We start from the raw sequence: 115,343 nt of genomic DNA, 5'->3' as shown, positions 1-115,343 counted from the left end.
TCGGTGGAGTCGGAGAGTCGCCAGTTCACGGTGCGTACCCAGCGCAGCTTTGTTGCACCTGAAGATTTTGTTCGCTTGGTGGTTGGCACTGGCGATGATGGTTATTTGATCAGGCTCGGTGATGTAGCCAAGGTCGAATTAGCTGCCGAAGAAGAGCGGATCACTTTCCGTGGTAATACGCAGGATATGATAGGGATAGGGATCACCCGCCAGTCAAAGGCCAACACCTTGGATGTGGCCAAAGCGGCCAATAGTTTGGTCGATAGGCTCAATCCTACCCTGCCACCAGGAATGGAAATCAAGCGCTCCTATGATTCCTCGGTGTTCATTCAGGCCTCGATTGACGAGGTCTACAAAACCCTGTTGATCGCCCTCGGGCTGGTGGTGGTGGTGATTTACCTTTTCCTGGGTAGTGTCCGTGCCATGCTGATCCCCGCCTTGACCTTGCCGGTCTCGCTGATCGGTGCCTTTACGGTGCTCTATGCCTTGGGTTTTACCCTTAATCTGTTGACCTTGCTGGCACTGATTTTGGCTATCGGTATTGTGGTCGATGATGCCATTGTGATGCTGGAGAATATCCATCGTCGTATCAGTAGCGGTGAGCCCCCGCTCAAAGCGGCGTTTCTTGGTGCCAAACAGGTCAGTTTTGCCATTATTGCCACCACTGTGGTGTTAGTCGCGGTCTTCCTGCCGATTGGCTTTCTTGAAGGGGATCTGGGTAAATTATTCCGTGAGTTCTCCATTGCTATCAGTGCCGCAGTGATGCTGTCATCCTTGGTGGCGTTGACGCTGAGCCCGATGATGGCCTCGAAACTGATGCAGCCGGTTGATAAGGAAAGCGGCTTGGTCAGGCTCAGTGGTCGTGCAATGGCCGCGCTGACGGCGAGCTACAAGGGGATGCTCGCCCATGCGATCAAGCGTCCGCGCAGAGTTATTGTGGCCTTGGTGCTGGTGTTGGTTGCCTGTGGGTGGCTGCAGCAGCATCTGCCCACAGAATTTGCCCCACGGGAGGACAGGGGGGCGATGTTTATTATCATCAATGGCCCGCAGGGGGCGAGCTTTGATTTTATCCAGCCTTATATGAACGAGGTCGAGCACCGCCTGATGCCATTGGTGGAAGCAGGCGAGATCAAGCGCTTGCTGATCCGTGCGCCGCGGGGGTGGGGACGGATTGCCGACTTTTCCAATGGTTTTGCGATTGTGGTGCTGGAAGATTGGGCCGAGCGCCGCCCGGCAGGAGCGATTATTGGTGATATCCGCAAGCGGTTGGGGGATTTGGCGGGGATCACCGCTTTTCCGGTGATGCGCCAGCCGTTCGGTCGCGGGGTCGGTAAGCCGGTACAGTTCGTATTGGGAGGCGGCAGCTATGAAGAGCTGGCCCAATGGCGGGATCTCTTGCTTGATGCGGCGGCTAGCAATGCCAACATTGTCGGTCTGGATCATGACTACAAGGAAACCAAGCCACAGCTGCGGGTTGTGATCGATCGCGATCGGGCCGGCGATCTCGGGGTGTCGTTAAAGACGATAGGCCAGACCCTTGAATCCATGCTCGGATCCCGTCAGGTAACGACCTACACGTGGCGTGGCGAAGAATACGATGTCATTATTGAAGGCCAGCGCGAGCGGCAAAATACCGCCGCGGATTTAGCGAATTTATACGTCAGGGCAGAGCAGGCCGAGGCTCTTGTTCCGCTGTCGAGCCTTATTACTGTTGATGAATATGCCGGCGCGCCGCAGCTAAACCGTTATAATCGGGTGAGGGCGATTACCCTCGAGGCTAATTTAGCGGACGGCTATACCTTGGGCGAGGCCCTTGGCTACCTCAATGGCTTGGTTGATGAATTGCTGCCTGCCGATGCGGTAGTCAATTACAAAGGTGCGTCGAAAGATTATCAAGACTCCAGTACGTCGATTGTATTCATTTTTGCCCTGGCGCTAGTGGTGGTATTTCTGGTGCTGGCGGCGCAATTTGAAAGCTTCATCCACCCATTAATCATCATGTTTACCGTACCGCTGGCTACCATGGGGGCATTGCTCGGGCTGTATTTCACTGACCAGACCCTCAATATTTACTCACAGATTGGTCTAATTATGCTCATTGGCTTGTCGGCCAAAAACGGGATCTTGATTGTTGAGTTTGCCAACCAGCTACGCGATCAGGGTATGGCGTTTGATGACGCGTTGCTTGAAGCGGCGTCCGAACGGTTGCGCCCGATATTGATGACTGCCATTACGACGATTGCTGGTGCTGTCCCATTGATTATGGCAACTGGTGCTGGCGCGGAAAACCGCATTGTTATCGGCATTGTCGTATTGTGTGGTATCACTGTGGCAACCCTGTTCACCTTGATAGTGATCCCGGTAATGTACCGCTTGCTGGCGCGTCACACCCAAAGTCCCGAGCATGTATCGCGGCAGCTGGCCCGCCAGATGGAGGATCGCTGAGGTATGCTAGAATGTCGAAAAGGCACCGTATACATCAATAAAAGTGCGAATTTATACGGAATTTGATGTGTCTGGTACGACAATTTCCCGCCTTTCCGCTACTATCACGACAGGAATCGCGACAAGACTTAATCTGGTGATATTGATATGAAAATTTCTGTTGATGGCGGCTCATTCAAAGTCGCAATCGAGACTGAATTTGCAGGGCTGATTGAAGAGTCAGTGGCTATTTTTAACGAAACCTTCGAACAGGCGAAAACCAAAGACAAGACGATTTTGCGTTTCTTGCAAATCATCATCGAGCACCGCGACAGTGATGATGCGATTGGTTATGCCGTTTTGGGTTTGCTGGGCTGGTACCACATCAACATCAACCCTGTTGAAGACCAAGACATTGAACTGAACCTGCCGAAAATCCTACCGCACCTGATCAACCCTGCTGGCGATCTGACGGCCACCAGTGCCACCGAAGGCAGTACCTTTTTGCATTGATGGGATACGGTAAGATATTCTGAAATTGATAGAAGCCAGTTGGTATCGCCAGTTGGCTTTTTATTTTTTATCTAAATGACAACGCCAAGGAATATTATTCGAAACCCCTTGATTAAAAATCATTTATATTTCTCCATGAAATTTTTTATTGTACGATTCAATATAGCTTGAGCTTCTCTATTCACTTTTCTCCGTACTTGCTGCGTATCTTTTCTCATCATTTAATAATCTTTCCACATACGCGGCAACGGTAAATAACTTTGCAAATAAATCGCTGAATAAACGTCCGGTGTACTAAACAATAATGATGATTGTCACACTCCATTTCGGCGCTGGCGACGATGTGGGCGCTCAAAGGGCTTTATGGTGAATAAGGATCTGGAAGAGGGCTTAGAACGGGTAATGGGTAAATACATCCTCGATGATCAGCGCTTCGAATTCACCCTCCATCTTGCGAAATGAACGTTTGGCTTCAGCCATCAATTCGGCGTGCTCACCGGTGAGCTCGGCCACGGTCTTGGCGAGCATGCACATGCCGCTTGGTGCGTCATGCTGGGTACGACTAATCACCAGCTGCTTCATGAACAGCTTCAGGACCCCGATGGGGGAGCCGCTTTTTGGGTACAGATCAGGTGATAGCAGAACGATGATCCCCTTGATCATCGTTCCTAGTGGTTATTATTTCTCGTTGAATATAACTTGGTACTCACCAATGCCGTCGTAGCTAATGGTGGTCGATTTCTCGAACTCAACTTCGACGATACCGCAGTATGAGCCGGTGATGATAGCTTCGCCTGCAGAGAAGTGCATGCCACGGCGGGTCATATAGTTGATCAGCCAATACACTGGGTTCTGCGGCATAGTATTAGGGTGCACGCCAGCGAAAGTTTGTACTTGCTCACCTTGCGTGACCGTGATGTCGATATTAGCCGCCGCAAACGCTTTTTCGCGTTCAATTTCAGGACCGATAAACATACCTTGGTTGACCAGGCAGTCAGCCAGTTTCTCAAAGAACTCCGCGCCGCTGTCATCAGCAAAGCGAGCTTGCATCAATTCCAGTGCCATATGGCATGGGCCAATTGCCGCGTTGATTTGCGCTTCGCTGTAACCTTCTGGATTAGCAGGCAGATCAGCATTTAGGATAAAAGCAATTTCAGGTTCAATGCGCACTGCGTTGTTATCGGCAAACAGCTCACAGCTTTCGCCTTGTTGAATAGTCTCAGCAAAAATTGGTGCAACCACAAACTTGTCGTCTGAAAGCGGTAGTAAGCACTTCCATCCACCCACTTTGTCGTTGTGTTGGTCAATCATTGAGGACTGGATTTTCAGAGCATCATCAACGTTGGCTGGACGGTGTTGTTCTTCAAGACGTTGTGCTTTGGTACCTGCCACACGGCGGTTCAGCAGTTCGGTCGCTGCTTGTTCAAAATTCATAATGGTCATATTGTATTACCTTTGGGTTTATCCATAGATAATATCGGGATTTACTGAGGCTGGGTAGTGAAATCATTCATTCTTGCTGCGGTGCTGAGTTTGGCAATGAGAAACGTATGATGTCAAACATAGGGAGATACCAATTTAATGACAGTGATAAATTGGTATATTATTTCCTTTTTAAATAGTCATCATATCTTTATTCAATGCGTACATAGTGGCTTTTCACCATTGCATTTACCAGCACTTCACTTTGTTTCAGTTTAAAGTTTATTGGTGAGGGTAAATCGCCAAATAGCGGGCTGCCTCCGCCCAGTACGACAGGGATGGTCGTGATGATCATCTCGTCGATGAGATCCTCGGCCAAGAAGTTTTGTACTGTTATCCCGCCATCGATATACAGCTCCTTGAAGCCTTTGCCGTTTAATTCAGCAATGATGTTTTTCAGCTCCCCGCTGACCAAAAATGCTTTGTCCTGAAAGCCTTCAGGGATCGCTTTAAGGCTATTGCTGATCACAAATACCGGTTTGCTGTAAGGCCACTCACAGTCAAAGCCACATACGGTCTCAAAGGTATTCCGTCCCATCACTAAGGCATCTACCCGTTCCATGAATTGATGGAAGCCGAAGTCGCTCCCATCAGGATTAGGAACACTGTGTAGCCAGTCAAGGTTACCGTTCTTATCGGCGATATATCCGTCGAGACTGGTTGCGATATAGACAATGTTTGCCATGGTGATCTCCTAATTGGGGTTGCTCTGTTGATCGGCTTGGAAGGTCAAAGGTGTTTCGTATATAATATTCTACAATGTAGAATATTGGTAAGTTTATTGAGGATCGATGATGACTGTCAAGGGCAAAAAACGGGGAAGGCCAACCACCTCGGCTGTGACCTTGAGTAAAGAGCGGATCATTGAGTGCGCTAACACATTGATGGAAAAAGACGGCAAGATCCCCAGCATCCGTAAGCTGGCCGCTAGTCTCGACGTGGATCCGATGGCGATTTATTACTATTTCGCCAATAAGCAGGCCCTGCTGGAAGCGGTCACGGTCTCGTTGGTTGAAAAAATTTATAGCCCACAGCCAAGCGGGGATTGGCAGCAAGAGCTGGAAAAACTGTGCGAGAGTTACCTGAATTTACTGGCGCAATACCCGGGGTTGCTGGAAACCTTGCTAGGAATGACTTCCTATGGTCCGGCAACGGTATTTACCGAGCGGTTTGATTTGGCCACCGCCTCGTTGTCGCTTGATGCCGAATTGCGCCAGAATGCACTTTCGATGCTGGCAGACTATCTGCATGGCTATGCCTTGGCGATGAGCTGCCAATCAGGTCATGAACTCAAGGTTGATATGCTGTCTGGGCCTTTGGCGTTTTATATGCGGGCACTGCAGCAGGTGTAAGGTTAAGGGGGGGGGATTTAGCTACCGCCTCTTGATCATGTTTCCAGCGTTGGGCAAACAAAAAGGCAGCCTGTTGGCTGCCTTTGTTGTATGTACGTGGTTAAGCCGCCTATTAACGCTGCTCTAGCGGATAAGAGCGGTAGCTCCACATGCCATAGGTACGTAGCGCGTCACGGTAGATACCCAGCAGCTCACCTTCAGAAGGCACTTTCAGCTCTTCCAGTGGCTTATCGGCCGCCGAGACTGTATCAAAGTTGATGCCTTTAGGGCCGGTTTGCCATGTCGCGATCTCGAACAGTGATTGGCCGCGGCGGACGTGGCTAGCCGAGCTGATAATCGTGGCATGGTCGATATCATGTCGGGCAAGGGCATAGCTGCTGTACAGGGCATTTTCGACCGTGCTGCGGGCATAGTTGTCTTCGATAATACGGTCACGGGCAATGCCTTTCTCAACCAGCCAGTCTGCCATTAGCTTGCCTTCGGTCTTGTGGTTTCTTGGAACGCCGCCGGTTAATACGATCATCGCGTTTGGCTGTGCTTTGGCCATCGCCAGTGTCATTTCAAGGCGCTGGACCAAGATATCATGCATACTGCCGTCAGGATTCAGAGCGTAGCCAAGCGTGATGATGGCGGTGTTGCCTTCATACGTTTTATCTTGCTTGTCTTTAAGCGGGGTCGCGATGATACGGTTAACGGTATCAAAAATTCGCTGGATATCGTCGGCGCGCCCGGCATTAAGGGTTTTCAAGGTTTGCATGTGCTCAAGCGAAGCTTGGCTGTTGCCCTTGAATTGCTGCCAGACGGCAAGGTAGGCATGAGCATCGACATCTTGTGGAGCAACGGATAGGACCTGTTCAAATAGCGTGATCGCTCGGTCGACGTTCTTGTTGTAGATCTGGGCATTAGCTGCAGAAATCAACAAGTCTGTACGGTAAGGCTCTAGCTGGTAGGCTTCAAGTAAACGGTTGGTGACTATTTCCATGTTGCTTGGCATTTTTGCCGTAAACCCAGCATGGGAAATGCGAGCTGGAGATTTAAATGCAGTAACGGCATCGGCCAGTAGTTGATCAACGACTTGGCGCTTGGTGGTAAATTGGCTGTATTCAGCGCTGGCTTGGATACTCTGCTGAGGGGCTGTATCAGCTGCCAGAATAGACGTCGAGGAAAAGCTTAATAGGCCTGTAAGGGCAATAGCTATAAGGTTCTTTTTCATTGTATTTTTTAGTATGCATCGCAAGGTGGGCAGCAATATATGGCATTGCCAGTATGAAAATTGTGATCTGGCAATAATTCTATATATCTTTATATCAATGAAATCACAAAGTGATATCCCGATCCCATATTTGCATGATGAATAAATTGTTACCCATTGCTTTTGTGAATGATTAACCGCTCTCTGGCAAGTGTTGCCACGGCCTGATATATCGCATCGCCACATCCGGCATGATTACGTAAATCGACTTCCCTTTCTTCAAATTGGCCATTATTCCGACAGTTGAAATAAATTTCATTTAAAATACCAAGATCATATTTATTGACGATATGTACTCGCTCGCGAATAAGGCGGGGGAACTGGTTGATGGTAATATCAACAAATTTATCGTCCACCTCTAGCCAAACATGACTGAGAATCTCTGGGTAGTCAGCGAGGTTATTTCGGCACCATATTATTTTGGGGTGATAACCCTGCTCTCTTAAATACATCGCCAGCATGTTGTTGGCCAAATCACAGGAGCCAAACGGGAAAGTATTGAGCTCTTGCCAGCGAGGGAGATCGCAATAGCGGTATGACTGAGTTTCTATGATGGTGATAAGTGCATTCCTAAAGGTATGGATATGGTATTGCATCTTACTTCTCCCTTTCCCTGTTATTCCCTATTCAATATTTGCCAAATCTAGCGCTACTATGATTATAGGCATGTAATTTGGCTTGTTGCTTTAACTGTAAGCATGAATGGTAATTACTCTCGTTATGCTTTTTATATTCTATATTCACTATAAAGTGTTAATGGTTATCCTTTCTATGCATAGACGTATGATGAGCGTTGCTTTTTATCAATTCTAATAATATATAAAAGTCCCATGAGAAAGTGAGAATTATCTTGTTTTTGTTTTTTTACTCCTACTGTTTTTCTTGTTTATTATTGTTGTTGAGAAATGTTTTTAGCGAAAAATTACTTACACTTTTTGTGGGTGTAATAAATATGTTTGCTAAGGAGATTTCTAATCTTATTGATGTCCAGAGCTAAGCTTTTCACTTTGAATTGAATTAAAACTGACATTTCTGATTGGGTCAGTTGTTTTTAATTATAAAAATATAAGTAGTTGGAGCTTATTGATGAGTATTAACACGGCTAGGTTAAAAAAAAACAATAAGGGAGTGGACAAGATATCACTCCCGCTTCTCTTAGGCATCATGAGTGCCGGTGTCTTTTCAAGTCATGTACATGCGAATGATTTAACCTATTTAGAAGAGTTGGGTAAACGGCTCTTCTTCGAAGATATTTCACTAAATCAAAACATGTCTTGTGCCACTTGCCATGCAGGTTCGGCGGGCGGCACCAATGGGGATTCAGTAACCAATAATACTGATGTTGCTGTTACCGGATCCGACGGTGTGGGGGTTGGTAATTTAAGGCCACCCACGAATCAGTACGTGCAATTTCGAACCGATGCCGGTGATATTGTTGGCTTAGGCAATTTTGCACTGTGTACGGTTCCATTTCTCGGAGATGTTGCGTGTGGTGGGGCATTCTGGAATGGACGGGCTGAAGGTAATCTGATTGAAGCTTTTCATAATATTGACCCCTTTGCCGGAGTGGGAAGTGAATATGAGGGAATGTACCGCAAATATATCGGCCCGTTGTCTGACCAAGCCCATGCCAGCCCATTTATCAACCCAGTAGAGCAGGCCTTGGAAACCAAACAGGATGCTTGTAGGCAAGTTCGGGATGATACCGTATGGGGGGAGCAGCTGTACGAATATGCTTGGGGCACGGAAATGAAGTGCGGCAAGAGGCAGATTGATAAAACATTCGCCCGTTTTGCGATTGCCCTTTCTGCGTGGCAAATGTCAAAAGATAACAACCGTTTTGATTCTAAGCGTGATATCGCATTGATAAATGATGCTGATGGTCAATTTCCTTTGGATGACTTTACGGAGCAGGAAAACCGTGGCCATGACATCTTTTACAATGTGGGGCCGGTAAGTGGTAATTGTGTTTTCTGTCACCAGAGCGATCCGGTGAATGCCGGTGGCGTAGGGCCATTCGAGCGCTATACCAATGATCAGTTCTTCAATATCGGGGTGCCGAGAAACCATGATATTCCGAATAACCCTGCGCCTGATATTGGGGTAGAGTTGATTGCTCCCAATTTGGGCCTGCCGTTTGGGACAAACTTGGGTAAACACAAGGTGCCAACATTGCGTAATGTTGATAAACGCCCTCACTCTGGTTTCGTTAAAGCTTATACCCATAACGGCTGGTTCAAGAGCCTCGAACAGTTGGTCCACTTTTACAATACTGCGAGGGTGAAGCCGACTTGTGCCGAACATATCAAAACGGCTGAACAGGCAATGTTAAACGGCTGCTGGCCTGAGCCAGAGTTCAGTGTGAACCGTCCACCTCCGTTTGTGGTTGGTGGTTTGGGGCTATCGCCTCAAGATGAGGCTGATTTGGTTGCCTACCTGAAGACTCTCAGTGATGGCAGCTCGGTACAGGGGCCAGGTCGGTACCGTTTGCATATCATCAATGAAAGCCGCTTAGACCATGGTGATGATGGCAGTTCTTCAGGACCTCTTGGGGGGCTGGAAGACAGGGCAAATGATGCCTTTGGAGGTTTCTAACACCATGTTTTGATGAGGGCATTAATCAATCAAGCACCCGAGCAGCTTTGTCTTGAGCCGCTCGGGTTTTGCTTGTTATGCCGTGCTGCCATTGTTTAGGCTTGGGCAATCTGTTTGAGGTACTCGGCCTCGGTGTAGTAATCCGCCTTCTCAGCCTGATCAAGAAAGACCAAGCCATTGAGATGATCCAATTCATGCTGGAAAATCCGGGCAATAAAGCCTTCCATTTGGGTTTTGACTTCCTTGCCCTCAAGGGTGTCGTAGCGTACTTCGATATGGGAGTGGCGATTAACCAAGGCGCGGATCCCCGGAATACTCAAACACCCTTCCCAGTCTTTTTCCATGCTCTCGCTCGCCCAGACAATCTCCGGATTGAGCATCAAGGTTGGCTCCATCATCGGTGCATCGGGATAGCGTGGGTTCGGGCGGGAGGCGACAATAAACGCGCGGATAGACTCATTGACCTGTGGGGCCGCGATACCGACACCGTTATGCTCCAGCATCTTGTGCTGCAGGGCCTTGAAGAAAGGGGCGAAATCCTGATATTGGCCTGCCGAAAGCGGTGCGGCATGTTTGCGCAAGATAGGGTTACCGAGCTGGGCGATGGTGAGCGTTTCCATGGTGTTAATCCTTTTAGCTGTTTCTCTGTAAAGCTTATAGGGAGAGAGGAAAAGCGGCAACAGGTAAGAGGGGGAGTCACGCATTGTCATCGAACAGGCCCTGTAGAGAGCCTGTTTGATGATGGGGAAATGGAGGTTTACATCATCGCAAACAGCAGGAAGACGATGGCGCAGCCAACCAGTAGAACCAGCGGATAGGCCTTGCTGTTGTGCGGCTCTTCTTGCGGTGGCTCTTGCATGGCTGCCGCAGCAATCGGCTCGGCGGCTGAGGTGGTATTGGATGCTGATTCAGTGCCAACTTCATCATCTGTTGCCTCTTCACCAAATAGTGCCATTACTTCTGCCTGGCAGCTTGCTGCCAAGAGCTGCTCCCTGAAATCGTCATCGACCAGCGATGAGGTAAGGGTCGTCAGCACTTCCATATGGGTCGAGCCCGCTTCGGCCGGCGGGATCGCCAACAGGAATATCATGTTGACGGGTTCGTCTCCATCAATCCCTTGCCATGGCATTTCACCTTTGACAAAAGCGCAGGCAAAGACCGGCTCAATCACCGCTTCGGATTTGCCGTGGGGGACCGCCAAGTATTCACCAAGGGCTGTTGGCCCTTCCTCTTCCCGTTTGAGTACGGCATCAAGGAACATCTGGCGATCGGTCAGTTTGCCCGCTTGGTCGATTTTGTCGGTCAGGGTTTCGATGGCGGTAATGCGGTCATCGAACACCGCATCCAGCATGATCAGGTTATGTGATGTTAGTTGGGCCAGTTTCATGGTTTTACTCCTTATTGCTCATGCTGCTGATTTTGTGCGGGTACTAACCAGGTAAATTGATAGGGTGCTAGGGTAAATTGTGGTTCGAACGATTGCTCGCTGATCAAATCCGTACCGCCCTGCGTTAAGGTTACGGCTTGTGGTTGGCTGGTCAGGTTGAGGATATAGGTAATGCGCTCTTTACCCTCGCCACGGATCAGGCCGAATAAGCCTTTGCCCAGGTTCAGCACCGTTTGTCCTGACTGTGGCGAAAACGCGGCATGTTGCTGGCGTAGCTCCAACAGTTTGAGTATTTCACTGTAAACCTGCTGGCGTAATGAACCTTCAGTCGTTAGCTCGCTTTCCAGTTCGTCCAGGTTGAACTTTTCGCGGTTGATACGGCGGTTAATACCGGAGTCTTCCATGGCTGCGATGTCATTTTCACTACCTAGCAAGCTGTGATAGTAGATGGCTGGCACACCAATAAAGGACAGTAATAATGATTGGGCGGCAAGGAATTTCCGTGCTTTGTTGATGCTGTTATCGCCGGGTTCGGTGATCGCACTGAGATAGTTGATATTGAGCTCGTACGGTGACTGGGTGCCGTCGCCGTTGTTTTTGTAGCTCACCCGTCCGCCCTTACGTTCGACTTCGCTGCACATAAATCGGCGGTCTTCATCGCTCAAGATCCCCTCGCTCGGGCGTACCCCGATACCGTCATGGCTGGCGAGGAAATTGAAATAAGTGGTCTGACGGCCTGCACTCAGATTATCCATGGCTTCACAGGTCAACCCTTCGGCCCACTGGGTCAGCACCGTGCTGTCCTCGGAAAGAAAAGCGTGCAGGGTCAGCGGCGGCAGTGGGAACTGGTAGACCATATGGGCTTCATCACCGTCACCGAAATAGGCCACGTTTTCCGGGTGAGGAACATTGGTTTCGGTGATCAGCAAGGTACCGCTGGCTGCGATATCCAGCACTAAGCGCCACAGCTTGATAATGTCATGGGCTTGCGGCAAGTGGATACAGCTGGTGCCCAATACCTTCCAGATAAAGCCGATGGCATCAAGACGGATTGAGCGGCCACCGTTGGCGGCATACATCAGCAGAATATCGATACTTTCCAGCAAAATTAGCGGGTTGGCAAAGTTGATATCGATCTGGTCGTCCGAGAAGGTGGTCCAGACATGGGCGGTTTCACCGTTGGCCTTGGTAAATGGCGTCAGCAAAGGCAATGCTCGTGGGCGGGTGACACTGCTGTAGTCGTCGCTGGGATCGGACTCAACGAAGTAGTTCTGGTAGCGCTCATCGCCGGCCAGATACCCTTGGAACCAGTCGCTGCTCTTGGAGATATGATTGATCACACAGTCATACATCAGGTTGAAATGCTCCGCCAGGGCATTGAGCTCATCCCAGTCGCCGAGGTTGGGATCGACCTTGCGGTAATCAACTACACTGAAGCCATCATCAGAGGTATAGGGGAACATTGGCAAAATATGAATGTTGCTGATCGCCCCTTTTAGGTACTTATCGGCGAAAGCTTTCATGGTGACCAGTGTTGGCTTGCCGTTTTCGCTGATGCTGTCACCGTAGGTGATCAGGTAGCTGGTGGTTTGGTCAACCCATGCCGGGTAGGCCGGTACTTTGCCCTGCCATTTGTCGATAAGTGCAAGGATCTCAGTGGTGATCTGCGGCGCTTGCTCTTGGCCGTAAATATCGGCCACTTTCTGGGTAATCGCTTGGGCAAACATTAGCAACTTTCCTTATCAAACGGTGAAGCGACAGCGCAGCTCAACTGCAGGTCGATAGTATTGTTCGGCGCGACCACAGGCTTGTCATCGGCAAGTTCCTGCTCGCGGTAGTTGACGATGGTGGCATTGGCAAAACCGTTGAACTGGTTCATATCCAGCTCAATGGCTTGCTCGGTCGGATTGAACAGGCGCAGCACGATGGCATTGGCGTCGTAGAATGAGTGCGACACGCTCGACAGTTCCAGTTGTTCTTTGATCGCTAACAGACTGAACTGTTTCGCCATTGGCTTCTCGTCGAAACGGACTTGGAAGCGCTCCAATCGGTTTTCGAAGCTGTTGAGGCGCTGTTGCTGGTAGCTGAATGGCTGGTTGAGGTATGCCGTTTCCAGTTCGCGAATAACCTGATGCGATGCATTTTCTGTCATGGCGATAGCAAAGCTGAAGCGCATGGATTGCTGTAGCTGGGCATCCGGGGTATGAACCACGGTGTTGTTGATCCCCGAGGCCCGTCCCGGACGCCATAGCAGGTCGTCCTTGCCAAGAAAACCAACGGCTTTAAACAGAGTCAGTGCGATTTGGTCGTATTGGTTTGTGTGAGCGGTTTTGAGGATTTGGTATTCCTTAATCCCACGGCCAGTGATAACCAGCGCTTTGCTGTTTTGCTCAGCGCAAGAGGTATTGGTTATCGCGACAGCGCCCTCGGTGGTTTCAATATCGACCGGGCACTCGCGGAAGCGTTCGCGCCAGTTGTCATCGGCGTTGAACAGCACAGGTGCGATAGGGCGTTCAATGGTGGCAAACGGCAAGGTACTGATTGAGCTGTCGGCGTTGATATCGCTGTTGATCAAGACACGAACCCGGTGGTCTTTAACGTGGTTGACCGTGTCGATATCGGCCTGCAGGCTCTGCTCGCCATGGTGCAGGGTGAACGTCAGCTTGAATACAATTTCGCTGTTAGCATCGCCTTGGCGACGGTCTTCCAAATCGTGCGGGACTAAAATCCGGCTTTGCAGGGTCATTTGCTGCATTAACTCACCACACTGGCTGCCAAGCAGTGACAGGGGCTGGGAGTAGATCGGCATATCGCCTTCCAGTGGCGAGAAATCATAAGAATCGCCGTCATCCGCCTGGTTTTCAAACTGGATCAAGTTACTGATGCTACGGCCACTTTGCTTGTCGGTCAGTATCAGCTCGCCATTGACCAGGGTCAGGGCCAGCTTGTCGTTTTCGATCACTGCCGCCGTGCCTTGCTGAGCCGTGTCCATCGACGTCGCTTCGTTCACGCTCAGGGTCAGGTAGCCAAGCGGCGGGATTTCCTCGAGCTTGGCCTTGAGTTCGAAGCGGTAATACGGCGGTACCGCCACTTCCTTCTCGCCATCTTTGGTCACTTCGATAACCTTGCCGCCATCGAGAGTGTCACGCTTGACCTGCTCTGTGATGATCGGTTGGCCGTTATGTTCTAGTGCAATATCGGCAAAGGTACTGAACACCACGATATCGACGATACCGGAATAGGGCTTGATGCGATTGTTGAAGACGATAACGTCACCCTCGCTGCACACTTGGCTGGCGATATCTTTGACGATCAGGTTATACAGGCCGTGGCAGATTTCCTCGGCTTGTTTCAGGCGGTGCATGATATCGGCATTGGTTGCATCACTGTTGCAGCCCCCCATACTGTCGTGGGCATGGCACTCTATGATTTTTTTCCAAGCGATATCAAGCAACTCGGTATGAACCGTAATGCCGTGTGCTTTGGCTATTGCCGTGATAGGTTCGAGTTTTTTCAGCAGAAACTGCTCGATGTCGAAGTTGAGCTTCTTGATGTCGTAACGCACCGAGCCAATGGTTTTGTGGATGCGGGTATAGCGCGGGATCTTGAATTCGCCTTTGAAAGTGTCGAAGTCGCTGCTATTGCGACGCAGATAGTCGACATACTCTTCCATTGACGAGATCACATAGGTATCCCCGGTGCTGCTGCGCGCCGTCGCCTTGGCCAGGGTATCAGGTAAGTTAGGGTCGATATTGACCTGATCGCCACCGGATGGGATCAGGACTTCATTAAGGCCGGCAAGGGCTTTGATTTTTTCGACCATCGGGAAGATTTTGTTGTCGAGGTGGGCAGGCTCTGCCACGATATTTTTGGCGGCACCATAACCATGAACCAGATTGTAAGCAAGGATGCTATCGCCCCCCGCTGACTGCCAGAAGAAGTTAGATCGTTCGACCTGCTGGTCGTAGTCGATACCGCGCCAGAAGATGATGTTGTCGATCCCGCACCCTTTGAACAAGGTCGGCATTTGGGCATTGTGGCCAAAAGTATCCGGCAGGTAGCCGACAGTCATGCTGTGGCCCAGTTGTTCGGCGACATGCATACCGTATTTCAGGTTACGGATAATGGACTCACCCGCCACATTGAAGGTATCGGTTTGGGTATACCAAGGGCCGATGAATAGGCGTTTGTCGCTAACCAGTTTTGCCATACGCTCACGCATGTGCGGCATGACTTTGAGGTAGTCTTCAACGATGGCTGATTGCCCATCAAGGTGATAGCAGCTGAAGCTCGATTGGCTTTCTAGCGTCTCAATCACCTTGGTGAAATTGTAGGTTGCGAGGACATCACTGTCTTGTTGGGTGAAGTACCACTCACGGTCCCAGTGAGTGTGGGGGATGACATGTACTTTGGCCATGCTGACTTCTCTTCTATCGTATTAATTCGGTGTTACTGGGGCAGTATGTGCTGCCCCATATCGGGTGGTTACATGCTTGCTTTTGACTGACTGTTCGACGGCTTAATGGCTGCCTTTGGGCTGCGGCTTGGTACACAGCAGTAGGGCGATGGCAATAAAGCTAGAGCCGACAATGACCGAGAGGGTATAGCTCAGCGGATCGGAGGACAGGAACCAGCCCCATACCGCAGGCAGTGGCAGGCTTTGCCAAACATTGAGGACCACGGCAAGTTGGGTACCGATGATTGAACCGAGGATCATAATCGGGATCATTTTCGGATTTTTCAGAATGAACGGGATGGCACCTTCGGAGATCCCGATAAGGCCCAGCATCAAGGATGTTTTACCAACGGTCTGCTCTTCGCGGTTAAAGACGCGAGGGCGGAATTTGCCATCCAGCAGGGCTGCGATACCAACCCCGATAGGCGGAATGACAATCCCGAGTTCGCGAGCGATCAAGTCGAAGTTCTCGCCCATGCCGTTGAGGCCAAGGGCCACCGAGCCTGCTGCTTTGTTGATTGGGCCACCAAGGTCAAACGCGGTGCCGGCAGCAATTACCATCGAATAGATACCGCGACCCGCATCGCCGGCTTCGGTGAACAGTTTGACCATCGCCATGTTGACGGCACCGAAGAACGGGTTGATCGCGTACTCCATGGTCAGCACCATGACGACACCGCTGATCAGCGGTACCAGCAACATGGTTTTCAGGGTGGTGAGGTCGGTTCTTACCTTGATGGTGTCATTGAGGTAACGAACCAGATAACCAATCAGGAAACCGATGGCGATAGCACCGAAAAAGCCCGACGGCGCCCAGTGTTCAATACCAAAGAAGCGCTTGTAAACTTCATCGCTCATTACCCCACCGATAAAGGCCGGAACAAGAGCCGGTTTACCGGCAATGGAGTAGGCGAGGTAAGCGGCGAAGATCGGGTACATGAACTTGATGGTCATGAAACCGAGGCGGTCTAGGGTTTCGACCGGAGTGCCTGAGATATCGACAAACTCACCGGTGATCTTGGCCACGGCCATCAACAGGCCGCCGAGCACCACAACCGGTAGCATGTAGCTAATACCGGTCATGATATGGCCGATGAACACTTGGTAAGCTGAGCGTTTTTCCTGAATCGGCAGTACAGCACCTGATGTGGATTTATCTTTTTCGCGCCTCATGGCTTCTGGTAGCAGCACATCGACGTGTTTGATCAGCTCTTGGGTGCGTACCTGCAGCGGGTTGGCATTGTCGAAGCGATCCATGTCCATAATGGGTACGTCAACGGCCAAGACAACGGCATCGGCACTGGCAATATCCTGTGCGGTCAGTTTGTTTTTAACGCCGTCACTGCCTTGCGTTTCGACTTTGACCTCATAGCCTTGCTTTTCAGCCCAGCTTTGAATTTTCTTTGCCGCCATAAAGGTGTGGGCGATACCTGTAGGGCAAGCCGTTACTGCGACCAGTTTTTTCTTCGCCATGGTTTATATCCATTGTTCTAAACTGTGGCCAGTATAAAAAGCAGCGTTCGGCAAGCGGTATGGTTTCTTGGTACAAGGTGAGTATGACGATACTTTTGAGAGCTTACTCACGGATTTTCATCCGCTGTTCGCGCTTAATATGCCCATCAATGACGTGACGACAACAATAACAATGAATACTTTCCGTGGCACCGAACGCATCATCTATGAATTTATTATTAGCCACGCTAAGCAACTGAGCGAGATCTCTGCCAAGGAGATCGCCGCCAAGGCACTAACGACCACAACATCGGTTAATCGGGTGTGCAAAAAAATGGGGTATGCCAGCTATACCGAGTTGCGGTACAAACTGGCTGCAGATTTAGCTCGCCAGCGTTCGTCATCGGAAGATGAGGGGCTGGATCAAGCCGTGATTGCCAAGTTGGCGTCAGGGTTAAAAGCAACCAATGTGGTATACCTCTATTCCCGTGGCGCGTCGATTGTCAGTGTTAATTACCTGTCCCGTTTTCTCTCTCTGGCCAATATTCCTCACTTGGTGATCACTGATATTCACCAGTTGACGATGGCCAAAGCCGGTATTTTGGTACTGATCAGCAAGTCGGGCGAAACCAATGCGGTAGTCGATATGGCCCACAATGCCAAACGCAAAGGCATGAAGGTGTTTTCGATTAGCCTGCGAGGCTCAACCCTGAGCCAGATCAGCCATCTCAATGTGAACTTGGAAGAGCAGATAGACGGGATTTCACTATACAGCCGGGAGAGCCAGCTGCACATTTTGGAGGTGGTGGATAAGTTGGGGGAGCAGTTGCTGACTTAACGATATTCAATTGATTTAGGCAATAATGCCCTTTAAAGCATGAGCTTAACTGTTTTGCATTGTTGAGAAACAGTTGGGTTGTTATTATAATTATATGTTACTGTTAATAATGTTAACTATGAGGTGTCGTGTATGAAAAACGAAGTAATGCTTTTTTTGGAGCGTAACCCTATACGCTCTTGTGAAACTGACGAAATCTATTTGACACGGATTACAGATATAGCAATTGAAGAAAACTTGGAAATGAAGAGCTTCTTTCTTGTTCTAGGGGACAAATATCCTCAAAGCTGGAAACAAATCGCTACATTGCAAAGTAAGTTGTCTGACGAAAATTAAGTAAGTATTTATTATCAATATGGTTTTAGTCAAAAAGTAAGAGGTTACCCACTTTTTAACGTGGGTGCCTGACAGAGTATTATCTGGGCTAAATTTTTTTTTCAGCCCAGATTGATTTCCCACCTTCAAATGTGGCTATTGGTGCTCAACGCGACCATCGTCAATCATCCATACACATGATCAGTACCGCTGCGAAAGCCAGAAAGGCTGTCATCATCAGGAACACATCGTTGTAAGCCATAATAGCCGCATCACGCTGCATGGTGGATAGCAGAGTTGCCTGAGCTTGTTGCATCGCGGTGCCTGCATCACTCCCCGCCTTAATGAAAAAATCACTCTGCTGCAGCAATTGCTGCCAGCCATTGGTGCTGACACTTGGCAGTGATTCCTTGATGTGCCCGAGGTGTTCCCGGGTTTTGTTATCCAGCAGGGTGGCAATAATCGCGATACTGAATGCCCCGCCGAGGTTACGCATGACATTGGTCAGCGTCGATGCATCCGGCGTATCGGCTTTGCTGATGTGTTTCATCGCTACCAATGACAAAGGCACCATGATAAACGGGCTACCGATGGCGCGGAGCACCATGGAGAGGATCAGCTGTTGGCCGCCGAAGTCGACGGTCATGTGGGTGTTGACGTAACAGCTCAAACCAAACATGGCAAAGCCGAAAGTGACCAGATACTTAGGTTTGATGAACTGGACCAATTTAGGCACGATAGGGAACAGCAACAACTGCGGGAAGCCCATCCACATCAATACTTCACCGATTTCCATCGCGTTGTAGTGCTGGATTTGAGTGAGATAAAGCGGCAGGACATAAATCGAACCGAGCAGCGCCATCCCGAGGATCAAATAGGCCAGACACGACATGGCAAACTGTCTTTCGCGCAGCAAACGCAGGTTAACCAGCGGTTTTTTGTGCTGCAGCTCGTTAATGACGAAATAGACCAAGCTGACGGCGGAGATGATTGCCAGAGTGACAATAAAACTCGAGCTAAACCATTCTTCGCGGTTGCCTTCTTCCAACACTACTTCTAAACAACCAAGCCCAAGGGCCATAGTAACAATCCCGAACCAGTCGGCTTTGAGCAAGGAGCCGAGATTGAGCGGTTCATCATCCAATCCGTAGCGGATCATGGATATCACCAAGATCGCTGGTGGGATGTTGATATAGAAAATGTAATGCCATGACAGGTTTTCAGTTAGCCAGCCACCGAAAGTCGGCCCGATAGACGGAGCAAAGGTAGCGGTCACACCGAACAACGCCATCCCGACGGCTCGCTTCTGAATTGGCAGTAGCTGAATGACCAGCGAGAACGCCAGTGGGATCAAGGCACCGCCGCTGAAGCCCTGCATGGCGCGAAACACAATCATTGAGCTCATGTTCCATGACAATGAGCACAGGAAGGATGACAGGGTGAAAATCACTGTCGTCCAGGTTAAATAACGGCGTTTGCCCAGCGCTTTTGATAACCAGCCACTGAGCGGGATCGCGATCATTTCTGCCACCAAATAGGAGGTGGAAATCCACGAGCTTTCATCCAGTGTGGCAGACAGTGCCCCTTGAATATCTTTGAGCGAGGAGTTGGTGATTTGGATATCCAAAATTGCCATAAAGGCGCCAATCAAGCCGCCGAATAGCGCAATCCAGTGGCGACGTGGAACATGGAGCGATTCGCTTTCAGCAGCTTGTGGCTGCTGGCTTGTTGTGATCTCTGCACCCATGACTTAGCCTCGTGTATCGACAGTCGCCACGACGGACAAACCAGGGATCAACCGGCCTTTCAGACTCTGTGGGTCCGGAATGGTTATTTTTACCGGTACCCGCTGAACTATCTTGGTGAAGTTACCGGTCGCATTCTCGGGCGGTAATAGCGCGAATTTCGCGCCGGTGGCCGGCGAGAAGCTATCGACCACTCCCTGCAGAGGGTGATCGGGGAAGGCGTCGAGCTCTACGGTGACACTTTGGCCCTGATGGATCCCACCAAGTTGGGTCTCTTTGAAGTTGGCTTCAATCCATACATTGCTGGTCGGTACCAAACTCATCAATGGCATACCCGGTTGAACATAGAGGCCAACCCGAAGGCTGCGTTTGCCAACAATGCCATCAACCGGCGCATAGATGTTGGTGTAGGCAAGGTTGAGTTCGGCCTGTTCAAGCTGTGCTTGTGCTTCGGTCATTGCCGCTTCGGCTTGTTTGACCTGACTGGCAATCACCACGAGTTGATCTTTAGCACCTTGGTAGCTGGCATTGGCTTCTTCGAGCTGTGCTGCGGTGACCTTCTGGTGCGAGGTCATGCTATCGAGTTCATCTTGTGATGAGTAATTGCGTTTGAGCAGGCTGCGGGTTCGGGTCACTTGTTGTTTGGCGCGATCGAACTCGGCTGTAGCTGAGGCGATTTGGCTTTGTACTTGACGGATCTGGGTTTTTTGTAATTGCTCTTGGGCATGAAGGTTGTCGATAGCGGCTTGGCTGACCGCTAAATTCGCCTTGGCCTGATCCAATGCTGCTTCGAAGTCGCGGTCGTCAATTTTGGCCAGCAGATCACCGGCTTTGACTGGCTGGTTATCAGAGACAAATGATGCAGTAATATAGCCGCCGACTTTTGGGCTGATGTTGGTGATATCACCCTGTAGGTAGGCATTATCCGTTGATTCGAAATATTGGCCATAGCCAAACCAGTAGCCACCGCCTAGTGCGCCTAGCGAAAGCATGATCAAGGTAGCGATCAGTGGCGCTTTTTTCTTGTGACGCTTGGGAAGCGTGTTTGGCGCTGCTTGTGAATTGTTAGGCGCATCTGCTTTGGAAGCTTGGCGTTGTTCGGTCATTTTACCCTCGTTTTTATACCCAAGTGATATCAAGCTACAGGTTCTCTGCGGGGAATATTTGGGCTTATAAGAATTGGCTTTGAAAAGTGTGTCAAATTGTAAATGATATCGATTGGTTGATAAGATAGGAAAAAAGGGAAACACTGTTGCACAAATTGTACTAATAGGCAGAAGGCTGGGTTGTGATGGATTTGAATTCGGTAGCGATTTTTTCACAAGTTGTTGATTGTGGAAGTTTTACACAAGCGGCTGATGTTTTGGATATGACCAAATCGACCGTTAGCCGCAAAGTTGCGGAGTTGGAAGAGCACCTTGGTGTGCGTTTGATCACGCGCTCTACCCGCAGCTTGATTTTAACGCCCGAAGGTGAAGCGTTTTATCAGTCCTGTGTCCAGATGCTGGAGATCATGGGCCAGGCCGAGCTTGAAGTCAGCGCCAATCAGGATTTGATCCGAGGTCGACTGTATGTCGTGATGCCGGTCGAATTGGGCCATCAGGTATTGGGTGGCTTATTGAATGCATTTCTAAAGCAATACCCGCATGTTTCCCTCCATGTCGAAATGACCAACCGCGAAGTCGATATTATCGGTGAGGGGATCGATCTGTACGCCCAAGTCGGTGAGTTGGATGATTCGAGTTTAGTGTCGAGAAAGCTGACGGAGTCTCGCCGGGTACTGGCTGCCAGCCCTGAATACCTTACACAATATGGTTTGATTGACAGCCCTTCGGATCTCAAAGCCCCGCACCATCAAATCAAGGTCCATAACAAGGCGGTGAAAATCCCCAATTGGCATTTGATGCACGAAGGGGGGGCGGTGAGTATTGATCTGCCTTACCGCCTGAAGGTCAATACCATTACGGCATCGCTGTCGGCTTGCCTTGACGGCTTGGGGATTGCTCTCTTGCCTGAATTTATCTGCCGGGAACATTTTGTGTCAGGTAAATTGATCCAGCTGCTGCCGGAATGGGAAATGCCTTTGGTGCCTCTGAGCTTGGTCTATCCACAGCGTAAATTGATGCCCAAGCGGCTGCGGGTGCTGGTGGATTTTTTGGTCGAGCAGTTTGAACAGCGCATGAAAAAACACCCCATTAACACCGAGTCGTGATAATGGGCGTGAGGACGATGTAGACGTGTTCAGTTTGCAGCGATCTGCTGTGCGTTGTTTGATTGTGTGTCGGCCTCAAGCTCGACACTGGCCAGATCCTCTACTTCGGCATCGAGGATCTCATAGCCCTTGAGCTCCATGCAGCGACGTAATACTAAAGCTTGGGTTTGGGTTGCTTTGACTGAACCTATTGCTGCGCCGGTGCCTGCGCCGAGCGCGAGTCCCCATACCATACTTTCACCCATGCCAACGTCATCGGTAAGTAACCCACCAATTGCACCTGCAGCGGTACCTATCAACGCCATATTAGTGGCGCTGGTACGTACGGCCTCGCTTTTATCGACTTGCTGTGTTTTTTGGCGGCATTCGGCCAAGTCTTGTTCGTATTCTAACTGGGTATTGTCGTGCGAGCCGACAACTGGAGCTGCATTGTATGAACAAGCGGAGAGCAGGGAAGTACAGATGATTAAAGTAAGTCTATTCACTGGGCTGGTGCCATATATCAATCGACAGATGGCGGTATGATATTGTGAAAACTATTCATCTTCAATACAGTGTTTTTTATTTAATGTTTCTTGATGCGAACAGAGCAATAAACTGGCGGGGTGGCGAAAAAATTTACAATGTAAATTGTTTTCGGGTTCGGGCTAGGGTTACATCCGGTGGCGATAACCGACGGTAAAGGCGATGTCGGTGCTGTTATCCATATTGAAGACATTTTCAATCATCGAAAGCTCAATCGCCCCGCTTTTGGTGTGGTAACGGTAGCCCAGCAGAAATTCGGTAGAGGGCTCACTCAAATCCGATGTGGCATCACTGGCCCCTTCATAAACATGTACTTCCGTGAGAAAGCGGTGCTTAGGGCTGATCTGGTATTGGTAACTGACGCCGGTGGAGAAGGCAAATTTGTTGTATTTGATTTGTGCCAGCACTTCATCATCATGGCGGTAGGAGACACCGAGTAGGGTATAGACGCTGTGCTTGCCGGTTCGGTAGCTGTAATTGAGCTGCAGTGCCTGCTCGAAATTACTGGTTTTGAATGGTCCGCTGCCAACATAGTTGAAATATAGCGAGCCACCCAGCGATAAACCGTGATGACGGTTTTCCAGCAATTGGTAACTGGTATAGAAAGAGAAGGCATTGCTAATGGTCTCGCCTTCAAAGTCATGGATTTCGACGCCGTATTGCGGCACCGAGATATCGAAGGAGTGGTCATCGACTTCATCGCGGCCATTTTGGCCGATACCAAACCAGTCGTGGAACGCCTTGGTCAGGGTATCAAGGTGGTTGTTTGCGGCAAAGCGCCAGGTGTAATCGAGCTCCAATGCCCATTTGTTATTTAGCTGCCAAAAGCTACCGATCGAAAGCGCATTTTGGTAGTAATCGGCGCTGTAATCATCGGTATGCGCCCAGACACTGGCAATAGTACTGGTGGCGTAGAGTTCGACGGTATCTGGCGTATGACTGAAACCGGTTCTCACCAGCGGTGTTAATGCATTTGATTGCAAGGGGGACTGGGCATAGGTTTTTAGCGGGCCATAATCGGCATAGCGTTGTTCATTGTTGGCGTAGGCTTGGCCAACAAAGCATGTAGAAGAAAGAGCAATGAGCGCTGAGTATTGCTTATAGTTTTTATCCATAGGGGAGCCAATGCAGATTAAATCTTGTCCTTTGTCCCGTTGTTATACTCATCGAGGCTTTCGCTGCGCTGAATATGTAACAAAGTAATGCAAAGCTTTTCAAGATATTAGATCTAGAGTATAGCTCCCGGATAGGGTCACGATGATTTAGTTGTAATACCGAATTTTTTACTACGCTTTTAACTCAGTGTTTAGCTACAAAATGATATGCGGCAGATAGCGCGACATATCTTGGGTTACCCTTGAGCTATCTTCCCTGATGGATATCCCTCCGGCTTTATCATCAACCAGCCAGCTGCCTATCAAGGTGTAGGCGTTATTGAATTTCGGTAGTGGGTGGTAGGCCTGATAGATCACGCCTTCGTCGCCATAGGGGCCATCGACCCGTAAGGTTTGCTTGCCGTTTTCGACAATGGTGATATTGGCTCCTTCCCGCGCGAATATGGGCTTAATCACGTAATCCTTGAGCTCGCCAAGGCCGGGATCATCGGCAAAGAAAGCTGGAAGTAGATTCGGGTGTCCTTTGAACTTGCGCCACAGCATCGGCAGTAACGCCTTGTTGCTCAGTACCGATTTCCACATCGGCTCCAGCCAGTTGATCGAGTTGGATGGCAGATACTTGGCATACTCTTCTCTCAGCATGAATTCCCATGGGTAGAGCTTGAACATCCAACGGATAGGTTTGTCGGTCATGTCGGTAAACTCTTTCTTGCCGTTGAGCCCTATATCTTCGACAAACACAAAGGCGGTAGACAGTCCAGCTTCCTTGGCGCAGTCTTCCATGTATTGCACCGTGCCCCTGTCCTCAACGGTATCTTTACAGCAGGAAAAGTGCAGGGTTTGCCCCGGTTGCTGGCGTGATAGGCTTTGGAAGCGTTCAATCAGCAATTCTTGCAGCAGGTTGAACTGATCGGCATCACGGCGAATCGCCCCGCTGTTGACCATATCTTCCAGCCACAACCACTGCCAAAACCCGGTTTCGTACAGCGAGGTCGGGGTATCGGCATTGTTTTCATACAGTTTGGCAAAGCCGGTTCCGTCATAGGCAAAGTCGAGTCGGGAATAGAGCGAAGGCTCTCGGCTGCGCCATGAGTCAAGGATCGGTTGCCACATTGCTTCTGGTATTTGGAACCGCCGCAACCAGTATTCGTCAGCGACAACTTCATCGACGATCTCCAGACACATCTGGTGGATTTCCTCAGTCGGATCTTCCAGATCGCGCTCTATTTGCTCTAAGGTGAACTGGTAATAGCCGGTTTCGTCCCAGTAGGGATCACCGTACATGGTGTGGAAGCCGAAGCCGTATTCTTTGGCTAACTCCCGCCAGTGGGGACGCTCTTTGCTGTTGATCCTTAACATATCTTTTCCTGTACGATTCGATGAGGCTTTGGCCAGTATGACATGGAGTGAAACGAAGATGAGCGACAAGTCGTGAAATTTTAGAGTTAGGGCACTGTTGGTGTGCCGAGGGGGAATGTCATGAGGGTAAGGAGTCAAAATATAAACAAAATGATGCTTTTAGGTATTTATTTACGCCTATTATCATCTTGTTACACACTCTTGTTTCTGCCCCCGATTTACGTGAGCTAGATTGATATATGTCACATTTTTGTGCGTCTGGCGAGGTATAGTAGCCCCCGTTAAATTCAGGTTGCATGCTTCGTACCTGTGAAGTTTAACATCACTACAAATAATCGTTCGGGTAAGTTACTGGTAAATAGTTATTGTTCACCGTTCCTTGAGTAGCCATTTGGCCAGCCAACCTTTTGCTTTAACTTGGTGCTTACCCATTTTTTTCCTCTTGTTCCTCCGGTTTCCTTGTTGCCCGCCCACCAGCGGACAGGCAACAATATACTGCTTTCTATTATCTATTGCTGAGTTTTGATCCAGTTTTCAATACTGGTTTCGACGACTTCCATTGGTTGATCGCCGTACTTCAATAATTGGTCATGGAAGGCGGCCCACTCAAATTGACCGCCTAATTCACCTTGCGCTTTCTCCAGCATATCCTTAATGACCAAGTAGCCCGATTTGTAAGAGACGGCTTGGCCAACATAAGCGGCATAGCGATAGCTCTCTGATTCGATGTCACCATCACCCAATGCCGAGTTTTGATCCATGTAGTTCTGGGCTTGTTTGATGCTCCATCCTTTGGCGTGGATGCCGGTATCGACCGCTAAGCGCATATTACGAAGCTGGGCTTCATTGAGACTGCCGAAGTACTGCAGGGCATTACATTCTTCCGCATCGGTATAGATACCGCCTTGGAAAGTGGTGTAGTCAAGATCGAGTTTGCACATCCCGGTGGCGTTAACAAATGTCGGCTTACCGTTATTGTTGAGCTCACCATAAATGCCCATTTCCAGCCCCAACCATTCTGTGTAGAGTGCCCAGCCTTCGGCATAAGCGGTGTACCAAACGTTCTGGATGTAGTCGGGCTTGTCTGCTGGTGGGTATTCAATCGAATAAGCATTCTGGAAGTGGTGTCCTGGCGCGGCTTCGTGAAGCAACAAGGTCGAGACATTCCATTTTTGTAGGCTGTAGTCTGGGTTGGTGTTGAGGTTGAACTCATTGCCGCCATATGAGCCGACCCCGTCATACAGTTCACGATTTGCTGGGATCGGTACAATGGTGTAATCGGTTTTGATTGGCTTAAAGTACTTGGCAACGACATCGTTGGCGTCGGTTTTAAACGTGTTGTAGTCGACGAGAGCGGCTTCACAGGCACTTTGAGAAGACGCGGTTTTACAACGCTCAGCAAACTCGGTACCAGAAACGTTCTTGCCATCGCGGCCAAAGAAGAACTGCTCAGTGTTGAGGTAATCGAAGAACTCGTTGAGGTTGATGTTGCCGTTACTGTCTCGAAGGTTAAATGTCCGTGTGCTGAAGGTACCATCTGCTTCACGCCACTTGGCCTGAAGAGTCGCTCCACGCTTACTGGCAACAAGCTCAGCAACGCGAATCATTTCGGCTTTGGCATCGGCCACCAGATCTTCACCGAGCTGGCTGAGCGCCATCGCCGGTTTCCCCGTGGTACTGTTACGGTCTAGTTGCCACTGGTACCAGGCTTGGCCGTTAGGCAAGTCACCCCAGCCGATATTGGTGTCTTCTTCTGAGCCTACGCCTCTGGCCCCATCGACATAATCTGTTTTGAGGAAATCGACTAAGCCGCTGACCGCGTTGGCCGCATCATCAACAGCCTTTTCATATTCGGCGATAAAGCTACTGTCATATTGATCGCTGTGCTGCCTGATGTCTTTTAAGCCGAGCCGCAGCAATCCATAGGGATCCGTGTCGATAGCGAGGGCTTTCTCGGTACTTTCAATCAAGCGGTTGGCCAGGATTTTAGGGAGGCGGGCTTGGTCGACAATACCCATGGCATATTGTGAGTGCAGGTTATTGGTCCAGGCGGTGAACTCACGAACAACTTGAATGTGCTTGTGGTAGTCATCAGCACTCTCTTGTTCTGCGCCCGCTGTGGTCGCATTCCAGTCGATGTAATTGTAGAAATGGGTAATTGGAATAGCGAAATTACCGAATCTCGGGTTGGGCAGTGAAGCGCCACGGATGGCAATATTGCGATCAAACTGGAACGTGTCGAAGTAGATTTTATCCTCATCCGATAACGCGCTACGATCGACTGCTTCCAGTTTGTCCAAGTACATCCGATCTACGGCTTGGCGCGAGCTGGCCATTTGGTCGGTCACCTGACCAAATTCGGTACTGTCGAGGGTATCGATAGCATCTTGGTAGTCAGTAAAGACGGCTCGCATCTGTTTTGCCGGGGCCTGGCTTTGCTTTGGCTGCTCAATGTAGGTGGTTTCATCGTTACAGCCGGCCAATGCTGTCAGGGTGATGATAGCAAGGGCGATTGGGCGAAGCGGGTATGGCTTGTTGGTTTTCATTGTAATCCCTTATGGTTGTGTGATCGTACCTTGTTGTTATCCCTTGGGATGCTAAGAGGGTAAGGGTTTTGCTCACGATGGTGTTGCGAGGATGATCACAGCCGGTAGCTGTGCTTTTTTATGCGCATTTCGCATACAGTGAGAGGGTGATTAAGTGGTGATGTAATATTCTGCTCGTCAATGGGATCTTCTGTCCATCCAGAGACCGAGCTGCATAGATGAGCAACCGAATGAATAAGCATAAGACGATTGGCAAAGTGGAAAAATGCTGCATTTGGAGAGCAGATCATGGTTTGGCATCAAATTGTGATGTCTGTTGCGAATTTTATTCCGTGAGCTCGGCGATGATTGGGGATGAGGTTAAGGATTGAAATGAGTAGGGCTACTGTGCAGGAGTGAAAAAAAGGTCTCTTTAAGTCGTTGGTTAGTGATGGTTGGAGGGTAAGAGACCTTTGTACCAATGGCGGACGCTAATTTCACGTAATGGGTACGAACATCCCGAAGGAATGCAAGAGAAATAGTATGCCTATTTATTAGAGTAAAAAATCTAATTGACGAATTAATGAACAATGCCCGTTGGCGGTAGAAGAATGCTCGCTGTCGTGAAATGGTAAGTCTCCTCACACAAAGGTGGTTACTATTTAACCAAGTTAGGGCGAGGGCCCTTCAGTCATTAAAACGCCATTTGTGAGGTTGGTTGTGAACGCTCAACAATTCTTAGTAACACTCCCGGGCAAAAGTTCGATGGATACTTTTATCAAGGCAATGTTATTGCTGCTGGTTGTTTATTTTTGCTATCAGGTCCTGCAGCCATTTTTACTACCCATCGTTTGGGGAGCCATTATCGCTATTGCCCTGATGCCGTTAGTTAAGTGGTTGCAACGTCGGTTCTCACTTTCCCAAGGTAAGGGAAGTATGTTGGTCACCTTGGTCACGCTTGCCGCACTCATTGTCCCAACGGTATGGTTTTCCGGTGCGGTGGTAACAACCACCCAGGAAGTGGCTACATCAGTCTCTGCCGGAACATTAGTTATCCCGCACCCAGAGGCTTCGGTGGCTGAAATACCGGTTGTGGGTGAACCGCTGCATAAGGCTTGGAGCCTATCTGCAACCAATTTGGAAGGGGCGTTAGAAACCTATGCACCTCAAGTGAAAGCGTTTGTTTCTAGTGGCTTATCCGCGATTGGTAGCTTGGGTGGTAGCGTGGTTCAGTTTATTATCTCGATTCTTATTTCCGGTGTTGTGATGAGCAACTCTGGTCGCTGTAAAGCCATGGTAAATAAAGTGGCTGGTCGATTACTGGGTGAGAAGGGTGAAGAGTATGTCGGTCTGTCTATCGCGACCGTACGTAGTGTTGTTCAAGGTGTCATTGGCGTTGCGGTTATTCAGGCGGTACTGGCTGGACTAGGCATGGGGATCGCAGGTGTTCCGGCGACGGGACTATGGATGCTAGCGGTATTGATTTTGGCGATTATCCAGCTGCCACCGATTCTGGTGCTGGGTCCGGTGATGGCTTACTTGTTTGCTGTCGAGACAACAACCGTCGCTGTTCTCTTTGCTGTGTGGGGTATTTTGGTTAGCGCAAGTGATGCCGTACTGAAGCCAATGCTGATGGGCCGCGGTGTTGATATCCCAATGCTGGTTATCCTGCTTGGTGCGCTGGGTGGCATGATGATGTCAGGTATTATCGGGTTGTTCGTTGGTGCGGTTGTGCTGGGACTGGGTTACAAGCTACTGATGACATGGCTTGAACAGGCAGAGCCAGTTTCACCAGCGGATACTGAAGAAGAACGAAACGAAACAGCATTGCCTGTAGTGGTAACTGTTTAAGCCAACAAGAATGAATAAAAAGAGAAAGGTCAATACCATGGGTATTGACCTTTTTTTGTTCAGTCTGTTGTATCGTTGTTGCAACCCCATTCGCAAGGGAGTTCGATAAGAATGTCTGAGAGTTTTTCCGGGTGCAACATTTCTTCGGGAGGGATGTTGAATTGGGTTGCCATGGTTTGGTTAAACAGCTCCCAATGGTTCAGTAAACACTGCTCTTCACTGGCTCCTTCCCACGTATCCAAAACGAATGGCTTCATGCTGGCGGCGCCGTGGGCATACATCATCATCTGCCACTTCATTTCCCACACCTTTATCTGTGTGGTCGGGCAGTCCCGGTTACAATTCTCGACTAGCTCATTGACGAAACTTTCAAGTTCGCCGTTGCTATCGAAGAAATAGTCCATCAGCACATCACCTTGCCTTACGCCATCAGCAATCAGTTGTACTGGTTGAGGGTGAGCGAGCTGCTGGGCGAGCAACATAGTAATAAAGCGATAGAGAATAATGTTGCTTGGTAGCTCGGAAGGAATTTCATCCAGCAGCTTGTACATGTAGCCCAGAAAGTAAACTTGCAGGCAGTCACTGATACTGTGCCAGATCTTTTCCTTGCTGCCGAAATGGTGGCGGATCAAACTGTGCGACACACCCGCGCGTTCGCTGATGTTCCTCAGTGACACCCTCTCATAACCCAGTTCGCAGAACATTTCCGCGGCGGTCTTGATGATCAGCAGCTTGGTTTCTTCGGCGGCCTGTGCGCTGCGGCGGCCCTGTTTTCTCTCTGTCATCATTATATCTGTTTCATAGCCCATGCCATTTTTACCAAAAAAACGCGGAGACGTCATCTGTGTGTTCACAATATTCATTTATTGTACAGCTGTAAAATATAGTTGATCTCAGGCAAGATCAACCTATACTGCACGGGTGTGTAATATAAATCTCAGAGAGAATCGCCTGTGAAAGGAACGTCCATTACGTCCACCCCATTTGTCAGGGTGGCAACCGTGGTGTTGCTGGGAAGTATCCTAGCCGGATGTAACCAAGCCAACTCGGAAATAACAAAAGAGGTCGTCAAGCCTGTGAAATTGCTGGAAGTTCCGGTGCCAGCCAATCAGGCAAGCAATGCCTTTCCTGGAAAACTGGAAGCGACGCAGCGTGCCCAGCTTTCTTTCCAAGTACCAGGAGAAATCGAAAAGCTATCCGTTAGGGTTGGCCAGCGTGTTGAGCGCGGCCAGGTACTGGCAGTCCTAGACGATAAGGACTACCGCTTGGCCTTTGACGCCAAGATGGCAGAGTTTGAATTGGCACAAAGTCAGTTTCAGCGCGCCAAGCAGTTATACGGCAAGAAGCTGATCAGTACTGATCAGTTTGACCAGCGCGAGACTGCTTACAAAACTGCGGCAGCCAACCTTGAACAAGCCAAGACCGATGTTGAACATACTTTGATTAAAGCCCCTTTTAACGGTGTCGTTTCGCTGAAATTTGTTAACCAGAATCAGTTCGTTGGTGCTAACCAGGCGGTGATGAATATCCAGAATGTGGATGAGATGGATGTCAGTTTCAGCTTGCCAGTACCGTTTGTGAAACAGTCGAGCCTATCGTCTATCCGCAGTACAGCGGTGTGGGTTGAAATGGATAACCAGCCAGCCCAGCCCATCCAGGCCCAGTTCAAAGAGCTTTCTACCAAGCCGGACGGTGATACCAACAGCTATACCGCGAAAGTGACCCTTTCCCGCCCTGAAGCCATGAACCTGTTATCAGGCATGGTTGGTCAAGTGCATTTTGCCAAATCTGAACTGGCAACCGCGTTGCGTCTACCGGAAGGTGCTTGGGTTGAGAAGCAAGACGGCCAAGGGACACTGTGGCAGTTTGACCCTGCGACCGGCGTGGTCGATGCCTTGGAAGTGGAATTGAACGATGAGGGTGAGGTGACGTCAGGATTAACGCCAGGTGCCTTGGTCGTGGTTGCTGGAGCGAGAGATTTATTACCCGGCCAGCAAGTGCGCTCTTGGGAACGTGAGGGGGGGATCTAAGATGTTGAAGAAGATGTCCTTGGCCGTGCTTTCGATGATGGTGTTGGCCGGTTGCCAAGAACCGCCGCAACAACAGCAAACAGCTTCCCTTGCGGTTTCGTCTGTGCGGGTCGAAAAGCCGGTTACCAGCCAGTTCCGCACTTTTAAAGGACAAGTTGAAGCAGCTGAGAACACCCCGTTGGCTTTCCGTGTCGAAGGTGAACTGCAGCGTGTGTTGGTTAAATCAGGTCAACAGGTCAAGAAAGGCCAGTTACTGGCTGAACTGGATGCTGATAAGTTTGAGCAGCAGCACAATGATGCGCAAGTGCAGTTCCAACTGGCTGCCAAGCAGCTGAAACGTGGCCGTGAGTTGTTCGAGCGAAAGATGATCTCCAAAGCTGAGCTTGATGAGCTATCTGCGAATCATAAGCTGGCAAAAGTGAACTTCAATTCGGCTGAGCGTCGTTTGGGCTACACCCGTTTGGTGGCGCCGTTCAATGGCATGGTGGCGGATGTGCCGAAAGAATCTTTTGAGGCGGTGTCTCCGGGGGAAGCCGTTGTCAGCCTGTACCAAGACGATCTGCTGTATATCAATATTGCCGTGTCCGATAACGTCTTGGCCACACTTAACCCGCAGCAAGCCAACCACAGCTACCAGCCGGTAGCCCGTTTCGGGACAGAGTCGCAAACCTATCCGGTGAACTACCTCGAGCACACCAGTGAGCTCGAGCCCCAAACCCAGACCTATCGCATGTGGTTTGAAATGGCGCAGCGAGAACCAGCCATTTTACCGGGTACCAGTGTGTCATTGCGTGTTGATATGGCCGAGGCCGGCCTGAGTACCCAACAAGGTTACCAGCTTCCTATGACGGCCATTGATGCAGGGCGCGAAGATGGCCAGTTCTTTGTTTGGAAGGTTGAAGGCAATCAGGTTTACAAGATGGAAGTGGGGATTGGTCAGCTCAACAATCATGGTGCCATCGTGAGCAGCGGTATCAGTGAGGGTGATCGTTTGGTGACATCGAGCTTGCGTAAATTACGTGATGGGATGGACGTGACATTGTTAGTAACAGCGACCACAGAGGCGCAAGCCCAGTGAAGTTGAGCATGCCTACCGTTCGTCGCCTCCTTATCCGCTGGGTGGTTGGGTGTGTGATAACACTCGCCGGCCTTGCTTTTTTTACTGAGCTGGGCCAGCTGATGGCTGGGAAGCTGATTGAAGAAGGCATGCAGTATTTAGAGTTATCAATTCAGGCCAAGCCCGTTGTAATAACATCGGTTGGGCTTGGGGAAGAAGATTGGGGATTGACTATGGCAGTAGCCATCATGGGAGCAATACAGTGAATATTGCTGAGTATTCAATAAAAAATAAAGTCATTAGCTGGCTGTTCATCATTATTCTAGCCGTAGGGGGCGTTACCTCATTCTTGGATCTGGGAAGGTTGGAAGATCCGGCGTTCACCATCAAAGATGCAATGATTGTTGCCACCTACCCGGGTGCTACCTCGACGGAAGTTGAAGAAGAACTCACCTATCCGCTGGAAAAAGCGGTACGCCAGTTACCCTATATCGATAAAGTTACCTCGACCTCGTCGGCCGGGATGACCCAGATTACGGTGAGCATGGAGATGATCTACGGCCCGGATGAGCTGCCGCAGATCTGGGATGAAATGCGCCGCAAGGTCAATGATTTGCGTCCGACCTTGCCATCGGGTGTTAGCTCACTACAGATCATCGACGACTTTGGTGACGTGTATGGCGTGATGATGATGCTGACCGGTAAGGGGTATTCCTATGTTGAGCTCAAACAATATGCCGATTACCTGATCCGCGAAATCGAATTGGTTGACGGGGTGGGCAAGGTTAGCTTGGCCGGTGATCAACAAGAACAGATCTTTGTTGAGATCTCAGTTGAACGTATGGCGGCACTGAATCTCGACATGAATACTGTGGTTGGTTTGTTGAACCAGCAGAACAGTGTGATTGCATCTGGTGAGCTGATGATTGATGGCCAGAACTTAGTCATCCGTCCGAATGGTGAAATGAACAGTGTTGAAGCGTTGGAAGACCTTGTTATCCATGGCCGAGATACCGGTAATTTGATTCGTTTGAAAGACGTAGGCACCGTATCTCGCGGGATCCAGGAAAAACCAGGTAATATTGTCACTTATAACGGCGAACAAGCCATTAACTTGGGTATCTCGTTTACCTCTGGGGTCAATGTTGTTGAAGTCGGCAAACAGCTTGATGCCCGCTTGGCGGAGCTGGAAAATATCAAGCCTGCTGGTGTAGAGCTCAATTACTTCTATAACCAAGCGCAGGAAGTGGATAAGTCGGTACAAGACTTTGTTATCAGCTTGGGCCAGGCGGTGGCAATTGTTATCGTTGTGCTGTTGTTTGCCATGGGACTTCGCAGTGGCGTGATCATCGGTTTGGTATTGCTACTGACCGTATTCGGCACTTTTATCATGATGAAACTCAACGATGTTGAGTTGCACCGTATTTCCCTTGGTGCCCTGATCATTGCGCTGGGTATGCTGGTGGATAATGCGATTGTCGTGGTTGAAGGGATCCTGGTGGGCTTGAAGAAAGGCCGGACCAAGGTACAAGCCGCAGTCGATATTGCCAAGCAAACACAATGGCCATTGCTGGGTGCCACGGTGATCGCCATTACGGCCTTTGCACCGATTGGTTTGTCTTCGGACGCCACCGGTGAGTTTATGGGCTCCTTGTTCTGGGTATTGTGTTATTCCTTATTCTTGAGTTGGGTCACTGCACTGACGTTGACGCCATTCTTGGCGGATCTGTTATTAAAAGATGAAGACAATGCCCAGCAGGATGAAGAAGATCCGTACAAAGGCGTGATGTTTACTGTCTTTGGTGCTTTGCTGAAATTCGCTTTGCGATTCCGTTGGTTGACCATGGCCAGCATGGTTGCCCTGCTAGTGACGGCTGTGATCGCGTTCGGTCAGGTGAAGCAGTCATTCTTTCCGCCATCCAACACGCCGATGTTCTATGTCGATATGTGGATGCCGGAAGGGACTGATATAAGAGAGACCATGGCGCAGACCGAAAAGGTTGAGCAGTATATCCGTAACCAAGAGGATGTGGCGTTCGTGACGACCTCTGTCGGTCAGGGGATGCAGCGATTCATGCTGACCTACCAGCCGGAGAAAAGCTACGAGTCATATGCCCAGTTGCAGGTCCGCACCACCGACCGTGACAACATGTTCGATTTGCTGCACAAGCTCGATGCAAGCTTGCCTACCAAGTTTGATCAGCCGACTTTCCTGTTCAAGCTGATGGAATTTGGCCCATCGCCAGCCTCGAAAATTGAAGCGCGGATCATCGGTCCAGACCCGCAAACGTTGCGTGATATCGCGCTGCAGGTCGAGGATGTATTGTTGCAAGATCCAGGCGCGCGCAATGTTCGTCACGACTGGCGTGAACGTACCAAAGAGTTAGTGCCGCAGTTTAATGAAACCAAGGCTCGTCGTTTGGGGATTTCCAAGGAAGATTTGTCCAATACCCTGCAGATGGCTTACGGTGGTAACACGATTGGTTTGCTACGTGACGGCACTCATATGCTGCCGATCATTACCCGTCTGCCGGAATCTGAGCGGATCGATTACGATACGCTGCAGAATCTTCAGCTTTGGAGCCCAGTACAACAGGCCTATGTGCCGATTGAACAGGTGATTGATGGGGTAGCTCTTGGTTGGTCAGAGCCGCTGATCCAGCGTCGAGACCGCAAGCGTACCCTGACGGTTCTGGCTGACCACGATGTGCTGGGCGACGAAACGGCGGCAACCCTGTTCAACCGTATTCGCCCGCAAGTGGAAGCGCTGCCGCTGCCGGTTGGCTATAGCATTGAGTGGGGCGGGGAGTATGAGTCATCGAAAGATGCGCAGGAATCCATGATGGCCTCGATGCCGATGGGGTACCTGTTCATGTTTGTTATCACTATCTTCTTGTTCAACTCGGTGAAGAAGCCATTGGTGATTTGGGCAACGGTACCACTGTCGATTATCGGTGTGGCCTTTGGCTTGCTGTCGACCAATATTCCTTTCAGCTTCACCGCATTGCTCGGCTTGCTGAGCTTAAGTGGTATGATATTGAAAAATGGTATTGTACTGTTGGATCAAATCAATATCGAACTGGAATCGGGCAAGGTGCCTTATGATGCCATTGTTGATAGTGCCATTAGTCGTGTACGCCCGGTGAGCATGGCGGCACTGACGACTATTTTGGGTATGATCCCACTGGTTTTCGACGCCTTCTTTAACTCGTTGGCGATCACCATCATGGCAGGCCTTGGCTTTGCCACTATCCTGACCCTGATTGTGGTGCCGGTATTGTTTGCCTTGTTCTACAACGTAAAACAACCAGCAAACGCTTAATTATCTAGTCGTGCCAGCATAAAAACAAACCCCGTTGTGCGTTCGCACAGCGGGGTTTTTTATACGGTTATGATTGGATTAGTGCCTGAAGAATAACTGGCTAAATGGATTGAGCAAGGTCGCCAGACCGGAGGTGAAGTGCAGCGGTGCATTTAATAAGGTCAGGCATAAACAGTCCTGCCCGTCTCGGGTACGCGGTAAATGCTTGTGTTCTTTAGTTTGTACAATGAAATCACCCGGTTGGTAGGTGCCGCTTTCATCGTAGAACTCACCGGCAAGGACTAGAGTGATTTCTTGCCCCTGATGGGTATGTTCTGGCAATGCGCTGTTCGAATCCATATAGATGAAATTCATTTGGCTGTCACCGCAGACGTCGACTTGAGCCCGCTTGATGTTGCCGGGCAGCCGGGACCAAGGGCCTATCTTGTCGTTATGCTGCTGTAAAATCGATGGAAGTGAATATGCTTTGTCTTCCAGCGCCAATTGGCAAGCAGGGGCTTTGTCGGGCACCGGTATATCCACAGCCTCTTGGGCCATAATATCCATCATCATCGCGTTCAGAGACGGTGATAATGGCACGGGCTCGCTTTTCTCAAGTTGACTGGCTTGCTCGGCCTCGATGGATGCCAGTTTCTGGCGGCAATGAGGGCAAAACTCCAGGTGAGCGTTGAGCATAATGCTTGACGGCGACTCTAATTCACCGCAGGCATAGTGGCGGAGGAGGTCATAGTTAGGATGAAAGCGAATATTAGCCATCGAGGGCCTCCTTCATTTTTTGCAGGGCAAGACGTAGTCGGCTTTTAACTGTACCGAGTGGTACATCGAGGGCATCGGCAACATCTTGGTGCGATGCACCTTGCATACAGATCATTCTGACAACCTCAGCCTGGGCTGGCGGTAAAGCGGCAATAACACGTTCGAGCTCGTTGCTCACAATGGCATGAAACTCAACAGGCAGCTTGTCTTCATCTAACTCTTCGTGGAGGATTGGCCAGAGATCGTCACCTTGCACCCAGTCCTGCTGGTGCTTGGATTTTCGAAGCAAATCAAATTTAACATTCCTGGCGACAGAATAAATCCATGTCAGGGCCGCCCCTTTGGATTCATCATAGAGATGAGCTTTGAGCCAAACCTTAAGCATGGTTTCCTGGACGATTTCCATCGCCATAGATTCATCGCGCAATTGCTTGCGGGAAAAATTAAGCAATTTCGGGGCGACGGACGTAAACAGCTGTTCGTAGCTGCGACGACAGCGGGTATCGGCAATATTGTTCAGTAGCTGAGCCACATCAATAGTGGGCGCTTCATCGTTGATCATAGATTCCTTGCTGATCCCGGACTGCATGACTGCATGTGTTCTCATTGTAACCCTATCTGCAAAGCATATGTCTGTTTGCAGTAAACGCCAAAACTAATTGAAACGATCACTCTGGCGGATGATTCCTTTCAGGTATCGAATACATAGTTGGGCATCAGGGGATTTAAGCAACCGCTGTTTTTTGTCTAACGGGATAGGGAGGATCTCCAGCCAGCGCCAGCACACCCAGTTGGTGTTGAGTTGATGGGGCGTGCCCTCAAGGAGTGCTGCAGAATATGCTGTTTCATGTTCAAGCTTGATCGGGTGATGACGTTCACTAGGATGAAATTGATGGGTACATTCAATGAGGCGAGCAACCAAAATGTCATCCATGGGGAGATAACTGTTTTGCCATAGTGGGTAGAGCTGTCCTTCGAGTTTTTGCTGTTTGGTCACTGGGGAAGTGACTTTGCCCCAGTGTTCAATTGCTAACTTGAGTTTAATTTGACTCTCGCTGAGCCAATCTACATCTTCAATAGCAGCAAACATGATGATGTCACCACTATTGTTGGCTGTTTGCCCTGAATAATCTTGCATCACTAACCACAACCCGCCCTCGCGCAGGCCGTCAGATACCGTATGTGTAAAGCTGTATCCGGTACCACTGATTCTACCATTACCCATCGGCATTAAGTGTTCAGTGCACATTAGAAAGGGTAACTGTTTAAATTCGTTGCTGATTAGCGACACGGTGTGATCTCCTTTTTTTATGTTTACGCGGTGAAAGCATGTTTGGATGACTACGCATTTCCGATAGGAGTGAGAGAATCTTAAAAGTGAGATTTTTTTTTGTGATCGGGAGAAAGCAAGGCATGCGTAACTAATGCCACAGACAAACATTGAGGAACGCTCTGATGAATGCCAAGCCACTAACACTCGCTGTAATTTCCGCCATTGCTCTTGCTGGGTGTCTAGATAGCGATGACGACGACACAACAACTGCGACTTCCAAGTTGCGCGTTACCCATGCAAGTAGTGATGCACCACTCGTTGCCATCAACCTCAATGGGGAAACGGTTGATGGGTTGGAGAGGGTCGACTACCAAGTTGCCAGTGGATTGCTGACCATTGACAGCGGTGCCTACGAGGTTGCTGTTGAAGCCCTGCTGACCGGAGAAGATACCCTCGAGGTGATCAACGAGAATCTCGATTTTGCGCCGGATATGCAATACGACGTCTTTGCTGTTGGCCAGACAGCAGATATCGCGCCAGTCGTGCTCAGCCGCGAAGATATTGCCCCTACAGGTGACGAGGTCCGTTTAGATGTACTGCATGCCCATCCTGATGTGCCACCGGTCGATATTTACCTTACCACCGATGACGAGATCACCGATGTAGACCCGGCTGTACCCGGACTGGGTTTTGCCATCGACAGTGATATTCTTCCTGTAACGGTAGGTGCCGGTACTTATCGTATTCGTATCACCGTCAGTGGTTCAAAAGATATCGCCTTTGACAGTGGTGAATTGGATTTGGCTGGTGGTAGCGATTTAATGATCTCTGCGGTACCTAATGTAGGAGGCGGTGCGGTATCACCCGTGAATCTACTGGTTGCTGATGGTGAAGCTGTTGCGGTACTGCGAAATATTGGAGAAAAAGCCACAGTTAGGGTAGTACATGCTGTTGATGATGCACCAGCGGTCGATGTATTGGCTTCAGGTGCACCGGTTGATGGTTTGACCAATATTGAATTCAAAGAATTCCGCAGTTTGGATGTCGATGCCGGTAGCTATGATTTGGCAGTGGCCGCTTCATCTGACAACACTCTCGTTGTAATTGAAGCACCGGGCGTGGAATTTACTGCAGGCAGTGCAACCAGTATTTATGCCATGGGTAAATTGAACAGCATTACCGACGAAACCATCGAACCGGTAGTAATAGAAGAAGATCTGCGCTCGGTTGCAACCTATGCCAAGGTACGTGTTGTCCATGCTAGTCCAACGGCAGGCGGTTTGGGGTTAGTGAATATTCACGCCTCTGCCGATGGGATGTTTAGCGAGTCGACCGTTGTGCTTGAAGGCGTTGATTTTACCGATAGTGCGGTAATCAACGTACCTGCTGGGACTTATATGCTGGCCGTGATCCTGCAAGGCGATGATACGTTCACCCCGGCAGTGGAGGCTACAGCCATGGTTGAAAATGGCGGTGTGTATTCTGTCGTTGCCACCGACGACTTTGCTGGCGGCTTGTTACTCAATGTCGATAATTCGGCAGATGCAGATGCAGATGCAGATGCAGAAACTGAATGATCACTCGTAGTACTCGTTAGAGAAAGCCATCCTTGGGGTAGGCTGATAAGTTATGGGGGGCTAAGCTAATGCTTGGCCCCTTGAACGTTGTTGGCTTGATAACTGTTGGGCGTTTCTGCCAGTGGCTGTACTCTATTGTAAGTTTGCCAACTAACGCATCACCAATTGCCCACGAAAAGACAAACTGCTTAGGGAAACGGTCCTTACTTAGCGGGCGGTATTCCTGCCATGATTGCCAGACTTGCCTATCACGGACTGCAATATGCGCACAGATACCATCCGGTGATCGTTTTGCCAAGTGGTGACGGCAGTTATGGTCATTAAAGAAACTTAAGATAAAAGCCAATATGTAGTCTAAATTCATGACGCTTTCCTTTATTGAATTTGATTTCAATAAAGGAAGGCTTACCCAAGCGTTTTCAGGTCAAAAAGATTAAATCACTGTCTACCGTTAGTAAGGAGCTGGCCGAATGATCAAGTCAACACTATTGCTAGCTAGGTTTTGTTGGCAGTACAGTTTGGATTGATAACTTGTTTCTGCCCTATTATGAGTTAGACACTTGATTAAGCGGTTGTTACCTGTGAATGTTAGTTTGACAGTAAACCGCGTATAAGTGATTTAAGACTAAAAAATCAAAAAAGTGTTCCGCTATAGAGGAACTTATACGTAAAACCAAAAGATAGAGTTGGAAAATTGTAATCGATGCTCTTACTATTAATTAAACTTGCATTAATAATCTCTTAGTTGAATATTGATTGTTAATGGTGTTAGTAAGCTGCATACAAAGAATGCATGCTGAGGCCGATTAAGAGTTCAAGGTAAAGGGAGCATTGATCTTGAGAGTCTATATTGCGATTTTATTGTTAGGAGTTGCCACAAAAGTAACCGCTAGTGTGCCCGATTTAAAGGGTACCAAAGAACTATGTCATAGTTCAGCTAAGTTGTTCGAGAAAGGTAAAATGAAAGACCTAGCAGACACTCTGGTGCCGCATTGGCCGATTAATCAGGAAGAAATTAATAAGCTTGTTCACCAAGGAATATCTCAGTTTGAACTATTTACATTTAGATCTGGCTCTGCATTGGGAACTGAGTTTATTGGAACCCGAAAAGCCGGTTCAAGCTTTGTGATGCACACTTATGCTATTAAATTTGAATATCACGCTATGCGGTATAATTGTATTTTCTACAAGCCAAAAAATGAGTGGGTTGTAAATACCATTAATTGGGATGGGAAATTAGAGCCCCTTTTTAATCAATAGATTATTGGCTTACTTAACTCTCTGAAGGAGTGATACCTATAATTGGTAATGCTTTTCAGAATATGAGATTAAGTCGTCACCATACCTCTCAATGATGTAAATTTTTCAAGGGAAAAGCGCAATGGAAATTACACACATTGAGGCCTGGTGATTTCTGTAACTAGGTTATTTATGAGCAAACTATATGACACATGGCATGTGGCTGTACATACGCTTATCCCTGTATGTGTTTTTATAATATTTTTTACTGCTTTATTCAAAAAATGGAAGAGAAGAAAGCAAGTCATGATTCTATTTTTTTGTGTCATGCTGATCAGCTTTTTTTCATTACTGTTTCTTAAACGTATGATTAGAAATGAACTGTCAGAACAGTTGAGTGAATACAGTTTTATCGTAGGCTCAACTCTTGAAGTTGATGAAAAAAGATTGATCAGTGCATTAAAAAATCAGATATACATTTCTACCAATAAAACTCGACCAGTAGATAGAACCACATTGCGTATTGTTATTCATTCTGGAGAGGTTGAGTTGTGGATATCTCGAGACTCTGATAACCCAAATATATATTGGATATATCATCCGAAGTATTCATATAGCCGTAGCAATGAGATCGGTAAGATTCAGGTTAGATGAACTAGATAGCTAGGTCATCAACTCCCTTGATTTCAGGTGTAAGGGTACACTAATTCCTCTGATGTTACACATGTAGAGCAAGAGGTCTAACTCAAAATTGTCCAAAAGTGAGTTTAAAATCATCAAATTGATTATGTGATCAAATTGATTATGGGCCTATTTCAACTCAACGTGAAGCTTCAATACTGCAGCGCTAGGAGTAACCACCTGAATTTAGGTGCATGATTTTAAAGGTAAAAAAGCTCATCATCACACCATGCAAATGCAATCTCATGAATATCTAGACACCCTCTTTGAACGAGCATCACCGGACAGCAAGGGTGCACAACAACCGCTAAAGCATTGAATTCTGGCCTTGGTAATCCAGAGCAGATGCACTACGACGTAATGATTAAGGAATCAACTTGTGAGACCGATGCTCACTCGGCAGGACTATTAACGATCATGAGTGTTGACTCTGGTCATATGCTTGGGGTTGTTATTCAGCTCAAAAATCGAAACTCTGGCTTTGCTGGCATCGCCATGAAATAAATGGTACTTAGTTTTACTCAATGACCAGCTAGCTAGCGTTAGAGGCAACCGTTAGTTGCTTTTTTTTCATGATGGTATCCGCAAGCAACAGCATGGCGACCGGTACCAAGAGGCCCACGGCCTGATTCATTACCCCCATGTGAGCGGCAACCCAATCAATATGGGCAAGCACAAATTGAAGCAGGATGCCTGCCCCAGCGGTTACAGCCACAGTGAGGTAAGCGTGGAGCTTAGTGACCTTTCCGACAAACAAAGCCCACAGGGTTGGCATTACCATCGGGCCGACAAACAGGCTGGTAATGCTGACAATCAGTTTTTCGGCACCGCCCAAATATGGGATGGCAATACTGATTCCGATGACCAGTATACCTAGCATGATAGTCATTAGGCGTCCGACGGTGAGCAGCTGCTCATCGTTGGCTTGCGGATTGATGTGCTTGCCGTAGAACTCGGTGGTTAGGGCGCCGGAGAACACATTGAGTTCGGAGGAGGCCATACTCGCAGTGGCTGCCAGCATTGATGATACTACTAGGCCTAGCATGCCGACGGGCAAGACAGCCTGTGCCGATAAGATGTAGGCCTGCTCAGGGTTGGCATCCGGATTGATGGTGCGGTAAATGATTGGTGGTAGCATCCAAAGTACTGGTGTGATGATGTACAGCGCGCCGAACAGGTAAGAGGCCTTGCGCGCATCTTTTGGTGACTCGACACACAGGTGGCGCTGGACGAAAGCCCACTCACCGCCCACTTTGAATACGTGTACCAAAATCCAGCCGAAGATGAAGATTTGGGTATAGTTGCTGCTGAAGAGTGATAGGTGTCCTTCAGGCAGGTGGGCGAGAATGTTTTCGCCACCCCCGCCCAAGCTGTAAATCATTGGCAGGATCAGGCAGACCGACAGCATGAGTATCACAAATTGGGTGAAATCAGTCAGTAGTACCGCCCATAGGCCGCCAAGGAAGGTATAGAGGATGATCACCGTACCGACGATGATGATCAGCCAGTTAACACTTAAAAAGCCATTGTCATCGGCAAAGACGCTATCGGGGGCTTGTGGGAGCAGTGAGTTGACAATCACTGCCACTGAATACAGGGCTACCGAGACGCCAATAATGCGGGTAATGATACCCAGCCAAGTATACATTTGCAGTACGCCTTGGCCGTATTTCTGACCGACAAATTCAGCCGCCGAGGTCGCGCCGGATTCCTTCCATTTACCGGCAAAGAAGTATCCTGCGATCAGGGCTGCGATCCCCATGCTCATACAAACAGTAATGGCCACCACACCAAGGCGGTAGGCGACGCCGCCCCATACCACGAAGGTGCCGGCAGAGAACATGGTCATATACGCCGAGATGCCAGATATCCACCACGGGGATTTCCCGCCGGCAGAAAACATATCAGCGCTGTTGGTCATCCGTTTGGATGACCAAAAGCCAATCCCGACCAAACCGGCCAGAAAAGCGATGAGGACAATTGCGTCTAAGATGTTCATCGTTTCATTCCTATATTGTTATTAGAATACTTTATCTTCGACGATTCGGGCACAAGGATCGCTATGGGTTGCCGTCAATGCCGTATCTCATGATTTCGTTCGATGGCAAAGGTTCAGCTAATAAAGTAACGAATTTATGCTCTGTGCGCAGGCATTTGTTTCGGTATAATGTCTACAGTATTGAGATTCACGCGCTGTTAAGTGTGCTGGATGTCGTTAAGCTAGTATTTTTGACTGAATAACCTGAAGCCTAGGCTGAGATTTAGACCGAGGCATGGAGTAGTAAAATGGCAGCGACATTAAAAGATATTGCCAAAGTGGCAGGTGTTTCGGCAGTGACGGTGTCGTATGTACTGAATAATAAAAACCGGGTCAGTGAGGCGACCAAAGCCAAGGTGATGGAAGCGGCCAAGTCGCTAAATTATATACCAAACCGTGCGGCAAAAATGCTTGCTAGCAAGTCGACCAAGCATATTTGCCTTGTTATCTCAGGCCCGGATTATGAATACCTGACCAACCCGTATATTTACAAGTTGGTTAATGGTGTCGGCTCGTCGTTGAATCAACATGGCTATGAGCTGACCCTGCGCATGGCCAAGACGGATAATGAACTGGCGTTTATCCAAGGTGAATTGAGCTCCAACCTTTACGATGGGTTATTGATTTGGGGTACCCGAATGCCAGACGAGCAGTTCCTGTCGCTGTTTGACCACCGGGTGCCGATTGTTTCTATCGCCCGTGATCTTAAGGACGATACGGTCAATGCGGTGTTGGTTGAACACTACCAGTCTGCCTATCGGATGACCCAATATTTGATTGAGAGTGGTTACCGGAAAATTCTGTTCCTCGGGAAGTTGGATGTCATCAAAGCGGCGCGGGATCGCTTCGATGGATACCGCCAGGCTTTACTGGATCACGGCATCGAGTTTAATGAAAGCTGGGCATACAAGGCGGATTACTACCAAGAAGATGCCTACCGCATTGTGTCTGAATTGAAGCAGGTTGATTTTGATGCGGTATTCGCCGCATCGGATTTGATGGCGATCGGTGCGATGAAGGCATTATTGGAAAAGGGATTGTCTATCCCTGCTGATATCGCTGTTGCCGGGTTTGATAATATCCCCAACAGTGACATGTTGCCGGTCGGGTTAACAACTGTGGATACACCAATATTCCAGCTGGGATCGCAGGCTGCAACCATGCTGGTCAACGTGGTCGAAGGGCGTGAAACCGAGCGTAAAATCGAGCTCGGGACGGAATTGCTGGTTCGCCAGTCTACCTAGCACACCTGCTACACCTAGATCACAGCGAATTTCCAGATTGGGCGGAGCCCTTTATCCGCCCAATAGGGGGATGGCTTAGTAGGTTTCTTTTTTGGGTTTCTTATCTTTTTTATTGCCTTTACCCGGGTTGTCATCACCGTGAACACTGCGGTTTTCTTGATTCTTTTTCCATTGCTCACACTCTTCAGAGGTGATTTTGACATTATCAGATTCGAGTTTCAGGCAGTCTTTACTGATTTCGAATCCGTCACCGGAAATCTTTACATTAGCACTGACTCCTATGCTAACGAGAAGGGTAGCTAGGCAAGCAACATATCGGGACATTGCAGACTCCTTGTTGTTGAGATTACAACAAGTGTAGGCCAATGAACCTGTGAGCTTGCAAATCGGCGTTATTCATACCTGTTCAGAAAAGAACAAGGGCAGCAGCTAACGCTACTGCCCTTGTTTTGTATATGGGGGCAAGAAGATGCCTTACTGCCGTCCGTACACCTTGACACCGGCCGATGAGTCCTCGGCTTTGCCGAAGACTTCCAAGCTCTTCACGCAGCGGGTATAGGCAAACTTGCGCCAGTCCGTTTGGTCATGCTTATCCAGTTTGCGGTGGAAATGGATGGTCTTGGTATCGTCATTGTTGAAGGTAACCACCACCCGCTCTAGGCGCATATCGCGCTCTGCTTTCACCTTGATGGCATCGACCCGGCGGCATACCAGCAAGGGGATCTGTGCGCCGTGATCACTTTTGCCGAGCAAGATAGTTCTGCCTAGGGTGATTTTGTCGTCGGCCTGGGCAACAGTTGAAGCACTGAGCAAGCCAAGGCTCAATGCTAAAAACATGAAATGTGTTTTCATCGATCATCTTCATAAATAACAGCGAGGCTGTTAAGCAAATTACAGTGGTGAGTTTGGTTGCTCACCGGTTGTCGGCGGAATATACCTGCGATCATTTCTATCAAAGACAGGGCTATGTAAAATGTTGCTGCTACTCCTCTTTTTTTGCCTCGTCCTGGAGGGGCATTTCTGTGGAACCGGCTTTGGTATCAGCATTTTCAACGTCGTCATCTGCTGGTGCCTGCCGAGTGACAGTGATTTTATCAGCCCGGTTACCATCGACCTGGGTAACTTCAAAGTGCCATCCTTCCCAATGAATACTGTCGCCGACAGATGGAAGCCCACTCAGACTCCACATCAGCATGCCGCTCAAGGTGTGGTAGCCGTGCAGTGTTTCGTCGGGTAAGGCATCGATCTCGAGCAAATCTTTCATTACCAAGATGGGGATCAGTCCGTCCATCGACCAACTGCCGTCGTCATTTTCTACCGACCAGATATCTTCTGGGGCACGGGTTTTGAATTCGCCGGCCAGTGCTTCGAGAATGTCTTTGGGGGTGACAATACCTTGGACATCCCCGTATTCATCGACCACGAACACCATGACATCGCCGGAATGGCGGAAATGCTCCAGCAGTTGGTTTCCGGTCCAATTTTCCGGGATGAACATAGCCGGTAGTAGGTAATGGTCTATTGGGCAGCGTGGCCGGGCAATGTGATATTGCAGTAACTGCTTGGTGGTAATAACGCCCTTGGGATTATCCATACTACCTTGGACAACGGGAAAGTGCTGGTGGCTGGATGCGACCAAATAGTTGAGGTTGCTCTCGCTGGGCTTATCGAGATCCAGGGCCACAATTTCACTGCGTGGTGTCATCAACGAGGTGACCTTACGATCATCAAAATGAAAGACATTTCTAACCATCGCATGTTCTTGTTTTTCAATCACTCCATTTAGTGAGCCTTCTGCGAGTATTGCTTTAATATCTTCTTCGGTCAGCGCATCGGCTTGGTTATCTTGGTTGTGTTTTCCGAGTAGCTTTAAGGTGAACTCGGTCGAGGCTGTCAGCAAGAAAACAAACGGCCGCGACAGGCTGGCCAATACGGTTAGCGGGCGTGCCATCAGGCGGGCAATGCTTTCTGGATTGAGCTGGGCAATGCGCTTTGGAACCAGTTCGCCAATCACAATGGACAGGTAAGTGATACTGACAACCACGATGGTGGTTGCGGTAACCGAACTGGTTTTGGTATTGAGGCCAAACTGCTGTAAATGTTCAGCCAGTGGGCCAGCAAGGGCAGCTTCGCCGAAAATCCCGTTGAGGATCCCGATGGCGGTGATACCAATTTGTACGGTAGACAGAAAGCGGGTTGGTTCTTCGCCGAGTTTGATGGCACTTACCGCGCCTTTGTCTCCATTGCCTGCGAGTTTTTGCAGGCGACTTTTCCGTGCAGTGACCAGAGCGATTTCTGACATGGCAAATACGCCATTGAGCAGAATAAGGCCGGCCAAAATAAGCACGTCCATGAGGTTCTCCTTCATGTTAGAGGCAACTGCCTCTAAGCATATATGTTGGGTTGAAAGTAAGTTGTGACGTGGAAAAGAAGTGTGAACATAGCGAGTCAGCTTGGGGATGAAAATAGAGAAATATTTATCTTCAGCAGTAAAAAATTTTATTAAGATAGCGGCAGCAAAATAAAGGAAAATTAACATGAAGATAGAGATGACCTTCTCAACCAACCGATTGGATGCCGTGACGCTTGATCAATCGATGCCGGGGATCCAAGCGGAAATCCTGACCCTGTTTACCGAGTCTGTCAGCCGTTACCTGCCGCCCTCTTGTCAGAACTTTACCTCCACTGATGATGTGGATCGTTGGCTGGACAGCATGGCGCAAACGGGTGCCGTATTGAGGCTTACGCATCAAAAGCAGGTTGCGGGGTATCTATTTGTTTTTCCAGAATCAGATAATGGTTACCGCTTGGGCTATGTGCTGGCTGAAGCCCAATGGGGCAAAGGGTTGGCCACCGAGGCAATGCAGGGGCTGGTGTCTTATTTGAGTGAGCAACAGCACGCTGTTAGGTTTATTGCCGGTGTGGAGCCTGACAATGCGGGATCGGTTAAGGTGCTCAAGAAGCTGGGATTTGCTTATGATTATTCCGAGCAGGACGTGGACTATTACTCGCTATCCGTTGTGCAATAATGGTTGCAGCGACCACACGCCGAACGCTGACAGCTCGGCGTGATAGATTCATTGCTCATACACTTAATTGTCTTGCTGCGGTAAGTGCCCTGTTTTCACCAAGATAACCGTTTCTTGCTCGACAAAGGGGAAGTGCTCACTTAGGTGTGGACTGCGCAGCCAAGTGCCTGTCGAGTACTGGCCAAATTCATCCTGAAACTGGCCGGAGAGTACCAGTATTTCCTCCCCTCCCCAGTGTCGGTGAGGCTGGAACCGTTCACCGGCTGGCCATTTTACCAAGGCGGTGTGCTGGTGGCCGAACTCATGCAGCGGCATGACTCGCAGACCGCCGATGCCCGTGAGCCAAGGTGTTTGATTGGTATCGGTGCGGATCTGTTGGCTGTCTTGTGGTAAAAACTGGTTGAGTTTAACGAAGAGAGTACAGCCCTGCTTGCTGAACGGCGCGTGTTGGCTCCCCGGTGGATTACGGATATAGGTGCCGGGACCGAAATCACCGGTTTCATCCGAGAAAACGCCGTCGATAACAAAGATTTCCTCGCCCATAGGGTGAGGGTGGGGGGCAAATGACGAGCCTGCCGCATAGCGCACGATGCTAGTGGTGTGGCCTGCCTCTTTGGCTTGCCGTTCAAGCGGCTTGCGCCATACTCCGCTAGCGGGGCTGGGCAGCCACTTCATTTTCTCGGTGTCTATGACCAAACGTTGCTGAAAATCCATATTGAGCATATCTCCCCCGATGTGGTGTGTTAAGAGCATCGTCATTTGCATTAAGGGTAAGGCTAGTTTCGCCCGGCCACTACCATGCTTGATTGCCATATAAGTATCATAATCGGCCACTGAATGGTCAATGAAGACTTTGGGGGGGAAGTAACCTGCCGTATTAGCCTGATAGCGGAAATTAAAAAGCGCCAAACTTATCCGGCGCTTTCATAGGGATTGAGCTTACTAAATGTGTATGGAAAGGTTAAAGCTCAAATTCTGGCTGTTTTTTCTTCACGGCATCATGAGTGCCAATATACAGTAATGTTTGCTCACCGATTCCACGCATGAAAAAAGAGAGACAAGCTGGGCATTGAAGTTTTTCTTGTCCGGTTGTGGTGAGTGGCTTTTCATGCCATTTACGCCTAACTCGGTTTAAACCAGAGGTGCAATAACATTCTGGGCATCGAATTTGTACTCTCATAACATCGTCCTTCTGACCGCTCTGCTTGGTTGTCAATTAATCAGAAATGGGCGGTAAAAAACTTGATGCGCATCTTGTTTCTTAGCTGGGTTTATGGCGATGTAATGAAGTTTTTAATAAGTGCGACCAAGGTCTTAGAGGGTATTAATACGGCGTAACCTGCAGTTACAAAGAGACATATTTAGACGAGAGTAAACAGACTTTCCGGTGGGTGGAATAGTAAAGCAAATGACACGATCCCTGTGTGCAATTACCCGTTGGGGTTTGGGTAACGTTATTCGCTGCCCAAAATCGCTTGGCGCTTGCTCATCAGCTCTTTTGACATGGATTGAGCGGTAATACGCATACCTTTTTGCTCTAGACCGATCAGCAATTGCATGCGCAAGTTCTCGGCACGTTCTTCTAACGACTGACGCTCTTCGACGGGCTTCTCAGCCGCTTTTTCATAGCAACCCACAATGGATTTAAACAGGTGCGATTCAAAACTGGTTCTCTCTTCGGGCTTGATAGCGCGAGATTCATCGACTTCGCCATTGGCTTTGCGGCGGTTGTAATCTTGAATTTGGTTTTCAGCGATTAGATCGAACACACTCATAGCAATACTTTTATCGGGGATAATTCGCGACCATCATAGCCGCGTTGCTTGAACAGATACTGAAAAAAGCCTTGGGGAAGTGTTTCTAAATGTGTTTGGCTAGGATCAGGAGCGCTAGGGCTATGCTGAGAGATAGAGTGGCCTGAGCCATAGCCAGGCCACTTGTTAGGTACTTGCAAGTAAATCGATGAGCTTACGGGTTTTCAACGGCATGACGGCATTGTTGGGATACACGGCATACAGTTCAGTTTTCCAAGTAAAGTCATCCAGCAAGCTGATCAGCTCTCCAGATTGAATATGGGCTTCGGTGATAAAATCGAGGGTTGTGGTTATGCCCAGTCCTTTTATTGCGTAGCGAGTAAGTAATGACTCACTTTCGGTTTGAATAAAGGGGGCTATTTCAATTTTTATTTCCTGACCACCTTCATTGAACATCCACCTGCCCTTAGTGAGGCAGTGGCTGTAGTTCATACATTTATGGTTGGTGAGATCGGCTGGCTTTTCCGGTATACCGTACTTATCTAAATAGTCAGGTGAGGCGACAACATACGTACCGATATTTTTAATTTTTTTACACTTGTAGGAACTGTCTTCAAGCTCCCCTATCCTCAAAACGACATCGACGTGTTCATGGATCAAATCGCCGATTTGGTTATCAAAGATGATATCAAGCTCTAGCTCTGGGTAGGCCCGTAGGAGTTGTTCGAAGGTGTCGGTAATATGGCTATCAAACTCCAGTACCGCAGGCATTTTCACCCGCAATTTTCCCCTGACGATATCTTTACGCTCGTCAATGAAGCCGTAGCATTTATCAACGCTGTCGAAAATCTCAGTGCAACGCTCATACAAGAATTGCCCTTCTTCGGTGAGATTGATTTGGCGGGTGGTTCGCTGGATCAGCGAGCAGCGTAGTTCATGTTCAAGTTGCTTAACGTGCTTGCTGATAACCGATTTTGATAAGCAGAGTTTGTCGGCAGCGACAGAAAATGAGTTGTTCATGACCACGGTATAGAAGGTGGCCAATAAATTCAGGTTCATGGTTTTCACCCGTTATTTCCTTATGCGTCATTTGAAAGGGAAACGTTTATGTTTTGGTGATTATCGTTTCTGTATAGCGAATAAATTGGCTAAGCAGGAGTATTTTCAGTGTTTTGATGATGGTTATGTGAAATGTCACATTATTTTGCACTCAGGGGAAACTATCTGTTCTTGATAAGTTGATTAAGTTTTCATGGCGTTTCAGGGAAGATTTGTGGGCCAACAAAACGTTCTCACAATAGAGGCTCATATGAAACAAAATACCTACCCTGAACATGACGTTGCTGATCTTTCTCTTGCGCCACTTGGTCGCCGACGTGTTGATTGGGCTCGAAACCACATGCCGATCATGCGCAGTATCATCGAGCGCTTCGAGAAAGAACAACCATTTGCCGGATTGACGATCGGTATTTGCTTGCACGTTGAAGCTAAAACCGGCGTTTGGTTGGAGGCTCTAACCAAAGGGGGAGCAAAAGTGGTGATCACTGGCTCTCCTGGTTCAACCCAAGATGAAACGGCAGCGGCATTGGTTGAAGACTATGGGGTGAGCGTCTATTCCCGTCGTGATGAGAGTTTTGATGATCATATCAACTATTGTCGCAAGGTGTTATCACATCAGCCAGATATCATTGCAGATAACGGAGCCGATTTACACGAGCTGATTTTCACTGAATCTGAGTTTTCTCATTTCCAATCATCATTGCTTGGCGCAACGGAAGAGACTACAACAGGCGCTAACCGTCTGCGAGAAGATTTTCATGCCGACAAATTCAGTACCCTGATCATCAACGACACCCAAGCCAAACGCATCATCGAGAACCGCTTTGGTGTGGGCTCATCGGTCGTCGATGGCATCATGCGTGCGACCAACGTGATGCTGCATGGCAAGAAAGTGGTAGTGATTGGTTATGGTTACTGTGGTTCGGGGACAGCACAGCGTCTAAGAGGCATGGGCGCACATGTTACCGTTGTTGAATCAAACCCTTTGACGTTGCTCGAGGCGCACATGGAAGGGTTTTATACCGCCAAACTGGAAGATGCATTGCCTGATGCCGATATGGTAGTAACGATCACCGGACGTGATAATGTGCTGCGCAAAGAGCACTTTGAGTTGATGCGCGACAACACCATCATTGCCAATGCGGGCCATTTCCAGCGTGAAATCAACTTGCCTGACCTGGCCGCCATCAGTCAAAGCCAAGATAAAATCCGCCCGCATGTGACGGCTTATCAGCTGGAAGACAAACAGCTATTTGTGCTGTCAGATGCCAACCTCGTAAACCTGTCGGCAGGCGATGGCAACCCAATAGAGATTATGGATCTGGGCTTGGCGCTGCAATCGCTAAGCTTGGAGCGGATTGCCCTCAATCGAGAGTCGCTGCAAAACATCCCTCAGCCAGTACCTTTTGATATCGAAATGCAAGTGGCTGAACTTGCAGTAAAACACTGGATTAACCACTAATTTATCATCGCCCCGGACTTGTTCGGTCCGGGGTATTAGTCTCTCTCGAGTCGATAGGTTGTCGCTATCCACCCTATATAAGGCAGCCAAACACCATGGCTAACCTTGTGAGTGTAACGATGGCTGCTTTATGTATAAGGGATTTAGCGCTGAGAGTACCCGTTTACCATGCGGGTTGCTGGTAGGATGTTTTGATTGCGGCGTGGAAATTTGGACGGTTCAAATTTTTTTTTGAATTTTTTAAAAATAATGCTGTACATAAAGCGCCCAGCTGTTAATATCCCTCTCGTTCTTTAGAACAAAGAGTTATTCAATGCAACATCAAGTACAAGTTAAACCTTTAGCTACTTTTACGTTATCGTACTGTATCTCACTGTTTCCCTTAGATTGAACGTAACATTAAATAATTCACTAACCTATCATATCGCATAATGCGATTAGTTTATTAATGAATTTATAAGGGGCAGTCCATGTCTAAGTCAACTGGTATCGTTAAGTGGTTCAACGAAGAGAAAGGTTTCGGTTTCATCACTCAAGAAAACGGCGGTGCTGATGTATTCGTACACTTCCGCGCTATCGCTTCTGAAGGCTTCAAGACTCTTGCTGAAGGTCAAAAGGTTTCTTTTGACGTTGAACAAGGTCAAAAAGGCCCACAAGCTGCAAACGTTGTAGCTCTGTAAGCCGAAACTTACTTTGTGATAAAATGCTGGCTTAGGCCGGCATTTTTTATATCTGTCATATCTGATCCTACGTTCTCCTCCAATACCTTCTCTTACCTCTCTTGGTTGCGTAAATATGCAGTCACCTCTTGTTCGATAACACCTCGCGCTCTCTTTAATCAAACCAAGCATCAATCGCCACATCTTGATACTCGGTATACCGTTATGTGAAATAGCAGAAATAACGATCGCCCTGGTGGTTTCCTCTGCAGTTTAATGCTTTCCCAGTTATTGATTATGTTAAATTAAGGTTTTGAAAAACAATTTTAGTGACCTTTATCACATTGTGTGGTCAATTCAGTTTGGTTTGGCCAGATTTGTGTTTTATTCAATGTAGAGTGAGAAGTTATTCAGTCTTACTCGTTAGTAGAGGCGCATTGTCTAACAGTAGTTTAGTGAAGGTCGACAGCCAGAGAAGCTAAACGAAAGGAGCCAATGCCGAAGCAGTACCGGTCGTCAGCCATGCTGCTGGGGTTGTTCTTAATAGGAGCAGCACTGTCATCCAGGCCCTGCCTGGATGGGGAGCTACCGCAATTTTTGTCATCGAACAGGTAAGTTCGTCTACCTACTTTGTACAGCCTTTGTCTGCTCGCGTGTTCCTATACGCCCGCCTCTTTAATACTCAAGTCACTCCAAATTGCTTGACGTTGCTTGGGTATATACCTTTTTGTTTTTCAGGAGAAGTCTACGAATGGCTGATTACGGATTGTTGTCCATCGTACCTGCGGTGCTGGCATTGATACTCGCCTTTACCACTCGGCATGTTGTTTTAGCCCTAGGAGTGGCAGTGATCAGCGGCATGCTGATCTTAACCAAGGGTCATCCAGTCGATACTGCGTTGATGTTCCTGTCTGATGGGCCGTTTACTCAGCTAGCCTCGGGCAGCAATGCACAGATCATTATTGTTATTACCATCATTTCGGGTTTTATCTACCTGGTTGAACAAAGTGGCGGTATGGCGGCGTTTTCGTCCATGGCGACCCGTTATGTGTCATCGCCGTTGAAAGCCCAGCTAGCCACTTGGGCAACCGGGATTGGGATATTTTTTACGGATTCGGGCAACTCGTTGATCCTTGGTCCGATGTTCGCGCCAATTTACCAGAAACTCAAATTGAGCAAAGAAAAGCTGGCGTTCATTATCGACTCAACCTCATCGCCAGTTTGTGTGCTGATCCCAATCATCAGCTGGGGGGTGTATTCGCAAGGGCTGATTGAAAATGCCTTTGCAAACATGGGTCAGCAAGTTGATGGTTTCACGATGTTCTTGCAGGTGATCCCCTATCAGCTCTATGCCTTGCTGGCATTGTTCAGTGTCCCGGTGTATGCGGTGCTGAGAAAAGACTGGGGCCCAATGGCTGAAGCCGAGCACCAAGCCCGCCAGCAGGCGGTAATGAGTGAGCCGTCATCAGACCAAGAGCTGCAGGTTAAATCTGGTCGAATATCATTGATTGTTTTGCCGCTGACGGTGTTGTTTGGTTCGCTGATTGCCCTGTTTAGCTACAATTACCATCTGCACGGTACCATTAACGGCCCGGTGATCCGCGCGTCGTTGGGAACCAGCTATCTGATTGCCTCGGTAACGGCAATTGCCTACTACGCCTACACCAAAACTATGACCGCTTCGACAGCCTTCAATACTTTTGTGTCGGGAATGCAGCGAATCATGCTAATTTTGGTTATCTTGCTATTGGCATGGACCTTGGGTGACATCTGTAAATCTCTGGGAACCGGGGATTATATCAGCCAGGTGATGAATGACCGCCTGCCGGTATTCCTGCTGCCTGCAATGATCTTCGTTATCGGCAGCTTTATTTCGGTTGCGACAGGTTCGTCGTGGGGCACCTTTGCCATTTTGATCCCGATTGCCGTTCCGGTTGCCAGTGCGCTCGGTGCTGATCCGTTGATTTGTATCGGTGCTGCGCTTAGCGGTGGTATGTTGGGCGATCATTCTTCACCGATTTCAGACACCACGATTTTGAGTTCGATGTCTACCGGGTGCGATCACGTTTCCCATGTCCGTACCCAGTTCCCATATGCCATTTTGACCGGGGTGACCGCCAGTATTGGTTTTATGGTTGCCGAGATCACCCGTAGCCCGTACACCATTGTATTGGCCGCCGTATTGCAAGTTGCGTTGATTGTTTTGATGGTGCGCCGTCAGGCTTCGATAAGCCGCCCTGTTACCGCTTAATAAGTATCTGCTTAAAAACATCTGTTTATAAAGGATTGATGATGAACACACTATTTTGGCTAAGAGATGAAGTAAAAGTTGGTGAGCACAGAACAGCACTGACACCAACAGGAGCCAAATCACTGATTGATGCGGGTGCGCAAGTGATTGTGGAGCGCAGCACAACGCGCATCTTTCCCGATCAGGCCTATGTTGACGTCGGTTGTGAACTGGCAGATGGACATAGCTGGACTGAAGCGCCGGATCACGCCTATATCCTGGGGTTGAAAGAGTTGGCAGACGCCGATTTTGCACTCAAGCATCAGCACATTTACTTCGCCCACGCTTTCAAGGGACAGGATGAAGCAGTACAGATCCTATCGCGATTCAATGCCGGTGGTGGTCAGATCCTTGATTTGGAATTTCTGCAAGACGAGCTAGGCAAGCGCGTTTGTGCCTTCGGCTATTGGGCGGGTTATGTCGGTGCGGCGATTGGTTTGTCCGGCTTTATCCACCATTTACAGTGTAAAGACGCGTTCGGAGCGGTGAGCAGTTACCCAGACCGCGAGCATTATCTAGCGGTACTGGGAGCGCAGGTGGCGACATTGGCTGATAAACCTAAGGTATTGGTTATCGGTCAATTTGGTCGTTGTGGCCGGGGTGCGTTGGATTTGTTTGCTGAGTTGGGTATCGATGCTGACGGTTGGGATATCGAGGAAACCAAAGCCGGTGGCCCATTCACCGCCATCAATGACTACGATATTTTGGTTAACTGTGCCTACTTGGCTGAAGGGACGCCGCCGTTTATTACTAAAGAGAGCCTAGGCGATTCACCGCGCTTGAGCATGATCAGTGATGTCAGTTGCGATCCAAACAATCCAGATAACCCAATTCGTATTTACAACCAATGCACCAAGCTGGCTAAACCAATTATTGAGTCGGATGTTAGTGGTGTGTATGTGCAGGCGGTCGATCACCTACCGACCGTACTACCCAAGGAAAGCAGCGAAGATTTCGCCGGACAGCTTCTGCCTCACCTGCTGACGCTATGTCAGGGTGACGATCCAAACGGTGTGTGGGCAAGGGCTCGTGATTTCTATGCAACGGCGCAAAGCAGCATCGACTAACCCTTTGAGCTGCCATACCGACCGCTATTTCAATAGCAATATTGGTTAGGTTACTAATGGATCCGGGTGTAGAAATACACTCGGATTTTTTATGTCTTTTGGTTATGTATTTTGGTCTAAACCAAGTGCCTCTGAGCCTAGATAATCACTAGAGGCACTCGGTGTATTGAGAGGAAAGGAGCAGAAGCTTTTATGCCGGCACCTTATAGCAGTAACAGCTTGGCGGTGCCGAGGAAGGCAAAGAAGCCGACCACATCGGTCACTGTGGTGAGGATCACCGAGCCGGCCAATGCCGGGTCAAGTTTAAGTCTGTCGAGCACGACCGGAATCACGACACCGAACAGGGCCGCAGTAATGATATTGACCACGATACCGACCGAAATAATGACACCGATAAGCGGTGATTGGAACCACAAGCCAGCCATGAGGCCGATCAGCACCGCCCACAGCACGCCGTTGAGAAAACCAATTCCCAACTCATTGCGGAGCAGTGAGCGGCGGTTACCGGGGGTAACCTGATTCAATGCCATACCCCGGATCATCAGGGTCAGGGTTTGGCTGCCAGCAATGCCCCCCATCGAGGCGACAATCGGCATCAGGATCGCAAGGGCTACGACTTGGGCTATTACATCTTCGAACAAGCTGATGGTCATAGAGGCCAGTACCGCAGTAATAAGGTTGATCCCCAGCCAGACTGCACGCTTCTTGGCACTTTTGGTGATCGGGGCGAACAAGTCGTCCTCTTCACTCATACCGGCATTGGCCATCAAGGTGCTTTCATAATTCTCTCGCATCAGCTCGAGGGCTAGATGGGTATCGACTTCACCGATCAAGGCAAAGTTCTCATCAACGATCGGTATACTGAATTGCTGGCTGTGCTCTACGGCTTCTACCGCTTCGGCGAGCGAAGCATCATCTTCCAAGACCAGCGTATCGGTATCGGCCAGGCTGCTCAGCTTGGTGAGTGGTTCGGCTTCGACCAACTGCTGGTAATTGACTGTTCCGACAAACTTGGTGTCACGGGTCACGACATAAATCGACGCGGGGTATTGGTAGCCGTAGCGCTCCAGTAGCACCTTGGCACGTTTGGCCGAGATCCCCTGTGGCAGTGAAAGTACCTTGGGATTGGCATAACGGCCAATTTGATCGTCATCGTATTGGTTGGCGCGATCAAACAGTTCAATGTCTTCTTTACTGAGCTTTTCAATTGCCCGCTCAATGATGTCTTCCGGCAGCGAGTCAGCCCATTCAATCAATGAGAGGTTATCGAGTTTACCGAGTACCAAATCCAATTCGGCATCACTCAATGATTGGATTACCCATTCCCGCGTGTCGCCGCGCATCGCGGTCAGGACATCGACATGATCATTGAGGGGAAGCTGACGCCAGAGCTCCATACGCTGATCGAGCGGCAGGGCTTCAAATAAGGTTGCGAAGGCACCGGCTTCCAGTTGTTGAAGCTCAGGTTCATTGAAAATTTGACGTTGTTCGTCGGTATCTGCGGCAGAGATACGCTCTATGAGCAGGCTTAAGTCAATGGTGTTGCTCATGCAGGTTTCCTTGTTGCAAACGCAAGCAGCCAGCTAAGGTTGGGCTTGTTGTTTTTGTTTTTATGTAATGGGGGCTGGGGTCTATACCCAAGTAACTTGGGTATAGAGTATGGTTTTCACTTTTGTCGGTCAATTGTGATATTGCTAACTGTCGCTATTATGAAATCAGGCTAGCTTAATAGGTAGTGACCGGATAGGAGACAGTGAATGGATAAACAACAGGTTCCCGATGCACTCTATGATGATGCCTTAGCGTATTTTGGCGATAGGGAAAGAGCCGATGATTGGCTGCACACGGAAAATATAGCCCTGGGGTTGGTCTCTCCGGCGAGCCTATGTAAATCTGAAGCGGGAAGGGCGGAAGTCAAAGAGTTACTTCGCCGATTAAAGGCGGGTGATAGCATTTGAACCCATGGCGAGCATCATGCATTGCGGCTCGCCATTCGATTAGAAATGAGCACTACCCAATCTGCAGCTGTGGAATGGTTTGGAATGTCGCGTCGAAAACGCTCAGATCCCCTTCATCTAACTTTCCACGGAAGCTTTCCGCCTGCTGATAGAGGAGAGCAGCCTGATCATTTTTCCCACAGATCAATAACGCATGGCTTAACACGGCATTAGTGAAAGCTTGAATCCAGTTAGCCCCCTTGCCGTCAAAGTGATCATAGGCTAGCTGGGCGTACTCCACACTCAGTGCGGAGTGGTTGACGGCCAATGCTCGTGCCACTGCTAGGTTAGCCAGCTCGATATTGTCTTGCGTACCGACTTGTTTCCAGTGGCTGAGTGAGCCAAATGCGTATTCCAATAGCTGTAATTGGTCGCCTTTTTCTTCGGCCACCTCCGATAACGACCAAAACTTATTGTTGTGCTCGATAGCAAAATAGCGCCCTAATCGCTCGATGTCCTCTTGGGTTGGCTTTCCCATATATCCTCCTTGTAAGATCGAATTTATGTATACCCAGTTAGTTATTCCCATGCACGAGCGGTTACGGCTTTTTGCTTCTCATATCACATTGCGTTTTCTGGTAATAGAGATCACTCGCAACGGATGTGAAAAGTGTTTTGGGTATACGGATTTTCTCCGAGAGATGCATCAATTAAACCAGCGCCAATCGCCACCGCAGGACGAAGCCGGTTGGATAGCTGAGAGGACCGATCTTATACACTCGTACATTGCCGTTGGCGGGTTTGAAACACGGGTGTTGTCGTATTGACATCCGACCAGTCTCAAATGTGAGAGATGGACTACTATTAATGTAGTCGTGCCAGTATGGGTTAAGGAAGATGTAGCTATGATGGATGCAGATACAATGTTACCTGTATCTACTCGCTAAAATTTGACTCGCTAATTGTGTCTAGATTTGGACACTCGCAAATTTCGCTCAGCCTCGGCTGGGCTTTTTTATTTCTGCCCGTTGTGATTTCGACCCTTTAGTCTCTTCCACGGTCCACCATCATTCTGCGATTGCCTGAACTGAGCGTCCTGATTTTTTAGTCGCCTTACCCTAATCGGTATTGTTGAGAATAGCTTTGCGGGTAAAACCGTGACTGTCGGTCAGCAACGATGAAGCCTCTGCCGCATTCACGCCAGCTAGCAGCATCACAATAGCTGTCTTGCAATGACCGTCACAGGCTTCGAGTGCTTCAATGGCCTGCTCGCGTCTACAGTCTGTGGCAGCCATGACGATGCTCTTCTGCCGCTCGACCAACTTGGCGTTAGTCGCTTCGACATCCACCATTAAATTGCCATATACCTTACCGGTTTTGATCATCGCGCCGGTGGTGAGCATATTGAGGATCAGTTTTTGTGCTGTACCGGCCTTCAAGCGTGATGAACCGGTGACGACTTCCGGGCCGACAACAGGCGTGATAGCGATATCTGCCGATTGACCCATAGGGCTCTGTGGATTGCAGCTGATGCAGGCAACCGTTGCGCCAACAGATTTTGCATAGTCCATGGCACCGAGTACATAGGGAGTCCGACCGCTGGCGGCAATGCCGACCAACACATCTTTACGACTGAAGTTAAGCGCCTGGAGATCGCCTGCCCCCATTTCACGGTTGTCTTCGGCATTTTCGACCGCTTTGAGAATCGCTTGATGGCCGCCGGCAATAAGCCCAACCACTTGCTCCGGCTTGCTGCCAAAGGTCGGTGGGCATTCACTGGCATCCAGAATGCCCAAGCGACCAGACGTACCTGCACCACTGTAGATCAGCCTGCCACCTTGCATAAAGGCGTCGGCAATGGCATCGACCGCACGGGCGATCTCGGGCAGTACCGCTTCGACGGCAAGCGCGACTTTCTGATCTTCTTGATTGATGACGTTAAGCATATCAATGGTTGATAGCGTATCAATCTCGGCGCTGGCGCTGTTACGGCGTTCAGTCACCATCTTGGTCAAATCAATTTTCATTCTGGGATCCGTTTCAATGAGGTATTACTGTTTTATGTTATCGCTAAATTGTATGTTACGGCCAATGATTATGTTAAGGCAAAGCGGGTGAGATCAAACCGGTTGTGTCCAATACCTATCCGCTGGAGCAAATTCATAATAAGTGTCATTTTTGATGTATCTTTATGATTCGTGTTGATATAACATGCATTTAAAAGTTTTGTTTTGGGTGCCAACACCACCCGCATCATAAGGACGTAACAACAATGAGCGCTAAAATGACTTTTGCGATTATCTTTTCTGCAGCCATTTCGTTGTCGATGATCGCGCCACTACTTATTTTGGCTTAAGCCCCGCCTTCTCTTGCTGCTGGTGCTATCCAGCAGCATTTCACTTTTGTCGCTGCTCAATCCCCTTTTTCATCGCCAAACCACAATCCCTCTGTGCCATAATTAGCCATTGCTGATTTTGGCTATATTTTTTGGGTAACGACAATGGATAATAAAAAATGGATGCGTGTATTGATGGGCGCTTCAATGGTGCTGGCATTGAGTGCGTGCAGTACCAATTACGTCGATAGTTACGTTGCAGCCAATGATTGGCAATCGCTGGGTGAGCAAGATGCATTGAAAGGTCATCGGGTCAGGGATCTCACTTCACTGGCAGATGGGGATCTATTGTCGGCGCAACAAAAATACAGTACTGGTTATGAAATTGGCCGAGCCGAATTCTGTGATATTGATAATGCATGGCCGTTGGGCAAATCAGGTCAGAGCTATTTCGGTATTTGCGATGGCATGCCTGATGGCAGCGAATTCAGACAGCAATACAATTATGGCCACAATACATTTGTGATGGAGATGGAGCGCGAGAGCTCATCTGATGGATTTGGTTTTGGGTATTAGTCCAATGTAACCATTGATCAAAGTTTATTACTTTTAAAAGCCTTTAACAGACATAGCAATATTGTTTGTTAAAGGCTTTATTGTATCTGGAAGACGTAAAAATTCGGGATGATAGGTGGGGGAAGAGAAAAACCCAAGCGAAATGCAAGGTTTGTTTTGCATTGCTTTTGTTTTCAAATCATTGAAAGTATTAGCCTTGCTCGTTTGTTACTGTCAAAGCATGCGTTTTGTGCATGTTAAAAATGAAAAGCGTTCATTTTTATCATGTGGTGATTTGTCCTACCATTCAGTCATCAAGATAAAGTGAACAAATCGAATCTAATTTGTGTATGAAGCTGTTTGATAAATAGCTTTTTAATAATACTTGGCAGGGTGTTTTGTCCAGCCATTATTTATGAAAAGCATTATAGGTTTTGCTTTGTCTCTATTTCGGATTTTAAACAATTAAAGTCTTATTGAACACGATTATTGTTAGGTATTAACTATGACTATTCCAACTACTGAAATGCTTCAAGCGTGGAAAGGTTTTACAGCTGGTGATTGGCAGACCGAGGTCAACACCCGTAATTTCATTCAGGCTAACTATACACCTTATGAAGGTGATGAATCTTTTCTTGCTGAGGCGACGCAAGCAACGGTAACGCTTTGGAATAATGTCTTAGAAGGGATCAAAGAAGAAAGCCGCACACATGCGCCGATTGACTTTGATACCGAGCTGCCATCGACGATTATTTCTCACGATGCCGGCTATATCAACAAAGAGCTAGAAACGATTGTCGGCCTGCAAACCGACAAGCCACTCAAGCGCGCCATTATTGCCAACGGTGGTATCCGTATGGTGAAAACCTCGTGTGAGGTATATGGTCGAGAATTAGATCCTGGGGTTGAAAAAACCTTCACCGAATACCGTAAAACGCATAATAAAGCGTGCTTTGATCTGTATACCAAAGATATTCTGGCGTGCCGTAAATCAGGGATTATTACTGGCTTGCCCGATGCCTATGGCCGTGGACGTATTATTGGTGACTACCGCCGTATTGCCCTTTATGGTATTGACTTCTTGAAAGCCGATAAGCATGAGCAGCTCAAGTCGACTCAAGCCTTCTTAGAGCTGGGGCAAGATCTAGAAAAGACGCTGCGTCTACGTGAAGAGTTGGCTGATCAGATCCAGGCCTTGGAAGATATTTGCACCATGGGATTGAAATACGGCGTTGATATGTCGACGCCAGCACGCTCAGCGCAAGAAGCTATCCAATTTACGTATTTTGGCTACCTGGCTGCGGTGAAATCACAAAACGGCGCGGCGATGTCCCTTGGCCGTACCTCCACCTTCCTTGATGTTTACATCGAGAGAGATATGGCCAATGGGGTATTGAGTGAGTCCCAAGCACAAGAGCTGGTCGACCATTTCATTATGAAGCTGAGAATGGTGCGTTTCCTTCGTACGCCAGATTACGATTCGCTGTTCTCTGGCGACCCAATCTGGGCAACCGAAGCGATGGCGGGAATGGGTGTTGACGGCCGTACATTGGTCAGTAAAACCACCTTCCGTTACCTGCATACGTTGTACAATATGGGACCGGCGCCAGAGCCTAACATGACGGTGCTTTGGTCTGAGCAGTTACCGGAAGGGTTTAAGAAATATGCCGCTAAGGTGTCTATCGATACATCATCTCTGCAGTATGAAAATGATGATTTGATGCGCCCTGACTTTAATAATGATGACTATGCCATCGCATGTTGTGTCAGCCCGCAGATCGTTGGTAAAGATATGCAGTTTTTTGGTGCCCGCGCTAATTTGGCAAAAGCACTGCTTTATACCATCAATGGCGGTGTTGATGAAAAGTCAAAAGCTCAGGTGGGCCCGAAACAATCTCCGATTGCCGATGATGTATTGGATTTCGACACCCTTATGCCACGTTTTGATGCCATGCTCGATTGGCTAGCAACGCAGTACGTGACAGCGTTGAATATTATCCACTACTCGCACGACCGCTACAGCTATGAAGCGTCACTGATGGCACTGATGGACCGAGATGTTAAACGTACAATGGCATGCGGTATTGCTGGCCTGTCGGTGGTTGCAGACTCCCTTGCTGCGATTAAGTTTGCCAAGGTGACACCGATCCGTGACAACGATGGTCTAGCGATTGATTTTGATATTGACGGCGATTATCCGACGTTTGGGAACAACGACTCTCGGGTTGATGACATTGCCTGTGATCTCGTTGAGCGCTTCATGAAGAAAATTCAGAAGATGAGTATGTACCGTGAAGCGACGCCAACGCAGTCAATTCTGACCATCACATCCAATGTGGTGTACGGTAAGAAGACCGGCAATACTCCTGATGGTCGCCGTGCCGGTATGCCGTTTGGCCCGGGTGCCAACCCAATGCATGGGCGCGACCAAAAAGGTGCTGTTGCCTCGCTGACCTCGGTGTCGAAGCTACCGTTTGCTTATGCGAAAGACGGTATCTCGTATACGTTCTCTATCGTTCCTAATGCATTGGGTAAAGATAGCGACACCCAGAAACAAAACTTAGCAGCGCTAATGGATGGATACTTCCATCATGAAGCGGGAGCAAACGGTATTGATGTAGAAGGAGGCCAGCACCTGAACGTCAATGTGATGAATCGCGATATGTTGCTTGAAGCGGTAGCGAACCCAGAGAAATACCCGCAGCTGACCATCCGGGTGTCTGGCTATGCGGTACGCTTTAACTCGCTGACCAAAGAGCAGCAGCAAGATGTGATCACCCGTACCTTTACCGACAAACTGTAGATGTTTATTCGCATTGTCGGAAAATAATAATTAACACGTTGAGTTAAGTAATCTGTGACTACCTAGCTACTTGTTAGCAAAGCTTGGCCTGCTCTTGAGCAGGCCTTTTTTAGTTTAATCAACAAACGTCTAAGGCTTTATAGTTTAAGGTTATAACTTCAGTGTAGAGAGTCGTGCCATGTATCGGATTTCAGAATTAGCAGAGCAAGTGGGGCTATCGCGTTCTACCTTGTTGCTTTGTGGTGCGATATTCCTTTGGTGTTAGATCTAGGTTCTTTTTGAATACTGTGTACATGTATTGCAACGATGGGTAGCCACACAGTGACGCTATTTCGTTAATCTGCAACTCAGTAGACCCCAAAAGGTGGCAAGCCCGATGTAGTTTGGCATTGTGTATTTCCTGGTGGATCGAATGCCCTCGTTCATCTTTAAACCGAGATTCAAGGTTTGAGCGAGAAATGCCAACAAAACTCAATACTTGGTCGACCTTAATGCCTTTACAGGCGTTATGGCGGATATAGTGCATGGCCTGAATAACATATGGGTCTTTTAATGCATGAAAATCAGTGCTTTGACGCTCATAAATTTGTGTCGGTGGGACAATAATTCTAGGTTTTTTATTACTGTCCACGGATTGAGGGGCGGTCAATAAATTATGTAGCAGTTTGGCTGAACGGTAGCCCATTGCTTTGCACCCTTGCCCGACAGAGCTAAGCGAAACGCGGGTTAGGTATCGGGCTAATTCCTCATTATCAATGCCTATCACTGCTATTTTATCGGGCACCATCAAGTTGAGGTGGTCACATACTTGAAGTAAATGGCGTGCTCGTGAATCGGTGACGGCGATAATGCCGGTTGGTGTCGGCAAACGCTGGAGCCAGTCAGCAAGACGATTCATATCGTATTGCCATGTCTGCGGTGTTGTTTCGTTGCCGCGATAAACAGCCCCATCATAGCCTTCGTCTTTTACTATCTGGCTAAAGGCTTTTTCCCGTTCATGAGCCCAGCGCTTTGATGGGGTATTAGGCAAACCATAGAAGGCAAAGTTTTCAAGGCCTTTATCGCGTAGGTGATGAAATGCCATTTTTACTAAACTGTGATTATCTGTGGCTACATACGGAACGTTTGGATAATCTTCGCTACTTTGATAGGAACCACCGACACCTATCGTGGGAATCTTGAATTCGGATAACACGCTTTGAATTTCTGGGTTATCAAAATCAGCGATGATCCCATCACCCGCCCAGCCTTTGATGTCATCGAGGCGGGTGAGGAAGTCCTCTTCCAAGAAAATATCCCAATCACATTGTGTGGCCTGAAGGTATTCACCGATCCCTTCAATAATTTGACGATCGTAGACTTTATTGGCGTTAAAAAGCAGTGTAATGCGGTAGCGTTTATTCATGCCGTTTAGGGTTCTAACTAAAAAACTTAACCAGATACTAGCAGTCGAAATTGAGACACTTTGTGACAGATACCTCAGTCGTGAAATCAGAGAAATACGGTAACAAAAAACATAATTGTTCTAATCGCAGAAGTCCGCGAGCATGGAAGACATCGAGTGAAATGTGGTTTTTTGAGGAATACATGATGTTTATCGGTATCGATTTGGGTACATCGGGTGTCAAAGTTGTTTTGTTGGATGAGAGTGGACATATCATTGGTGCCGAGACGGTGGCTTTAACCGTATCACGGCCTGCACCTATGTGGTCGGAACAAAGTCCTGAAGACTGGTGGTACGCAACCAGTGAAGCGATTTCATCCCTGCGGGAAAAAGTGGACTTATCAAATGTGCGTGCTATTGGTTTGTCGGGGCAGATGCACGGAGCCACATTGGTTGATAGTCATGGAGACGTGCTTCGTCCTGCTATCCTCTGGAATGATGGTCGTAGTGCTGCTGAATGTGCAGAGTTAGAATGTATGGTGCCTGAAAGCCGTCATATCACCGGCAATATTATGATGCCGGGATTTACCGCTCCCAAGCTGAAATGGCTACAAAAACATGAACCAGAGTGTTTTGCTAAAATCTCTAAGGTGTTATTACCTAAGGACTACTTGCGTTTTCGTTTAACCGGGGACTATGCATCTGACATGTCAGATTCTGCGGGTACTATGTGGCTGGATGTCGGCAGACGAGATTGGAGTGATGAACTACTGGCGGCAACAGGGCTTACTCGTCAGCAGATGCCGGAGTTGTTCGAAGGCAGTGATGTAACAGGAACGCTTTCTGAACCTCTTGCCCGTGAATGGGGAATGCCTTGTGTACCTGTTGTGGCAGGTGCGGGGGATAATGCTGCAGGCGCGATTGGCGTTGGTATTACCCAACCGGGTCAGGCAATGCTATCGCTTGGAACATCCGGTGTGTATTTTGCCGTAAGTGATGGCTTTTTAGCGAATCCAGAATCTGCTTTACACAGTTTCTGTCATGCTCTGCCGGGGACCTGGCATTCCATGTCTGTGATCCTCAGCGCTGCCTCCTGCCTCTCTTGGGTCGCTGAATTGACCGGGGCAGAAAGCGTACCGGCGCTGCTTGAACAGGTGGAAACTGACGCCGCTGAAACGTCCGATATTATTTTCCTACCCTACTTATCGGGTGAACGTACGCCACATAATGATCCAACCGCAAAAGGTGTATTCTTTGGGATGACACACACCACAACACGTGCCGATCTGGGCAAAGCCGTTCTTGAAGGTGTGGGTTTTGCGTTTGCTGACGGCTTAGACGCGCTGCATGCAACGACGCTCGTTCCGGAAGAAATCTCGCTGATTGGTGGCGGTGCGCGGAGTGCTTACTGGCGTCAGATGCTTGCCGATATTTTTGGCAAAGCGTTGACCTACCGGACCGGTGGTGACGTAGGTCCGGCTTTAGGGGCTGCCCGTCTTGCTTATCTTGGCGTAGTGGATCAGGCGACACTTTCAGAGGTTTGCCCAGAGCCTGATTTAGTTCAGGTGCATCAACCGGAGCTAGAAAAACACGCGATTTATAATGTAAAGCGTGAAAAATACCAAGCCTTGTATCAGCAGTTGAAAGGCTTATTTTAACCCATTGAAAAACGCCATCAGAATTTAATGATGGCGTTATTGTGTTTTATACACCGTATTTCAGAATCTTAGTCAAGCAAGAGTTAGCCCCAAGTCAGTTAGCCCTCATTTCTCTCCTAGCTTATCTCCGAATATCCCGGCTAGCACATAAATGCCCCATTGCTATTTAGAACAAAAGATCTAATGCTTCCCATTATTCGAATCTTGTATAACCAGAAGTTATCAATAGTGCAGATAATAGTTTTTGGCCCTATTATCCAATCCAGACCTGTCTGTTCACGATGTTAATCATCCACAATTTTTCGCCCAATCTCAACTAACTTGTCTTTCATCCACTGTAGGAACAAGTCGTTAGTGATTCCAACAGACCAAGACAAGGATATTGGTATATTAGGAAGCATAGGAAGCTCTATGCTTTGATAGCAAGATTGAAGAGTGATATCGGCAACAAATTTGCTTGGACCAATTAGTATCGCATCAGTAGAAGAGAGAGTTTCTAGAGCTAGCCATAGCGATGCCTCATCAATTAATATTACGTTTTCTCCTACCAGAGTGTTATAGGATTTATCATATTGATGTGAGCCTTTTATCCTTATTAGTGGGTATTTGATAATGCTCTGTTCTATATCCGCGACAGACGAAAAAATAGGATGATTTTTTCTAGCGACAAGTGCGTTGGGTAAATGCCCTAGTATCTCTGATTCATGATCTTCTGCGTGTTTCGGAAGCATTCCGAGTGCAAAATGAATATCACCTCTCACCAACTTTTGGATATTCTCTTCACTCCAACTTTTGCACGTGATGGTGACGTTAGGCGCACTTTTAGCTATTTCACGCACTACTTGAGATACCCAGCTTGAGCTGCCATAGTCTGAAAACATGATAGAAACATTTTGCGATACTTCTTGTAAGTCCAGACTTTCTGAAGCAATTAGATCCCGGATTTTGTTACACACGGAAGTCACTTCGGCGTGAATTTTCAGCGCTTTTGGAGTGAGCACTTGTCTATTTCCAACGCGTACTAGCAGCGGGTCCTCAAAGACTTCTCGAAGTTTTGCTAGCTGCTTACTTACCGCAGGTTGGGTAATGTAGAGCAATTCTGCACTTTTAGATATGTGCTTCTCCTCAAGAAGAACCAGCAACGTTTTCAGCAAGTTAAAATCAAGTAGTTGCAACTTTTTAAATTCGTCATTCCTCACGGTTATTTCCTTGATGATTATTAATCACTACAAAGTATACAGGTGGCACATATACTTCAAGAGGTAACTTTGTACTAGGGGAATAAAGATGAGTAAGAAAAAAGTCGTAGCAAGCTCGATCGCTGGTTTGTTATTGCCTTCTCTGTCCTACGCGGCAGATGTACAACCAAATGTCGTTATCATGATGGTGGACAACCTAGGGTTTGGTGAACTTCAATCTTATGGCAGCGTAAGAGGAGTGCCCACACCGAATTTGGATCAGCTTGCCAAAGAAGGTATACGGCTTACCAATTTCAATGTTGAGCCACAATGTACGCCAACCCGTTCAGCCTTTATGACAGGTAGACGCCCCTTAAGAACTGCGACGACTGAAGTTGTTTGGGGAATGGACTATGGCATGGTGAACTGGGAAGTCACTATGGCCAATAAGTTCAAGGAACTAGGTTACAACACTGCTATATATGGTAAGTGGCACTTAGGCGATACAGAAGGAAGAACCCCTTTAGATCAAGGCTTTGATGACTTTTTCGGTGTATTGAATACCTCAGATGAATCTATTTACTCATCCCAACTTCATTTCGATAAAGAAGATGGGGAGATACCACAGATTCAAGATACGAAAGATGGAAAAATACAAAACGTTATGGATTTTAATCTGGAAACTCGTCGCACCATTGATGGTGAGATCACAGATAGAGCCGTAACATACATTAGTGAACAACTCGAAGCTGGAAGTCCGTTTTTTACGTTCGTCTCTTTCACTCAACCTCATTTACCAACCATCCCACACCCTGATTTTGCAGGTGTCACAGGGAAAGGTGATTACGCAGATGTGTTGCATGAATTGGATCACCGTGCAGGTCAAATTATAGATACGATTGAAGATGCTGGTGCTCGCGATAATACTCTTATTATTTGGCTGTCTGACAATGGTCCAGAGTGGCACTATCCACATCATGGTATCTCTGCGCCTTGGCGTGGGGGATACTTTACCGCTCTAGAGGGGGCGATACGAGTCCCCTTTATCGCTTCAATGCCGGGAACGATAAAAGAAGGCAATGTGAGTAATGAAATCGTTCATGTTGTTGATGTAATGCCGACTGTTGGTGAATTGGTAGGATACGATATGCCAACAGATCGTCACATAGATGGCATCAACCAGTGGGCTTTCCTTAAAGGAGATATGAAGCAATCAAATCGTGATGGCTTCTATATCAGTAATGGCCAAATTTTCCAAGCTTATAAATGGAATGACTGGAAGCTACACTTCTATGAGCAAGACATCATGCCAGAAGCACCGGTAAAACGTCAGATTCCAGCAATTTACGATCTTTCGAGTGATCCACAAGAAATGTATGACTTACGAGATGATGCTGTTCGTATCCTTCCTACAGTAATTAAGCGAAGCGTAGCCGCTCAGCAAAACCTTGCGACAGGTTGCGACACGATTCCATTTCCGGCACCCAATGGGTATGAACCAGATTGTAAAGGTGCTGACTTTAGCAAATTTGTTCCAGACGGTTATCGTAAAGCGGAGAAATAGATAGCCATATGGTTTTTTAAATTTCACGATTCAAAGGCAGTATAGCGCAAGCAATACTGCCTATATCACGAGGTAATGTAATGGAAGTGTCAAAATCAGTCCACGTCATGAGCAAACCAACAGGTTCAGTGTGTAATCTCGATTGCGATTACTGCTTCTACTTGGAAAAAGAGAAGCTGTACCCCGAACGTAACGCAAATTGGCAAATGTCTGATGAGACTTTAGAAGCTTATATAAGACAACATATTGAAGCACAGCATACTGACCACGTAACCTTTGCTTGGCAAGGTGGTGAGCCGCTAATGATGGGGATTGTTTTTTTTCAGCGAGCCCTTAAGTTGCAGCACCAATATGCCAATGGGAAAACTATCGATAATACGCTTCAAACCAATGGAGTATTACTCAATGATGAATGGTGTGCTTTATTCAAACAGAATAATTTCCTTATAGGTATTTCCATAGACGGGCCGAAACATCTGCATGACAAACATCGTACAACTCGAAGTGGTAAGGGGTCATATCAAAAGGTTGTTGAAGGTATAAGACTACTTCGTATTCATGGCGTTCAATTTAACACTCTAACTGTTGTAGGAAGTCACAATGTTGACCATGCTATTGAGGTTTATCAGCATCTAAAATCTTTAGGAAGTGATTGCCATCAGTATATCCCATTGGTAGAACGAACATCTGAGCAGCCAACAAAGGATGGCATTTATCTAGTAAGCCCTGAACACAACGTGGCAGCAAGTGTTACCGATTGGAGTGCCCCATCACTAAAATTCGGTCGGTTTTTATCTGCTATCTTTGATTACTGGGTACGTAATGATGTCGGTACTATCTTTGTTCCGTACTTCGAAAACACATTAGCAGGCTGGGCTGGAGAGCAAGGAAATATGTGTACCCTTGCTCCACGTTGCGGTAGTGCTTTCGCCCTTGAAGCAAATGGCGATGTCTATAACTGTGATCACTATGTTTACCCAGAGTTTAAACTTGGCAACCTTCACTCTAGAACGTTAAATGAAATGAATTTCAGCCAGCAAAACTATGAATTTGGGATGAAGAAAAAAGATCTCAACGCCCAATGCAAGAGCTGTTCATTCTTGCAGCTTTGCAATGGTGGTTGTCCAAAACAGCGCTTTGTTCCAAGAATTGGTGATCACGCCCATAACTACCTATGCGAAGGTTACTACCAATTTTTCAGCCATACTCAGGGGAAGATGCTTGAGATGTGCAAACTATGGTTTGAAGGCCGTGCGCTTACAGAAATAATGGCCAATAAAAGGTGATGTGTATTGAGAACTGTTCTTATAGCTTACACTCAATATAGGCTTCTTGTGATATGTGAACTAATCCGTGATTTGCTAATTTAGCAAAGTTTATTAATCATTTCTGTCTAAAGGTGAGTTGAGTCAGCAAATCGACTAACAGGTTTTGTCCAATTTTTTAATAACGACAGCCACCGATGTTTATTTAGGTGGCTGTCGCTTAATTTCAGGCTAGGTGTTAGATATATGAGTCAGTAGAGATCACTTATACAGAAATCCTGTCACAATATTTTCCAATCGTTCTTGTTTGCCGGATACGGGCTTAGGTTGAATATCGTTCGTTAAGGCGTGATCCGCAAGTGATGCCAGAGACAAATCACCATTGATAATGTTCTTGCCGAGTTCACTATTCCAGCCTGCGTAGCGTTTCGCGACATGCTGACCCAACACATCATTTTCAATCATTGCCGCCGCACGCTCTAGTGATAGCGCCATCACATCCATTCCCCCGATATGACCGTGAAAGAGGTCCTCTAGATCAACCGATGGACGACGAACACGGGCATCGAAGTTGAAACCGCCGGTAGTGAAGCCACCGGCTTTCAGGATTTCATACATAACTAGGGAGTTCTCTTCAACGCTGTTAGGGAATTGATCTGTATCCCATCCCAGCTGAGCATCACCACGGTTGGCATCAATTGAACCGAATAGGCCAAGAGATGTTGCTGTTGCTACTTCATGATGGAAACTGTGGCCGGCAAGGGTTGCGTGGTTCGCTTCGATGTTAACCTTAATTTCATTTTCCAAACCAAATTGCTTCAGGAAGCCATATACCGTTGCGGTATCATAATCGTACTGGTGTTTAGTTGGTTCTTGTGGTTTAGGTTCAATTAGGATCGCACCTTTGAAGCCAATCTTATGTTTGTGCTCAACTACCATTTGCATCAGGCGGCCTAGTTGCTCACGCTCTTGGCGTAGATCGGTATTAAGCAATGTTTCGTAGCCTTCACGGCCACCCCATAATACGTAGTTTTCGCCACCAAGGCGTTGAGTTGCATTCATGGCGTTGAAGATCTGTGTTGCCGCATAGGCAAAGACTTCTGGATTAGGGTTGGTCGCAGCACCATTCATGTAACGGGCATTTGAGAAGGCATTTGCCGTGCCCCACAGTAGCTTAAGGCCTGTTTCATCTTGTTTACGTTCAAGAATATCAATCATTTGCGCAAAGTTATTAACGTACTCTTTCAGGTTGCTACCTTCAGGGGCGACGTCTGTGTCATGAAAGCAGTAGTAAGGTACGTTTAGCTTGCTAAAGAATTCAAAGGCAGCGTCTGCTTTAACTTTTGCCATTTCCATTTCGTTGCCAGCCGTTAACCAGGCGTGCTCGAAGGTGCCTTCACCGAATACGTCAGAACCTGGCCAGCGGAAGTTGTGCCAATAGCAGGCGGCAAAACGTAGGTGCTCCTTCATAGTTTTGCCAAGAATAACCCGTTCTGGATCATAATGACGAAATGCTAGAGGGTTGTTACTTGTAGTTCCTTCAAATTGAACTTTGCTCACATTTTTAAAAAATTCTGTCATCGCCATAATTCCAAATAATAGTAGTGGACTCTTTGCTCTCTATATTTTTACTTTTTAATAAAGTTGGCAATTATGAAATTTAACTCTCAGTTTCATGGATTTTGTTATTGTGCTCTATATCTCATTTTTAGTAATGGAAATAATCATGCTTGTTTTTATACCCTTTAAAAACAATGATTTAATTTTTTGTGTTGGAGTTTTCATTCCACTGTAATCACAGGTAACATTATAAAAAAATCATAAAGCTGTAACGTGATATGATAATTGAAAATAATAAACTCATACTGAAAAATGAGTAGCGTAAAGAATACAACTCCCCCTACAGAGTTTTAACATTATAGGAAATCATATGTCCTTAAATAAAATAAGTTTGAAAGAAAAAATAGGGTTTGGGCTTGGTGATGGTGCCAATCTTATTGTTTTATCAACCGTTTTCTCATTCCTTACCTACTACTACAGTGATGTTGTCGGAATCAGTATGGCAGCAATAGGTACGATGTTTCTTGTTGTTCGTATTGTTGATGCAGTTACTGATCCATTAATGGGATATATATGTGATCGAACGGTGAATAAACATGGACATTATCGCCCTTGGTTAGTTCGTATGGCTATTCCCTATGGCATTATGATTGTTTTAGCGTTTTCGGTTCCTACCAATGCGAGTGATTTTACAACCATCATGTATGCAGGGATTACTTATGCGTTACTAATGATTGTTTATACCGCAATTAATATTCCCTATTGCGCATTAGGAACCGCTATTACCAGTGATCAAAACGAACAGCTTTCTATTCAATCGATTCGATTTGTTATGTGTAGTGTTGGTGCATTAATGGTATCCACCATGCTTGTACCTATGGTTAACTGGCTGGGAGCGGATGATGAAGCTCGCGGGTTTCAGTTAGGCATGACTGTTCTGGCCGTTATCGCTGTTATTATGTTCTTTATCTGTTTTAAGACGACGAAAGAACGGGTAATAATAAAAGAAGAAAAAATGCCTTTTAAAGAAGGGCTTATGGCACTACTGAAAAACGATCAATGGCGAATTATCGGTTCTATTAACTTCCTTTTCCTCGTCTCCAATGTTGCTCGTGGCTCCGTCTTTATTTTTTATGCAATTCACATCATGGAGCGTCCTGACCTGGTGCCTCTACTACTGACTCTGCCAATTTTCGCTGAGATGTTGGGGAGTATGATGGCCAAGCCGCTTGGCGATCGTTTCTGTAAAGTGAAGCTCTATATTGGATTCCAGTTTCTTCAGGCTGTATCTTGCCTGGCTATTTTCTTCATCGATCCATCATGGATCACTATTGTTGTTATCTTCGTTGTATTCCGTGCCTTCATTGCTCAGATGTCTAACCCGGTCCTGTGGACGATGTTGGCAGATGTTGTTGATTACGGCGAGTGGAAAACGGGCAAGCGTCTGCCGGGCATGACGTCTTCCGGTAACCTGTTTGGTATTAAAATGGGAATGGCGATAGGTGGTGCGGGTGCAGCATGGGTATTGAGTGCATTTGGTTATGTGTCGGGTGGCGAAAGTCAGACCGAACAAGCCTTGATGGGCGTGATGATTGTGCTGGCGATTGTTCCCGCCTTAATTCATTTATTAATGGCATTTGTCATGAAATTCTACAAGCTTGATAAAACCTATGTTGAGCAGATTAAGTCTGAACTAAATCAGAAGCAAAATAACAACAATACTGCTAACGAAGAAGTATTAGAGCCAACTCTAGCACAATCATAAATTATACAACTTAAGAGATATTTGTATGTCTATATCGATGACACCAACTTATAGATACATTGCACCTAATATCATTCATGTTAGCCGCGGAGTGCCTACTGAAAGCCTGTTCGTTAAAGAGCAAAATACTTACGAGAGTGAAGAACGGCGTATTACCGTTCAGCAGGATAATAACCAATTAACATTTTCTGTTGATGGCCACGCACCTTTCTTAAGTGAAATTACAGCGCAAGCCCATTCAGCCGTGAGCCAGGTCTTTGTTTCTGCTGATACATCACCTTTGTTCGGTTTGGGGCAACACCCAGAAGGTGTTTATAACTGGCGTAATCAAAAAGTACGAATGTGTCAGAGCAACAAGCGTATTTCTGTTCCTTTTATTATGTCAGCTGATGGGTGGGGGATCTTGTGGGATAGCTCTTCTGTTACGCATTTTGAAAGTGAGCAAGAGCGCATTTCATTTTCCTCCGATGGTGGCCAAGGGATCAGTTATTATGTGATCTGTGGTCCTGAGTGGGATCAGATCATTCATGGTTACCGCCTTTTGACTGGCGATGCGCCGTTATTTGCCCGTTCGGCATACGGCTATTGGCAGTCAAAAGAAAGATACTGTGACCGTAACGAAGTAGAAGCGGTAGCCAGTGAGTTCAGAGCACGTAAATTGCCGATCGATAATCTTGTTCAGGATTGGAAATATTGGGGAGAAAACCCATGGTCTAGCATGCTGGTTGATGAAGCGGTTTTCCCTGATTTAGCGGGTATGATCACCGATATGGAAAACAAACAGAACATCAATCTGATGTTCTCTATCTGGCCTGTAATTGGCGATAATTGCCCGCTTTCGGATGAGCTTGATGATCACGGTCATCTGTTTGACTGCCCGCACTGGTCGAACGGTCGATTCTACGACCCGTATAGTCAGGAAGCTCAAGATATTTACTGGAAGCACCTTAAAGCAGGATTGGTTGACCAAGGTGCGTTCTATATGTGGACCGATGGCACCGAGCCTGAGCTGATCTCTTCTATTTGGACGGAAGAAGAGAGCTTGGAAGCGGCATATTTGCAAAAGGATACCGCTGCAGGCCCATGGCGCGAAGTTGCCAATGCGTATTCGCTGGTTCATGTGAAAGGTTTGTATGAACGCTTGCGGAAAGAGCGTAACGATAAGCGTGTCTTTATTTTGTCGCGTTCAAGTTATGCCGGCCAGCAGCATTATGGCGGTGCGGCATGGTCTGGGGATATATCGTCTTCATGGCAAGTGCTGCGTGAACAGATCCCGGCTGGCTTGAATTATTGTGCTTCAGGTTTACCCTATTGGGCTACTGATATTGGCGGATTTTTCACCAGTGGCTTTGGGGCTAACTTCCCTGATGGCTGCAAAGATAATGCATACCGTGAACTTTATGTACGTTGGTTCCAATATGGCGCATTCTGTCCAATTTTCCGCTCTCACGGAACAGGCACGCCTCGTGAAGTGTGGCAGTTTGGTGAGCCGGGGGACTGGGCTTACGATACGATTGAACAGTATCTGAATTTACGCTATCGCTTATTGCCGTATATCTATTCTGAAGCATGGAGCGTGACCAATAATGGTTCGACGATGATGCGTGCGCTGCCATTCGATTTCCGTAAAGATACAACGGCTCATGATATTGACGACCAGTTTATGTTTGGTCAATCATTGCTTGTTGCACCGATGACAAAACCGGTAACCCACCAACCGGTTTGTGACTGGATGCCTGTCGAAACCAAGCAAATGACCACTCCGGATGGCCAACCTGGTTTACTGGTTGAGTTTTTTGACGGCACTAACTTTGAAACGTTGAAGAATTCACAAGTGCATACCCAAGTTGACTATAACTGGAGTGGTGCTGCACCTGAAGGTGTCCGCAACGTTGACTACACGATCCGTTGGACGACTGATTTGACGGTAGGGCAAGATGGCGAATACGAGATCTGTGTTCGATGCACTAACGGCACTCGCCTGTTTGTTGATGGTGAGATCATCATTGACTCATGGGAAGAAGGAGCGGAATACGAGCGGATCTGCAAGCTCGATTTTACGGCCAATACCAGCAAGCGTGTTGTACTAGAGTTCTTACATACTTCTGGTCCGTCAAAGATGTCACTGTATACACGGCCACCGAAGGGTGTTGCGTTTGGTGAAGTGCTTGTGGAGCCTAAACGTGAAGTCTACTTACCAGAATCTCAAGGTTGGTGGAACTTCTGGACAGGCGAGTTCTATACTGGCTCGCAAACCATTATTGAAGACTGTCCCATCGAACATTTGCCGCTGTTTGTCAAAGCGGGAAGCATTATTCCATTCGGCCCTTATGTACAATATCACGATGAAAAGCCGCTTGATGATCTAGAGTTGCGCATTTATACCGGAGATAACGCAACATTTACGCTTTATGAAGATTCGGGTGATGGTTACCAATACGAGGATAAGGAATATACAGAGATAGTATTCTCTTGGGATGATAAAAACGGTGAATTGACGGTGAGTGATATTATCGGCTCATTTAAAGGACAGCTAGAGTCAAGGACCTGTAAGGTTTATCTGTCCAATTCACCTGACGGTGGGATGGATCTTGACCGAGCTCCTGATGCCGTATTTGAATATACCGGCAAACGTCACAGTGTGAAACTATAAGAAATAAGCATCACCTATAAATGTAAATGAACATTGCCTTGCACTTAACGGTGCAAGGCCTATTCCAATGCGAGAAAATCATGAAAATAAAATACCTTGCCATGCTAGTGGCATTTTCTTCTGTGCCTGCTTTAGCTGAACATTTTAATGAAGAAAAACATGGAGATGATGAAAGGAATATATATACCTTAGAAAATCAGCCTTTTTCTGTGGCTGAGATGGAGCATGACTTAGGTTTCTTTGGTTATATTAGAGCGGGTTCAAATATTAATGATAAGGGATATACAGCGACTGAAAGTATAGCTAAAAACCAGCTTGGCCGATTGGGTAATGAACCGGATAATTATTGGGAAATAAATTTTTACGATCGTATGAGTCATAATTCAGGAGCCTGGGCTGAAGTTAATTTCATGATGGCTAACTGGGATAATGTTAATTATAATTCTACTGGAGTATCGGGTAAAGACTATGGTGTTCAGCAGTTATATGTTGAATTAGGTGGTCTACCAGAGTATGGCGATATGGTGTTCTGGGGGGGGAAACGTTATTTCAACAGAAGTGATGTTGGTATTACGGATTTCTTTTATATTGATTATTCAGGCTCGGGTGGTGGTGTAAAAAATGCGTTTGCCCATGGATTAGAACTTGCTTACCTTGTGCGTGATAATGATCAATTCAATGCTGATGAGGCCAATATTACCGATGGACGAGGTAATATTCAAAACCTCTATGTTGGTTATTCCTTTGATCAATGGAAGATTGAAGCATTGGCCATGTATGCAAAAGGAAATGGTAAGTTAAAGCATGACAATGGTGATTCACTGCCAACATCGGGTATACAGCTTAACGGTGTATACAAGGCGTCTGATTTTTATGGCCTGGGTGAAGGTGTTTCGTCATACACGTTTCAAACCGGCTATGGTTTAGGGGCCGGAACTGGTCTGGGCTTAATTCAAACTAACATGGATAATACCGACAGTGATTACTCGGTGAGATTCCTTACTCAAGGTGGAATGGAATTAAGTTCATGGTCAATTCTTCCTGCGTTCTATGTACAGCATGATGTGCGGGATAACAGCGATGATGATAAAACAACGTTATCTGCTGTTGTCAGACCTATCTATAAAGTAAACCAAAACTTCTCCATTCAAATTGAAACCGGTATTACCTATGATCATTACTCAAAAGGAAAAGATTCAAGCGATCTTGATAGAAATGCCTTGGAATATAAGTTGACTGTTGCGCCGACGTTTACACTAGATGCCTTTGACTACGATGCTCGCCCGCAGATAAGGACCTTTGTTTCTGCATTCGGATGGAATGATGCTGCAAATAACCGTAAGGATGAATCACTATATACAGGTTCAAACGGAGAAGTAAGATTCGGTATTCAAGGGGAAGTATGGTTCTAGATAGCTAGATTAATTTTCTCATGGCTTTTTTAAAAGTTAGCCCATATTGGTTGGGGATTATAATTTAATAAACCTAGGCACCTAGATTAGCCTGTTTCCTTCTTTGCATTAGTTGGTTAGGGCTTAATAGGTGCCATTATTTTAACGATAATGTAATAACGTCTATTTTCAGGTTTTTTATACCGAAATGAACATATTGAATAGCTAATACAGAGTTAGTTTCCTTCTTAGCGGCTTCGAGTGTACGCCATTTTTATGATGCACATAATATTGGATAAATCAGTTGCCGTTGCTTGGTGGCGCGACGCAGAGGTTTTCTGTATAAGTGTTATTGACCTGTCTAAGGCTTTATAGTTTAAGGTTATCACTTCAGTGCAGAGGGCTGCGTCATGTATCGAATTTCAGAATTAGCAGAGCAAGTGGGGCTATCGCGTTCTACCTTGTTGTATTACGAGAAGCTGGGCTTGATTACCGGTAAGCGGCTCGACAATGGTTACCGCAGTTATAGCGAGCGGGATCTACAGCGGCTGCGCTTGTTGCAGCAGCTGCAGGCCGGTGGGCTGACCCTCAAGGAGTGCCAAGCGTGTCTGGAGGCGAAGATCGATCGCCAACTGCTGCTTGACCGCATGCAGCTTCTTGATAAAGAGATTGCTCAAAAACAGCAGTCTCGGGATCTGCTGGCTGCGATGCTGGGTGAATCGGATATGACGGCATGGCATCAGTCGTTGGAGCAAACCGCCCCTGATGCGCATTTAGATTGGTTAATGAAACAGGGCTTTGATGAGAAGCAGGCCCTGAGACTGAAGTGGTTATCAAAAGACATGAATACACACGAGCAATATATGGAAGACTTCAATACGATTTTTGAAGGCCTGGATCGCTGGGGGCCGGGATCTGAAGCTGAAACTATCAAGGCATTCAACATGTTGCCATCGGTGCCGCAGACAATATTGGAGATTGGCTGTGGGCAAGGTATTGCGACCACAGTACTGGCCCGTCAGTCAGCGGCAGAGATCACCGCGGTCGATAACCATCAAGGCGCGCTGGCAAGGCTTGCAGAGAGAGCCGCTGAAGCCGGTGTAGCAGAAAAGGTTATTACGCAGTGTGCCAGTATGACTGACTTGCCATTTGACGATGCCAGCTTTGATGTTATCTGGGCCGAGGGCTGTGCCTATATTATGGGAGTGAACAAAGCTTTCAAACAGTGGCGTCCGTTGCTAAAAGAGAAAGGCGTATTGGTGCTCAGTGATTTAGTGTGGCATACCGATACACCAAGTGCAGAAAAAAAGGCCTATTGGCAGGCAGAATACCCAGATATGACCACGGCTGATGAGCGGATCAAGCAAGCGCAGACGGCAGGTTATGATGTTATCGAGAGTTTTACTCTAAGTGATGAGGCTTGGCTGGCGTATTTCGAACCGCTCCAGCAGCGGGTCAATGGATTGAAAAAAACAATGGCAGGATCGCAAGCGATTAAAGATATCCAGACCGAATTGGATATCTATCATCAGGGCTTCGAGCAGTTCGGTTATCAGCTCTTTATCTTGCAAAAACAATAGAGCGGAACAAGCAGCAGGCGGTCGCCAGGGTGGCCCATGACCACAATACCGGTAGGTTTTGCGGCCAGCGCTTGCTTGAGATTCCTGATCTAAGGTTATGAAAAATAAAATTTTATGTCATGTCTTTTGTCGAAAAGTTTGACGGGTTTCTCAATCCGCATCCGTGAGTTTACTGCTTAGCGAGGAAAGCCCCAGCAATGTCATTGCTGCGGCTTTTTGTATTCGTTGAGGTTAATGGTTATCTACCATCCCGGTTTTATTAGGCGCAAACTCGTTTAGTTCGCGTTGCTGAAACTATAGTGGATGAAGCCAGCTGCTCCAGAGATAAGAGTGGCGAGTGAAAAAATAATAAATCCCATACGTTTCTCCTTTTAAGCTCATAAAGCTATATAACTTGAAAACATCATGTCATATCCGGTTCAGAGTCGGTAAGGTCTAGGTATCACTTTTTGATGGCACTATCAGCTATGATTCGTTTTAGCTCACAGAACTGACATTTTCCACTGAGTTTGATGGAGGTTTTTGCCTTTTGGTGGCGTTTTATTTTGATTAGTGGCGAAATAATGAAATTAACTTATTGCCCGCCAATTACCTGAGGGATTACGAGGGGGAATGAGTGTCGTCATGGGCGAGGTTGGGGCATTCAATGGCTTTATTCTGCCGGTGACCCTCGGCATCAAAAAGGTACCCGTTGCTCAAAGAAAACAGCCAGGGCCTTGCTCGTTGTTTAAGTATAAAAGCCAGCAATGTACTGCTAGCTTTTATTTTACTTTAACTAATAGAGGAGGCTTAACGCCAGATGGCAAGTGGGTCTTCTGAACGCCACCACGCAGGAGTTACCCCACACTCGACATCTTTTGCATTGGGATATTCACCAAAAAAGATATTTTGATAGTAGTTTTCTGTGCCGACGATGCGATCATGTGAAAGGCAATTTAGTACTTCACTATTACCTAGTCTTTTTCGTATTTCTTGGTCAAAAATATTTTCGAATTTTTCACCTGCCCCATGTGTCATTCCTAGTTTCTTCCTAGATATGATTTCAGCTGGTAAATCTGATGTCAGTGCTTTTCGAAGAATAAATTTTTCCAAGTGGTTATCAGTATAATGTTTGAAATTTGCAGGAGTAGACAGTAGCTCCTGTTGTACTTTTCGATCAAGATAAGGGTACCTAACTTCAAGGCCGAAGTGTGATATCACCCTCTCACCAAGTAACTCTGTCCGGTGCATTTCAGATAACTGCTTGAATGTTTCCTCATCAAACTCTTTGACTGAAGGTGCATCTTTAAAAAACCAGTACCCACCAAGCATTTCATCGGGACCCGTGCCATCAAGTAATACCTTGACATCGGTATTGTGGGCGACGTATTGAGCAACTAAGTAAATTAGGACAAGATTAGGAACCATTTCATAGTTGTAAGTTTCAGATACTTTGATGACATGGTCAATAAGGCCATATATTTCGGGCAGGCTAGTACTTATTTCGTGATGCTCAGAACCAATTTTTTCAGCGACAATTTTAGCATATTTAATGTCATCGTTGGGCAGGCCATCAATTTTTAATGTGAAGGTTTTGAGTGGAGTCTCTGACATTGATGCTGCTAGTGCAGCAACGCCACTCGAGTCGAGACCTCCAGACAGCAGACACCCAACAGGAACATCACTCTTTAGACGAGTTTTGACGGCATTGTGAAGGGAGCCTCTGACAGCCTTCGCTAGTTCTTCAGTTGACGTGGCACAATCTTTCTTTCTTATTGAGTTTGGATCATAGTATTTATCAATATCAAGCGTAAAATGACGATTAAGAGTCGCAATATGACCAGGAGGGAAGTGCTTAACATGGCTTGTTGTTATGGCTTTTAATTCCGATGCAACAGTTAAAAAACCCACATCCTTATCATAACTGTAATATAGTGGACGCACACCGACAGAATCTCTTGCGATAACAAATTTATTTTTTGATGCGTCGTATATGATTAAAGAAAACTCCCCCTCAAGTAAGTTGATAAAATCTAAATCATACTTTTTATACAGAGGAAGGATAACTTCACAATCGGAAGTTGACTGGAATTTAAAATTACTTAAGTGCGTATTGACGATTTTTTCGTAATTGTAAATCTCACCATTAACAATTACAAATGAGCCATCATGACTATAAAAAGGTTGATCACCTTTAGGGTGCAGATCATTAATAGATAGACGATGAAATCCATAAGCAACGTTTTTTACTTTGGTAAATTCATTTAGTGTTCCGAATTTGAATAAGCTGTTATCCGGGCCTCGATGTTTTAACTTACTAAAGCTGTTGAATTCATCGGAGATAATGAGATTATCAGCAATGGAAAGGTATAAACCACACATGTCATATTCCTCTGTCAAAAAAGTCCATTTTTTTTCATTGTTATTAATGATTTTTCCGCGGCCTCAAGGATAAGTTTCATCTCTTTTTCGTTGTGAGAGCAAGATAGCATCCCTGTTGTTTTCCTCATTAAAATACCATTTTGTAATAACAATCTTTGGAAGTGATTTGTTAGTTGTAAATTACGATGACTTCTTAAGCTATTGATATGATCAAATGTGCAGTGAAAGACACTCGCTTGACCATAAACTGATCCTGGCACTTCGAGTCTTTGCCATATAGTCGAAAGTTCTTCTATCAACCGGTTTGTATAGGCGTTGACTTGGCTGATTGCTATCCCATCCTCTAGTTGTTCAAGTGCCGCGAGCCCTGAAGCAGCCGCCAGCGGGTTGCCGTTGAATGTACCTCCGTGATGGACTCTTGTCTCGTGAGGGCTGTCGAGGAAAGAAAGCTGACGCATAAGCTTTCTCTTTCCACATACTGCCGCGCAAGGAAGACCTCCGCCCAACACCTTGCCAAGCGTTGTTAAATCGGGTGTAACACCAAGTAGCGATTGCGCCCCTCCGGGCGACCAACGAAATCCAGTCACAATTTCATCAAAGATCAGTACTATGTCATGCTTGTCACAGTATTCTCTAAGAAATTGAAGAAACTCTATGTCGAATAACTCTAGGCCTGCCTTACCGCCGCTGGGTTCTAAAATAATACATGAAATTTCATTTGTATTTATGGCTGTAATATCTTCAATACTGTTGGGACGGCAGACATGTGCTAAGTCATATGTGCCTGACGGGATCCCGACAGAGTCAGGCCTAGAACTGCCAGTGATGCTGCCTATAGCTAAACTATCATGCCAGCCATGAAAATGGCCTGTAAACCTGATGTACTTATCTCGGCCAGTGTAAGATCTTGCAAGCCTGACAGCTAGGTGGGTTGCCTCTGAGCCTGTCATGGTAAAACGTACTAATTCTGCACAAGGAACTAACTGACATACTTTCTTAGAAAGCGATACTTCTAAAGGGTTACACAAGCCTGAATGTAATCCCAGTGGAGCTTGTTCACAAATAGCGCGGGTAACGAGGTTATTATTATGGCCTAGAAGAATAGAACCATTTCCTAGTACTAAGTCAACATATTCATTTCCATCGATATCCCAGCATTTAGCACCATCAGATTTTGTTACGTACACCGGAAAAGGCTCAATATTTACGACATCTCGGGTAATTCCGCCTGGTAAATAATTGTTTGCTTGGTCAAATAAATTTTTTGAGTGATATAACCTATCGTGGTTAATATTGCTATGCATGCTAATTTATCTTCTAAAGGTTTGATCTAATGTGACCTTTTGATTGGTAGAATTATTTCTTGAACCAATAATTAAAGCACAGGGCACTTGGTACTCACCTGCTGGAAATGATTTATTCCGACTTCCTGGAATAACGATACTATGAGGAGGAACGATTCCTTTGTATTTTTTTTCCTCTGTTCCGGTGACATCGATAATCGGTGTCGAAGCCGTTAGGGTAACGCCCGCACCAATGACGGAGCCTTGACCGACTCGGACACCTTCAACAATAATTGATCGAGACCCAATAAAACAATTGTCTTCAATTATCACAGGATTATTAGAAATAGGTTCAAGTACTCCGCCAATACCCACACCTCCGGATAAGTGAACATTTTTACCTATATAAGCACATGATCCCACTGTTGCCCATGTATCTACCATTGTTCCTTCAGAGACATAGGCTCCAATATTGATAAATGAAGGCATGGCGACAGTTTTATTTTCTAAAAAACTACCATAGCGAACAATTGCGCCTGGAACAATTCTTGAGTTGTTATTACCTTCGATGTTTTTTAGAGGTATACAGTCTCTATAAGTAAAGGGAGGTAACTCAATGTTGTCAATTTTTCTTGATTTAAAATATAGGAGAATGGCTTTTTTTATCCATACATTCGTTTTCCATTCATTATCGACCCTTTCTACGACTTGAATCAAACCATTATCTAAGTCTCGTATAATGTTTTCAATAGTTTTGATTTCTTCATTACTTACTTGTTGTCCAGTAGACGACTTATTGTAAATTTCATTAACTTTGCATTCTGAGTTCATAGTCATTTTTTATAACCAAGAGCAATTAAACGATTTTTTTTACCTGTTAGAGGGCGGTTGTATAAATAAGATAGCGTTTCTATGCCTGTGAAGTTAGAACCCTCTAATTGATTTTTTAAATAGGAATCTGAAAACCAATAAAAAGAAGGAAGATCGGGATGTATTTGAATGTCCTGAGATAGTTCACTGGCATCATTGGATATCATTACCATACCGCCGAACTTTAGGCTGGTTAATATTTTATTGAAGAGGGTTTCAAATCCATTGATTGGATCAAGTAAATGACCGAGTATTCCATCACAGTATACGAGATCATAGGATTCCTTTATTGGATCCCATTCGTTTAAATTGCAAACCATGGCATCCACACCTTTAGATTTTGCGTACTGGACAGCTTCTTCATTGATGTCGAAAGCAGTGACTTGATGCCCCGCTTTTACTAAAAGCTCTTCTATTGAAGCATTTCCACACCCTAAACTAAGTATCTTCAATCTGTTGGTTATTTTACTTCTATTTAAAATGAGATTAAGCATCCAGTTACGATATTTCTCATCATAGGTTGAAGGTGTTATCGAATTACCTAACGCGCCACCACGCTCCCAGACATCATAAATACTCTCACCATTTGAATCCTTTGCTGTATAGTAATTTACTGTTTCCATAACGAAGTCCATTTTGCCTGTATTGATAAGTATTGTTTCTGAGATGGATATTTTTAATTTAGTCCATAATAAAAAGGTCTTTTTCTAGCTCTCTAAACGTTTTAAGATCTTTAGTTATTTGCTCTTCAGATTCATGTGAGAGCATTAATAGTCCGGGCTGTGAAAATATATCTTTTGTAACAGGAACATAACTTCCAAGAGCTGGTAGCCCTGTCAAATAATCAAATGAAGGTAAAGCGTGGATTTTACTAACACCATTTAGCTGCTTTAAATAACCCTCGCTGTTGCTTATAAGCGCAACGGCAAGTACTTCTTTTTGATTTACCTTGTATTTTGTGAATGATGGTTCTTTTGGGTTGAGGTAGCAATCTATCGCAGCACTGACGTGTGAAAACCCTTGTGCCTTGAACATGGTTTCATGATTGATCCCTCCCGCTGGTCTCGAACCAACTTCTATCAAGGTTGGTATACCGTCATTAACCATAAGCTCGACATGACAAGGACCATAATTGATATTCAATGCATCTAATACATCAAAAGTGTAATTGACAATGCTTTGTTCTAATTCAGTAATATTATGTATGAGCTTTTCATGGTCGTAAATGTATTCTGACCCAGTATCAATTCTATGATCTATCCATATTTCAACAGCATAATGCTTGCCATCATAACTGACGGTATTAACAATATACTGTTTGCCATTTAGTAGCTCTTGTACAATAACGTCATCATTCGTTTTGCCAAGACGATCTTCTTTAAGGTAAACATCATCGAATGCCTTTTGAGCTTCATTCTCGGACATGCAAATATAGACGCCATCAGAGCCAGCACTCGCTGTAGGCTTGATGACGACAGGAAAACCTATTACTTCAATAGCATCAGCCAGTGCTTGATATGAGCTGACTCGATACGTTTGTGCGGCTTTGACCCCATGCTTAACAAGCGATTGCACCATTTCATATTTATCTCTTCGTGCTTGACTGTACTTTGTTCCATTCGACGGTGTTCCAAGGTGCTCGGATAGTTGATCGGCAAGCTTTACGCCGGGTTCACAGCCAGCAATGATTACCGCTGGTTCAAGCACTTTAAGCTCATCTAATAACGTATTTAAGTCACTTTCATAGATAAAGTTTTCTTCGTACTTGCTTTTGTCAAATGTCTTAAGATAAAAATCGGGAATGATACGGCTGCTTTGTACGTGATATGTGACAACACCGATTTTATTTAATAAATCAACATATAAACTGCCACTGGAATAGCCATCGACAATGATCCATGGCCTTTTGCTATTGATGTTTTTCATATTATTAATTTCTCAATTTTTGACTATTTTTATAGTAATCGAAAATACCATAAATAATTGCAATTATAACAACTGAAGATGAAAAAAATATTGTGTCTTTAGGTATTGAAATATCACTATTATAAAAGAAGTATATGATGAGGCTAATGATTGGACAGGTTGATATTATCACGTGAGTTATAATTGGCTCACAAATATTAACACCAATTTGAAATAGCCATAAGCTAAGTATCGTCCCAAATCCAATGACGAATGCGAGTAATGTTAAGTTATCAATGAAAATATCTATTACTACTGGTGGTGGAGAAGAAAATATGGCTGAAAAGAATATTAGGATATAAAATCTATGTGCCATTATTTTAACGGCGGTACAACCATTTTCAGCCAATCTCTTTGAGAATACCGTTGTGGAAGATATTGATAATGACGATATAAGTATAATTGTTAAGCCAGTAAATATTGATGTTTCTTGAAGTTTTTCTATATTATATCCGGACCAAAAAACAGCACATAAAAATAGTGAGATAGTTGCGATGTAATCACCTTTTGATAACTTGCTTTTTGGTCTTAGTCGTTTATTTACGATTAGCGTGGTTAATGGGATTAGTCCCGCATATAATGCTGATACAACAGGAGCGCTAAAAAACTTCAATGAATAGAATAGCCCTAACCAGTTTCCAACCGTTACTATATTTAGCCATATATTGTCTTTGAAATAGTTTTTTGTTTTCTTATTTTTTTCTGTAGATATTATTTTATCATTAATTATATAAAATAAAGCAACGCATGTGAAAACAATTAAAAGATAATCAAAGGTATTTGATGTTTTTAACCCATCCTCTAATACAATATCTTTGGTGACTGAAAGTATGCAATACAAAAAAATGTATATGTATCCTAAAACTAGCCCGTTCAATATTTTCTATCACCTAGTGTTTAATTACAAAATAAACTTTTTATAACATATCTATGAAAATAGTAAATATCAATTGAAGTAATTATAAGTTGGCTTTTTTACAGAGCAAGTCTAAGATATTTCTTTCTATTAATCATTGTGTGACAAATCTTTGTGGAGATGCTTCGCATTAAATCTATAAAATGATTTTATTTGTTGACTGTTAATTATTTAATCTTGGAGTGGTGATGATTGGTATTAATAGGTATAAGCTTGATATGTTTTTTTATATTCCATCCTAAATGGAATTGATGATATTCAAGATAAGCTATCTTGCTATTACTTTATCCCATTTTATATATCAAGTCAGATTAGCGCTTTTATCGTCGAGTTCAAGGCCCGCGAGATAGTGGCCTTAGGACAGGGAGTGGGGTTTGGGTGAGGCGAGTCCATTGGCTGTGGTGACCACTGCCAAACCGGTAGCCGTGGCTGCGACTTGGGGTCAGCAGGGATTAGCACCTCAGCTGTCGGAGCTGGTGAAAGCGTGTTTGAACAAAGCGCCGGATATTCAGGTAATGCTGCAAAGCTAGTGTCGACGCTTGGCAGGGGGGCAATATTTGCGTGCACAGGTGTAGACATAAAAAAAACAGGCTTACCGAGGTAAGCCTGTTTGTTAGTCCAAATGTGGAGCAGTTGGAATTGGGTGAAGAATATGGATTAAGCGTTTGCTTGCGCTTCAGTAGCAGCTGGAGCAGGTACTTTCTTGCCAAGTTTCTTGGCCATCACTTCTTCCATTTTCTCTAGGCTGACACCTTTGGTTTCTGGAACGAACTTGACCACAACAAACATACAAATCAGTGACAGGATGGCGAACAACCAGAAGCTGAATGCACCGTTGAAATGCTCTCTCAGGAAGGCATTGTCATTCAGCATCGGGAACGACTGGGTGACGATGAAACCAGTGAACCACTGTGCACCCACCGCAATAGACATTGCACGGGAGCGGATGCTGTTCGGGAAGATTTCCGAAATCATGGTCCAGCATGCACAACCCCACGATGTCGCGTAAGAAACAACGTATAGACACAGTGCGAACAATGCCGCGTAGCCTTCAGTGCCAGTGTAAAGTACATAACCAACAACCGTCATACCCACCGCACAGCCGAAGGTGCCGTATTTCATCAGTGGCAAACGACCGACTTTATCGATGAGGTACATACCTAGCGCGTTACCTAGGATGAAGACAATACCGACGAAGGTGGTCTGGAATAGGGCGTTTTCAGTACTACCGGTAATCGGTCTTAGGATTTCCGGCGTGTAGTACATAATCACGTTGATACCGGTTAGCTGCTGGGCGGCAGCCACGAAGGTACCGATCACCAAGATAGCAAACAGAAGGGGTGAACGCAGGCTGACTTGCTTCTTGCCTGGTGCGTTTGAATCTGCCAGTGATGCTTGGATCTCGCCGATCAACTGATCAGCATGCTTAGGATTTGAAATACGCGACAGGGTATCTTTGGCTTCGGCAACTTTACCTTTTAGTACCAGCCAGCGTGGTGATTCAGGGATAAGGAACAGTAGACCAGCAAATAGTGCGGCAGGAAGCACTTCTGAGCCCAGCATCCAGCGCCAGCCCATATCAACCAACCAGGCTTCACTCATGCCTTTGGCAATCAGGTAGTTAACGTAGAACACCCCTGTCTGACCGATAACAGCAGATTGTTGGAACATACTGACGGCACGGCCTCGGAAGTCTTTCGGCGCCACTTCAGACATGTACATTGGTGAAACGACACAGGCTAAGCCGACCGCGATACCACCAACGATGCGAAGCATGACATAGAAAGTAAAGGTGGTGGCCAGTGCCGAGCCGATGGCGGAAATCATGAAGAGGATGGCTGCCATGAAGAGGGTTTTACGACGGCCATATTTAAGAGCGGACCAACCAGCGCTGACGGCACCAATAATACTACCTAAAACAACACTTGATACGGCCCAACCGGTTTGTGCAGAGGTTAGCCCAAAGTGTTCACGGATGGGGCCGATGGCGCCGGAAATAACAGCAGTGTCGTAACCTAATAAAATACCCCCTAGGGCTGCGATACAACAAATTCTAATTATGTAAGCAAAGTTATGTTTTCGGGCCTCGGCCGCGGTTGTGGGTGACATGTGTTGCTCCTTGATTTTTTTCCCTTCTCTCACTCAACCATCGAATAAGCACGAGCTGGGTAGCGGTCCGATACGCTTATTACTGTAGGGTATAGGTATCGGCTGTTTTATTTCACCCTTTTATCTGTAGTAGTTATATGTTGCTTTGAAAATAATTTTTCATAAGGTGATGGTTTTATCATATGGACATCATCTGCTCCCGGCTATACCCAAAGTGATCTTTTATTCGTAAATGATATCTTGATCAAATTAAGAAAAATATTTTTCAAAATTTATATTTGAGCTAACATATTGTTATTAATGGGTTTTATTGGTTTGTGATCTTGCTCAAAAAATCGTCTCAGGCCGCGTGGTTGCTGGGTTTTTTCTATTTTTATCGAAAAAGTGAAATGCTTTTTAGTGATCGAAAAATATTTTTCATTTTGATTTTTTTAGTTATAGTGATTCCCAAGTTAAGCGAACGGTGAAGAGAGCGAAGTTCTTTACTTGGATATCAAAAAAGCATAATCCAGAGAGCAAGCTAATCACCTCATCACGTTATATTTTTTATTTAAGTTATTGTTGGAGAACAAACATGAGCAATGTGCAATACGGAATCAGCCCACTGACTTGGACTAACGATGATATGCCAGAATTGGGTGGTGAGATCCCATTGGAAACATGTTTGAGTGAGATGGCAGAAGCAGGCTTTACCGGTACTGAGCTAGGGACTAAATACCCACGTGAGCCAGAAGTACTTATTCCTCTTCTAGAAAAACACGGCCTGGTTCTCGCTTCTGGCTGGTACAGCGGCAACCTGATGACGCTAACCGCAGACGAAGAAATCGCAGCAATGCAAGAGCACATCAAGTTGCTGAAAGCGGCTGGCTGTAAAGCGATGGTATTTGGTGAGGTGAGCAACACGGTTCACGGCGACATCAACACGCCACTTTCTCAGCGCGTGATCCTGACTATGGATGAGTGGAAAACGTACTGTGAGAAACTAACAACCGTTTCTGAGTACCTACTCAACGAGCATGACATCAAGCTGTCTTTCCACCACCACGTGGGCACTATCTGTGAAACAGAAGACGACATCAACATCATGATGGAGCTAACTGGCGATGCTGTTCACCTAACACTAGACACCGGTCACATCACATACGGTGGCGGCAACCCTGTCACCATGATCAAGCGCTGGGGCCACCGCATCGGTCACATGCACTTTAAAGATCTACGTCTAGAGGTTATGAAGGCCGCTCGTGATGCAGACAAATCATTCCTTAACGCAGTTCTTGATGGTGTATTTACCGTTCCTGGCACTGGCGACGTTGATTATGACGACGTATTCGCTGCACTGAAAGAGCGTGACTACAAAGGTTGGCTACTGGTTGAAGCCGAGCAGGATCCTGCCAAAGCCCACCCACTGACTTTCGCGAAAACTGCCTTTGAAAACATCAATGGCTACGCGAACAAGTACGGCCTGTAACAAAGAACCCCTGGGGGTATTAGCCCCCTAAAGTATCCCCGGCTGCACCAATTGGGAGGTGGGGCCGGGGTAGGGATACCCCATCGGGTACTGAATATCGAGGAAGACAATGAATACTGTACGCCTGACTGTTGCTGAAGCGCTTGCTAAATACCTTGCAGCACAAATGATTGAAATTGATGGAAAGAAAGAACAACTTTTCGGTACGGCCTTTGCGATTTTTGGTCACGGTAATGTGACGTGCTTTGGTCAGCAGCTAAAGAATATTGAAGATAAAATCCCAACCTGGCGCGGTCAGAATGAACAGTCGATGGCAACAGCGGCCATTGCATACGCGAAGGCTAATCAGCGTCGCCGTATTGGTATTGCAACCAGCTCAATTGGCCCTGGGGCAACCAACATGGTGACTGCTGCCGGTATCGCGCATACGAACCGTCTGCCTCTGCTACTTATTGCGGGTGATGCTTATGTTAGCCGTCTGCCAGACCCCGTTTTACAACAGCCGGAGAACTTCGAAGATCCGTCTGTGACTTCAAATGACGCATTCAAGCCGCTAACGCGCTACTGGGACCGCGTGCTATCGCCATCTCAGCTAATGCACACATTGCCGCAAGCACTCGATACTATGTTAGACCCTGCAACCTGTGGGCCGGTATTCCTCGGTTTGCCGCAAGACATCCAAGGTGTTGCTTACGACTTCCCTGAAGTCTTCTTTGCTGAAAAGACGCATCGTATCCGCCGCCCAGAGCCTGAAATGATTGTTCTGGAAGAAGCGAAAGAGATCCTGCTAAAGGCGAAGAAACCGCTGATCATCTCTGGTGGTGGTGTTCACTACTCGCTTGCCACTGACGAGCTGGCAGCCTTCGCAGGCAAGCACAATATTCCTGTGGTCGAGACCATTGCCGGTCGTGCCACAATGCTACAAGACAACCCATTGAACGCAGGCCCAATCGGTGTAACTGGTTCAGATTCTGCTAATCACATGGCTAACGAAGCGGATGTGGTACTGGCTATCGGTACGCGTTTGCAAGATTTCACCACAGGCTCTTGGACAGTATTCAAGAATCCAGAGATGAAGCTGGTCAGTATCAACGTCGCTAAGTTTGATGCGATTAAACACATGTCATACCCAGTACTGGGCGATGCGAAGACATCGATGACTAAGCTATCGGCTCTACTAGGAGACTGGCGTTCAGGTGATGAGTGGTCTGACAAAGCCAAAGCAGAAGCCGATGAGTGGAAAGCACTGGTTCATCGCCGTACCCACCCACAAGAAGGCGACTTGCTACCAGGTATGTCTTCATACGCGGAAGTGATCGGCAAGCTGAACAAGTCGATGGAAAAAGGCGATACCGTACTGACAGCTGCAGGTGGTCTACCGGCTGAGCTTTCGATGAACTGGCAGAACTACCAGATTGGTAAGTTCGACATCGACTTCGGTTACTCGTGCATGGGCTACGAAATTGCCGGTGGCTGGGGCGCGAAAGTGGCTAACCCAGACAACGATGTAGTCGTGCTGGTGGGTGATGGTTCATACCTTATCCAGAACTCAGATATCTACTCTTCAGTTCTGACTGGCCACAAGATGATTGTGGTGGTGTGTGACAACGGCGGCTTCGCGGTGATCAACAAACTACAAAACAACACCGGTAACGAGTCATTCAACAACCTACTTGAAGACTGCCGCCGCCCAGATGGCGAACTGGCTCGCGTCGATTTCGCTAAGCACGCAGAAGCACAAGGTGCAATTTCCGAGAAACTGACCTCTATTGACGAGTTTGACGCTGCCTTTGCCCGCGCGAAAGAAGCGGACCGCACTTATGTGATTGTGGTTGATATCGACCCTGTATCCCCTGCGGCATGGTCTAAGTGTGACTGTTGGTGGGAAGTAGGGCTACCTGAAGTGACTCGCAACGAAGAGACGGCGAAGAAAGTCGCTGACTGGGAAGAAGGCCGAACTGCCCAGAGACGTGGAGTATAGCGTCGCGGTGTATAGGGCTGAGGCTTTCAAGACCATAGCGTCTAAGCGATAACGAATTCCGAACTTTTAAACTTTAATATTTCCAATAATTTATCCGCAGGTATCACAGACAGCCTAGCTACATAAAGCTTAAGGAGGTCGTGATACCAGCCAAGGAGTGAACCATGTTTAATGAAGAACGTCATTTTGACCAACCAATCCGCTGGGCAATGGTAGGTGGTGGCCGTGGTAGCCAGATCGGTTACTCACACCGCAACGCAGCACAGCGTGATGGTCTGTTCAAATTGGTTGCCGGTGCTTTCGACCTAGATCCTGCACGCTGCCGCGATTTTGGTGAAAACCTGGGCCTTGAAGGTGACCGTTGCTACGCCAACTACCAAGAGATGTTCGAGCAAGAAGCACAGCGTGAAGACGGTATCCAGGCTGTGTCTATCGCCACACCAAACTCAACGCACTATGCAATCTGTAAAGCAGCGCTAGAAGCGAACCTACACGTAGTCTGCGAAAAGCCAATCACTTTCACGACTGAAGAAGCAGAAGAGCTGAAAGAAATTGCAGCGAAAAACAACCGTGTTATCGGCGTAATGTACGGCTACAGCGGTTTCCCAATGGTTCAGCAGGCGCGTGAAATGGTTCAGCGTGGCGACCTAGGTGACATCCGCGTTATCAACATGCAGTTTGCCCACGGCTTCCACAACGAAGAGTACGAACTGAACGATCCAGGCTTGAAGTGGCGTGTAAGCCCAGAGGTTTCTGGCCCAACTTACGTACTGGGTGATATCGGTACTCACGCATTCTACCTATGCGAAGTCATGACTGGCCTTGAAGTTGACCGTCTATCTTGCATGCGTCAGAGCTTCATCAAGTCGCGTACTCCACTAGAAGATAATGCGCATGTAATGATGGAATTCAAAGGTGGCGCAGTCGGTACCCTTTGGGCATCAGCAGTGAACTCGGGCTCTATGCACCAGCAGAAAATCCGCATCGTCGGCTCTAAAGCGTCTATCGAATGGTGGGATGAGCAACCAAACCAACTTCACTTTGAAGTTCAGGGTGAGCCATCACGCGTTCTTGAGCGTGGCATGGGTTATCTACACCAAGATGCACCGGGTGTGGCATCAAACCGTGTTGGTGGCGGTCACGCAGAAGGTTACTTCGAGTCTTGGGCAAACCTATACCACCGCTTTGCGCTGGCATTCGATGCGGCAGATCGCGACGACCAAGCTGAGCTAGCGGGTATCTGGTTCCCGGGTATCGATGCCGGTATTGAAGGTGTACGCCTGTGTGAGAAATGTGTTGAGTCAGCCGATCAAAATGCGGCTTGGGTAGATTACGAGTAATAGGAACGGACCATGACAAAGATTGCACTTCAGCAAGACCGTAAGCTGGATGCCATCGTGTTGGGACGTGCGGGCGTAGATTTATACGCCCGTGAATCACACACGGACATGGCTGATATTTCAGGCTTCAACAAATTCGTCGGTGGCTCGGCAGCCAACATCGCAGTCGCGGTGAGTAAACTTGGTGGCAAGGTCGGGTTTATCGGTTGTGTCGCTGATGATGCATTCGGCGGCTATGTGAAGCAGTACATGTCAGGTCAGGGGATCAACCTTGACGGCATGATGACAGACAACTCCGGCTCGCGCACTTCGGTTGCGTTTACCGAGATGAAGCCAAGCGACTGTACGGTATTGATTTACCGTAACAAAGCCTCTGACTTGACCATCAAGCCAGAGCAGGTCGACCCAGCGTACATCGCCAGTTCGAAAGTCTTGGTGGTAACGGGTACCGCGCTTTCTGAAAGCCCGAGCCGTGAAGCAACGCTTATCGCGATGGAGCATGCACGCCGCAGCAATACAGTAGTGGTATTGGATGTCGACTACCGCCCTTATTCATGGCGTACCGATGTCGATGCCTCTATCTACTACGGCATCGCCGCAGGCCTATCGGACATTGTGATCGGTAACCGCGAAGAATTCGACATGATGGAAACTGTGTTGGCGCCGGGCAATAAGGACGACGATGCAACCGCAGAGCGTTTCCTTCGCGCCAACACCCAAGTGGTGGTGATCAAAGCCGGTGAGTTCGGTTCGAAAGTGTACTGCCGCGACGGCCATAGATTCCAGCAGGGCATCTTCCGTGTAGACGTGCAGAAGCCATTCGGCTCTGGCGATTCATTTGCCGGCGGTTTGATTTGGACGCTGGTTAATGGTGGCGAGCTGGAAGACGGTGTTAAGCATGGCTCAGCAGCTGCAGCGATTAATGTTAGCGGCAACAGCTGTACCGAAGCGATGCCGACCAAAGAACAGCTATTCGATTTTATTGAGACCAGAGAACAAAGCCTTTAACTGTCGCTATTCGCGTTAAGCCAAAGGGCATTTTGGTCAGCCGGGTCAGGACCGCACAGGTTATTCAGTCTCTTGTCGGTACACACCATCGAGACCCGGCTTTTTTATTCCCTAAATATTAGAACACCATAATTACAAGGCTGTACTGATTAATGAGCAAGGTTGATCAGGCAGTGAGGAGAGAGAGTCATGGGTAAGCATATCCCGCCGTTTGATAACAAAAATCAACCAATCATTGATGCGAACGATGAAGTCACGCCACTGTGTTATTTCAACCAAGTACGCCTATCACAGGGCGAGCAACACCAGCATGTCGTGGAAGGCTACGAGTCAGTGATCGTATTGGCTGGCGGTACTTGTTCAATCAAGGTAACCAACGGCGAGAGAACAGACGTCTTCGACAACATCGGTCAGCGCAAATCTGTGTGGGAAGGTAACCCAGAATCGGTTTACGTGCCGGTTGGCTACACTGCAGAAATCGAGTGTGTCAGCGACAATGCTGATGTGATGATTGCCGGTGGTAAGTTCGAACAGTCGCTTGAACCTTTCTGCAGCCGCCAAGATGAAGTCGATATGGTGCAGTACGGCTCGGATGACACCAAAACCCACCGTAAGATCAAGCACGTACTGGGCCAATCCAATGCCGATAAACGTGGTCGTTTGCTGGTCAGTGAGTTGTTCACCGTTGGTGCGGGTGGCTGGTCTGGTTTTCCTCCTCACAAGCATGATGAAGATCGCGTTAAGCCTGACGGTAGCAAAGAGACACTGTACGAAGAAGTGTACCAGTTCCGCTTTAATCCAGATTTTGGCTTCGGTGCCCAGTTCCTGTATGAGCACGAAGATGACTTTGGCCCGGTTTACCACGTGCGTACCGGCTCTGTGATTGCCATCGACAAAGGCTATCATCCTAGCGTTGCAGCACCGGGTTATGAAATGTACTACTTCACCATCATCGTTGGTAAAACTGAAAAGTCACTCATTCAGCACTTTGACCCACACCATGAATACCAAGTTGAGACGATCCCTGGCATCAAGGACATGATCGCCAAGTTCAAATAAGACCGGAGGCTTACCGATATGCTCGTCAATTTAAAAGATCTTTTGCCTGAGGCTGCGGCCTCCGATTACGCCGTACCTTGCTTTAACGTGTTTGGCTACGAAGATGCCCGCGCGGTGGTTGAAGCGGCCGAAGTGGTAAACAAGCCAGTGATCTTGGCTTGCAACAAAGATGTGGCCGATTTTTACGGGGTAGAAACCGCCGCGGCAATGTTGCTGCCATTGGCAAAAAACAGTTCGGTGCCAGTGTGTCTGCACTTGGATCATACCTACGAAGAAGAGATCGTCTTCAAGGCATTGAAGGCGGGTTTTAGCTCGGTGATGTTTGATGGTTCTCAGCTATCGCTTGAAGAGAACATTGCCCGTACTCGCGCGGTGGCCGATGTTGCCCATGCACTGGGGGCGTCGGTAGAAGGTGAGATTGGTTCGGTACCTTATGATGAAGGCCGTGACCACATCAAATCTATCTACACCGAAGCCGAAGAAGCGGCGCGCTTCGCTACAGAAAGCGGTGCAGATTGTGTCGCTGTGTCGGTCGGCAACGTACACCGTTTGACGGAACCAACATGTACCATTGATTTTGGCCGCTTGGACAAGATCGCCAACATGGTCGATATACCGCTGGTGATCCACGGAACCAGTGGTATCCGCGATGAAGACATGGAAGTCCTCAAGCGTACCCGTGTATCGAAATTCAATATCGGTACCTGTTTGCGCCAAGCGCTGGGCAATAACCTGCGTGATTTCATGAATGAAGAGCCTGAGAAATTTGACCGGATTTACTTTATGCAAAAGGCCATGCCTTTTGTGAAGGAAGAAGCGATTCGTAATTTCAAACTGCTGTCGTAACAACTGTCGTAACAACTGTCGTAACAACTGTCGTAATTAATTTGGCCCTGTTAATCGCAGGGCATTTTTTTCTTGTCGGTATCAGCGAGGGAGAGCACCAACGTATGGACGCCGCCGAACGAGTCGCCACGGGCCTAAGCACCAAAGAGATAGATCTTGATACATTGAAGGACCAAATCGTCAGGCAATATGATGATCTAAGTCCTCGCCTTCAGCAGGTGGCAGATTTTGCCATGGCGCAGCCTATGCTGGTAGCCGTTGAAACCATGGTCACCATTGCCCAGCAAGCCAATGTGCCTTTGTCTACCCTCAGCCGTTTCTCTAGCGCCATGGGATTCTCTGGGTTTAGTTCGATGCAGGCTGTCTTTCGCAATCACTACTTCAACCGTCCGCGCGATTACAAAGAGCGGGTACGCAAAGCCCGAAACGAAGCTGAGTTTGGCCCCGATTCCGCTGCGGCTGTTTTCCATGATTTTGGCGCTGCAAACATCGAGGCGATGGAGCAATTGCAAATATCCGTGTCGCCACAAAAACTCGACAGGGCGGTCGGTTTACTGGAAAGGGCCGAAACCATTTATATCCAGGGCATGCGGCGGGCTTATCCCGTGGCATTCTATCTTTGGTATGCCTTGATGAAATCCGACAACAACGTGGTACTGATTGATGATAACGGCGGGATGTTATCGCCATTAACACGCATGATGAGCGAAAAGGATGTGTTAGTTACTTTTACGTTCAGCCCTTATGCGAGTGAGACCACGGAAGTTATTGAGCTTGCGCACCACAAAAACGTACCGATTGTCGCTATCACCGATAATCAGATGATGGAGCAGGGCAACAAAATGGATGTCTGTTTTGAGGTACAAGAGGGGGATAACTTGGGATTTCGCTCGCTCAGTTGCTCGGTCTATCTTGCCCAGACACTGGCGGTAAGTTTGATGTGTAAAGATACAGAGTAGAGCCTGAGGCTCTATTATTCATCGTTAATGTTCTTCTTGCGGTTATAGATAGTCCGCCAAACGGCGGGAAATGATGCTGATCTGACAAACAACGCCAAGCAGACAAAATAGAAAATGCCGACATTATGTCGGCATTTTTTATGGTTACCTAACCGCGCACCATGCCGCTAGGGCAGGCGGTTGATGTGCAGCGGGCTTTGCTCTGGCTGTGGCAGGTTCATGCTAGACAGCATCGATAACCCTGCTGGGGTGATCCCGCCGGCGTAGGTCTTACCGCCGTCTGGTGTGCTTGACGAGGTCTCGCCGGCATTCCAGACGGTGAAGAACTCGCTGAGATCATAGCCCGAGGCATAGGACGCGCAAACCATGAGCTGATCGGCGCTGGCAAGGCCTGTTTCCGAGGCGCTGCAATAGTTCGTGTCCTTATCGCCTTGCTGATCACCGCGCGACTTGCGGTGCATCAGTTTGAACATGTTCCAACCCTGATCGGCGTTGTAGATCGTCGGTTTTTCCTCATTCGGCTGGTACCAGTTATCAATGGCGAAGTGGGTTTCGGCCCAGATTTTTAGCTGGCCGAACATCACCAGTCGTATCCCCGCATCGCCATGGGCCCAGGCATGGCCGCTGTTGGCATCGAGCCAGTATGGCACCTTCTGGATATCGGCCCGGATACGATCCATCTGCGGGTTGCCGTTGCGTCCCTCGAGCTCTTGCATATACAACGCCAGGATATTATTGGTGACCTCGGTGCTGCCATCAATCACAAACGGTGCCGCCGCGAGGTTGTGTCCCGTTTCGTGCCAGAGCAACCAGTCATCAACAGGCTTGGTCGCAACGGTATTCGACTGGGCATTGAACGATGCACTCATCACTGGGTAGCCCGAATGTGCCGCTCCGATCGAAATCTGGACATCGTTGACGAAGTGGTGGCGGAACCCCGGCAGTTTGTCATGGGTAAAGCGTTGGTGCTGCCCGTCTGCCGTGGTTTCGTCGCGTCCGTAAAAATCGCTCGCGGCATCGGCAAAGCGGTTCATCTGCGCGCTGAAGGAGTCCAGATCGCTGGCGGCAAGGTTGTTCACCGGTGCGGTGTAGACGAAGCTGCCGGTATCGATCTCGGCAATCGGCGCAGTGGCTTCCTGCAGAGTATGTACCCACTGGCCGTCTTGCCAGAAGGCAGCCTTTTCGACCCCAGATACAGTGAAGTTAGCCTGGCTATGCGGGCCGGCCTGCAGCTCAAGGGGCTTGATGTAGATTAAGCCCCCATAGGGCACTTTAAGCGTGGTTGTCGACCCGTCGTGTGCGAAGGTTTGCTGCATTCGCGGCGGACGTCTGAGGTTGGTCTCATGCTGCGGGCGACCGGTGATGTCATCGGCCAGCATCACGGTTACCGTTGCCTTGACCCCGCCGCTGACGGTGACAGGCTCCAATTGCTTGGCCCACAGGCCAGTCGGCTGCATGTTACCGGCCGAAAATGAAACGGCTTCTCCGGCGGTTTCAATCGTTACTGTCGCAGTGGTTGCTGCACCGGTTCCGCGCATTGGGTAGGCCGTTGTGTCGACGGTAATGTCATGATCCCAGAACGAGCGCCCCAGCATGATACGCGTTAGGGGCTTTTCCATGTAGTTAAGCGGATAGCTCGGGTTGAGCTCGCCGTTTTCATGGAGCATCTGGTGACCGATTAGCTCGGCCTTGAGTGTATCAGGGCAGGTTAAGCCACCGCCATGTTTGTCATTGGTATAGCAGTTCAGGTAGCTGACCAGGGTTTCAAAGCCCAGCTCATCCTGGCTGTTGGAGGTGAAGGCGTACGGGTTGTCGTTCCATAGCCATACCGACAGGTTATCAAACGCCTGGTTCAATTCGGCGGTATTGAGGCGGTGCCCCTGGCTCCCCTTGGTCCGGTAGTAGATTTCATGATCGGCCAGCAGCTTGATATTGCCGCCGAGGTTGGCCGCCTTCACCATCGAGGCAACGACATCCGGGCTGATCTCGTAACGGTCGAAGTCTGCCCGGCCGTAGGTACCGCGCACAATCCAGCCGTGGCCCTGGCGGGTTTCGATACAGTTGAATTCGTAGGGGTAGTCGCTAGTACAGACCGGCACGCCCTCGAAGGCGGTCTGCAAGGTGGTGATGGCCGCCAGCCGCTCTTCATCGGTCGTAAATGCGATGCGGGCATAGTGAGTTTTGCCCTGCTCGTCCGTATAAGTCGGGATCTCCAGTGCAGACATATCTTCTGGTTTGTTCCAGTCGATGCTGCCATCCGGGTTGACAGTAAACGGCGGCTTGCCGTCGACATCGGGGAAGCGTTCGTACACCACCGAATCCTGGCTGAATATAGCGTGCGGGTTAGGGCGAGGGGCATTGCAGTAATAGCTCGATCCGCAGTTTTCTTGATCGGTTGGCGTAACGTTCTCGCCGCCGAGGGCAATCCCGGCCGCGTCGGCCAATCGCCCGATAGGCTCGGGATTCATCTCAATCAGGCCGTCCATGAACAGGACATTACCGCCAGCATCGATGTAGCGGATCAGCGCAGTGATGTCATCTTGCGACAGCTTGGGCTTGGTGATGTCGGCAACAAATTTCCATGTCATGCCGTCCCCCTCGTTGCGCGTCTCGTAGGCCTGCAGGATCAGGATCGGGGTATCGGCTGGCGAAATACCGCCAAACCCGTCTTGGCTGAGCTGGGTGACAGAAGCAAAACCGAAGGATTGGTCGATAAAGAACGGGTATTTGACACCGTCAGGCCAACCTTTACGCGCCAGGGAGGCGGTGTCGATATTGGTGGCGACATTGACGCTGCTGCTCGGGCTGAACCACTGGAACAGGTTATCGAAGAAACGCTTCATGCTGAGGTGATCGTTTCTTGGGTCATCACTCATGTCACGGCCGGTGGTGCAGACTTGGTTCTCCGCGTCGGCATGCAGCTGATCGTCTGCCCAGTAGTTGGCCGGACAGGACAAGATGCTCGGATAGAGGCTCGATCCCATAAAGACCACTTTGCCCTTGCCGATTTCGCCGGAAACCACAAAAGGCAGGCCGAAGGTGGCATTGTCCTTCGAGACTTCGGGAATGTTTTTGACCGGGTACTCGGAATGGGTGGCGATATAAGGCTTGCCGTCGCGTGTCCAGGCTTGCTTGTCGCCGAAGTTGACCTGGCGGTTGATATCAGAGCGCGCCATCATGATCGGAAAAGCGGTATTGGACAGGTTCAGGGCGCGCGAGGCGCGGGTATAGCCGGTTGCACCGTAATAGCCCATATTGTCATTGAACACATGGAATGCGCTCACGTCACGGAAAATTTGGCTGAGCGAGTCGGTGACGTAGCCACGGTTGTCGGTTGCACTGTAGAAGGAGACTGGGCTCAATGAGTAGCCGCCCCACTCTTGCTTGATGGCCTGATCAATCGTAGCGGTAAGGCCAATGTCGAACTGGGCCTCGAATTCGTTGGGCAGGGTAAAGTCACTGCCTACCAGTACACCGCCATTAGGCAGGTTGAGATTGATCAGCTCGTTGATGACATTGGGGTAGGTTGAAAAGGTGGTGTTCACTTTTTCGGGGATCAACAGGGTATCCCCCTCGACAGTGGCATAGCGCTCCAGTAGGGCCTGAATGTTGTCTTTCTTGATCAGGTTATCGGTGACGTCGGTAATTTGGTAGTTGAGCTGGTTGCCCGACACCGAGCCGAACTCGAAGGTCTCGATACCAAAAGTCAGCACATCGCCCCAGAGGTATTCGAACTCGCCGTTCTCGTCGGTGACGCCGGTCGAGTTAAGCGAATAGAAATGGATCCCGGAAATAGCCCGGCCGTTGGTATCGGCGAGACGGCTGCGGGTGAGTACTTTGGCATCGGCGCTTGGCTTGTAGGCCAGTGCCTGCTCTGCCGCAGAGGAGACAAAGCCAGCGTTGAGATCGTTACTGCCTCCCGAAACGGCCGGGGTCAGGCTTGGGTTGGTGTGCGAGCTTGGCGACTTATCGATATCATCGGTCGCTTCTTGTTGTTTGTCGCTTAAAAATTGCTCGACAGCGTCGTTATTGTCGAGCTGAAGGTAAATATCGGCAATGTCATAACTGTCCAACTCTTCGAGGCATATTTCATTGGGTTCACTACAGCTGCTGATACTTTGCAGTACTTTTGTCACGTTTTCGCCGTGAAGTGTATTCAGTTCAAAGGATGCCGGAATAACATCATTGGCGATTGTCTGCGGCGCTGGCATTGGGGCTGCAAATTCGCCCAGCTCGATAGCACCGAGGTGGCAGCTAAATATGCCGCCCTGCAGTACGCTAAATTCACCGTCAGTTAATTGCTGGCCATTACACGCCACCTCTCCGCGAATGACGTTACCAGATGCGAGCAGCGCACCGTTATATTCTTGCGGCGGAAGAACAGGGGTCGTTGGGAGATGAGGTTGGGTAAAGCCGTCATCGTCCAAGCAGGAGCCATCGGGGCAGGAGGCGGTCGGGATAGTGCGTACTGTTATTGTGATCTTTGCCTGCGCGGTAGATTTGCCATCAGAAACATGAACTTTAAATGTATGGACACCGATATCTGAGGACTTTGGCTTGGCGATCAGCACGCCGCTGGCAGACTCGATGGTCACCCACGCCGGGTGGTTGGATAAAGCGTAAGAGAGGCGGTCGTTGTCTTTGTCTGAGGCGTTGACTTTATGTTTTAGCGTCTCTAGCTCATTCACTTCAAGCGGTGTTAACGCGCTAATAACCGGTGAATGGTTGACTGACTCCGGAACGATAGGGGGCGTTTCCGTTGTTTCATCATTACAACCAAAGAGAGCTGCTGAGATAACAATAGCTAAGGTGGAGTTCTTCAAGTTAACAATATCCAAAATAACGTAATTAACGGCGATTATGTGCCATTTAAAATGGTAATGTTGGGGAGTGATATTTTGAAATGAAAATATTTATTCGTAGCAATGAGAGTTATTATATTTAACCTTTTTGACCATGGTGAAATAAAATATCTAGTGAGGCTTTGTGGGTCGTTAGTGATATTTTTCTACGTTTTTTGTACGGTTTCTTTCAATGAGCTAGAGCAACGGTAGATCGGACGTTGGCATATTGGCCCTTTCCAGTGCCTGCTCAATGGCCGGTACCGGTCCGAGCCTCATGTAAGCCATCGGTGTCATGGTATCGACCACCTGCACTTCCTGCCGGAAACCGGTAAGAAACCTGAACGTGTTCATGCTACTACTAAAAATGCGTAAGGAGACGTCATGCGCCAGGTTAGTCCAAAATTACAGACATGGTTAGATAACTTCAACACTGCCGCCAATCTGCTGATTGACGGCGGCTTCAAGCCAACCGCGACCAACGCCCGCGAAGGGTTAGCCAATCTGACCATAGAGCTGGTTACCGAGTCACCTGATGTGGCTTGGGTACAGGATGATTTAGTGGCCGGCGACGCGTACCACGTGCCAGTGCGTATCTACCACCCCGAGCCAGAGACCGCACTGCCGGTACTGGTTTACTACCACGGCGGCGGCCATATGGCAGGCAGCGTGACGGTGTATGATCCTATCTGCCGCAAGCTGGCATTGGCGACAAAGCATATCGTGGTCTCGGTTGATTACCGGCTAGCGCCTGAGTGCCCTTATCCTGCCGGCCTTGTCGATGCGTATGCTGTGGTGAGCAATGTCTGGGCGACGCTCGACAGCCGCCAGCTGAACTACCTGCCGACACTATCCATTGCCGGCGACTCCGGCGGCGGTGCCCTGGTTGCCAGTGTCAGTGCCAAGGCCCAGAATGACGAGAACGTGACGATTGCCAAGCAAGTGATGCTGTATCCAAGTCTGGATTACACCATGGATAGCGGCTCGATGGAGCAAAACGCCACGGGCTACCTGCTGCAAAAAGGAAAAATTGCCTGGTATTTCGACAACTACTTCCAGAACGGTGAAGATCGCCGTGCCGCCTCGCCGCTGTACCAGCCGATGAGCGCCGCACTGCCGGAAACCCTGCTGCTGACTGCCGAGTTCTGCCCGTTGCGTGATGAAGGGATTGCCTACTGCGAGGTGGCGCGCAGCGCCGGAGCACAGGTGGAGTACTACCACTTTGCGGATATGATCCACTCTTTCCTCAATATGGAAGATCTGGTGAAGCAAGAGTGCGAGACCGTTTATCAAAAAATCAGCGAGTTCCTTAACCGCTAATTCTTTGTTATGGGGCCATATCATTACAACAACATGGCCCACTTTCACTGAATTATTGCAAGGATCGTTACCGAGTAAAGCTCTCGAATAACGACTTCTTGGTCAACGATTTCTTTACTTGCTCTAGCCACTCGGCACCGTCAGTGTCAAAGTAATCCCGCGTTGTCTCGTAGCCCAATGTGTAGAGTGTTTTCAGGCTTTCGTTATTGACGTTGAATGCTCCCCATTTATCAATACCTTCAGGTGAGAGGCTGATATCGGGGAGTTGGATACTTTTGAGCAGGTGGGCCGAGCTGTAGATCTCAAACACCCGGTCGATAACATCAAAGGCATCGGAAAACTCATGGTTGGCTTTATGTTCCAGCGGGCTTAAGTACATGCCAAGGTGGGCACGGCAGAGGTCGCGGATGAGATCGGTCGGGTAATTATTGGTGATGCCACCGTCGGCAAAGAGCTTATCGCCGATTTTTACTGGGGTAAACATACCCGGATAGGCCGCCGAGGCCAGCAGAGCCTGAATGAGTTCTCCTTCCTTGATCACCACTTGTTGTGCGGTATTCAGATCGGTCGTCGCCACATAGAGCGGGATATCGAGGGCATCGAAGGAATCGCTTTTTATCCAACCGTGGAAATGGCTGTTAAGCTTTTCTGAGTTGATTAATCCCAATTTGTTGAAAGAGAAGCTGCTGACTTTAAACATCTGGCTTTCAACAAAAAAAGTCAGGATTTTTTCCGGACTATGCCCGGCAGCGTATAGCGCACCGACAAGCGCGCCGCCGCTGGCACCGGATATCACATCAGGTTTTACACCCTGTTCGTCGAGGTACTGCAGCATACCGATTTGCGCCATGCATTTCGCGCCACCACCAGACAGGGTGAGTCCGAATTTATAGGGTTTTGAGTTGAAGAGTGATGACGGCAAAATCTCTATCCTGTAATAGCCAGCATTAGAGACAATATATCACCAAGTAAGCAAGCTTCATGACGATATTGTGTTAAATATCGTATCCGGTTAAAAGGTGAGTACGTGCTTTGATGCGTTCTTGACTTGTACGATCTTTAACCCGTATCATTTGCGCATCATATCTAAAGAGTTCAACGCCATAATGAAGTACTAACATCCTGATTTTCCAATTTAGACAAAATTATTGGGACACTTGGGGTTAGTGGGCGTTGCTTCGTCATTGCAATCTTGCAAAAAATAAAACGATGATTACCGTTCAGCTTAGTTGCTGACTGCATTCTATTTTGATCGTTTCTAAGTAACGGCTATGCCCCTTTTACTGATTTACGTAAAGGGAGGTATTTTCATGCCTGCATCAATTACACCGGTTTTATTGACACAAAAACTGTCATTCCAGCTCGATTCAGGGGAATGGCTATTTGAAGATATCAACTTCAGCCTCAATCACCGCCTCATCGGGCTAGTAGGACGTAACGGCGTAGGAAAGTCGGTATTCTTTTCGCTGCTGCTAGGAAAGTTGGTTCCGACACGAGGTAATGTTACTCGTCAGGGGAAGATTGCATATTACGCTCAGTTACCTTCTGAATTGTTGGGAGCCGAGTTGAGCATCGCACAATACTTAGGAGTCAGCGAAAAAATTGCGGCGCTGAAATTGATTGAGTCTGGTCGTTACGAGCCCGAACTCTTTGAGGTGATCGCAGAAGATTGGGATGTAGAAACCCGAACCAAACAGTTATTAACCTCGTTAAGAATCGTCCCCGATCTTGAGGCGTATTGTCATACCTTGAGTGGCGGTCAGATGGCACTGTTACAGCTCCACCAGTTGTTTAATTCTGAGGCGGACATATTGCTACTCGATGAGCCGTCTAATCATTTAGACGCTGAAGGCCGGCAATGGCTGATTGAGAGGATGAAACAATTTGAAGGCCAGGTATTGCTGATCAGCCACGACAGGGCCCTGTTACGGCATGTTGAAGGGATCTATCAGCTCACCAGCTTGGGTCTCCGCTTTTTTAAAGGTAACTATGATGCCTTCTTTGAGCAGTCTACGACTCAGTCAGACGCGCTAGATAAACAGCTATCGTCCCTTAAATCCGAGCAAAAGAGGCTGGAGCGTCAAGCACAAGCAAACAAAGAAAAGGCACAGCAGCGTGAAGCTCACGGTAACCGATTAAGAAAGTCGGGGAGCCAACCTAAGATATTGCTCGATGCCATGAAAGATAAAGCAGGGCAAAGCCGTTCAGCCGCGGTGACGAACCAGCAGAACTTAATGGACCGCAATCAAGCCCAGCTCAATATTCTGACAAAGCAAAAAGAAACCTTAAAACCCCAGGCGATGTACCTGCAGCAATCAACGCAAACTAAGAAAAACACCTTGCTGAGCGTTGAAGACTGTCGGTTGGATTTTGGCTCAAAGGCCTCCATTTCATTCACTCTGTCCCAGACCGAGCGGTGTTATGTACAAGGGGCGAATGGATGCGGTAAATCAACACTGCTGAAAGCGATTCAGGGCGAACATTCCAACTTTAGCGGGGAGATCAAGTCACGGGTGCCAACGGTTTATCTGGATCAGCATTTTGGCTTATTGGATTTAGACGATTCGATGCTGGAGAGCTTGATGAAGCACAGCAGGGGGCTGACCGAAAGTGAGGCGCGTATTTTGCTGGCAGGGATCGGCTTTCGCCGTGATTCAGTCTATCGCAATGTTGGCAAACTCAGTGGCGGCGAGAAAATGAAACTATCCATGCTGTTGGTTAGCCATAGGCCGCATTTGCCTTTGCTATTGCTTGATGAGCCAGACAATCATTTGGATATCGAGGCAAAACACTTACTCGCGATGGCGCTGAAAACCTATAAGGGGGCGTTCCTCTTAGTGAGCCATGATGAAGACTTTGTGGCTGAGGTCGGTATCAATAGGTGCATTAGGTTGAGATAAAGAGTAAAAATGCCGAAGGTTGTCGGCATTTTTAATCTCGATCAGAATTTCATCGATATATTCGCCGCGCACCTTGGCAAACAGCTTTTCGTCGCCTTTTGCCTTCGCGATTTCAAATGTCGCACTTGTTATCTGAAATTTGGTATACAAGCAATAAAATTGTTTGTATCGGTCACATTTATCGTAAATAAGTATATCTTAATAAGAATAACTATAGGATAGTAATATCATTGCTTTTTCTTATAGGAACATTAGATGAGCGTGTACCTCAAATTGCAATCTACTCCGGTGCTAGCGCTATTAGCCTGGTATAATTTAGATCACAAACTTTCCTTTCACCTGTCTTCAGAATAAACGTTAGAAGCGTATTCTTGCGCCACCTTAAAAATACTCAAAATATTTAAATTAATTGTTGATTTTTCAAGGGTTATACTTGCGAAAGCAAAGGTGTATTAACACTCTTAACCTTGAATCTCGACTAAATATCTTAATTTTGATTTTCATGTGAGAATGTGAGGTGAAGATGTGCGTTCAATGGGCAAGTCCATTGTTGCCGTTGCCGTTGGTCATGCAGTGGTACAATGAAGACGATAAGCTATCTGACTTTTTCCCTTTAAGGTGAATATTAGGAGTAGTTACACTCCTACATTTTAAATTGAACTAATACTTTCGATATTCCGTTATTAATTTAGCGTGACTTTACTCGGCCATAAATCTAATTAGATAGATGTAAGCTGAGAAATGTTATTAGTTGATACCTATTTATACAAACAGATCACTATTTTATGGTGCTATTAAGTACCAAGTGAAAATAAAGGCATTATTATGGAAAACTTTAAACATCTACCAGAGCCGTTCCGTATCCGTGTAATTGAACCTGTAAAACGTACGACTCGTGAATACCGTGAACAAGCGATTTTAAAAGCGGGGATGAACCCATTCCTGCTAGATAGTGAAGATGTCTTTATTGATCTGCTGACTGACAGTGGTACAGGTGCTATTACCCAGGACATGCAGGCAGCAATGCTTCGTGGTGATGAAGCATACAGCGGCAGTCGTAGCTACTATGCGCTTTCAAATGCGGTAAAAGATATTTTTGGTTATGAGTTGACGATCCCGACTCACCAGGGCCGTGGTGCCGAGCAAATTTACATTCCAGTTCTAATTAAAAAACGTGAAAAAGAGAAGGGACTGGACCGCAGTAAGATGGTTGCCCTGTCTAACTACTTCTTTGATACCACACAGGGTCACACGCAGGTGAACTGCTGCGTAGCGAAAAACGTGTACACAAAAGAAGCGTTTGATACTGCAGTCAATGCCGACTTCAAAGGTAACTTTGACTTGGTTAAGCTGGAAGAGGCGATCCTTGAAGCGGGTCCGGCAAATGTCCCGTACATCGTCAGCACCATTACTTGTAACTCTGCGGGTGGCCAGCCGGTTTCTATTGCTAACCTGAAAGCAGTGTATGACATCGCGCAGAAATACGACATCCCGGTGATCATGGACTCCGCACGCTATGCTGAGAACGCCTACTTTATTCAGCAGCGTGAGCCGGGTTATCAGGATTGGACTATCGAAGAGATCACTCGCGAGTCTTATAAGTATGCCGATGGCTTGGCAATGTCTGCCAAGAAAGATGCCATGGTTCAGATGGGCGGTCTGCTGTGTTTTAAAGATGAGTCCATGATGGATGCGTACACCGAATGCCGTACTCTGTGTGTGGTTCAGGAAGGCTTCCCAACTTACGGCGGCTTGGAAGGCGGTGCGATGGAGCGTCTTGCCGTTGGCCTCTATGACGGTATGCGTCAAGAGTGGTTGGCATACCGCATCGGTCAAGTTCAATACCTTGTCGATGGTCTGGAGGCGATCGGTGTTGTTTGTCAGCAAGCTGGCGGCCACGCGGCATTTGTTGACGCTGGCAAGTTGCTGCCGCACATCCCAGCTGATCAATTCCCGGCCCATGCACTGGCTTGCGAGCTTTATAAAGTAGCAGGTATCCGTGCTGTTGAAATCGGCTCGCTGTTGCTCGGTCGTGATCCGGCCACAGGCAAACAGCACCCATGTCCGGCTGAGCTGCTTCGCCTGACTATCCCGCGTGCGACTTATACTCAAACACACATGGACTTCGTTATCGAGGCATTCCAGAAAGTGAAGGAAAATGCAGCGAATGTGAAAGGCCTCGACTTTACTTACGAGCCACCGGTTCTCCGTCACTTTACAGCCCGACTCAAAGAGGTTGAGCCTGTGAGACAGGAAGCGCCGAAGAAGGAAATGAAAGTCTTAGAAGAAGCTTAATAACAATAGAGCGCAATCCTTCGGGGTTGCGCTTTTTTCTTAAATATAAATAAAAATACAGTTTAAGTTCATTATTTTAATAACGTGAAATTATAAGAGTGACAGAATTATGGATAAGAGTTTGTCATTACAAGCACGCGACAGTGTTAAGGAAAATAATCCGTCATTAATCGGGGGTGCATGCATTATTGCCAGTGTCTGCGTTGGTGCAGGAATGCTAGGGCTCCCGAGTGCGGGAGCAGGTGCATGGACAATTTGGTCAGTTCTCGCTATTACATTAACCATGGTCGTAATGACCGTTTCGGGTTGGATGCTACTGGAGGCATTTAAACATTATGACTTAAAGGTTTCTTTTAATACGGTAACCAAGGACATGCTTGGCGATAAGGTCAACATGTTCAATAACCTGACGGTGTACTTTGTCGGTGGTATTTTATTGTATGCCTACATCACATCTTCCGGTCTTATTCTTCAAGATATTTTGGGTTTCGATAGCAAAATTGCCTCGATATTATTTGTGTTAGTGTTCTCTGCCTTTGTTTGGCATTCAACTCGGGCTGTCGACCGGATCTCCGTTGTTCTCATCACATTTATGGTCTTAAGCTTTGTATTTGGTGTGTCAGGGTTAGCTGTCAATATCGATATGTCCATATTGTTTGACACGATTAATGAACAAACGATTTACGCACCTTATTCCATGGCAATGTTGCCTGTTGCATTAACATCGTTCGGCTATCACCATTCAGTGGCTTCAATGCGCGCATATTATGGCGAAGAGAGAAAGGCGAAAAATGCGATATTAGGCGGCACTGTAATCGCATTAAGCCTGTATACCCTATGGTTGTTCAGTATTTACGGGAGCTTGCCGAGAAGTCAATTTGGTCCTGTGATTGAGCAAGGCGGTAACGTGGATGCATTGCTGACCGCATTAGGCTCAGTGATTGAGTCTGAAAAAGTAGCCAATGCGATCAATATTTTCTCAATGGCGGCAATTCTGTCTTCCTTTATTGGTGTCGGGCTTGGGGTATTTGACTATTTGGCCGATCTGTTCAAGTTCGAAGATACTAAACAAGGCCGTGCAAAAACCTGGTTGGTGACTTTCTTGCCACCTCTGATCATGTCGCTGCTGTTTCCTTTTGGCTTTGTTATTGCCATTGGTTATGCCGGTGCCGCTGCAACAGTTTGGACATGTATTATTCCAGCTCTGCTGGTGAGAAAGTCACGCTCACTAGAGAATGGCAATGACGGGTTTAAAGCGCCAGGTGGCAAAGCCATGATAATGCTGGTGATGGGCTTTGGTGTGTTAACGGCAGTGTTCCACTTCATGTCGATGCTAGGCATACTCCCCGCATTTACAGGCTAGCCAATTTCAATTGCACCGTGTGGCCGAGCAATATATGCCGCCTGTGGTATACCAGAAGATCAGCCCACAAACAGCCGAAAAATTTAAGAACGCTGGTGAGGATAACGTCCCTTCAGCGTTTTTTTGCCTCTCACAAAATAAAATTTGCTTCTTACATACTAATAATCGAAGGCGGAAATTAGGCAATAGTCATCATGATTGATGATCGGACTACGGCTTTGTAGATCAATATCTTGCTTTATTCTTTGGGCCATAGATACTGACAGAATATTTGGCTCTTGCCTGACTTTATAGGGATAGTGGGTAATGGAAGTTCTACTGGTTCTTGTTCATGTGGCGTTGATTTGGATACTCGCTGTAGCAACGCCTGGGGCTAATGTACTGTTAACCATTAATACCGCACTGCAATACAGTCGTAAACTCGCGATGTTTTCCGCCTTTGGGGTCAGTACGGCAATATTGCTGTGGGCCTTTTTGGGCGGTTCTGGCTTAGTTATCTTGCTGTCGACTTTCCCTCAATTATTTAGCGTGATGAAAGTCGTGGGTGGTAGCTACTTATTGTATTTGGGCCTTCGCCAGATTTACCAAACCCGCAAAACAAAAAGGTTAGGTGAGTTACCACAAGGCCAACAAATCCTATCACCATCGAACAGAAAGGTGTTCATCTCAGCCTTTATTACCAGTATCCTCAACCCGAAAACCGGTTTCTTCGTAGTCAGTTTATTCAGCGTTGCCATGCCTGGGAGCATGCCTGGGACTTTGCCTGGAAGTGAGCCCGGAGCGATGAATACAACGATGATCCTAGCCATCATGCTAACCATGTCGTCAATCACGCTGTGCTGGCATTTATTTCTCGCCATGGCGTTCTCACACCAATCTGCGAAAAGTGTTTATGCACGTATTTCCGGTGTGATGGACTATGTTACCGGTGGACTCTTTACCGTATTTGGTATTAAAGTCATGGCCTCATCATGAGGGCCGTTGTCCCCCTTTTTAAGCCGCTCGCCTGATTTTATTTTTGGCTTTATCGAGCATAAAAGGGATAAGGAAAATAGCAAAACAAACCAGCCATGGTCGCACATCATCCTTTACATAAATTCCATACCCAGCCGCCGCCAGCAGGTAGATAAAGGGGATGGTCTTGCTGTGTGCTTTAAGAAGCCTCAACGCCAGAAAATAGCCCGCAATCGCATTTAATCCCAGCCACACGAATGATTCCGTTGCACCAATCGATGCCTTGAACGGGGCAGGCAGGTAGATCTGGAAATACCCGCTCATCGGTGACAGAGCATCCGCCGCCAAGTGGATGCTGATCCCTGCACTCAGCCCCGCAGCAATGGGTTTGGCATAGTTTGAGCGCACTAACACCATCACGAGCAATGGCAACAGTACGCTGTGAGTAACAACTGAGCGGTGATGGAGCAGGGACATCAGGTGCTTGTCGATATCAGGCCAGTACCAACCCAAGTATAGAAACAGTGCAAAAATCACCAAGTGTAAGTGCTTCATCAAATGTCCCTTGAAAAAAGGAAATCATAACTTAGCAAAGCAAGGGGGGATAGAGGGGGAAAGTTGCGTGTAGGGAAAATGAAATATTAGGCACTTTCAGAGCGAATGGTTTGTGAGGCTGGTTGCTCTGAAAGTGTCTATTTGTAAAAAGGTTAGTTTGTGGTGTCTATTCCCAAAACTTCCACCATTTTTTGCTGTTTTCTTCTCTTTTTTCCTGACCTTTTTCTGATCCTTTACCCTGCTCATTTTGTACCTGAGCAACTTTCTTTTCTCTTTGTTTTTCAAAACCAGACTTTTTGCTGTTTAGCTTTTCTTTTAGTTCATCAATTTCATTTTGTTCGGTCTTTAGCTCTTCAAGCTCACGTGTAAGCTTTTGTTTGTCTTTTTTGTTTTTTACATTCTTCGATTTTTTCTTCTTTTCTTCGATCAGCTCTTCAAGTTCATCTTCACGATTTTCTATATCACGCTCGGCTTTCTGAAAATCATCAATATTCTTTATTTCTGAGAGGTTTGGCTTACCTTTACCGGCCCACTCTGGCTTTTCAGCGAATGTAAGAGGGGACATAAATACCAAAATACTTGCTAACGCAACGATCTTTATTTCTTTCATAAAAAACACTCCCTTGTTGTATGTCGTTTAACATATCCGTAACAGGCATGTCATTGCAAGTAAAGAATGCTGGTGGCTCATTTTCGTCGCTGATATACAGCCCCATTAAATTCCCTAGAAACTCAGCGTGTCGTCCTGAAACCATCGCGCCAAACGAGCGCCCGATAGCAGGGGCCCACGGTATCGCTACATTCAGAAGAATGTACCGCAAGTAAGAGCACAGACTGCCCATCAAAATCGACAGTTTTCCATTTGTTGGCGAGAAATTCATAGGGTTTACCATCAACGACGACCCATAAGAATGTGCCCCCAGAGCCACCCCACATGGAAGCCGACGTTGAGCAGGAGAACTGTGAGGCATCCACGATTTCTTCTGGTTGGCCATCACCGGTCAAGTCATGCAATGAGATAGCCTGCTCAGTCGCGTTGAATTCACCATCCTCAAAACTCGCACATTCTGTTTTGGCATTCTGAACAATCTCGCTCGCGGCTTGAGATTGATCTGCGCCAAAAGCAAACGGGGACAAACAAAGAAAAATCAGGCTTATAGATAGAATGGTCTTCATTCAAACTCTCCTATTTTCAGTACACAGCACATTAAATGTAGCAATGAAGAAGGAAAAAGCCGCTTATTAAGAAAGCGCTATTTGCGTCGAGATCTTGCTGCGATTAATGACGATGGGAGAGGCTGGCAAATCAAATAAGGAGAGTTGGTGACGCCGAACGGATGGACGTTAACCCCAGATAGGGTTGTTACGGGGAATGCTTTGATAGAAATGGAGCAGAGCAGGACAGAAAATCCCTATGTGCAATTTTTGAAGTAGCTAGAATCATTAAGTGCTGATATATGAATTGATGAGTTATTGATATGTTTGATACTATGTAACTCATTGATTCAGCTTGTACAAAGGAGTAATTATGGCTGAGAAAATGAAAGACTCAACAATTGTTGGTGGGGCTACTGTTATTGCTACAGGTGCAACCGCAGCAACGACGGCGTCAGCTGTTGTTGGTGGCTCAGCTGCGACAATTATGTCAGCGACTGCTGGTACTACTGGAGCAGCATTAGCAGCTACAGCAGGAACAGCTGGAACGGCAGGTGGTGCTGCAATAGCATCAGGAATGGCAACTATTGGTAGCGCAGTCGGTGGTGGTATGGCAGCTGGAGCGGTTATCACCGCAGCAGCCCCGGTAGCTATCGTTGGCGGTATTGCTTACGGCTTATGCCGCTGGCTACGAGACTAGCTAAACAGTTCGGATCACAGTATTTATAAAAAGCCTAAAGAATTAGGCTTTTTTAATTATCAACAAAAGTAAACGTGCTACTTCTAGATGCCAAGAACGTTTATCTAGCACTGTAGAGTTTCACCCCGTATTACTAGACGGGGTAGGTCGAGTTGCGAATTACACTTAAATTTAAAAAAATGTTACGTTTTGTCTCGCTTCGTTATTTTATCGCACTCTTCAATTAGTGAAGAGTAATAATGTGAAACTTTTTCTGCTGACTCTTGAAAATCCTGACGATCAATTTTATCGCCATAAGTGATATCACAATATTGGCGTAAATCCCTAATTGTTGATGAAAGTTCTGGATAACGAGCAAACCTGCCTGCGATATATTTCAGATCCTGTTGAACCGGAGGGTAGTCGCTCTTTAAAATAGATGGTGATGAATAGTTTAGAACTATTTCTACAGCTAACCCTGCCTTCTCTTCTAACTCATTTATACGGTCTAACTCCTTAGACCATAGCAACATCCTCTTCTCTCTTAATATCGTAAGCTTTGAGTTAAATACAAGAGACACTATTGACGTACAAGCAGCAACTATAGCTGCATAAAGTGTGACTTCTTCTTTAGTCATAGATCCTCAAAAAACATAACGAATGACATGGACTCCCCCTCATCAGGCTCTGCCACACTTGGTAAGTCTGACTACAGTTCTTGGAGGCCACCATGTCACAATCAATTTATGGCATTGATTTAGCCAAACATTCGTTCAGTATCCACGGTGAAGATCACCATGGCAAGATACTGATCCATAAAACAATAACTCGCTCAAAAGTCCTTGTTATGTTTGCCAACATTCCACCTGCGATTGTCGGGATGGAAGCCTGCGGAGCTTCCCATTTCTGGGCTCGAGAACTGGCAAAACTCGGCCATACTCCCAAGATAATGGCATCGAAATATGTGGCACCTTTCAGGACGGGTGCCAAGAACGATCTCAACGATGCTGTGGCTATTTGTGTGGCTGTCACCCGCCCTTCAACGCGCTTCGTTAAGATCAAATCGCCAGAGCAACAAGCCATCCTTTTCCTCCACCGGGCACGTGATAACTGGGTTCACGAGCGCACTGCGCTGCTTAATCAAATGCGAGCCATGCTGGCAGAATTTGGCATCATCGCACCCAAAGGCCGACATGCCTTACAAACAGCCATCCCTGAAGCACTTGAAGATGGAAAAAACCAGCTGCCCGATTTAGCCAGAGCTATTATCTCCGACAGTTACGAGCACTTGCTGAGTATAAACCAACGTATTGCCGACCAAGAACACTGCTTCAATATGCTCGTTTCTCGTAGCCATAATGCACAGAAAATAATGAAAGTTGCAGGTATCGGCCCAATTACCGCCACTGCCGTTATCGCCAGTATTGGTAAAGGCGAACAATTTGATAAAGGCCGAGACTTTGCCGCTTGGCTCGGGTTGGTACCGTCACAATATTCAACCGGTGGTAAACCCAGACTTGGCCGAATAACCAAAAAAGGAGACAAGTACCTCA

97 protein-coding genes and 1 riboswitch (1 of these 98 running past the window's edge) are annotated in these 115,343 nt (G+C 47.4%); of the genes, 48 read left to right on the top strand and 49 right to left on the bottom strand.

Annotated elements, in window-relative coordinates:
• Positions 1-2,445, top strand: partial view of an efflux RND transporter permease subunit gene (locus C9I99_RS12500; RefSeq protein WP_107349217.1) — the 3' portion only. It extends 651 nt beyond the left edge of the window; the window shows 2,445 of its 3,096 coding nt (coding positions 652-3,096); its start codon lies off the left edge, out of view; it ends in the stop codon at positions 2,443-2,445.
• 147 nt (positions 2,446-2,592) lie between these two features.
• Positions 2,593-2,937 carry a hypothetical protein gene (locus C9I99_RS12495; protein WP_107349216.1) on the top strand — a complete coding sequence of 115 codons (345 nt, stop codon included), beginning with the start codon at positions 2,593-2,595 and terminating at the stop codon, positions 2,935-2,937.
• A gap of 390 nt (positions 2,938-3,327) precedes the next feature.
• Here C9I99_RS12495 and C9I99_RS12490 read toward each other — a convergent pair whose 3' ends face one another.
• From C9I99_RS12490 to C9I99_RS12480, 3 genes are all read right to left on the bottom strand, one after another.
• Complete coding sequence (locus C9I99_RS12490) at positions 3,328-3,600, bottom strand: hypothetical protein (protein ID WP_107349215.1); 273 nt, start codon at positions 3,598-3,600, stop codon at positions 3,328-3,330.
• A gap of 15 nt (positions 3,601-3,615) precedes the next feature.
• On the bottom strand, positions 3,616-4,380 hold the full coding sequence (locus C9I99_RS12485) for a hydratase (RefSeq protein ID WP_107349214.1): 765 nt from the start codon (positions 4,378-4,380) through the stop codon (positions 3,616-3,618).
• Positions 4,381-4,570: 190 nt separating this feature from the next.
• Complete coding sequence (locus tag C9I99_RS12480) at positions 4,571-5,104, bottom strand: dihydrofolate reductase family protein (protein ID WP_107349213.1); 534 nt, start codon at positions 5,102-5,104, stop codon at positions 4,571-4,573.
• 109 nt (positions 5,105-5,213) lie between these two features.
• Here C9I99_RS12480 and C9I99_RS12475 point away from each other — a divergent pair, with 109 nt between their 5' ends.
• Entirely contained in the window at positions 5,214-5,771 is a 558-nt protein-coding gene (locus C9I99_RS12475) for a TetR/AcrR family transcriptional regulator (RefSeq protein WP_107349370.1), read from the top strand.
• A 112-nt stretch (positions 5,772-5,883) separates the two neighbouring features.
• On the opposite strand, the gene C9I99_RS12470 is transcribed toward C9I99_RS12475, so the two are convergent.
• Complete coding sequence (locus C9I99_RS12470) at positions 5,884-6,984, bottom strand: YdcF family protein (RefSeq protein WP_107349212.1); 1,101 nt, start codon at positions 6,982-6,984, stop codon at positions 5,884-5,886.
• Between the two features lie 149 nt (positions 6,985-7,133).
• Positions 7,134-7,619: a hypothetical protein gene (locus C9I99_RS12465; RefSeq protein WP_208113423.1), complete on the bottom strand. Its 486-nt coding sequence runs from the start codon at positions 7,617-7,619 to the stop codon at positions 7,134-7,136.
• Positions 7,620-8,109: 490 nt separating this feature from the next.
• Here C9I99_RS12465 and C9I99_RS12460 point away from each other — a divergent pair, with 490 nt between their 5' ends.
• Positions 8,110-9,618, top strand: a complete 1,509-nt coding sequence (locus C9I99_RS12460; RefSeq protein ID WP_107349211.1) for a cytochrome-c peroxidase — start codon at positions 8,110-8,112, stop codon at positions 9,616-9,618.
• A 95-nt stretch (positions 9,619-9,713) separates the two neighbouring features.
• Here the strand turns inward: C9I99_RS12460 and def are convergent, their stop codons facing one another.
• The 5 genes from def to C9I99_RS12435 all read right to left on the bottom strand — a co-directional run bounded on the left by def (position 9,714) and on the right by C9I99_RS12435 (position 16,934).
• The gene (def, locus tag C9I99_RS12455) at positions 9,714-10,238 is read right to left on the bottom strand and encodes a peptide deformylase (protein ID WP_107349210.1); all 525 of its coding nucleotides are present in this window, start codon (positions 10,236-10,238) and stop codon (positions 9,714-9,716) included.
• 137 nt (positions 10,239-10,375) lie between these two features.
• Entirely contained in the window at positions 10,376-11,005 is a 630-nt protein-coding gene (locus C9I99_RS12450; RefSeq protein ID WP_107349209.1) for a fructose PTS transporter subunit IIA, read from the bottom strand.
• An 11-nt stretch (positions 11,006-11,016) separates the two neighbouring features.
• On the bottom strand, positions 11,017-12,732 hold the full coding sequence (locus C9I99_RS12445; protein ID WP_107349208.1) for an alpha-amylase family glycosyl hydrolase: 1,716 nt from the start codon (positions 12,730-12,732) through the stop codon (positions 11,017-11,019).
• On the bottom strand, positions 12,732-15,422 hold the full coding sequence (locus C9I99_RS12440; RefSeq protein WP_107349207.1) for a glycoside hydrolase family 38 N-terminal domain-containing protein: 2,691 nt from the start codon (positions 15,420-15,422) through the stop codon (positions 12,732-12,734). Before C9I99_RS12440 ends, C9I99_RS12445 begins: the two co-directional genes overlap by 1 nt.
• A gap of 102 nt (positions 15,423-15,524) precedes the next feature.
• Positions 15,525-16,934 (bottom strand): PTS fructose transporter subunit IIC, encoded by a 1,410-nt coding sequence (locus tag C9I99_RS12435; RefSeq protein ID WP_107349206.1) that lies wholly within the window; start codon positions 16,932-16,934, stop codon positions 15,525-15,527.
• 172 nt (positions 16,935-17,106) lie between these two features.
• Between C9I99_RS12435 and C9I99_RS12430 the strand changes: the two genes are divergently transcribed.
• Both C9I99_RS12430 and C9I99_RS12425 read left to right on the top strand, forming a co-directional pair.
• A complete protein-coding gene (locus C9I99_RS12430) occupies positions 17,107-17,751 on the top strand; it encodes a MurR/RpiR family transcriptional regulator (RefSeq protein WP_107349369.1) in 645 nt (214 codons plus the stop codon).
• Positions 17,752-17,883: 132 nt separating this feature from the next.
• Entirely contained in the window at positions 17,884-18,087 is a 204-nt protein-coding gene (locus tag C9I99_RS12425) for a hypothetical protein (protein WP_107349205.1), read from the top strand.
• A 160-nt stretch (positions 18,088-18,247) separates the two neighbouring features.
• Here C9I99_RS12425 and C9I99_RS12420 read toward each other — a convergent pair whose 3' ends face one another.
• Together C9I99_RS12420 and C9I99_RS12415 are read right to left on the bottom strand one after the other, a co-directional pair.
• On the bottom strand, positions 18,248-19,813 hold the full coding sequence (locus C9I99_RS12420; protein WP_107349204.1) for a DHA2 family efflux MFS transporter permease subunit: 1,566 nt from the start codon (positions 19,811-19,813) through the stop codon (positions 18,248-18,250).
• Positions 19,814-19,816: 3 nt separating this feature from the next.
• Positions 19,817-20,917 carry an HlyD family secretion protein gene (locus C9I99_RS12415; protein WP_107349203.1) on the bottom strand — a complete coding sequence of 367 codons (1,101 nt, stop codon included), beginning with the start codon at positions 20,915-20,917 and terminating at the stop codon, positions 19,817-19,819.
• 185 nt (positions 20,918-21,102) lie between these two features.
• Here C9I99_RS12415 and C9I99_RS12410 point away from each other — a divergent pair, with 185 nt between their 5' ends.
• On the top strand, positions 21,103-22,023 hold the full coding sequence (locus C9I99_RS12410) for a LysR family transcriptional regulator (RefSeq protein ID WP_107349202.1): 921 nt from the start codon (positions 21,103-21,105) through the stop codon (positions 22,021-22,023).
• A 29-nt stretch (positions 22,024-22,052) separates the two neighbouring features.
• Here the strand turns inward: C9I99_RS12410 and C9I99_RS12405 are convergent, their stop codons facing one another.
• The 4 genes from C9I99_RS12405 to C9I99_RS12390 form a co-directional block, all read right to left on the bottom strand.
• The gene (locus tag C9I99_RS12405; protein WP_208113424.1) at positions 22,053-22,508 is read right to left on the bottom strand and encodes a glycine zipper family protein; all 456 of its coding nucleotides are present in this window, start codon (positions 22,506-22,508) and stop codon (positions 22,053-22,055) included.
• A gap of 168 nt (positions 22,509-22,676) precedes the next feature.
• Positions 22,677-23,663 (bottom strand): DUF3187 family protein, encoded by a 987-nt coding sequence (locus C9I99_RS12400; RefSeq protein WP_107349201.1) that lies wholly within the window; start codon positions 23,661-23,663, stop codon positions 22,677-22,679.
• Positions 23,664-23,858: 195 nt separating this feature from the next.
• Entirely contained in the window at positions 23,859-25,022 is a 1,164-nt protein-coding gene (locus C9I99_RS12395) for a glutathionylspermidine synthase family protein (RefSeq protein ID WP_107349200.1), read from the bottom strand.
• Positions 25,023-25,531: 509 nt separating this feature from the next.
• Positions 25,532-27,568, bottom strand: coding sequence for a DUF885 domain-containing protein (locus C9I99_RS12390; protein ID WP_107349199.1), 2,037 nt, complete (start codon positions 27,566-27,568; stop codon positions 25,532-25,534).
• A gap of 744 nt (positions 27,569-28,312) precedes the next feature.
• Here C9I99_RS12390 and C9I99_RS12385 point away from each other — a divergent pair.
• Positions 28,313-29,398 (top strand): AI-2E family transporter, encoded by a 1,086-nt coding sequence (locus C9I99_RS12385; protein ID WP_107349198.1) that lies wholly within the window; start codon positions 28,313-28,315, stop codon positions 29,396-29,398.
• A gap of 59 nt (positions 29,399-29,457) precedes the next feature.
• Here the strand turns inward: C9I99_RS12385 and C9I99_RS12380 are convergent, their stop codons facing one another.
• Entirely contained in the window at positions 29,458-30,261 is an 804-nt protein-coding gene (locus tag C9I99_RS12380; protein WP_338069665.1) for a TetR/AcrR family transcriptional regulator, read from the bottom strand.
• A gap of 90 nt (positions 30,262-30,351) precedes the next feature.
• On the opposite strand from C9I99_RS12380, the gene C9I99_RS12375 reads away from it, so the two are divergent.
• The 4 genes from C9I99_RS12375 to C9I99_RS12360 are packed head-to-tail and all read left to right on the top strand — an operon-like array spanning position 30,352 to position 35,807.
• On the top strand, positions 30,352-31,428 hold the full coding sequence (locus C9I99_RS12375; protein WP_243734629.1) for an efflux RND transporter periplasmic adaptor subunit: 1,077 nt from the start codon (positions 30,352-30,354) through the stop codon (positions 31,426-31,428).
• Position 31,429: 1 nt separating this feature from the next.
• Complete coding sequence (locus tag C9I99_RS12370) at positions 31,430-32,506, top strand: efflux RND transporter periplasmic adaptor subunit (RefSeq protein WP_107349197.1); 1,077 nt, start codon at positions 31,430-31,432, stop codon at positions 32,504-32,506.
• 8 nt (positions 32,507-32,514) lie between these two features.
• A complete protein-coding gene (locus C9I99_RS12365; RefSeq protein ID WP_107349196.1) occupies positions 32,515-32,751 on the top strand; it encodes a hypothetical protein in 237 nt (78 codons plus the stop codon).
• Positions 32,748-35,807, top strand: coding sequence for an efflux RND transporter permease subunit (locus tag C9I99_RS12360; protein ID WP_107349195.1), 3,060 nt, complete (start codon positions 32,748-32,750; stop codon positions 35,805-35,807). Before C9I99_RS12365 ends, C9I99_RS12360 begins: the two co-directional genes overlap by 4 nt.
• Positions 35,808-35,885: 78 nt before the next feature.
• On the opposite strand, the gene C9I99_RS12355 is transcribed toward C9I99_RS12360, so the two are convergent.
• The 3 genes from C9I99_RS12355 to C9I99_RS12345 are packed head-to-tail and all read right to left on the bottom strand — an operon-like array spanning position 35,886 to position 37,854.
• Positions 35,886-36,563 carry a ChrR family anti-sigma-E factor gene (locus C9I99_RS12355; RefSeq protein WP_107349194.1) on the bottom strand — a complete coding sequence of 226 codons (678 nt, stop codon included), beginning with the start codon at positions 36,561-36,563 and terminating at the stop codon, positions 35,886-35,888.
• Positions 36,556-37,170: a sigma-70 family RNA polymerase sigma factor gene (locus tag C9I99_RS12350; protein WP_243734630.1), complete on the bottom strand. Its 615-nt coding sequence runs from the start codon at positions 37,168-37,170 to the stop codon at positions 36,556-36,558. Before C9I99_RS12350 ends, C9I99_RS12355 begins: the two co-directional genes overlap by 8 nt.
• A gap of 48 nt (positions 37,171-37,218) precedes the next feature.
• Positions 37,219-37,854: a hypothetical protein gene (locus tag C9I99_RS12345; protein WP_107349192.1), complete on the bottom strand. Its 636-nt coding sequence runs from the start codon at positions 37,852-37,854 to the stop codon at positions 37,219-37,221.
• Positions 37,855-38,018: 164 nt separating this feature from the next.
• Here C9I99_RS12345 and C9I99_RS12340 point away from each other — a divergent pair, with 164 nt between their 5' ends.
• Positions 38,019-39,413, top strand: a complete 1,395-nt coding sequence (locus tag C9I99_RS12340; protein ID WP_107349191.1) for a DUF4397 domain-containing protein — start codon at positions 38,019-38,021, stop codon at positions 39,411-39,413.
• Between the two features lie 16 nt (positions 39,414-39,429).
• Here C9I99_RS12340 and C9I99_RS12335 read toward each other — a convergent pair whose 3' ends face one another.
• On the bottom strand, positions 39,430-39,777 hold the full coding sequence (locus C9I99_RS12335) for a hypothetical protein (RefSeq protein ID WP_107349190.1): 348 nt from the start codon (positions 39,775-39,777) through the stop codon (positions 39,430-39,432).
• Between the two features lie 473 nt (positions 39,778-40,250).
• On the opposite strand from C9I99_RS12335, the gene C9I99_RS12330 reads away from it, so the two are divergent.
• Both C9I99_RS12330 and C9I99_RS12325 read left to right on the top strand, forming a co-directional pair.
• Positions 40,251-40,673, top strand: a complete 423-nt coding sequence (locus tag C9I99_RS12330; RefSeq protein ID WP_133638251.1) for a hypothetical protein — start codon at positions 40,251-40,253, stop codon at positions 40,671-40,673.
• Positions 40,674-40,844: 171 nt separating this feature from the next.
• Positions 40,845-41,306, top strand: a complete 462-nt coding sequence (locus tag C9I99_RS12325; protein ID WP_107349188.1) for a hypothetical protein — start codon at positions 40,845-40,847, stop codon at positions 41,304-41,306.
• A gap of 559 nt (positions 41,307-41,865) precedes the next feature.
• Here C9I99_RS12325 and C9I99_RS12320 read toward each other — a convergent pair.
• On the bottom strand, positions 41,866-43,332 hold the full coding sequence (locus C9I99_RS12320) for a sodium:solute symporter family transporter (protein ID WP_107349187.1): 1,467 nt from the start codon (positions 43,330-43,332) through the stop codon (positions 41,866-41,868).
• 287 nt (positions 43,333-43,619) lie between these two features.
• Between C9I99_RS12320 and C9I99_RS12315 the strand changes: the two genes are divergently transcribed.
• Positions 43,620-44,615: a LacI family DNA-binding transcriptional regulator gene (locus tag C9I99_RS12315; protein ID WP_107349186.1), complete on the top strand. Its 996-nt coding sequence runs from the start codon at positions 43,620-43,622 to the stop codon at positions 44,613-44,615.
• Positions 44,616-44,690: 75 nt separating this feature from the next.
• On the opposite strand, the gene C9I99_RS12310 is transcribed toward C9I99_RS12315, so the two are convergent.
• The 3 genes from C9I99_RS12310 to C9I99_RS12300 all read right to left on the bottom strand — a co-directional run bounded on the left by C9I99_RS12310 (position 44,691) and on the right by C9I99_RS12300 (position 46,968).
• The gene (locus C9I99_RS12310; RefSeq protein ID WP_107349185.1) at positions 44,691-44,939 is read right to left on the bottom strand and encodes a CG2 omega domain protein; all 249 of its coding nucleotides are present in this window, start codon (positions 44,937-44,939) and stop codon (positions 44,691-44,693) included.
• 150 nt (positions 44,940-45,089) lie between these two features.
• Positions 45,090-45,467 (bottom strand): DUF2541 family protein, encoded by a 378-nt coding sequence (locus C9I99_RS12305; RefSeq protein ID WP_107349184.1) that lies wholly within the window; start codon positions 45,465-45,467, stop codon positions 45,090-45,092.
• A gap of 130 nt (positions 45,468-45,597) precedes the next feature.
• Entirely contained in the window at positions 45,598-46,968 is a 1,371-nt protein-coding gene (locus C9I99_RS12300) for a hemolysin family protein (protein ID WP_107349183.1), read from the bottom strand.
• A 184-nt stretch (positions 46,969-47,152) separates the two neighbouring features.
• On the opposite strand from C9I99_RS12300, the gene C9I99_RS12295 reads away from it, so the two are divergent.
• A complete protein-coding gene (locus tag C9I99_RS12295) occupies positions 47,153-47,644 on the top strand; it encodes a GNAT family N-acetyltransferase (protein WP_107349182.1) in 492 nt (163 codons plus the stop codon).
• Between the two features lie 63 nt (positions 47,645-47,707).
• Here the strand turns inward: C9I99_RS12295 and C9I99_RS12290 are convergent, their stop codons facing one another.
• The 4 genes from C9I99_RS12290 to C9I99_RS12280 all read right to left on the bottom strand — a co-directional run bounded on the left by C9I99_RS12290 (position 47,708) and on the right by C9I99_RS12280 (position 50,457).
• Positions 47,708-48,367, bottom strand: coding sequence for a cupin domain-containing protein (locus tag C9I99_RS12290; protein WP_107349366.1), 660 nt, complete (start codon positions 48,365-48,367; stop codon positions 47,708-47,710).
• 238 nt (positions 48,368-48,605) lie between these two features.
• Entirely contained in the window at positions 48,606-48,824 is a 219-nt protein-coding gene (locus C9I99_RS27010; protein ID WP_133638252.1) for a hypothetical protein, read from the bottom strand.
• Positions 48,825-49,098: 274 nt separating this feature from the next.
• Positions 49,099-49,419 (bottom strand): hypothetical protein, encoded by a 321-nt coding sequence (locus C9I99_RS12285; protein ID WP_107349181.1) that lies wholly within the window; start codon positions 49,417-49,419, stop codon positions 49,099-49,101.
• 165 nt (positions 49,420-49,584) lie between these two features.
• On the bottom strand, positions 49,585-50,457 hold the full coding sequence (locus C9I99_RS12280; protein WP_133638253.1) for a LysR family transcriptional regulator: 873 nt from the start codon (positions 50,455-50,457) through the stop codon (positions 49,585-49,587).
• A gap of 250 nt (positions 50,458-50,707) precedes the next feature.
• On the opposite strand from C9I99_RS12280, the gene C9I99_RS12275 reads away from it, so the two are divergent.
• The 4 genes from C9I99_RS12275 to C9I99_RS12260 all read left to right on the top strand — a co-directional run bounded on the left by C9I99_RS12275 (position 50,708) and on the right by C9I99_RS12260 (position 55,935).
• Complete coding sequence (locus tag C9I99_RS12275; protein ID WP_107349179.1) at positions 50,708-51,919, top strand: adenosylhomocysteinase; 1,212 nt, start codon at positions 50,708-50,710, stop codon at positions 51,917-51,919.
• A gap of 470 nt (positions 51,920-52,389) precedes the next feature.
• A complete protein-coding gene (gene cspE / locus C9I99_RS12270; RefSeq protein WP_107349178.1) occupies positions 52,390-52,599 on the top strand; it encodes a transcription antiterminator/RNA stability regulator CspE in 210 nt (69 codons plus the stop codon).
• Positions 52,600-52,997: 398 nt separating this feature from the next.
• Positions 52,998-53,174, top strand: a riboswitch (Lysine riboswitch).
• Between the two features lie 155 nt (positions 53,175-53,329).
• Entirely contained in the window at positions 53,330-54,829 is a 1,500-nt protein-coding gene (locus tag C9I99_RS12265) for a Na+/H+ antiporter NhaC family protein (protein ID WP_107349177.1), read from the top strand.
• A gap of 41 nt (positions 54,830-54,870) precedes the next feature.
• On the top strand, positions 54,871-55,935 hold the full coding sequence (locus tag C9I99_RS12260; RefSeq protein ID WP_107349176.1) for a saccharopine dehydrogenase: 1,065 nt from the start codon (positions 54,871-54,873) through the stop codon (positions 55,933-55,935).
• Between the two features lie 203 nt (positions 55,936-56,138).
• On the opposite strand, the gene C9I99_RS12255 is transcribed toward C9I99_RS12260, so the two are convergent.
• Positions 56,139-57,485 carry a magnesium transporter gene (locus C9I99_RS12255; RefSeq protein ID WP_107349175.1) on the bottom strand — a complete coding sequence of 449 codons (1,347 nt, stop codon included), beginning with the start codon at positions 57,483-57,485 and terminating at the stop codon, positions 56,139-56,141.
• A gap of 207 nt (positions 57,486-57,692) precedes the next feature.
• Here C9I99_RS12255 and C9I99_RS12250 point away from each other — a divergent pair, with 207 nt between their 5' ends.
• On the top strand, positions 57,693-57,893 hold the full coding sequence (locus tag C9I99_RS12250) for an MbcA/ParS/Xre antitoxin family protein (protein WP_107349174.1): 201 nt from the start codon (positions 57,693-57,695) through the stop codon (positions 57,891-57,893).
• A 52-nt stretch (positions 57,894-57,945) separates the two neighbouring features.
• On the opposite strand, the gene C9I99_RS12245 is transcribed toward C9I99_RS12250, so the two are convergent.
• Positions 57,946-58,410, bottom strand: coding sequence for a hypothetical protein (locus C9I99_RS12245; protein WP_107349173.1), 465 nt, complete (start codon positions 58,408-58,410; stop codon positions 57,946-57,948).
• Positions 58,411-58,990: 580 nt separating this feature from the next.
• Positions 58,991-59,899, bottom strand: coding sequence for an N-acetylmuramic acid 6-phosphate etherase (gene murQ / locus C9I99_RS12235; RefSeq protein ID WP_107349171.1), 909 nt, complete (start codon positions 59,897-59,899; stop codon positions 58,991-58,993).
• A 473-nt stretch (positions 59,900-60,372) separates the two neighbouring features.
• On the opposite strand from murQ, the gene C9I99_RS12230 reads away from it, so the two are divergent.
• Together C9I99_RS12230 and pflB are read left to right on the top strand one after the other, a co-directional pair.
• Complete coding sequence (locus C9I99_RS12230) at positions 60,373-60,783, top strand: DUF2799 domain-containing protein (RefSeq protein WP_107349170.1); 411 nt, start codon at positions 60,373-60,375, stop codon at positions 60,781-60,783.
• Positions 60,784-61,267: 484 nt separating this feature from the next.
• Positions 61,268-63,565 carry a formate C-acetyltransferase gene (pflB, locus tag C9I99_RS12225; protein WP_107349169.1) on the top strand — a complete coding sequence of 766 codons (2,298 nt, stop codon included), beginning with the start codon at positions 61,268-61,270 and terminating at the stop codon, positions 63,563-63,565.
• 214 nt (positions 63,566-63,779) lie between these two features.
• Here pflB and C9I99_RS12220 read toward each other — a convergent pair whose 3' ends face one another.
• Positions 63,780-64,970 (bottom strand): XylR family transcriptional regulator, encoded by a 1,191-nt coding sequence (locus C9I99_RS12220; protein WP_107349168.1) that lies wholly within the window; start codon positions 64,968-64,970, stop codon positions 63,780-63,782.
• Positions 64,971-65,155: 185 nt separating this feature from the next.
• Here C9I99_RS12220 and xylB point away from each other — a divergent pair, with 185 nt between their 5' ends.
• Entirely contained in the window at positions 65,156-66,607 is a 1,452-nt protein-coding gene (gene xylB / locus C9I99_RS12215) for a xylulokinase (protein WP_107349365.1), read from the top strand.
• 284 nt (positions 66,608-66,891) lie between these two features.
• On the opposite strand, the gene C9I99_RS12210 is transcribed toward xylB, so the two are convergent.
• On the bottom strand, positions 66,892-67,806 hold the full coding sequence (locus tag C9I99_RS12210) for a LysR family transcriptional regulator (RefSeq protein WP_107349167.1): 915 nt from the start codon (positions 67,804-67,806) through the stop codon (positions 66,892-66,894).
• A gap of 88 nt (positions 67,807-67,894) precedes the next feature.
• Here C9I99_RS12210 and C9I99_RS12205 point away from each other — a divergent pair, with 88 nt between their 5' ends.
• Together C9I99_RS12205 and C9I99_RS12200 are read left to right on the top strand one after the other, a co-directional pair.
• Positions 67,895-69,349, top strand: a complete 1,455-nt coding sequence (locus tag C9I99_RS12205) for a sulfatase-like hydrolase/transferase (protein ID WP_107349166.1) — start codon at positions 67,895-67,897, stop codon at positions 69,347-69,349.
• Positions 69,350-69,429: 80 nt separating this feature from the next.
• A complete protein-coding gene (locus tag C9I99_RS12200; RefSeq protein ID WP_107349165.1) occupies positions 69,430-70,635 on the top strand; it encodes an anaerobic sulfatase maturase in 1,206 nt (401 codons plus the stop codon).
• A gap of 240 nt (positions 70,636-70,875) precedes the next feature.
• Here C9I99_RS12200 and xylA read toward each other — a convergent pair whose 3' ends face one another.
• Positions 70,876-72,195, bottom strand: a complete 1,320-nt coding sequence (gene xylA, locus C9I99_RS12195) for a xylose isomerase (protein ID WP_107349364.1) — start codon at positions 72,193-72,195, stop codon at positions 70,876-70,878.
• A 349-nt stretch (positions 72,196-72,544) separates the two neighbouring features.
• Between xylA and C9I99_RS12190 the strand changes: the two genes are divergently transcribed.
• The 4 genes from C9I99_RS12190 to C9I99_RS12175 all read left to right on the top strand — a co-directional run bounded on the left by C9I99_RS12190 (position 72,545) and on the right by C9I99_RS12175 (position 79,563).
• Positions 72,545-73,939 (top strand): glycoside-pentoside-hexuronide (GPH):cation symporter, encoded by a 1,395-nt coding sequence (locus C9I99_RS12190; protein WP_107349164.1) that lies wholly within the window; start codon positions 72,545-72,547, stop codon positions 73,937-73,939.
• Positions 73,940-73,964: 25 nt separating this feature from the next.
• On the top strand, positions 73,965-76,592 hold the full coding sequence (locus C9I99_RS12185) for a TIM-barrel domain-containing protein (protein WP_107349163.1): 2,628 nt from the start codon (positions 73,965-73,967) through the stop codon (positions 76,590-76,592).
• An 80-nt stretch (positions 76,593-76,672) separates the two neighbouring features.
• The gene (locus tag C9I99_RS12180; RefSeq protein WP_166645466.1) at positions 76,673-78,004 is read left to right on the top strand and encodes a carbohydrate porin; all 1,332 of its coding nucleotides are present in this window, start codon (positions 76,673-76,675) and stop codon (positions 78,002-78,004) included.
• A 389-nt stretch (positions 78,005-78,393) separates the two neighbouring features.
• Positions 78,394-79,563, top strand: a complete 1,170-nt coding sequence (locus C9I99_RS12175; protein WP_107349161.1) for a MerR family transcriptional regulator — start codon at positions 78,394-78,396, stop codon at positions 79,561-79,563.
• 789 nt (positions 79,564-80,352) lie between these two features.
• On the opposite strand, the gene asnB is transcribed toward C9I99_RS12175, so the two are convergent.
• From asnB to C9I99_RS12145, 6 genes are read right to left on the bottom strand one after another with little or no spacing between them, the layout of a single operon-like run.
• Entirely contained in the window at positions 80,353-81,924 is a 1,572-nt protein-coding gene (gene asnB / locus C9I99_RS12170) for an asparagine synthase (glutamine-hydrolyzing) (protein WP_107349160.1), read from the bottom strand.
• 14 nt (positions 81,925-81,938) lie between these two features.
• On the bottom strand, positions 81,939-83,228 hold the full coding sequence (locus tag C9I99_RS12165) for an aspartate aminotransferase family protein (protein ID WP_107349159.1): 1,290 nt from the start codon (positions 83,226-83,228) through the stop codon (positions 81,939-81,941).
• A gap of 6 nt (positions 83,229-83,234) precedes the next feature.
• The gene (locus tag C9I99_RS12160; RefSeq protein WP_166645467.1) at positions 83,235-84,044 is read right to left on the bottom strand and encodes a 2,3,4,5-tetrahydropyridine-2,6-dicarboxylate N-succinyltransferase; all 810 of its coding nucleotides are present in this window, start codon (positions 84,042-84,044) and stop codon (positions 83,235-83,237) included.
• Positions 84,041-84,700 (bottom strand): class I SAM-dependent methyltransferase, encoded by a 660-nt coding sequence (locus C9I99_RS12155; RefSeq protein WP_166645468.1) that lies wholly within the window; start codon positions 84,698-84,700, stop codon positions 84,041-84,043. The genes C9I99_RS12160 and C9I99_RS12155 overlap by 4 nt, the downstream gene beginning before the upstream one ends.
• Positions 84,701-84,758: 58 nt before the next feature.
• Positions 84,759-86,003: an ATP-grasp domain-containing protein gene (locus C9I99_RS12150; protein ID WP_107349157.1), complete on the bottom strand. Its 1,245-nt coding sequence runs from the start codon at positions 86,001-86,003 to the stop codon at positions 84,759-84,761.
• Between the two features lie 4 nt (positions 86,004-86,007).
• A complete protein-coding gene (locus tag C9I99_RS12145; protein ID WP_107349156.1) occupies positions 86,008-86,919 on the bottom strand; it encodes a hypothetical protein in 912 nt (303 codons plus the stop codon).
• A 413-nt stretch (positions 86,920-87,332) separates the two neighbouring features.
• Between C9I99_RS12145 and C9I99_RS27205 the strand changes: the two genes are divergently transcribed.
• Complete coding sequence (locus C9I99_RS27205; protein ID WP_166645469.1) at positions 87,333-87,488, top strand: hypothetical protein; 156 nt, start codon at positions 87,333-87,335, stop codon at positions 87,486-87,488.
• 127 nt (positions 87,489-87,615) lie between these two features.
• Here the strand turns inward: C9I99_RS27205 and C9I99_RS12140 are convergent, their stop codons facing one another.
• On the bottom strand, positions 87,616-89,067 hold the full coding sequence (locus C9I99_RS12140; protein WP_107349155.1) for a sugar porter family MFS transporter: 1,452 nt from the start codon (positions 89,065-89,067) through the stop codon (positions 87,616-87,618).
• Positions 89,068-89,641: 574 nt separating this feature from the next.
• On the opposite strand from C9I99_RS12140, the gene iolE reads away from it, so the two are divergent.
• From iolE to C9I99_RS12105, 7 genes are all read left to right on the top strand, one after another.
• Positions 89,642-90,535, top strand: a complete 894-nt coding sequence (gene iolE / locus C9I99_RS12135) for a myo-inosose-2 dehydratase (RefSeq protein ID WP_107349154.1) — start codon at positions 89,642-89,644, stop codon at positions 90,533-90,535.
• 109 nt (positions 90,536-90,644) lie between these two features.
• The gene (gene iolD / locus C9I99_RS12130) at positions 90,645-92,516 is read left to right on the top strand and encodes a 3D-(3,5/4)-trihydroxycyclohexane-1,2-dione acylhydrolase (decyclizing) (protein WP_107349153.1); all 1,872 of its coding nucleotides are present in this window, start codon (positions 90,645-90,647) and stop codon (positions 92,514-92,516) included.
• A 164-nt stretch (positions 92,517-92,680) separates the two neighbouring features.
• A complete protein-coding gene (locus tag C9I99_RS12125) occupies positions 92,681-93,856 on the top strand; it encodes a Gfo/Idh/MocA family protein (RefSeq protein ID WP_107349152.1) in 1,176 nt (391 codons plus the stop codon).
• A 12-nt stretch (positions 93,857-93,868) separates the two neighbouring features.
• A complete protein-coding gene (iolC, locus tag C9I99_RS12120; protein ID WP_107349151.1) occupies positions 93,869-94,864 on the top strand; it encodes a 5-dehydro-2-deoxygluconokinase in 996 nt (331 codons plus the stop codon).
• A gap of 189 nt (positions 94,865-95,053) precedes the next feature.
• On the top strand, positions 95,054-95,923 hold the full coding sequence (locus tag C9I99_RS12115) for a 5-deoxy-glucuronate isomerase (RefSeq protein ID WP_107349150.1): 870 nt from the start codon (positions 95,054-95,056) through the stop codon (positions 95,921-95,923).
• Between the two features lie 18 nt (positions 95,924-95,941).
• Entirely contained in the window at positions 95,942-96,769 is an 828-nt protein-coding gene (locus C9I99_RS12110) for a class II fructose-bisphosphate aldolase (RefSeq protein ID WP_107349149.1), read from the top strand.
• Positions 96,770-96,873: 104 nt separating this feature from the next.
• Entirely contained in the window at positions 96,874-97,728 is an 855-nt protein-coding gene (locus C9I99_RS12105) for a MurR/RpiR family transcriptional regulator (protein ID WP_107349148.1), read from the top strand.
• A gap of 167 nt (positions 97,729-97,895) precedes the next feature.
• Here C9I99_RS12105 and C9I99_RS12100 read toward each other — a convergent pair whose 3' ends face one another.
• Complete coding sequence (locus C9I99_RS12100) at positions 97,896-102,551, bottom strand: SslE/AcfD family lipoprotein zinc metalloprotease (RefSeq protein WP_166645470.1); 4,656 nt, start codon at positions 102,549-102,551, stop codon at positions 97,896-97,898.
• A 216-nt stretch (positions 102,552-102,767) separates the two neighbouring features.
• Positions 102,768-102,923, bottom strand: coding sequence for a hypothetical protein (locus tag C9I99_RS27200; RefSeq protein WP_166645456.1), 156 nt, complete (start codon positions 102,921-102,923; stop codon positions 102,768-102,770).
• Between the two features lie 30 nt (positions 102,924-102,953).
• Between C9I99_RS27200 and C9I99_RS12095 the strand changes: the two genes are divergently transcribed.
• Entirely contained in the window at positions 102,954-103,889 is a 936-nt protein-coding gene (locus tag C9I99_RS12095; RefSeq protein ID WP_107349147.1) for an alpha/beta hydrolase, read from the top strand.
• 67 nt (positions 103,890-103,956) lie between these two features.
• On the opposite strand, the gene C9I99_RS12090 is transcribed toward C9I99_RS12095, so the two are convergent.
• Positions 103,957-104,811, bottom strand: a complete 855-nt coding sequence (locus tag C9I99_RS12090) for a patatin-like phospholipase family protein (protein WP_133638254.1) — start codon at positions 104,809-104,811, stop codon at positions 103,957-103,959.
• A gap of 388 nt (positions 104,812-105,199) precedes the next feature.
• Between C9I99_RS12090 and C9I99_RS12085 the strand changes: the two genes are divergently transcribed.
• The 6 genes from C9I99_RS12085 (at position 105,200) to C9I99_RS12055 (ending at position 111,422) form a co-directional block, all read left to right on the top strand.
• Positions 105,200-106,789 carry an ATP-binding cassette domain-containing protein gene (locus C9I99_RS12085; RefSeq protein WP_107349145.1) on the top strand — a complete coding sequence of 530 codons (1,590 nt, stop codon included), beginning with the start codon at positions 105,200-105,202 and terminating at the stop codon, positions 106,787-106,789.
• Between the two features lie 255 nt (positions 106,790-107,044).
• The gene (gene tnaC / locus C9I99_RS27700) at positions 107,045-107,143 is read left to right on the top strand and encodes a tryptophanase leader peptide (protein ID WP_107349143.1); all 99 of its coding nucleotides are present in this window, start codon (positions 107,045-107,047) and stop codon (positions 107,141-107,143) included.
• 169 nt (positions 107,144-107,312) lie between these two features.
• Positions 107,313-107,411, top strand: coding sequence for a tryptophanase leader peptide (gene tnaC / locus C9I99_RS27695; RefSeq protein WP_107349142.1), 99 nt, complete (start codon positions 107,313-107,315; stop codon positions 107,409-107,411).
• 203 nt (positions 107,412-107,614) lie between these two features.
• Positions 107,615-109,084, top strand: coding sequence for a tryptophanase (gene tnaA / locus C9I99_RS12065; protein WP_107349141.1), 1,470 nt, complete (start codon positions 107,615-107,617; stop codon positions 109,082-109,084).
• 109 nt (positions 109,085-109,193) lie between these two features.
• Positions 109,194-110,447: an aromatic amino acid transporter gene (locus C9I99_RS12060; RefSeq protein ID WP_107349140.1), complete on the top strand. Its 1,254-nt coding sequence runs from the start codon at positions 109,194-109,196 to the stop codon at positions 110,445-110,447.
• Between the two features lie 306 nt (positions 110,448-110,753).
• On the top strand, positions 110,754-111,422 hold the full coding sequence (locus C9I99_RS12055) for a LysE family translocator (protein WP_107349139.1): 669 nt from the start codon (positions 110,754-110,756) through the stop codon (positions 111,420-111,422).
• Positions 111,423-111,440: 18 nt separating this feature from the next.
• Here C9I99_RS12055 and C9I99_RS12050 read toward each other — a convergent pair whose 3' ends face one another.
• The 3 genes from C9I99_RS12050 to C9I99_RS12040 all read right to left on the bottom strand — a co-directional run bounded on the left by C9I99_RS12050 (position 111,441) and on the right by C9I99_RS12040 (position 113,132).
• Positions 111,441-111,956: a hypothetical protein gene (locus C9I99_RS12050; RefSeq protein WP_107349138.1), complete on the bottom strand. Its 516-nt coding sequence runs from the start codon at positions 111,954-111,956 to the stop codon at positions 111,441-111,443.
• Between the two features lie 166 nt (positions 111,957-112,122).
• A complete protein-coding gene (locus C9I99_RS12045; RefSeq protein ID WP_107349137.1) occupies positions 112,123-112,566 on the bottom strand; it encodes a hypothetical protein in 444 nt (147 codons plus the stop codon).
• Positions 112,567-112,688: 122 nt separating this feature from the next.
• A complete protein-coding gene (locus C9I99_RS12040; RefSeq protein ID WP_107349136.1) occupies positions 112,689-113,132 on the bottom strand; it encodes a hypothetical protein in 444 nt (147 codons plus the stop codon).
• A 352-nt stretch (positions 113,133-113,484) separates the two neighbouring features.
• On the opposite strand from C9I99_RS12040, the gene C9I99_RS12035 reads away from it, so the two are divergent.
• Positions 113,485-113,811: a hypothetical protein gene (locus tag C9I99_RS12035; RefSeq protein ID WP_208113425.1), complete on the top strand. Its 327-nt coding sequence runs from the start codon at positions 113,485-113,487 to the stop codon at positions 113,809-113,811.
• 182 nt (positions 113,812-113,993) lie between these two features.
• Here C9I99_RS12035 and C9I99_RS12030 read toward each other — a convergent pair whose 3' ends face one another.
• Complete coding sequence (locus C9I99_RS12030) at positions 113,994-114,428, bottom strand: hypothetical protein (RefSeq protein ID WP_107349135.1); 435 nt, start codon at positions 114,426-114,428, stop codon at positions 113,994-113,996.
• A gap of 92 nt (positions 114,429-114,520) precedes the next feature.
• On the opposite strand from C9I99_RS12030, the gene C9I99_RS12025 reads away from it, so the two are divergent.
• Positions 114,521-115,343: IS110 family RNA-guided transposase (locus tag C9I99_RS12025; protein ID WP_107349134.1), on the top strand; the 823-nt coding region annotated here is incomplete at its 3' end.

It is taken from the genome of Photobacterium lutimaris (assembly GCF_003025555.1).
Taxonomy (GTDB): domain Bacteria; phylum Pseudomonadota; class Gammaproteobacteria; order Enterobacterales; family Vibrionaceae; genus Photobacterium; species Photobacterium lutimaris.
The sequence above is the reverse complement of the archived record's forward strand: the minus strand, read 5'-3'. Positions and strand labels throughout refer to the sequence as shown.

Coding starts and splice junctions, on each gene's coding strand:
- C9I99_RS12320 (WP_107349187.1), bottom strand. CDS start 43,332: ATGAACATCTTAGACGCAATTGTCCTCATCGCTTTTCTGGCCGGTTTG.
- C9I99_RS12445 (WP_107349208.1), bottom strand. CDS start 12,732: ATGTTTGCCCAAGCGATTACCCAGAAAGTGGCCGATATTTACGGCCAA.
- def (WP_107349210.1), bottom strand. CDS start 10,238: ATGGAAACGCTCACCATCGCCCAGCTCGGTAACCCTATCTTGCGCAAA.
- C9I99_RS12485 (WP_107349214.1), bottom strand. CDS start 4,380: ATGACCATTATGAATTTTGAACAAGCAGCGACCGAACTGCTGAACCGC.
- C9I99_RS12050 (WP_107349138.1), bottom strand. CDS start 111,956: ATGAAGCACTTACACTTGGTGATTTTTGCACTGTTTCTATACTTGGGT.
- C9I99_RS12480 (WP_107349213.1), bottom strand. CDS start 5,104: ATGGCAAACATTGTCTATATCGCAACCAGTCTCGACGGATATATCGCC.
- xylA (WP_107349364.1), bottom strand. CDS start 72,195: ATGACAGAATTTTTTAAAAATGTGAGCAAAGTTCAATTTGAAGGAACT.
- C9I99_RS12110 (WP_107349149.1), top strand. CDS start 95,942: ATGCTCGTCAATTTAAAAGATCTTTTGCCTGAGGCTGCGGCCTCCGAT.
- C9I99_RS12095 (WP_107349147.1), top strand. CDS start 102,954: ATGCGCCAGGTTAGTCCAAAATTACAGACATGGTTAGATAACTTCAAC.
- C9I99_RS12185 (WP_107349163.1), top strand. CDS start 73,965: ATGTCTATATCGATGACACCAACTTATAGATACATTGCACCTAATATC.
- C9I99_RS12435 (WP_107349206.1), bottom strand. CDS start 16,934: ATGGCGAAGAAAAAACTGGTCGCAGTAACGGCTTGCCCTACAGGTATC.
- C9I99_RS12390 (WP_107349199.1), bottom strand. CDS start 27,568: ATGAAAACCAACAAGCCATACCCGCTTCGCCCAATCGCCCTTGCTATC.
- C9I99_RS27200 (WP_166645456.1), bottom strand. CDS start 102,923: ATGAACACGTTCAGGTTTCTTACCGGTTTCCGGCAGGAAGTGCAGGTG.
- C9I99_RS12340 (WP_107349191.1), top strand. CDS start 38,019: ATGAATGCCAAGCCACTAACACTCGCTGTAATTTCCGCCATTGCTCTT.
- iolD (WP_107349153.1), top strand. CDS start 90,645: ATGAATACTGTACGCCTGACTGTTGCTGAAGCGCTTGCTAAATACCTT.
- C9I99_RS12295 (WP_107349182.1), top strand. CDS start 47,153: ATGAAGATAGAGATGACCTTCTCAACCAACCGATTGGATGCCGTGACG.
- C9I99_RS12280 (WP_133638253.1), bottom strand. CDS start 50,457: ATGAACCTGAATTTATTGGCCACCTTCTATACCGTGGTCATGAACAAC.
- C9I99_RS12350 (WP_243734630.1), bottom strand. CDS start 37,170: ATGAGAACACATGCAGTCATGCAGTCCGGGATCAGCAAGGAATCTATG.
- C9I99_RS12060 (WP_107349140.1), top strand. CDS start 109,194: ATGGATAAGAGTTTGTCATTACAAGCACGCGACAGTGTTAAGGAAAAT.
- C9I99_RS12205 (WP_107349166.1), top strand. CDS start 67,895: ATGAGTAAGAAAAAAGTCGTAGCAAGCTCGATCGCTGGTTTGTTATTG.
- C9I99_RS12290 (WP_107349366.1), bottom strand. CDS start 48,367: ATGCTCAATATGGATTTTCAGCAACGTTTGGTCATAGACACCGAGAAA.
- C9I99_RS12490 (WP_107349215.1), bottom strand. CDS start 3,600: ATGATCAAGGGGATCATCGTTCTGCTATCACCTGATCTGTACCCAAAA.
- C9I99_RS12220 (WP_107349168.1), bottom strand. CDS start 64,970: ATGAATAAACGCTACCGCATTACACTGCTTTTTAACGCCAATAAAGTC.
- C9I99_RS12415 (WP_107349203.1), bottom strand. CDS start 20,917: ATGACCGAACAACGCCAAGCTTCCAAAGCAGATGCGCCTAACAATTCA.
- C9I99_RS12310 (WP_107349185.1), bottom strand. CDS start 44,939: ATGTCCCGATATGTTGCTTGCCTAGCTACCCTTCTCGTTAGCATAGGA.
- C9I99_RS12175 (WP_107349161.1), top strand. CDS start 78,394: ATGTATCGAATTTCAGAATTAGCAGAGCAAGTGGGGCTATCGCGTTCT.
- C9I99_RS12275 (WP_107349179.1), top strand. CDS start 50,708: ATGAAACAAAATACCTACCCTGAACATGACGTTGCTGATCTTTCTCTT.
- C9I99_RS12370 (WP_107349197.1), top strand. CDS start 31,430: ATGTTGAAGAAGATGTCCTTGGCCGTGCTTTCGATGATGGTGTTGGCC.
- tnaC (WP_107349143.1), top strand. CDS start 107,045: ATGAGCGTGTACCTCAAATTGCAATCTACTCCGGTGCTAGCGCTATTA.
- C9I99_RS12245 (WP_107349173.1), bottom strand. CDS start 58,410: ATGGGAAAGCCAACCCAAGAGGACATCGAGCGATTAGGGCGCTATTTT.
- iolE (WP_107349154.1), top strand. CDS start 89,642: ATGAGCAATGTGCAATACGGAATCAGCCCACTGACTTGGACTAACGAT.
- C9I99_RS12035 (WP_208113425.1), top strand. CDS start 113,485: ATGGCTGAGAAAATGAAAGACTCAACAATTGTTGGTGGGGCTACTGTT.
- C9I99_RS12425 (WP_107349205.1), top strand. CDS start 17,884: ATGAAAAACGAAGTAATGCTTTTTTTGGAGCGTAACCCTATACGCTCT.
- C9I99_RS12040 (WP_107349136.1), bottom strand. CDS start 113,132: ATGAAGACCATTCTATCTATAAGCCTGATTTTTCTTTGTTTGTCCCCG.
- xylB (WP_107349365.1), top strand. CDS start 65,156: ATGTTTATCGGTATCGATTTGGGTACATCGGGTGTCAAAGTTGTTTTG.
- C9I99_RS12385 (WP_107349198.1), top strand. CDS start 28,313: ATGGATACTTTTATCAAGGCAATGTTATTGCTGCTGGTTGTTTATTTT.
- C9I99_RS12440 (WP_107349207.1), bottom strand. CDS start 15,422: ATGGCCAAAGTACATGTCATCCCCCACACTCACTGGGACCGTGAGTGG.
- C9I99_RS12255 (WP_107349175.1), bottom strand. CDS start 57,485: ATGAGCAACACCATTGACTTAAGCCTGCTCATAGAGCGTATCTCTGCC.
- C9I99_RS12285 (WP_107349181.1), bottom strand. CDS start 49,419: ATGAGTGTGTTCGATCTAATCGCTGAAAACCAAATTCAAGATTACAAC.
- C9I99_RS12265 (WP_107349177.1), top strand. CDS start 53,330: ATGGCTGATTACGGATTGTTGTCCATCGTACCTGCGGTGCTGGCATTG.
- C9I99_RS12335 (WP_107349190.1), bottom strand. CDS start 39,777: ATGAATTTAGACTACATATTGGCTTTTATCTTAAGTTTCTTTAATGAC.
- C9I99_RS12475 (WP_107349370.1), top strand. CDS start 5,214: ATGACTGTCAAGGGCAAAAAACGGGGAAGGCCAACCACCTCGGCTGTG.
- C9I99_RS12030 (WP_107349135.1), bottom strand. CDS start 114,428: ATGACTAAAGAAGAAGTCACACTTTATGCAGCTATAGTTGCTGCTTGT.
- C9I99_RS12420 (WP_107349204.1), bottom strand. CDS start 19,813: ATGGGTGCAGAGATCACAACAAGCCAGCAGCCACAAGCTGCTGAAAGC.
- iolC (WP_107349151.1), top strand. CDS start 93,869: ATGACAAAGATTGCACTTCAGCAAGACCGTAAGCTGGATGCCATCGTG.
- C9I99_RS12460 (WP_107349211.1), top strand. CDS start 8,110: ATGAGTATTAACACGGCTAGGTTAAAAAAAAACAATAAGGGAGTGGAC.
- pflB (WP_107349169.1), top strand. CDS start 61,268: ATGACTATTCCAACTACTGAAATGCTTCAAGCGTGGAAAGGTTTTACA.
- C9I99_RS12155 (WP_166645468.1), bottom strand. CDS start 84,700: ATGGAAACAGTAAATTACTATACAGCAAAGGATTCAAATGGTGAGAGT.
- tnaC (WP_107349142.1), top strand. CDS start 107,313: ATGTGCGTTCAATGGGCAAGTCCATTGTTGCCGTTGCCGTTGGTCATG.
- C9I99_RS12055 (WP_107349139.1), top strand. CDS start 110,754: ATGGAAGTTCTACTGGTTCTTGTTCATGTGGCGTTGATTTGGATACTC.
- C9I99_RS12150 (WP_107349157.1), bottom strand. CDS start 86,003: ATGAAAAACATCAATAGCAAAAGGCCATGGATCATTGTCGATGGCTAT.
- C9I99_RS12305 (WP_107349184.1), bottom strand. CDS start 45,467: ATGAAAACACATTTCATGTTTTTAGCATTGAGCCTTGGCTTGCTCAGT.
- C9I99_RS12115 (WP_107349150.1), top strand. CDS start 95,054: ATGGGTAAGCATATCCCGCCGTTTGATAACAAAAATCAACCAATCATT.
- C9I99_RS12410 (WP_107349202.1), top strand. CDS start 21,103: ATGGATTTGAATTCGGTAGCGATTTTTTCACAAGTTGTTGATTGTGGA.
- C9I99_RS12470 (WP_107349212.1), bottom strand. CDS start 6,984: ATGAAAAAGAACCTTATAGCTATTGCCCTTACAGGCCTATTAAGCTTT.
- C9I99_RS12400 (WP_107349201.1), bottom strand. CDS start 23,663: ATGGATAAAAACTATAAGCAATACTCAGCGCTCATTGCTCTTTCTTCT.
- C9I99_RS12315 (WP_107349186.1), top strand. CDS start 43,620: ATGGCAGCGACATTAAAAGATATTGCCAAAGTGGCAGGTGTTTCGGCA.
- asnB (WP_107349160.1), bottom strand. CDS start 81,924: ATGTGTGGTTTATACCTTTCCATTGCTGATAATCTCATTATCTCCGAT.
- C9I99_RS12250 (WP_107349174.1), top strand. CDS start 57,693: ATGGATAAACAACAGGTTCCCGATGCACTCTATGATGATGCCTTAGCG.
- cspE (WP_107349178.1), top strand. CDS start 52,390: ATGTCTAAGTCAACTGGTATCGTTAAGTGGTTCAACGAAGAGAAAGGT.
- C9I99_RS12200 (WP_107349165.1), top strand. CDS start 69,430: ATGGAAGTGTCAAAATCAGTCCACGTCATGAGCAAACCAACAGGTTCA.
- tnaA (WP_107349141.1), top strand. CDS start 107,615: ATGGAAAACTTTAAACATCTACCAGAGCCGTTCCGTATCCGTGTAATT.
- C9I99_RS12395 (WP_107349200.1), bottom strand. CDS start 25,022: ATGTTAAGGATCAACAGCAAAGAGCGTCCCCACTGGCGGGAGTTAGCC.
- C9I99_RS12105 (WP_107349148.1), top strand. CDS start 96,874: ATGGACGCCGCCGAACGAGTCGCCACGGGCCTAAGCACCAAAGAGATA.
- C9I99_RS12045 (WP_107349137.1), bottom strand. CDS start 112,566: ATGAAAGAAATAAAGATCGTTGCGTTAGCAAGTATTTTGGTATTTATG.
- C9I99_RS12325 (WP_107349188.1), top strand. CDS start 40,845: ATGAGCAAACTATATGACACATGGCATGTGGCTGTACATACGCTTATC.
- C9I99_RS12495 (WP_107349216.1), top strand. CDS start 2,593: ATGAAAATTTCTGTTGATGGCGGCTCATTCAAAGTCGCAATCGAGACT.
- C9I99_RS12085 (WP_107349145.1), top strand. CDS start 105,200: ATGCCTGCATCAATTACACCGGTTTTATTGACACAAAAACTGTCATTC.
- C9I99_RS12380 (WP_338069665.1), bottom strand. CDS start 30,261: ATGAATATTGTGAACACACAGATGACGTCTCCGCGTTTTTTTGGTAAA.
- C9I99_RS12165 (WP_107349159.1), bottom strand. CDS start 83,228: ATGCATAGCAATATTAACCACGATAGGTTATATCACTCAAAAAATTTA.
- C9I99_RS12300 (WP_107349183.1), bottom strand. CDS start 46,968: ATGGACGTGCTTATTTTGGCCGGCCTTATTCTGCTCAATGGCGTATTT.
- C9I99_RS12125 (WP_107349152.1), top strand. CDS start 92,681: ATGTTTAATGAAGAACGTCATTTTGACCAACCAATCCGCTGGGCAATG.
- C9I99_RS12180 (WP_166645466.1), top strand. CDS start 76,673: ATGAAAATAAAATACCTTGCCATGCTAGTGGCATTTTCTTCTGTGCCT.
- C9I99_RS12450 (WP_107349209.1), bottom strand. CDS start 11,005: ATGAAACTGGCCCAACTAACATCACATAACCTGATCATGCTGGATGCG.
- C9I99_RS27010 (WP_133638252.1), bottom strand. CDS start 48,824: ATGAGAGTACAAATTCGATGCCCAGAATGTTATTGCACCTCTGGTTTA.
- murQ (WP_107349171.1), bottom strand. CDS start 59,899: ATGAAAATTGATTTGACCAAGATGGTGACTGAACGCCGTAACAGCGCC.
- C9I99_RS12190 (WP_107349164.1), top strand. CDS start 72,545: ATGTCCTTAAATAAAATAAGTTTGAAAGAAAAAATAGGGTTTGGGCTT.
- C9I99_RS12430 (WP_107349369.1), top strand. CDS start 17,107: ATGAATACTTTCCGTGGCACCGAACGCATCATCTATGAATTTATTATT.
- C9I99_RS12365 (WP_107349196.1), top strand. CDS start 32,515: ATGCCTACCGTTCGTCGCCTCCTTATCCGCTGGGTGGTTGGGTGTGTG.
- C9I99_RS12465 (WP_208113423.1), bottom strand. CDS start 7,619: ATGCAATACCATATCCATACCTTTAGGAATGCACTTATCACCATCATA.
- C9I99_RS12230 (WP_107349170.1), top strand. CDS start 60,373: ATGGATAATAAAAAATGGATGCGTGTATTGATGGGCGCTTCAATGGTG.
- C9I99_RS12260 (WP_107349176.1), top strand. CDS start 54,871: ATGAACACACTATTTTGGCTAAGAGATGAAGTAAAAGTTGGTGAGCAC.
- C9I99_RS12160 (WP_166645467.1), bottom strand. CDS start 84,044: ATGACTATGAACTCAGAATGCAAAGTTAATGAAATTTACAATAAGTCG.
- C9I99_RS12355 (WP_107349194.1), bottom strand. CDS start 36,563: ATGGCTAATATTCGCTTTCATCCTAACTATGACCTCCTCCGCCACTAT.
- C9I99_RS12140 (WP_107349155.1), bottom strand. CDS start 89,067: ATGTCACCCACAACCGCGGCCGAGGCCCGAAAACATAACTTTGCTTAC.